Here is a 110552-nt window from a genome sequence, read left to right as displayed (position 1 = left end):
CACGACCGGAGCCGAGATCGCGCTTTTCCAGATCATGATCGAGCGCGTGAGCCTGCTCGACTACCGACGCGGCTTTGGCCATCTCGCCTATGGCCGCGCTTCGTCACGTCAGGACGGAAGATTGACCTGGGACGACGCGGCCGGGTCCGCCTAGCGGGCCATATCCGCCTTCCTGTGGGCGTTGAGGCCGTTCCACGCCAATGCGAAGAGAGCGCCCGCGACAAATCCAAGCAGCGCCGTCACGCCGATCAGGGCGCCGGCGGTGGTCCAGTCAAAGGGCGCGACCCGGAGCGGCAGATCGATGAAGTGCAGTTTCAAGATGTAGCCTAGAAACCCCTGGCCCATGCCGAGCATGACCAGAGCCGCCCAGAGGGCGTGCCAGCCCCCGACCGCGGCGCCCACCGCCAAACCGGTCTTCGTGACGCTGAGAAACGGCATGATGAGGCTCCTTTAAGTCATCTTCGTCATGGCGCGACCCGAGCAGCCTTGATCGCGATCAACCCGAGCTCCTCTGCATCAGATCAAGATCAAGCGCAGGATCGATCCGCGCCAACCCTCTACCTCCAGGGCGTGGCGCAGGCCTTCAGGACGCGACGGGTTCCAAGCGCCAGTCCTCGATCACTCGCATCAATCGTCGCGCACCTGGCGGCGTCGTGTAGTCGATCAGGGAGATGATCTCCGGCCTGGCTTCCATGATCGCGACGAGCGGCGAGCTTGGATGGGGCGCAAAGGCCGCGGCCTTGGACCGCGCCTGCATGGCGCGGTTCAGTTGCTTGATCCGCTCGCCGTCGCGCACTTCCATCGCATGCGCCGCAATCGAAAGACCGCGCGGGCTTTCATTTCCGCCGAGGGCGATGGAGACACGGGGGTCGCGGTCGATATTCGCGAACTTCTGACTGTCGCGTGAGATCACGAAATATATCGCGTGCTCGAGGCGCAGATAGTTGACCTGCGTCACGTGCGGCCAGCCGTCGCTGCGGATCGTGCCGATCGACATGACGCGGTTCTCGTCGAGAATCTCAAGGCACAAGGCTCGAGGGTCGAGGCCGCCAGCTGCTTCGGGTGCAACGGATGTGGGTCTTGAAGGCGCCATCCCAGGTCTCTCTACGGAGGATTCATCAGGAACGTCGGTTCAACCGCCAACGAGGCGAATTGGTTCTTGCGCCGCGCTTCGTTGGCGGTCGGCGCTCAGCTCGCGGAGGACCGGTGCGGGCGCAGCGCCGCTTCCGCCGATTCCAGCGCTTTCTTGGCCTCGGCGGCTGCCTGCTTGGCCTGAACCCGAGCCGCCTCCAACGCCGCCTTCGCGGCTGTCTTATCGTTGGCGATCACGGTGTTGAGGGCGTCGGACGCCTGCTTGGCCGTGGCCTTCGCCGATTGCGACGATCGCTCAAAGGCCTGGCGGTTCTCGGACGAGGCCTCCTTGAAAGCCGCACGGCCGTCATTGGCCGCCGTTTCCGCAGCGGCAGCGGCCTTCTGCGCAGCGTCGCGCGAAGCCGTCGCCGTTTCCTTGCTCATCTGCTGGGCGGCCTTTTCCGCCTTGTCGACCGCCGCGTTCGCCGCGTTCAACGACGCCTGCGCGCTATCGCGGGCCTTCTTTAGAGCGGCCTGCGCCTTCGCATCCAAGGTGTAGATCTCGGCCCCTGCGCCTGCGGCGGGCTTTGGAACTTCGGCCGCGGCGTAGCCGGCGAAGCAGAACGGCAGCGTTGCTGCGACCAGAGTCAAGCGAAGTGACATGATCATCTCCTCAAGGTGTTGAGCCCGCGGAGGATGGCTGACAGCGCCAGGCTTGCTTTGCGCGCGATCAATTGCTGACGCCCGCGACTTTTGAAGTCATCGGCCGCCGAGCTCGCGGTTGACCTGCGTCAAATCCGGGCCTCGGCGGCGCGCTAGGCTGCCCTCAATGGAGGCGCATATGGATTACCGCGATATCCTCATCCTGATGGATTCCACTCCGGCGGGGCGCCACCGCGCCAAGTTCGGGGCCGATCTTGCCCAACGCTGGAAGGCCCATCTGACGGGGGTCTTTCTCACCTGCGAGTTCATACTGCAGTTCGGCGCCGGCGAATCCCTCTTCGGTCTTCCCGCCAGCGACATCGACTGGATCTTGAAGGATCACGCGAAAGGCGTCGAGGAGGCCAGCCAGATCGCCAGGCAGATGTTGGAGGATGCGGCGTCTGCGGCGGGGATCGAAAGCGACTTCATGACGGTCAGCGGAGACTATCCCGATGCCTTGATCGGATGCGCCCGTAGGGCCGACCTGGTGATCATGCCGAGCATCATGCCGGTTCACATGGGGCAGAAGCACATGGCGGCCGCGCACCTTGCGATGGCGAGCGGCGGACCGGTGCTGGTGACGCCCGCTGACGACTACGCGCCGCCTGCGGGAAAGCGCGTGCTGGTCGCTTGGAACGGTTCGCGCGAGGCCGCGAGGGCGCTTCGTGACGGCTGGCCGTTCATCCGGGCGGCCGAAGAAGTTCACGTTCTGGTGGTCTCTCCGTCCGGAGAGGGCGGGCCGGACGGCATGCTGCAACGCTTGTTGGAGCGGCACGGAGTGGCGCCGAACCTCATCATCGACAGCAGCAAGGACGAAGATGCGGCGGATGTCATTGAACGCCAGATGGCAGAGCTCGACATCGACCTCCTGATCGCCGGCCTGTACGGCCATCCAAGGCTTCAAGAGATGGTGCTGGGAGGCGTCAGCCGCCAGCTTCTCCATGACGTGCCTGCGCCGCTGCTCCTGTCCCATTAGGGGGGCGAGGAAACGTGTTGATATCCGCCGCCCGATTTTGCCGCGCTGCAGTCCCTCGTCTACGGCTGCATCCAGAGCCGCGCCAAGACCTGACGGCTTCCAAGCCTGGGGCGGCGCAGGAGTTTGCGAGCCCCGCCGCTCGTTAGCAGAGCGACATCTGCGAGTGCGACCAGAGGATTTACGTCCGGGTCAGTAGCTAGAAAGATGTCTCGCCATGCGGGCCTGAACTTCTCCTTGTATTCGCGTAGACCCTGGAATCCATAAAGGCTGTCCGCGGCGCGGTAGAGCCAGGCTTCCAGGCGGGTCGAGGCGGGGGCCACGGCGTTCAAGGACAGGCCCGATAGCGGCGCCATTCCCAGTTCGAACTCGCGCAGTTTCTGTGTCTTGCCCCAGAGCATCAGATGCCCAAGCAGCGCGTCGGTCACGCCGTGCGGCGCGTCGGCGGCGGCGCGCATGAGGTCAGGGCCGAAGCGCGCACGGTCCGGGGTCAACAGGATGTTTGCAAAGGCGACGACGCGCTGTTCGTTCCGAAGGATGGCGATTGGGAATTGTCTGAGATAGTCGACGTCGAAGGCACCGAGGCTGAAGGTTTTCTCCGCGCCGGCGTGTAGATCGAGCCAACTGTCGGATACGCGTCGCAGCTCGTTCCAAGGCGTTGCAGGCGCGTCAGGAGCCAACACCTCAAACTGCAGATGTGAGCGGGATGCGTTGTTGAGCGCATGACGCAGATCCTCGCGCTCCTTGCCCTTCATGTCGAAGCTGGAAAGGTCGACAGACCCGCTCTCGCCGATCTTCTGGGCAGAAAGTCCGGCGACCAGAAGGGCCGGCAGGCTGGGGGCTTCAACCGCATAGAACACGGGCTTGGCCTCCGCGGCGTCCGCCGCCGCAATAAAGGCTTCAATGGCCGCCGATCGGTCGCAGAGCGGTCCCACGGGGTCGCCCATGGCGATCCAGCGGCGATGAAGCGCGCGGAACATCACAAAACTCATCCCAGAGGGGGAAAACACGAGAGACTTGTCGCCCATACGATAGAGCAGGGCGTCGCAGGATATGGCGCGCGTGCCGTCGACAATCCGCCCGGCCCGCGCCATTTCGTCCTCGGATGGCGGCCGCGGTGGGGCGGACCTTGGACGCGCGAGCCACCAAATTGCGATCAGCAGTCCCAGCACCGCGAGACCGGCTGACACCGCTGCGGCGCTGAAGTCCCCGCTTGGCCGAAGGCCACGCCACCAGGGATGAGCCGCCAGGATCTGCACGTCACGAGGCGCCAGCGCCAGGACGAGGCTCGTGACGCCAGCCAAGCTCGCTGCTGCAAGCCATGCAGGCGAGACAATATCGTGGGGGCTTGCGGACTTGGGGTTGAAAGCGTGTCGGCTGAGGCCGAGCGCGAGGGCAAGGGCGACGAGCAGGGCGGCGGTGACTACGCCGAAGCCATGCCAAAGTTCGGTCGCCGCGCCGAGCGCAAGTAGGGCGAGGCTTGCGTAGAAGCCCGCCTTCAGGCGTCGCCAGAGCGCCATCGCGACAATGACCAGCAGGGCTCCCAGCAAGCTGGTCGAGAGCGGGTTGCGCGGCAGCTCAGCCATCCAGGGCCGAGGGGGCGGGAGGGCGACGGGCAGATTGGCGGCCGCCATAAGCAGGGCTACGCCCATATAGAAAACCAGCGCCGCGAAAATCGCCGGAGCGATGGCTTCGGCCACGCGTAGGCTGGTTTTCGTGGCGGCGCGGCCGAGCCGTTGGAGCTGGTAGGCCGCCAGCCCCAACGCCGTCAGCACCAGGGGGCCGATCGCGTAGACCAGACGGTAGAGGACAAGCGCGGCGACAGTCTCGTGGACCGCCCCGAACCGCTGACTTAGGCTCAATAGGATGGCGTCGAAGACGCCGATGCCGCCCGGAAGACCTGTCGCAGCGCTGACCAGCGAGCCCAGGACGAACACTATCAGGAAGGGGGAAAGGCCGGCGAGTGTCGGCTCGGGCAGCAGGACATAGAGCGCCAAGCCTGAGAACACCCAATCTGCGATCCCAGCCGCAAGCGCGCCGACGCGAAGCGCCGGGGCGGGTCTCGTAAACTCGATGCCTGGGAGCAAGGCTATGCGCCGAGGGAGACGCACCAGCCAAAAGGCCGCCGGCGTCAGAGCAAGCGCGCCGAGCCAGGCGACGATCGGCGCGGCGCCCGGGATCATGAGCATCGCCATGCCGGCGCAGACAATCCCGCTCAGGGTAACGGCCGCGCCAGCCAGAAGCGTGACGACGGCGACATCGGCAAGCCCAAGGCCCCAGGCGCGGTATAGACGGAGGCGCGCAGCTCCCCCGGTCGCCGCACTGAACCCCAGCCCATTCGACAGCGCATAGGAAACGAAGGTCACGAGCGCGACCTGCCGTGTCGACGCTGGTCGCCCGATCGAGGCGAGGGCCCAGCGTTCGGAGACCGCGAGGCAGGCATAGCTAGCCAAGGTCGCACCCACCGCAACGAGAAGCGCGGCCGGCGACACCGTGTTCATGGCGTGGGCGATCCTCGCCAGGCTCTGGCCGTGAAGCTGGCGCTGAAGAACCCAGAGTGCAGCGGCGAAAACGAAGACTGCAAAGCTGATGCGGAAGCCGTCGGAATCGACAATCTGGCGGAGCCACAAGAACTTGCGGAGCCATTGGCCTGCGCGATCGATTGGCGGATCTGGCGTGGATTTGAACGTGGTCATGGCCGCCTCACAGCGTCCAGACACTGAGCCTTGAGATCCTGACCGCCCTTGACTTGGCGCAATGCGGGTGACGGACCTATTGGCGAACCCGAGGCCTCAAAAGCGACCGTGATATGCGCGCCATGCGACTTCGGCAGGTCGGCCAGCCTCTAGTGGCCGAGACGTGCGCCGATCCGACGCCAGGCATGGGGGAGGTCCGGCTGCGCGTCCGATCGTGCGGCGTTTGTCGCACTGATCTCCATCTGGTCGAGGGAGACCTCTCGCCCATCAAAAGCCCAGTCACGCCTGGTCATGAGATCGTCGGGATCGTCGACGCGATCGGACCGGGCGTAGGGGAGGTCGGCATTGGGGATCGGCTAGGGGTCTGTTGGTTGGCGGGAACATGTGGCCTTTGCCGGTTTTGCCGCGAGGGGCAGGAAAACCTCTGTGATGCGGCCGAGTTCACCGGCTGGAGCCGGGACGGGGGCTATGCTGACTGCGTGATCGCCCGGGCGGACTATTGCTGCACGATCCCAGCGGAGTTCTCCGACGCCGACGCCGCGCCGCTGCTTTGCGCCGGACTAATTGGCTTCAGGGCCTGGAAGGCTACCAGCGCGGCGGGATCGGTTCGTCATCTCGGCCTCTATGGGTTCGGCGCCGCCGCCCACCTGCTCGCCCAGCTCGCTGTGTTCGAAGGGCAAGTGGTCTACGCCTTCACTCAAGAACACGACGCCCCCGCTCAGAAGCTGGCCTTGGACCTGGGATGCGCTTGGGCAGGAGGTTCGAATGCGCGGCCGCCCGTCGCCCTGGACGCCGCAATCATCTTCGCGCCCGTCGGTGAACTCGTGCCTGTCGCCCTGGCCGCAGTGCGCAAGGGCGGAGCCGTCGTTTGCGGGGGCATCCACATGAGCGACATCCCGAGCTTCCCATATGCCTTGATCTGGGGCCAACGGCGCATCGTTTCAGTGGCGAATCTCACGCGGCACGACGCGGACGAGTACCTCCCGCGCGCCGCTGTTGCAGGGGTTCGGCCGCATACGACTGTCTACCCGCTAGCCGAAGCGAACCGAGCGCTGGATGATCTTCGATCGGGCGCCTTCAGCGGTGCTGCGGTCCTCAGGCCCGAGCCGGATCAGTTGCGGTAGGCTTCCCTCAGGTGCAGCGACCGGCGAGCCTTCAGCGACGTCCGGATATTGCCTGAGTTCAAAGCGGCTCCCTTTAATCTACCGTGACGGAGGTTGGAGGCGCTCATGCATATTGCGGTCACCAGGCAGGCTCCCGGAGCCGAATTGGAGCGTGTCGACATCTCCTGCAACGGGGACGCGGAGGCGCTGACCGAAGTCTGGCGTCTCCTCCTTCACTCGAGCGACTTGGTCGAGCTTGAATGGCGCCGTTCTGACGGCTCCGAGTTCGATCTTCGCTATCTCCAAGCATGGGCGTCGGAGCGTTAGCCTCCACGGCCCTGGTGGATCACTCGCCGATCGTCTGTCCCTCCTGATCGCGATCGAGTCGCGAACCGCTTCAAGAGTTCAGCGCTGGCCAGATATACGCAAACTACGGCGCAAAGGCCGAGGATCGCCTCCAGGGGCGGCGGCTGAAAGCCAAACCAGCCGCTGATGGGGGTGAATGGCGCGGCCATCGCCACCGCGAGGGCGCCGAGCGTTGAAACCGTCAGCAATGGTCGCGGAGCATCGCGCCAGGGACGAGCGCTCGTGCGGATGATGAAGATCACAAGAATCTGAGTGGCCATGGACTCCAGGAACCAAGCCGTCTGGAACTGCGGAACTGAAACCTGGAAGACGACCAGCAGCAGGCCGAACGTCAGCAGGTCGAACGCCGAGGAAAGCGGCCCCATCACCGCCGCGAAGCGGATCAGGGCGCGCATGTCCCAGACTTGCGGCCGAGCCACCGCCTCGGGCCGCACCGTGTCGAACGGAATGCCGATCTCCGAAACGTCGTAGAGCAGGTTGTTCAGGAGGATCTGCGTCGGCAACATCGGCAGGAACGGCAGAAAGAGCGACGCAGCCGCCATGGACAGCATGTTGCCGAAGTTCGAACTTGCCCCCATGCGCACGTACTTGAGGATGTTCGCGAAAGTTCGACGGCCTTCCTCGACACCGTCGGCGACCACCTCCAGATGCGACTCCAGCAGGATCATGTCGGCTGCGGCCTGCGCGACGCCGCTGGCGCCTGCGACGGACAGTCCGATGTGCGCGGCCTTCAGGGCCGGGGCGTCGTTTATCCCGTCGCCGAGATATCCCACGACCTCGCCGCTCGCCTGAAGGGCCTTGATCAATCTCGACTTTTGGTCTGGCGTCAGCCGACCATAGGCGTCGACCTGACGGACCTGCACCGCGAGGGCCTCATCCCCGAGCGTGGCGAGATCGGCGCCGGAGAGCACGGCGTCGGATCGCAGGCCCACCAGTCCCGCCAGGCGGCGCACCACAACGGGATCATCGCCGGACAGAATTTTCAGCTTCACCCCAAATGCGCTCAGACGGGCGATCGCGGCGGCGGCGCTTTCCTTTGGGGGGTCGGCGAAGGCGCAAAGCCCCTCAAAAACGAGGTCGACCTCGTCGGAGGCCGCGACCTTGTCCCGCACCTCCATCAGCGGTTTGCTGGCGATAGCGATGGAACGCAGGCCCTGCGCGGCGAGGCTCCGCACCTGCTCGACAATTATGGCCTGTTGCTTCGCCTCGAAGGGTTTCGCCTCGCCGCTAGCATATGCAGCCTTGCAGAGCGGCAGCACCGCCTCCGGCGCGCCCTTGACGATCAGCAGCGGGCCGTCCGGGCCTGAGACGAGGATTGAACCTAGGCGGCGGGTAAAGTCGAAGGAGCACCGGGCGGTCGAGGTCCATTCCGATACGTCAGGATGGTAGGCGGCCAGCGCCGAATCCAGCGCGCCCCGGTCGCCTCCCAGGATCGCCGCGACCGCGCCCAGCTTCGCCGGGCGTGGGTCCTCTTCACCGCATGGCGCGAAGCTATGGGCGAGAGTGATCTCGGCTGAGGTGAGGGTGCCGGTCTTGTCCGTGCAAAGCACTGTCATGGCGCCCAGGTCGTGGATGGAGGCCAGGCGCTTGACGATCACCTTTCGCGCCGCCATCCGAACGGCGCCGCGCGACAAGGTCACGGTCGTGATCATGGGCAGAAGTTCAGGCGTGAGGCCGACCGCCAGGGCGACCGCGAACAGCAGAGACTGAAGCACCGGCCGGCCGAAGAGCACGTGCGTCGCCAAGACGACCAGGACAAGCGCGATGGTCAATCGCGCGGTCAGCAAGCCGAAGGCCCGCAGGTCCCGTTCGAAGGGGGAGACCTCGGTCGGCTGATTGAGAGCTGACGCTGCTGCGCCAAACAGGGTCATGCGACCGGTGCCGGCCACGACGGCCGTAGCCTCGCCGGTTTGGGCGACAGCGCCCCGAAACAGAGCGTTCGAGGCCTCGCCGGCTGTGAGGCTCGTGCTCCTCTCCGGACACTTTTCAACGGGGAAAGGCTCACCGGTCAGCGCCGCTTCGTTGGCGGTGAAGGCGGTGCTCTCCAACACCAAGGCGTCTGCCGGCACGATATCGCCGGCACGCACGCGGATGACGTCCCCTGGAACAACCTCCTCCACCGGCACGCGCACGAATGCCCCGTCACGCCGGACCTCGGCCTGTAACGCCACCGATGAACGTAGCGCCTCGGCCGCTTGGCTCGCTCGACCTTCCTGGAAAGTGTCGAGACCTATGGAGAGGCAAAGGATCGCAACAATGATGGCGCCCCCGGTCGCATCGCCGGTAGCGGCCGATACCGTGCCGGCGACAAGCAGGATCAGCGACAGGGGTTCAAGCAACCTGCGGATCATGGCCCGGACCAAGCCAGGCCCGTGCGCGGCGGTGTCGGCGTTGGGGCCATAAGTCGCCAGGCGGCTGGTGGCCTCGGCCTTGGTCAGGCCGCCTTCGGTGCATCCGAGCTGCGAGCGCAGTTCGTCTGCGGTCAGGGTCCAGAAGGGCGGGTGCGATCCGTTGCCCGAACCGGCCGCGCGGTGCGGCGAGCGCTGCGATGGCTTACGTGCTCCTGGAGACGAGAACGCCATATGTGCTCCGTTCCGCCAGGATTTCGCTGGCTGCCGGATCAGTCGGTCTGAACTGCGAAATGCTGAGCGGCGGCGGACCGGACTTTGGCGAACACGTCCGCCGCGGACTCCTCGGTGATATCTGAGACCATGCCGCCAAAGTGGAGATGGTCGACGACGGCCAGGCCGCAGGTTCCGGATAGGTGATTGTCGAAGAGTTGGGTCAGGGCCATCGCGCCAGTGTCGCGAACCCAACGGTCTGGAGCGCCTGACGTTGTGAAGCTAATCAGCTTGCGTCCCGTGAGGGCGGGGTTGTTGCCGCCGAGCCCGGGCTCAAAGCCGAATCCCATGCCGAATATTCGGTCGACGTAGCCTTTCAGGATCGCGGGCGGTGCGTTGAACCAGAACGGATACACGAAGGCGAACACGTCGACGTCCGCCAGGCGCGCACGCTCGCGAACGACATCGGCCCGGAACACAGGCGCCTTCGGGCCCGGAATTTCGGCGGCTTTGAGACACGGGTCGAAGCGCATGGCGTAGAGATCCCGGACCTCGACCAAATGGCCTAGGTCTTGGGCGGCGGCGCGATAGGCTTGGGCGATCGCCGCATTAAGGCTCTTGTGCGCGGGATGGGCGAGGATGACGGCGTGTTTCACGGCGATTTCCGTAGTCTGCGATCAGACTGGGAAGGCGCGCGCCGGAACCGGCTCTGCAGTCGCCAAGCTGTCCATGGGACCAGGGCCATCGCCAGAAGTCCGATCGGCATTAGGCCGCCTTGGGCCAAATCGTAGTCGGCCGACATTCGGCTCCAGCTCAGACCCATGATCGCTCCGAGCCCGAATTCGAAGGCGAGGGTGAGCCCCGCCCATAGGACGCCGGTGGCGAGCGCCTGACGCGATGTGCGGATCCGCAGCCATGGCAGGAGCATCCAGGTGATTGCAAAGATGACGAGAACGCCGACAACAACCGAGAGCTGGCGAAGCGCCTGCTCTACGGCCGGGGAAAGCAGCAGACGGCGTGCGGCGCCCTGAACGGTCTCGGCGGCCATGAGCAGAAGCCAGGCCAGCACCGCGCGGGAAAGAGCGTTGAGGATCGCAGCCATGGGGCCCTCACCGCGCCGTGTAGCCGCCGTCGATCACCAGCTCGGCGCCGGTGACGAACTTGGCTTCGTCTGACGCGAGGTAGACGCAGCCCCAGGCGATGTCGTCTGGCTCGCCGATGTGGCCGAGCGGATGCAGCGCGTCGACGGCGACACGGCCCTCCGTAACATCGCCCTGAGCCTTCAGGTAACCCTCCACCATCGGCGTCCAGATGAAGCCGGGATGGACCGAGTTCACCCGGATCTTCTCTGGCGCGTAGAGGAGGGCGTCGGTTTTGGTCATCAGGCGAACCGCGCCCTTGGAGGCGTGATACGGGGGTACGTCGGGCGCACTGACCAGACCGTAGATCGAGCTGAGGTTGATGATGCTGCCGGCCCCGGCGCGACGCAGGTGCGGGATGACGTGTTTGACGCCGAAGAACACGCCCTTGACGTTCACCGCCTGGACCGCGTCCCACTCCGCTTCGGTCAACTGATCGGTGGGCTTATCGGCTCCCGCGACGCCGGCGTTATTCACGAGGATGTCGATCTGGCCGAACCGTTCGGCGACCTCGCCCAACACCCTCTCGAATTCGGCCTCGCGTGAAACATCCAGTCGCCACGCCGAGGCCTGCAGGCCGCGGACGATGAGCTCGTCGACAAACACGTTGGCCTCGTCGAGTCGTAGATCGCAAACTGCGACCGCCGCGCCTTCCTCGGCCATCCGCAACGCCGTGGCGCGCCCCAGGCCCAGGGCTGCTCCGGTAATCACGGCGACCTTTCCGCTCAGCCTGTCCATCGCGACCTCCTAAGTCGTCGTCTGAACCCTAGGGGCCTCGACGACGTCGGCCTTGCGCCGGATCAATCCTTCCGCCCCAAGGCGGTCAGTAGGCTTCAACGTCACGACGGACGGCCTCGATCACCTCGGAGAGCTGACAATCGCCATCTACAATGAGCCATGTCCCCAGGATGGCGGCTCGACCTGCTTCAATGCGACGTCGACTGTCGCGTCTGAGGCGTCGCCTGAACGTTGGGCGACGCGGGATGCCCTGACCTCGGCGCCCACGCGCAACCATATGCCGCGGAAGTCGAAGCTATTGCCCGCGCTCGGCGACCACCGAGACGCCGGCCTTGAGCGCCGCGCGCGTTAGATCGCCAAGCGCCTTGTAGGCATGGCCGCGTGCGTCAGCGGTAGGTCGCCCAGGCGAGCGTGCAGGGCCGAGCCGGCAAGGTGCTTTCTGATGACATCGGTGCGCAAGATGCGCGCGCCGCAGGCTCCGGGAAGCTCGTGAGCGACGGCGCGGGCGACGGCGGACTTGCCGCTTCCGGACAGGCCCCCATGGCCAGTAGCCGTGGCGACGACGGCTGCAGCAGCGCCGTGCCCAGCGCGACGCTGCGCTTGAGCTTGTAGACCCGCTCCGGACCTAAGAAGACATGCGACATGTGAGTGTCGATCCGCCGAAGCCGGCGGCCATCGCCCGCCGCGCCGCTTTCAATCGCCGCCACGACTGCGCGTTGGCCGTCGACCTTTTCAGCTTCAGCCATTCGCGCCTCCACGCTAGAGCCGTGCGAGCCGGCCTCCAGGCGGCCACCAAAAGAACCGCATTCTGGCCTCCCCGGCGGCGGCTCGGTTGACCTGGCTCAAGGCGATGGCCGGCGCCTAGCCGGCGAAGGCCTTCTCGTAGACATAGGCCCCGGGCTCGGCGATCGAGCCCTCGGCGAAGCCGCGCGCGTCGAGCAGGGCGCGCAGGTCGGCCAGCATCGGCGGTCCGCCGCAGACCATGATCCGGTCGTTCGAGGGATCCAGCGGCGGCAGGTCGAGATCGGCGCCCAGCTGACCGGACTTGATCAGCTGCGTGATCCGCCCCTGGGTCTTGAACGCGCCGCGGGTGATGGTCGGGTAGTAGCTCAGCCGGTCGCCGACGAACTCGCCGAGCTCGGGATGCGCGTGCAGGGTCTCCAGCATCTCGCGGTATCCGAGGTCGGCCTCGGCGCGGCAGGTGTGGGTCACCACCACCCGCTCGAAGCGGTCGTAGACCTCCGGATCGCGCGTCAGGCTGAGGAACGGCGCCAGGCCGGTGCCGGTCGACAGCAGATAGAGCGTGCGGCCGGGCAGTAGGGCGTCCAGCACCAGGGTCCCGGTCGGCTTGCGGCCGACCAGCACCTCGTCGCCGACCTGGATGTTCTGCAGCCGCGAGGTCAGCGGGCCGTCGGCGACCTTGATCGAGTAGAACTCCAGCTCCTCGGCGTAGTGCGGGCTGGCGATGGAGTAGGCGCGCACCAGCGGCTTGCCCTCGACCTGCAGCCCGATCATCACGAACTGGCCGCTCTGGAAGCGCAGGGCGGGCGAGCGGGTGGTGCGGAAGGTGAACAGCTGGTCGGTCCAGTGATGGACGTGGGTGACGCGCTCGACGTTGAAGGCGGCGTTGGCCTTGGGCGCGGCGGTGGCGGCGGTCATGGCGGGTACTCCTACTTGATCGACAGCAACAGGGCGCTGGCCGCCAGCATCGCGCCGACGAAGGCCGCTCCGGCGCCAGCCTGGGCGGCCTGCCGGGGGCGATAGGGCGCGACCAGGGTCAGGGTGAGCGCGGCCAGCGAGATCGCCCCGACCCACTCGACCGAGCCGAACTTCCAGCCGTCGGCCCAGACCGCGCAGGCATAGGCGGCGGCGAGGCCTGCGGCCCCGCCCCAGCGCACTTGGCGCTGGCGCAGCGGCTCGAGCTTGGCGCCCAGCAGTTCGGGCTGGTGCTTGGCCATCGAGGCGCAGACGCCGACGAAGCCGGCATAGGCGAACAGCAGCATGGCGAGATGGGTCATGCGGCCTCCGTGGCGACAGCGGCGGCGGCGGGCGCCTTGCGCTTGGGCTTGGCCGCCGGCTTGTAGCGGGCCGCCTTCCAGCCGCAGAAGGCCAGCAGGGCGCCGAGCGCCACCAGGGTCAGGTCGAAGGCGACCATCGCCCAGTCGCCGCGCATGGCGTTGGCGACGATGTTGCGATGGGGCGTGGTGACGGCGCTGACGATCGGCAGGGCCGCGACCATGATGGCGGCCAGGCCCAGGGTCTCCATCCAGGCCTTCTTGTTCGGCCGCAGGCAGGCGTAGAGGATCATCCCGCCCCACAGAACGAACATGCTGTGCACCTCCCAGGGGGAGCGGCTGGCCATCTCGACCGGCAGCAGGCGGTTGGCCCACAGCATGGCGGCCATGCCGGCTGGCACCCCGGCGATGGTGCCGATGTTCAGGTTCTCGACCAGGCGGAAGCCGAAGTGCGGGCGCTCGGGATCGGGCAGCTTCTGGCGGCGGGCGACCGACCACAGCACCAGGCCCGTGGCGACCATGGCGCAGCCGGCCAGGCTGCACAGGAAATAGACCCAGCGCAGCACCGGCTCGGCGAAGCGGCCCATGTGCAGGCCGTACATCGCCCCGCCCGTGACGTTGGCCGGGCCGGCTTCGGGCGAGCGCGACAGGAGATTGCCGGCCCCGTCGAAGGTCAGCGAACCGCCGCGGTACGACAGCTTGTCGCCCGAGTGGCGGGTGACCTCGATGCGGGCCGAGGTGTCGCCGGGGTTGCTGACGTTGATGATCCACGGGCGGCCGCCGCCCCAGGCCTTCGACGCCTCGTCGAGCACCTTGGGCAGGGGCGCGAGCGGGGCGGCGACGCCGCTGCGCTCGACCTCCTCGACGCGCGGGAACACGGCTTTGAAGTAGGCGTCGTCGGAGGTGTAGTTGGCGAGCACGCCCCACGGCATGTAGAGCGTCATCAGCGTGACCAGGCCGGTGTAGGTGATCATCGCGTGGAACGGCAGCGCCAGGACCGCGGTCATGTTGTGCGCGTCCAGCCACGAGCGCTGGGCGGCCTTGGTCGGCCGGAACGTGAAGAAGTCCTTGAAGATGCGCTTGTGGGTGATCACCCCGGAGACGATCGCCACCAGCATGAACATCGCGCAGAGGCCGGCGAACCAGCGGCCCCAGATGACCGGGATGTAGTGCATCTGGAAGTGGAAGCGATAGAAGAACTCGCCGCCGCGGGTCTCGCGCGGCTTGACCACGTCGCCGGTGGCCGCGTCCAGGGTCGCCTGGGTGTCGCGGTTGCGGCCGCGGCGGCGCGGACGCTCTTCCTCGCCGGGCTTGGGCTGCGGCTGCCAGAACACGCTGGCCGTCGCCTGGCGCTCGTTGGGCAAGGTGATCGACCAGCTCTTGGCGTCCGGGGCGACCTTGGACAGGTACGCCGCCGCGCCGGCCGCAGCGATGTGATAGTCCGCCGGCATGCCGGTTTCCGGCTCCATCCAGCGGGTGATCTCGGGGCGGAAGTAGGTGGCGGTTCCGGTCAGGAACATCGCCAGCAGCACCCAGCCGACCAGCAGGCCGCTCCAGGTGTGCAGCCAGGCCATCGATTGGCGGAAGGACCCGTTCATATCCGCGGCTCCACGATCAGCGAAATCCACAGGATGGCGGCCAGGCCCGCGCAGCCGGCGGCCAGGCCCAGCCACACGCGCCAGGTCTTCGGGTCGGCGAACGCCCAGACCACGACGGCGGTGTAGACGGCGAAGGACAGCAGGGTGGCCGCGATGGTCGCTTCCTCCGGCCCGCCCGGCAGCAGCCGGGCGAGCACGGCGGTCGAGAGCGCCGCGAAGACGTAGCCGACGACGATGGCCGCCACGGCTCTGGCGGCCACGTCCAGCCGCTGGCGCAGGGTGGGGCCTTTCGGCCCCTTGCGCTTGGCCGCCGGCGGCGGCGCGGTCTGCGCGAAGCTCATGGTCAGAACGCCGCCCGCAGGGTCAGCGTCACCTTGCGCGGTTCGCCGTAGTAGCCGCCGTTGTAGAAGCCGACGCGGCGATAGTAGGTCTCGTCGAACAGGTTATCGACGTTGAGCGAGGCGCTGAGCTTCTCGTTGAAGCGGTAGCGGGCCATCAGGCTGGCCAGCACGTACGAGCCCTGCGAGACGTTGACCCGCAGCAGCGGCGGATTGGTCCCCGGCGCGCTGGTGTTGCCCGGAACCGGGATGCTGGCGAGGGTGTAGATCTCGCTCTGCCAGTTCAGCCCGCCGCCGATGGTCAGCCCTTCGAGCCGGCCCGTCAGATCGTAGCTCGTGTAGATGCGGGCGATGTTGCGCGGGTTCAGGGTGTTGATCCGAACCTTCGCTGCGTTCTCGGTGTAGGCGTAGGTGTAGCCGCCGGCCACGCGCCAGCGCGGGGTCAGCTGGCCGGTGATCTCGGCCTCGAAACCGCGGGTCTCGGCCCCGGTCACCGCGCGATAGGCGGTGCTGCCGTCCGGCAACAGCCAGCCGTCCGGCACGGTCGGGTCGACTTCGGCCAGGTTGTCCTGCTGGACATAGAAGCCGGTGACGGCGGCGTAGAGCTGGCCGTCGAAGAACTCGGCCTTCAGGCCGCCTTCGTAGTTGGCGCCGATGACCGGATCGAGCTGCTCGTTGTTCTTGTCCTTGTTGCTCTGCGGCTTGAACAGGTCCGAGTAGCTGACATAGGCCGAGATCTGCGAGGTGATGTCGAAGATCGCCCCGAAGTACGGGGTGACCTTGTCTTCGGAATAGGCGTTGGCGGTTCGCAGGTAACCGCCGGCGAGATTGTAGCGGTCGCTCTGGGTTTCGTACTGGCTGCTGCGGGCGCCGACGATGATCTTCAGGCGGTCGGTCGGGTTGAGGCGCACGGCGCCGTAGACGCCGGTCTCCTTGATGCGGTTGATCTGGGCGGGCGTGCCGTAGCGCAGCAGTACCGGCTCGGGAATGCGGCCGTCCCAGGTGAAGATGTTCGGGATGGTCATCGCATAGGGGCGCTTCGAGGCGTCGATGGTGTCGTTCATCGTCGTCTCGTCGCGGTCGTAGCCGTTGGCGCCGATGACCAGTTCGTGCTTGCGGCCGAACAGCTGGAACGGGCCGCTGGCGTAGACGTCGAACGCGGTCTCTTCCTGCTCGTAGACGTTGAAGTAGTCGGCGACGGTCAGGCCGCTGCCGTTGTTCGGGTCCGGATAGCCGCCGAAGCCGTAGTAGAGCTTGGCCGTCGATTCACTGTCGCGCTTGTTGTAGGCGGCGCGGAACTTCCAGTCGCCCGGCAGGTCCTGTTCCAGCACCGCGAAGTAGTTGGTGCTGTTGCGGTCCCAGGTACTCCAGCGCGCGGCGGCGTTGTAGGAGCGATCGAAGCTGGTCGGCGAGCCGTCGCGGTAATAGAGCGGCGAGGTGCCCCAGGTCGTGCCCTTCGGCGTGACCTCGGTGTAGTCGACGCCGACCCGCACCAGGGTGCTGTCGGTGACATCGGCCTCGACGACCGCCATCCCGATCAGCTTCTTCTCCTCGTAGAAGTCGATGTACGACTCCTTGTCCTCGAAGGCGCCGGCGACCCGGGCGCGGACGCGGCCGTCGGCGAAGATCGGGCCCGAGACGTCAGCCTCGATGCGGCCGCGGTTCCAGCTGCCGACCATGGCGGCGACCGAGGCGGCGAACTCGCGGGTCGGCGCCTTGCGCAGCAGGTTGACGGTGGCCGACGGATCGCCCGAACCGGTGACCAGGCCGGTCGCGCCGCGCACGACCTCGACGCGGTCATAGAGCACCGTGTCGCCCATGACGCTGCTGCCTGAAGAATAGGCCGTCGGCACGCCGTCGAGCTGGAAGTTCTGAATCGAGAAGCCGCGCGAGGTGAAGTTCACGCGGTTGGAGTCGTTTTCCTGCACGGTGATGCCGGTGGTCTGCTCCAGCACGTTGGCCACGGTGACCAGGCCGAAGTCGTCCATGCGTTCGCGCGTGATCACCGTCACCGACTGCGGCGTCTCGCGCAGCGACAGCGGCAGCTTGGCGGCCGACTCGGTGGTCTTGGCGGCGTAGCCTTCCTTGACCCCGGTGACGGTCACGCCCTCGACGGCGCCGTCGGCGGTCGCCTCGTCGGCGAAGGCCGGCGAGGTCAGGGCGGTGCCCGACAACAGGACCATGGCCAAGGCGGCCGGGCGGAACTTGGAACGCGTACTGGACAACGACTACCCCCGTTACAGGCCGCCCGCGGCGGCGGTTGTTTTCGGGGGGCGGGGTAAGCGCCTAAGTGTCTAGTTGCAAGCGATTCTTAGTTTCATTCGCATTACGGCCCGGCGATCTAGCCGGCGCGGGTCGCCGACAGGCCGTACATCAGCGGAATGCGCGGCACGTTTTCGGGCGGGGCCAGCCGTCCGCCGCCGAGGTCGCGCATATCTGCGAACCCGGCCCAGCCGTTGGCGTAGGGATATTCCTCCAGTCGCTCGATGGTCAGCCCGGCCTGGGTGAGGGCGCTGACCACCTGGCCGACGCCCCAGGAGAATTCGAAGGCTGGGTTCGGATTGCGGAAATCCTCGATCCCGCGGTGATAGGCGTCGAGCGTCAGGGTCTCCCCGGAATCGGCTACGTAGTCGCCGACCCCCTCGGGCTCTGCGAGCGGGCCCTCGGCGAAGTAGTCGTGGCGCGGCGCCCACTGCGGGTCGAACACCATGGCGAACGGGTGGAACTCGACCATCGCAAACCGTCCGCCGGGCGCCAGCACGCTGGCGACGCCGCGAGCCCAGGCGCCGATGTCCGACAGCCAACAGATCGCGCCATAGGAGGTGAACACCCGCTCGAAGCGGCGGCCGTCGGCATGCGCGGCCGCGAACCAGTCGAACAGGTCCGAGCGCTCGAAGCGCGCCGGCACGCCGCTCTGCGCCGACAGCTGCGCGGCGAAGGCGATCGCTTCGTCGGAGATGTCGACGCCGGTGACCTCGGCGCCCAGCTGCGCCAGGCTCAGGCTGTCCTGGCCTGAATTGCACTGCAGGTGCACCAGGCTGCGGCCAGCGACGTCGCCCAGCATCTCCAGCTCTTCGGGATAGAGCGTCGAACCGCCGGCGCGGAAGAACGCCGCCTGGTCGCCCTTGTGGCTGTTGTGGGCGCGGGTCGCCTCGTTCCAGGAGAGGCGGTTGGCTTCGTGCAGATCGTTTCGCATGGTCGGCATTCCTTCCTCCTGTCGGTGCAGGAACGGTGGAGGCCGCGCTCAGGCTCTCCTGATCGACAGATAAGCCGCATAGCCGAGCGCCTGGTAGAGCCGGGTCGGCGCCACTCCGATCTTGGCGCCGTAGGCCTGCGCCTCAGGCCCCGTGAACATGCGCTCTTCGGGTCTTGGGTTTCGGATCGGACGGCAGCGCGCCTTGCGTCAGATCGGCCAGGATCGGGCAGTCGGGCCGGTCGTCGCCGGCGCAGCAGTGCGACAGGTGGCGCAGGGTGTCGGCCATGGCCTGCATCTCGGCGATGCGGGCGTCGAGGTCGGCCAGGTGCCGGTCCGCGATCGCCTTGACCTCGCGGCTGGGCCGCCCGCGGTCGCGCCACAGCGACAGCAGCTGGGTGATCTCCGGCATCGAGAATCCGAGCGAGCGGGCGCGGCGGATGAAGCGCAGCTCGTTGATCTCGCGCTCGTCGTACTCGCGGTAGTTGGCGTCGGTCCGCGCCGAGGGCCGCACCAGCCCGATCTCGTCGTAGTAGCGGATCATCTTGGTGGTGACGCCGGACGCCTTGGAGGCCTGGCCGATGTTCATGCGCGTTCTCCTTGGAAGGGCGGCCGGAAGGCCTTCAGCCGCAGGGCGTTGGTCAGGACGCTGACGCTGGACAGCGCCATGGCGCCGGCCGCCACCATCGGCGACAGCAGCAGGCCGAAGGTCGGGAACAGGACCCCCGCCGCGACCGGGATCAGGATGACGTTGTATCCGAACGCCCAGACCAGGTTCTGGCCGATGTTGTTCATCACCGCGCGGCTGAGGGCTGCGGCGGTCGCGACGGCCCGCAGGTCGCTGCGCATCAGCACCACGTCGGCGCTTTCGATGGCGACGTCCGTGCCCGCGCCCATGGCGATCCCGACGTCGGCGGCGGCCAGGGCCGGGGCGTCGTTGACCCCGTCGCCGACGAAGGCGATGGCGCCGAAGCGGGCGCGCAGGGCCTGCACCGCGGCCACCTTGCCGTCCGGCAGCACCTCGGCCTCGATCTCGTCCAGGCCCAGCTTGGCGGCGACGGCTCTCGCGGTGTGGGCGTTGTCGCCGGTGATCATCGCCACTTTCAGCCCCATGGCGTGCAGGGCGGCCAGCGCCTGCGCTGTCGTCGGCTTGATCGGATCGGCCACCGCCAGCACGGCGGCGAGTTTGCCGTCGATCGCGACATAGAGCGGGCTCTTGGCCTCGGCCCCCAGCCGCGCGGCGGTTTCGGCGAACACGCTGACGTCGAGGCCTAGCTTGGCCATGAAGCGATCGGCGCCGACCTGCACCAGCCGCTCGTCGACCTTGGCCTGGGCGCCGTAGCCGGTGACGGCCTCGAAGTCCTGGGGCGCGGCGACGGCCAGGCTCTTGGCCTTGGCCGCCTCCACGATGGCTTCGGCGATCGGATGCTCCGAGCGGCTCTCGACTGCGGCGGTCAGGGCCAGGACCTGATCCTCGCCGAAGCCGTTCGCCGTCTGCAGATCGGTCAGGGCGGGGCGTCCCTCGGTCAGGGTGCCGGTCTTGTCGAAGGCCACGACCTTGACGTCGCGCAGCGCCTGCAGGGCCTCGCCGCGCCGGAACAGTACGCCCAGCTCGGCCGCCTTGCCTGTCCCGACCATGATCGAGGTGGGGGTCGCCAGTCCCATGGCGCACGGGCAGGCGATGATCAGCACCGCCACGGCGTTGACCAGGGCGAAGGCCAGCGCGGGGCTCGGCCCGAACGCCATCCAGGCGGCGAAGGTCAGCAGCGCCGCGGCGATCACCGCCGGCACGAACCAGGCGGTCACTTTGTCCACCGTGGCCTGGATCGGCAGCTTCGAGCCCTGGGCGGCTTCGACCATCCGCACGATCTGCGCCAACATGGTCTGGGCCCCGACCTTGGTGGCGCGGAACTGGAAGGCGCCGGTCTTGTTGACGGTGCCGCCGACGACGGTGTCGCCGGGCTTCTTCTCGACCGGGATCGGCTCGCCGGTGATCATCGACTCATCGACGAACGAGCCGCCCTCGACCACCTCTCCGTCGACCGCGATGCGTTCGCCCGGGCGGACCACGACCACGTCGCCGGCCACGACCTCGGCGATCGGGACCTCGACCGCCTCGCCGCCGCGCAGCACGCGGGCGGTCTTGGCCTGCAGGGTCATCAGCCGCTTGATCGCTTCGCTGGTGCGGCCCTTGGCCTGGGCCTCGAACAGCCGACCGAGCAGGATCAGCGTCACGATGACCGCGGCGGCCTCGTAATAGACATGGTCGGCGCCGGCCGGCAGCAGAAACGGGGCGAAGGTCGCTGTCGCCGAGTAGACGAAGGCCGCGCTGGTCCCCAGCACCACCAGAGAGTTCATGTCCGGCGTGCGGCGGATCAGGTTCGGCACGCCCTTGCGGAAGAAGCGCAGGCCCGGCCCGAACAGCACGATCGCCGCCAGCACGAAGCTGACGAGCCGCCAGGGCTGCTCGCCGATGTTCGCGGCCAGCCAGTGGTGGACGCCGGGGATGAAGTGGCGGCCCATCTCGATCACGAACAGCGGCAGGGTGCCGGCCGCGGCGACCGCGACGGCGCGCTTCAGGCCGGTGATCTCGGCCTCTCGGGCCTGGCGCTCTCGGTCGGCCAGGTCGGGGGCGGCGGCGGGATCGATCTCCTGCGCGCCATAGCCGATGGCCTCGACGGCGGCGATCATCTGGGCGGTTTCGGCGCCGCCGGCCAGGGCGCGGACCTGCGCCCGCTCCGTCGCCAGGTTCACCTGCGCGTCCAGCACGCCGGGCACGGCCTTGAGCGCCTTCTCGACCTTGGCCACGCACGACGCACAGGTCATACCTTCGATCTTGAGGTCGACCGTGCGGTCCAGCGGCTCGTAGCCGGCCTTGCGGATCGCCTCGACCACGGCGGCGGTGTCGCCCTCCGGTGTCAGCTCCACATGCGCCCGCTCGGCGGCCAGATTGACGCTGGCGGCGGCGACGCCGGGGACGGCGGCGATGGCCTTCTCGACGCGCCCGACGCACGACGCGCAGGTCATCCCCAGTACGGGGATCTCCAGCGGCTTCAGGGTGATCTGCGACATGACGGGCTCCTCGAACTTTCGATGCCCGGCATGTTTCAACTCTCCCATCATGGGAGGGTCAAGCGACGATTTTCGCGTTGACCTTCCCGTCGTGGGAAGGTGCAGAACCGCTCCGACAGAGTTCCGAGGAGCAGATCCGATGATGACTTTTCAGGTTGAAGGCATGTCCTGCGGCCACTGCGTGCAGTCGGTGACCAAGGCCGTGCAGGCGGTCGAACCCAAGGCCGAGGTCGCCATCGACCTCGCGAGCGGCCGCGTCACCGTCGAAGGCGGCGAGCGCCGCGAGGCCGTGGCTCAGGCGATCAAGGACGCCGGCTACAGCGTCGCGGCGGCTTAAGCGTCAGTTGCGACGGCTGCCGTCTTCCCAATAGTACCGGCGCGCGCCGGGGTCATAGTAATAGTACCGCCCCGCGCGCTCGTCATAATACTGGCGGCGGTTGATGTTGTCGTTGTGCTTGGGCGTCGTCGCCGCGCCCAGCGCCGCGCCCGCCGCGCCGCCGACGAGGGCGCCTGTCCAGGAGCTGTCGACAGCGGCGCCGAGCGCCGCCCCGGCCAGGCCGCCGGTCGCCGCGCGTTCGGTGGTGGTGGTGCCGCAGGCGGCCAGGAGCAGGACCGAGCCGACCGCGGCGGTCTTCAGACTGAGTGTCATAGCGAACCTCTCTAGGTTACGCCCGTCCCGCTGGATCGAACGGGCGCGCACCTAGGGTGGTTCCCTAGTCCGGCCGGGCCCAGGCCTTGCCCGTGGTCGCGTTGTCCTCGCCCAGCTTGAACAACTTGCGCATGTTCTCGGGTTGGAAGTTCAGGCTGCCGCTTTCGGCGTCGCGCGGCACTTCTGCGATCTCGAACTCCATGTGGTTGCGCTCGGCGAAGGCCCGGTTGGCGGCGATGTGGGCGCGCAGGTTGGTCTTCATCATGGTGTCGAAGGCGCGGCCCAGGATCGTCGGGGCGCGGCCGCGCACGACCGCGAAACTGGGGTCCAGCTTGCCGTTGACCAGCACGAAGATGCGGCCCGGCGTCGTCGCCTGGCCCTCCGGCGCTTCCCAGAAATAGAGACCCTCCGGGATCGAGACGAACGGGGCCGTCACCCCGCCGTCGACGTGCATCTCGTCGATCGTCCGCCCGTCCGCGTCGCCGATCGGGATGATCACCGGCGGGAACACTCCGGGGATGGCGGCCGAGGCGACCAGCACCTCGCGGAACAGCTTCAGCGCGTCGGGGCCGCCGCGCGAAGCGATCGCCCCCATGTCCCAGACCACGGTCTGCTGGCTGTCGAGGTTGGTGGTCGCGATCAGCAGCCGCCGGCCCTTGGCGTGCTCCTGGGCGACTTCGTGCAGCATCACCGGCGTGACGTAGGTCTCGACCAGGGCGCGCAGGTACTCGGGGCTGTAGAGGCTGGACGAGAACAGCACCCCCAGGCCCTGGCCCTTCAGCACCTGGCTGGCCCGGCCCCCAGCATAGGCCTCGCGCAGCGTCTTGTCCCAGTGCGGGCCCAGGAACGCGAACGGCGCGATCAGCGCCCCAGTGCTGACTCCGGTGACCACCTCGAAGCTCGGCCGCGTACCGGCCTGCGTCCAGCCGACCATCACCCCGGCTCCATAGGCGCCGTCGGCCCCGCCGCCGGAGATCGCCAGCACGTCGACGCGCCGGTCGCCGGCCGCGGCCAACTGGCGCTGGGTGCGGTTGGTGAAGGCCAGGGCCGAAGCCTGGTCCGAGGCGTCGAAGCGGATGTCGGCGGCGGTCGGCGGCAGGGCGCGGTGCGCCTCGTCGGCGGTGAAGTCCTCGCGCGAGAACGAGGCGCAGCCGGCCAGCGGCGCGGCGAGCAGCGCCAGGGCGAACGCAACCAGTACTGGACGACGCGACATCGCCGCTCTTGCCGCACGCCCAGCGTGCGGCGTCAAGCGGCGTTCGGCTTAGGGCAGCAGGATCGCCTGGGCGATCATCCCGAGGCCGACGATGCTGACCAGCCAGACCAGCGAGCGGAGCTGGCGCACGCCCCAGGCGTAGAGCGGCACATAGGCGACGCGGGCCCAGAAGTAGATCTGCGCGCCGAGCGCGGTGATCTCGCTTTCCTTGTTCGCGACGTGGGCGATCAGCACCGCGCCGAGGAACAGCGGCAGGGTCTCGAACAGGTTGTCCTGGGCGCGCTTGAGCCGCTGGGCCTTGTCGCTCAGCGGCGGCATCTCGCCGTCACGCGGGCCGGTGTTCCACTTCAGGCCGTACTGGGCGGTCCTGGCGATGTCGAACAGCAGGATCTGCGCGAAGGCCAGAACCAGCGTCCACGCCGCCATCATCAAACCGATGGTCATGCCGAATCTCCCCGAGTTTCACCCCCACTGTGGGGCCAGAGGCCCGTGGCGGCGAGTCGCAAGCGCCAGTCTGGCGGCGGGCGCCTATGGCGCTGGGCGGACAGGGCCTCTATGCACGGCGCTTCCAAGGAGAGACCAGTGCCCGCCGACCCGCCGTCCCACGCCGTCACGCAGAGCAACGGCGCGGGGATCGCCCTGCGCGTGGCGGCAATGGCCTGCATGGCGGTGCTCGCCGCGCTCGTGAAGGCCTGCGCCGAGCGCGGCGCGCCGGTGCTGGAGATCGTCTTCTTCCGCAACGCCTTCGCCTTCGTCCCGGTGCTGCTCTACGTCTCGCGCACGACCGGGTTCTCGGTGCTGAAGACCAACCGCCTCGGCGGCCACGCCACCCGCGCGGCGGTGGGGCTGGTGGGCATGGTCTGCGGCTTCACCGCCGTCTCGATGCTGCCGCTGACCGAGTCGACGGCGCTGTCCTTCGCCTCGCCGCTGTTCATGACCGCGCTGTCGGCGCTGATCCTCAAGGAAGTGGTCGGCGTCCATCGCTGGGCGGCGGTCGCCATCGGCTTCGTCGGCGTGATGATCATGGTGCGGCCCGATCCCGGCCACATGGCCAATCTCGGCACCGCCTTCGCGCTGTTGGGCGCGCTGGGCGCGGCCGGGGCGATGATCGCCATCCGCGAGATCGGGCGCACCGAGCCGGGGCCCACCATCGTCTTCTACTTCACCCTGGCCGGCATGCTGCTGGGCCTGTCGAGCCTGCCGTTCGGCGGCTGGACGATCCCCGACGTGACCACCCTGGTCATGCTGGTCAGCGCCGGCCTGATCGGCGGCACGGGCCAGCTGCTGCTGACCGAGGCGCTGCGCCGCGCGCCCGTCGCGGTGGTCGCGCCGTTCGACTACAGCCAGCTGATCTGGGCCGGGATCATCGGCTATCTGGTGTGGGACGAGATCCCACGCGCGGCCACCATCGCCGGCGCGCTCGTCGTCGCCGGCAGCGGCGTCTACATCCTGTTCCGCGAGACCCGCCGCCTGCGTCGCAGCGCCTGAGCCGCCCCAAGGCTTCACATTGACAGACCATCGTTCCGGGAGGACGCTGCCGACGTCCCGGGCCAACGCGTCGGGCCCCGCCTGACCCGCCCCGCCCGAGGACGCCGGGAGGCCGAACATGTTCAAAGGGGTCATGCTTGCAGTGATCGCGTTGGCGATCCTGGCTGTCGCCACCACCGCCGAAGGCGCCGTCACCGTGCTCGGCGGCGGGCTCGCCCAGGAGTGCGCCGACGCCGCCATCCGCGGCGAAGACGATCCGCAGTACCAGGACAGCTGCACCCTGGCGCTCGAGACCGAGTTGATGGATCCGCGCGATCGCGCCGGCACCTTCGTCAACCGCGGCGTGCTCAAGCTGCGCCGCGCGGCCTATGCCGACGCCGCCCGCGATTTCGACAGCGCCGTGCGCCTGCAGCCGGAAATGGGCGAGGCCTATGTCAACCGCGGCGCGGCCTGGATCGGCCGCAAGCGCTACGCCGAGGGCCTCAGCGACCTCAACCGCAGCCTCGAACTGGGGGTCAGCGAGCCGGAGAAGGCCTACTACAACCGCGCCCTGGCCCATGAAGGCCTGGACGACCCGAAGGCGGCCTATTTCGACTATCAGAAGGCGCTGGAACTGGCCCCGGAATGGGCCGCCCCGCGCGAGCAGCTGACCCGCTTCACCGTTTCGCGCCGCTGACGCGGAGCCTTGCGGCCGGTTGGCGCGTTTCATGGTCATGCGACCGATGCTTCTTGCCCTGGCTATCTTCGCCGCGTCGGCTTCGCCGGCGCCGGCCCAGGCGCCGCGCGACCCGGTCGCCCGCGACCTGACCATCCGCAACCAGGAGCTCCAGGCCCAGCAGATGATCGACCGGCAGCGGGCGGTGTCGCTGGAGAACGATCTCAACAGCCTGGATGCGCGGGTGCAGAGCCAGGAGCGGATGCAGGGCCTGCAGGCGCAGCGCGCGCCAACGCTGGCGCCGCTCGATCCGGACGTGAAGCCGCCGGCCCTCAACATGGGCAGCTACGCCTCGATCCCCGACGCCGTCCTGGCCGCGTCCAACGCCCGCGTGCGCGAGGCCTCGCAAAACAAGCGCTGACAGCCGCGCCGATAGATCGCATCCTCCGGCCGGGCTGGGGCGTTGAGGCGTCACTGGAAGGATCAGGACATGCGTTGGCAGGGCGGCCGTAGGGGCGGCAACATTGAGGATCGCCGCGGGATGGGCGCGGCCGGAGTCGGGGGCATCGGGCTGGGCGGTCTGGCCCTGGCCCTGATCGGCTACTTCGTGTTCGGCATCGATCCCTCGACCACCATGTCGGTGGTGCAGGGCGGCGGCCAGGCCGAGCAGCAGGAGGGCGTGCGCGGCACGACCCAGGATGCGGGCGGCCAGTTCGTCGACGTCATCGAACAGTCGACCACCGACGTGTGGAGCCAGATCTTCGCGGCCGAGGGCCAGCGCTACCGCCGCCCGGCCGCGGTGGTGATCTATGACCAGGCGACCGGCACCGGATGCGGTATGGGCCAGTCGGCGATGGGGCCGTTCTACTGCCCGGCCGACCAGAAGGTTTATCTCGACCTGGCGTTCTGGAACGAGCTGGAAAGCCGCTTCGGGGCCAAGGGCGAGGCGGCCCGCGCCTATGTCATCGCCCATGAGGTCGGCCACCACGTCCAGAATCTGACCGGCGCGACCAACAACGTCGAACGCGGCTCGCGCGGCGCGGACTCCACGGCCGTGCGGCTGGAGCTGCAAGCCGACTGCTACGCCGGCGTCTGGGTCGCCCACGCGCCGGCCGCGTCCGGCGGCCAGGTGGCGCTCGATCCGGCTGACATCGAGGACGGCATCCGCGCCGCCGCGGCGGTCGGCGACGACGCCATCCAGAAGCAGTCCCAGGGCCGCGTCATGCCCGACGCCTTCACCCACGGCTCCAGCGAGCAGCGCATGCGCTGGTTCCGCATCGGGGTGGAGAAGGGCGATCCGGCCGCTTGCGACACCTTCAAGGCCGGGCGGCTCTGATCGCCTGGTCCGGCGCCTTCAGAAACTCGACATAGAACCGGACCGGGCCGTTCAGCGCGACGTGGTGCTTGATCTCAGGCTCCACGACGCCGGGCGGTCCGTCAGGAGTCAGCAGGCGCTCGGCCGGCTCGCGGCGCGGGTCGGTGACCCGATAGAGCAGGGCGCCTTCGAGGACCTGGATCCGTCCCCAGACCCCGGCCTTGGTGTTGTGCTCGCTGAGCAGGCCGGCGGGCGTCGTCGCCTCGTCGAACTCCGGGGTGCGGCGATAGGCGGCCACGTCGTCGGGAAAGCTGTCGGCCGGCCTGATCATGCTTGATCCCTCTGGTTGGTCTGCCGAGAGTGGCATGATCGCCGTCGGGGCGCAGTGATCGTCGTCAAGGGCGCGGCGGCCAAGGGGTGAGCCATGAGCTTCTCGCGTCTACGCCCATTTGGGGCCGAGATCTGGCTGGCCGACGGCGGCCAGGCGCAGGTCGCCGGGTTTCGCTATCCGACGCGGATGGCGGCGATCCGCCTGACCGGCGGCGGGCTGCTGGTCTGGTCGCCGGTGGCGCTGGACGAGGACCTGGCCGCGGAGCTCGCCGCCCTGGGCGAGGTCCGTTGCATCGTGGCGCCGAACTCGCTGCATGACCTGCACCTGGCGCAATGGCGCTCGGCCTATCCGACCGCCCGGCTGTATGCGGCGCCGGGCTTGGCCGCCAAGCGGCCGGACCTGCGCATCGACGTCGAGCTGGGCGATGCGCCGCCGGGCGACTGGCCGGCCGACCTCGACTACGTGCTGATGGCCGGCAACGCGATCACGACCGAGGCGGTGTTCTTCCACCGCCCCAGCCGCACGGTGCTGTTCACCGACCTGCTGCAGCAGTTTCCGCGCGGCTGGTTCACCGGCTGGCGGGCGCTGGTCGCGCGGCTGGACCTGATGACGCAGCCCCAGCCCACCGTGCCCCGCAAGTTCCGCGTCGCCTTCACGGACCGCGGCGCGGGCAGGGCGGCTCTGTCGCGCATTCTCGACTGGCCGAGCGAGAAGGTGGTCATGGCCCACGGCACGCCGGTCGAGCAGGACGGCCGCGCCTTCATCGCCCGCGCGTTCGGTTGGCTCGGACGCTAGGCCTTAGGCCCGCTGAGCAAACAACCCGTCCAGCATGACGTCCAGCAGCTGCGGTCCCGGCGACCAGCGATGTTCGCTGACGGTGATCAGGTTGTGGGCCACGCCGATCATCAGGCAGAGCAACGCCTCGCCCTTGGCGGTCTTGTCGCCCGGCGCGATCTCGCCGGCGGCCTGGCAGTCGGCGATGGCCTCGGAGAACACGGCGTGGCGGCGCGCCGTGTCGGGCTGGTGGGCGTAGAACACCTCGCCGTCCTCCACGCGGTCGTCGTTCAGATAGACCAGCCGGTACTGGTCGGGATGCTCGAGCCAATAGGCGAGATAGGCCTGGCACATGGACCTCAGGCGCTGCTGCGGGCTCGTCGCCTTGGCGGCCGCCTCGTCGACCGAGGCGAACAGCGGGTCGAAGAACTGCTCCCAGATGTGGCGCAGCAGCTCGTTCTTGTTGCGGAAGTAGCCATAGAGCGCCATCGGCGAGCAGCCGGCCTCGGCCGCGACCTTGCGCATCGAGACGCTCTGGAAGCCCTCGGTCGCGAACAGGCTGCGCGCGGTGGCGATGATGCGCTCGCGCATGGCGTCCACCTGCTCCGGCGAACGCCGGGGCCGTCCCCTCCGAGCCTGCGTCATCCATCCTCCGCGATCGAAAGAACCCTATTGCACGATCGCCGTTCCGCCATTTAATTATACGCGTATAATTAAATAATCGGAGGCGAGGATGCAGAACCAACCTGACCGGCGCGCGGTGCTCACGGCGTCGATGGCCGGAGCTTCGATGGTCGGAGCGATGGCGGTCGGCGGATCGGCAGGGGCGTCGACGCCGGCGACGCAGACCGCCGACGTGATCGTGGTCGGCGGCGGCTTCTCGGGCCTGGCGGCGGCCCGTGCGCTGAAGGCGGCCGGCCGCCGGGTCATCGTGCTCGAGGCGCGCGACCGTGTCGGCGGGCGGGTGAAGCCCGGGCGGATCGCCGGGGTGACCATCGATCTCGGCGGCATGTGGCTCGGTCCGACCCAGACGCGGCTGGCCGAACTCGCCAAGGGCTATGGCGTGGGCACATACCCGACCTTCCTGGAGGGCAAGAACCTCTTCGAGGTGAACGGCGTGCGCGGGACCGGGCGCGGGGAGGACTCGTTCTCGGCGCTGCCGCCGGACGCCTTGGCCGACTTCGCCGCCATGGTCGGCGAACTGGAGCAACTGGCCGGCAAGCTGCCGCTCGATGCGCCCTGGACGGCCCCTGACGCCGCGAAACTGGACGCGATGACCTTCGCGACCTGGCTCGACGCTCACGCCAAGACCAAGGGCGCGCGCGGGGTGTTCGAGATGCTGATCCCGGCGCTGTTCTGCGCGCAGCCGCACGACATCTCGCTGCTGTTCATGCTCTTCTACCTGAAGTCGGCCGGCGATCTTTCGACCCTGATCTCCTCGGGGCCGGGCGGGGCGCAGAACTTCCTGTTCGTCGGCGGGCTGCATCAGGTGGCCGCCAAGATGGCCGCCGACCTCGGTCCGGCGGTGAGGTTGAACACGGCCGTCCGCACGATCCGGCAGGACGCTTCGGGCGTGGAGGTGATCTGCGACGACGGTCGCTACACCGCTCCGCGCGTGATCGTCGCCCTGCCGCCGCCGCTCGCCGGCCGCATCGAGTACGAGCCGCTGATGCCGCATGCTCGCGACGCCCTGACCCAGCGGATGCCGATGGGCTCCTGCATCAAGATCTGGGTCGCCTACGAGACCCCGTTCTGGCGCAAGGACGGCCTGAACGGCTCGCTGTTCAGCGACCGCTTTGCGTTCGGCCCGGCCTTCGACGTCAGTCCGCCCGGCCAGCCGCACGGCCTGATCGCCGGCTTCTTCGACGGCGCGCACGCCCGCGAGTGGAGCCCGCGCACGGCGGCCGAACGGCGCGCCGAGGTGCTGCGGCTGCTGGTCGAGGGGCTGGGCCCCCAGGCGGCGACGCCGCTCGACTATGTGGAGCAGGACTGGTCGACCGAGCGCTGGTCGCGCGGCTGCTATGGGGCGTTCGCCCCGCCGGGCGTGCTGTCGGCGCATGGCGCCTCGCTGCGCGCGCCGGTCGGCAGGGTGCACTGGGCGGGCACCGAGACGTCGGAGACCTGGACCGGCTATGTCGAAGGCGCGATCCGGGCCGGCGAACGCGCGGCCGCCGAAGCGACCGCAGGCTAGAGCGCGGGGACCGGTTCGAGGCCCAGGCACACCGCGACGCAGCGGCGGGCCAGGGCCTCGCCGGCGTCGATGAACGGCAGGCGGATGTCGTCGGCCCCCAGCACCAGCGGAACCTCGGTGCAGCCGGCGATGATCGCCTCGGCCCCGCCGGCGGCGAGGTCGGCGGCCAGGGCCGCCATGCGCTCGCGCGCCTCCGGCCCGCGTTCGCCGCGCTTGATCTCGTAGAGCAGCGTCATGAAGGCCTCCTGGCCCTCCGGCTCCAGGGTGACCATGCCCATGCCCTGGGCGGCCAGGTACTCGCGATAGAGCTTCAACGCGTCGCGGGTGCCCAGCACCCCGGCCCGCCGCGCGCCGCTGTCGCGGGCCGCGGCTGAGGCGGTGCCGATCATGTCGATCAGCGGCAGGCCGCTCGAGCGGGTGATCACGTCGGCATAGGCGTGGGCGGTGTTGCAGGCGATCGCCAGCACGTCGGCCCCGGCCCCGTGCAGGGCGCCGGCCATCTCGGCCAGCACCGGGCCCGGCCGGTTCAGCGGGTCGTTTCGGTCGGGCACCTGCGGGTTGATGTCGACCAGGGTGCGGATGTGGTCCTGGTCGCGCTCGGCCGGGGTCAGCGCCTGCAGCTTGGCGAGGAAGTCCAGCGTCGCCGCCGGACCCATCCCGCCCAGCACGCCCAGGACCAGACTCACGCCAGCGATCCTTCGAGCTCGGTGTGATAGCCGAACAGGCCCTGCGCGCCGCCGGTGTGCAGGAAGACCACCGTCTCGTCCTTGAAGGTCCCCTTGCGGGCCAGGTCGATCAGGCCCTTCACGGCCTTGCCCGTGTACACCGGATCGAACAGCAGGCCTTCGGTGCGGGCGGCCAGCTTCAGGGCGTCGATGACGCCATCGTCGATCAGGCCGTAGCCGGCGCCGACATAGTCGCAATTGGCGACCGTCATCTCGCGGGTGACGCGCTCGCCGTGGCCGAGCAGGGTCGCGGTCTCGACCGCCAGTTTGTGAACGTTGGCTTCCTGGACATCTTTCGGCGCGCGCACGCCGATGCCCAGCACGGGCACGTCGGCCCCAAGCAGCGCAAGGCCCGCGACCAGTCCGGCGTGCGTACCGGCGCTGCCGGTCGCCGTGACGATACGGTCGATGGTCAGGTTTTCGGCGTCGGCCTGGCGCACGAGCTCCAGCGCGCAATCGACATAGCCGAGCGCGCCGATCGTGTTCGAACCCCCGCCTGGAATAACGTACGGCTTGCCGCCGCGCTCGCGCACGGCCTGCGCGCTCTTCTCGAGTTCGGCGTTCATGTCGGTCCCGCCCGGCACGATCCTGATGGACGCGCCTAACAACCTGTCGAGAAGCACGTTGCCGGAACCGTTGTAGTCGACCGCGTTCGACCCGGTCCGCTCCTCCAGGATGATCTCGCAGGCCAGGCCGAACCTGGCCGCGGCGGCGGCCGTCTGGCGCACGTGGTTGGACTGAACGGCGCCTTGGGTGACCAGCGTATCGGCGCCTTTCGCCAGGGCGTCCCCGACGAGGAATTCCAGCTTGCGGGTCTTGTTGCCGCCGCCGGCCAGGCCCGTGCAGTCGTCGCGCTTCACGTAGAGCGACTTGATCCCCAGTTCGGCCGCGAGCCGCGGCGCGGGCTCCAGCGGGGTGGGAAGGTGCGCGAACCGCGCGCGCGGGAACTTGGCAAGCTGCATGGGGTACTCCTAAGCCGCCTGCCTAGCATGCGGCCAAGGTCGCTCGCGAGCGCCGATTTGGCCGATCGGCTAAGGCTTCACCTTCGGCGGCAGCGCCGCGACCTGGTCGGGCGTCAGCTTGGTTATGTCCTTGATGATGCAGGGCGAAAGCATGCCCGGGCTGGTGTGGACCTTGAGGTCGAGGTCCAGCGGTCGGCAGATCAGGTCGACCCCGGCGGTCGGCGCCATGACAAGGGCGTCGTTGGAGCTGGCGCCGGCCAGGCAGTTGCCGGCCATGCCCAGGCGATAGACGTCTCGATGGCGCACCGACAGGTAGACGGTCTGGTCGTCGCCCTTGGTGTGATTGTCGATCTGGCTCATCCGGAAGCACTGGTTGGACGAGGCGGCGGGCTTGGCCGGCTCCTGCGCGAAGGCCGGCGCGGCGAGGGCGGCGGTCAGGGCGGCGGCGAGGACAAGGCGTTGCATGGCGATCCTCCTGAGACGGCCAGTCTAGGCGCCAGATTGCGGCTGGACGGCGGCGCTTTCAATCGGGGGCGTTCGCGCCTATGACTGTCGCTTGTCCTCGGGGGGCCGCGCTTAGGCGGCTGAGAGGCGGGCGAGCCCGCGACCCGTAGAACCTGATCCGGGTCATGCCGGCGAAGGGAAGGCGTTCCGAGCATGCGCATGCCCGGATTCCCGGTCGCCGGCAGGCCTTCTGGCCGCATAGGAGCTTGCCGGTGAACATCCAGACGCCCGTCAAAGACGCCATTCCCACCGGCGAGCGCCCCGGCTCGCGCAAGGTCTACCAGCCCGGCGTGCTGTGGCCGGACATCCGCGTGCCGTTCCGCGAGGTGGCGGTGCATCCCTCGGCCAACGAGCCGCCGGTGACCATCTACGATCCCTCCGGCCCCTATACCGACCCGCAGGCGAAGATCGACATCGACCAGGGCCTGGCGCGCGTGCGCGAGCCCTGGGTCGTTTCCCGCGGCGACATCGAAGTGGTTGAAAGCCCTCGCGAAGTGAAGCCCGAGGACAACGGCTTCGCCAAGGGCGAACACCTGGCCCCGCAGTTCACCGCGCCGCGCCGCGTCTACCGCGCCAAGGGCGGGGCGGCCGTGACCCAGCTGGAGTACGCCCGCCGCGGGATCATCACTCCGGAGATGGAATACGTCGCCATCCGCGAGAACCTGCGCCGCCAGGAGAACGACGGCGCGATCCGCGACGGCGAGGACTTCGGCGCCTCGATCCCCGACTTCGTCACGCCTGAGTTCGTGCGCGACGAGATCGCCCGCGGCCGCGCGATCATCCCGGCCAACATCAACCACACCGAACTCGAACCGATGGCCATCGGCCGGAACTTCCTGGTCAAGATCAACGCCAACATCGGCAACTCGGCCGTACTGTCGACCGTCGCCGACGAGGTCGACAAGATGGTCTGGGCGATCCGCTGGGGCGCCGACACGGTCATGGACCTGTCTACCGGCAGGAATATCCACAACATCCGCGACTGGATCATCCGCAACAGCCCGGTCCCGATCGGCACGGTTCCGATCTACCAGGCGCTGGAAAAGGTGAACGGCGTCGCCGAGGACCTGAACTGGGAGGTCTTCCGCGACACCCTGATCGAGCAGGCCGAGCAGGGCGTCGACTACTTTACGATCCACGCAGGGGTCCGCCTGCCGTTCATTCCGCTGACCGCCAAGCGCGTCACCGGCATCGTCTCGCGCGGCGGCTCGATCATGGCCAAGTGGTGCCTGGCGCACCACAAGGAGAACTTCCTCTACGAGCACTTCGAAGAGATCTGCGAGATCATGCGGGCCTACGACGTCTCGTTCTCGCTGGGCGACGGCCTGCGTCCCGGCTCGATCGCCGACGCCAACGACGCCGCGCAGTTCGCCGAACTGGAGACGCTGGGAGAGCTGACGCCGATCGCCTGGAAGCATGGCGTGCAGGTGATGATCGAAGGGCCGGGCCACGTGGCCATGCACAAGATCAAGGCCAACATGGACAAGCAGCTCAAGGCCTGCGGCGAGGCGCCGTTCTACACGCTCGGCCCGCTAACCACCGACATCGCGCCCGGCTACGACCACATCACCAGCGCCATCGGCGCGGCGATGATCGGCTGGTTCGGCACCGCCATGCTTTGCTACGTCACGCCCAAGGAGCACCTGGGCCTGCCGGACCGCGAGGACGTCAAGGAAGGCGTGATCACCTACAAGATCGCCGCCCACGCCGCCGACCTCGCCAAGGGCCATCCGTCGGCGCGGATGTGGGACGACGCGCTCAGCCGCGCGCGCTTCGAGTTCCGCTGGGAGGACCAGTTCAATCTCGGCCTCGATCCGGAAACCGCCCGCCAGTACCACGACGAAACCCTGCCCAAGGAGGCGATGAAGACCGCGCACTTCTGTTCGATGTGCGGTCCGAAGTTCTGCTCGATGAAGATCAGCCAGGACATCCGCGAGGCCGCCGCCAAGCAGAACGACGTCGCCGCCGGCATGGAGCAGATGAGCGAGAAGTTCCGGGCCGAGGGCGGCGAGATCTATGTGAAGGCCGGCGCGGCCGAATAGGCGGTCGATCTACGACCGTTTGCGACGTGGACCCGGGCTACTGCGTCCGGGTCCCCGATCGGCGGGACGAGCCGAGGAGGGCGCAATGGCGATCGAGTTGAAGGTGGGATGTCGGTTGGTCGATCAAGACCTCTCCGACCTGGACTTCACCGACCGCGATCTCACCGATGCGGTGTTCGAGCGCTGCGTGCTGCGCGACGTCCTGATTTCGGGCGCTGGGCTGCAGGGCGCGCGGTTCGCCGAGTGCCGGCTGATCCGCAGCCGCTTCACGCACGCCGACCTGCGCGAGGCGGTGTTCGAGGGCTGCAGCCTGGCCGATGACGAGGGCCATGTTGGCGCTGTCTTCGCCTTCTGCCGGCTGGAAGAGGCGCGGCTGCGCAAGTGCGACCTGTCGTTCGCCCGTTTCGAGCGGTCGAGCCTATGGGGCGTCGAGATGGAAGCCTGCAACCTGCGGGGCTCGGCGTTTCCGCGGGCGGACTTCAGCCGCTCGTTCGGACGCAATGTCGTGCAGTGGGCCGGCGCGCTGAAGGGCTGCAATCTGGAACTTGCGGACTTAACTCAGCTGCGGCTGCCCAAGGGCGACCTCAACCGTTCGAACCTGCGCGAGGCGGTGCTGGTCGACGCCGACCTGGAGGGGGCGGACCTGCGTGAGTGCGACCTCTTCCAGGCCCTGACCGTCGGCGCAAAGTTGGCCGGCGCCGATCTGCGCGGCGCGGAGGTGAGCGGCCTGAACCTGACGGAACTAGCCACCCTGCAAGGGATGAAGATCACTCTGGATCAGCAGTATCGGCTGCTGAACGCGATGGGCGTGGACGTCCACGCCGAGTGATCAGTCGCGGTCGGCGCGGACCTTCACCGGTTCGGCCTTCCAGACACGGACGGCGACGGCGGCGGTGATCGAGGCCAGGACGGCGGTGATCGCGCCGCACCACTGCAGGGTGTTCATGCCCTCGGCGGCGAAACGGCCGACGGCGGCGCTGACGAAGAACACCAGGGCCGCGGTGCCCCACTCGGCGCCCCAGCTCGAAAACAACAGCTTCAGCATCAACAAGACCTCAGGATCGCGACTGCGGCCGGCAATAGCCACAGCGAACGACGTTCGGGAATGTGGCAAGGGGTCGCTTGGCCGTTAGGCGGCGACAGCCACCGCCTGATGATCGGCCACGGCCTGCAGCACGCCGAACAGCTTGGCCGCCTCGATCGGCTTGGCCATGTGGAGGTCCGCGCCGGCGGCCAGGCTCGCGGCCTGGTGCGCGGGCAGGGCGTTGGCGGTCAGCATCACGATCGGGGTGTGGGACATGCCGCGCAGGCGTTCGCGTTCACGGATGGCGCGCACGGCGGTCAAGCCGTCCATCACCGGCATCTGCATGTCCATCAGCACCAGGTCGAAGCGCTGGAAGGCGAAGGCTTCGCAGGCCTGTTCGCCGTTCTCGACGCAGACCAGGTCGACCGGCAGGTCGGCGAACAGCACCTGCACGACGCGGCGGTTGGTCGGATGGTCGTCGGCCAGCAGCACGCGCAGCGGCCGGTCCGGTGCGGCGGCGGCTTCGATCTCGGGTTCGGCGTGGGCGGGGGCGGCGACCGGCGTCATCGGCAGCCGGACGGTGAAGGTCGCGCCTTCGCCCAGAGCGCCAGTGGCGTCGATTTCGCCGTCCATCAGGCCGACCAGATGCTTGGCGATGGTCAGGCCAAGGCCCGCGCCGCCATAGCGGCGGGTCTGCGATCGGTCGCCTTGCTCGAAGCGGCCGAACAGGCGGTCCTTGTCGGCCGGATCGAAGCCAATGCCGGTGTCCTGCACGTCGATCCGCCAGCGCCCGGCGCCTTCGGCGCGGACCGCGATGGCGACATAGCCCTCGCGCGTGAACTTCACGGCGTTGGAGACGAGGTTGATCAGCACCTGCTTCACGCGCACGGCGTCGCCGACCACGACGGCTTCGACGGCGGGATCGAGGTCCAGGATGACGTCGATCGCCTTCTCCTGTGCGCGCAGGCTGGCCATGGCGGCGACGGCCCGGATCGCCTCGCCGAGGTGGAACGGCCGGTTCACGACCTCGACGCCGCCGGTCTCCATCTGCGAAAGGTCGAGCACGTCGGACAGCAGCCGTTCCAGCGACTCGCCCGAGCCCTGGATGATCCCGACCATCTCGGCCTGGGCTGCATTCAGCGGCGTCTTGCCCAGCGCAGCGGCTATCGCATTGACGCCGTTCAGCGGGGTGCGGATCTCGTGGCTCATATTGGCGAGGAATTCGCTCTGCGAGCGATGGCTGGCCAGGAATTCGATCGCCGCCTTGCGGATCCGCCCGATCATCACCGCGCCGACCAGGCTGAAGGCCAGCAGCACCAGGGCGACCGGCAGGGCGGCGGCCCGGGCCAGGGCGGCGCCGGGCTTCTGCGGCGTCCAGCTCAGATAGAGCGGGGTCTCGCCCTGGCTGGTCGGCAGCATCAACTCGGCGTCGCCGCGCCCGGCCAGCGACGCGCCGACGCCCGATCGCAGGTTCTGCAGTTGCAGCCGCTCCTGCAGCTTGCCGAGCGACGCCGGGTCGATCTTCAGGACCATGACGACGATCGGTGCATAGGCGCGGCGCGGCACAGCGGTGGCGAAGTCCGGCTGCACGAGGGTGGCCGAGACCAGATAGACGGCGCCGCCATGGGCGATGAAGTCGCTGGCCTGAATGGCGCGCGAGACCAGTTGGCGCGGCGCGTCCGCGCTGCGCCGGGCGATCGGTCCGCGCGCGGCCTCGGCCTCACGGACGCGGGCGATCAGCGGCTCGGCCCCGTGGAACTTGCGATAGCTGGCCGGATCGACGGTCTGGCGGTGAAGGCGCGCATAGAGCGGGCGGTTGTCGCCGTCGAGAACGAACAGGTGCTCGAAATCGATGTTCTGGGCGAAGTAGTCGTTGAGATTGGCGTCAGCCCAGGCGGCGCTGAAGCGGTTGTCGATATTGATCACCGCCTCGTCCCAGTTGGTCTCGGGCAGGATAGACCGTTCGATCTCGGTGATGTTGGCCCGTACGCCGCGCTCGACCAGCGCGATCTCGCGGGCGCGGACGTCGGCGTCCACCTGCTTGGCCCAGATCAACAGGCTGGCCGCGAACACGGCCATTGCGCCCAGGGCCAGCGCGACGAGCGGCGCCAGCAACCTAAACTCGGACTCCCGGCGCATCTCTCCCCGGCCCCTGACTCGGCACTCTGGATGGGGAGATTGAAGCCAAGGTAGTTAAGGGAGGGTGTGGCCGCGCTTGTTGCACGAAAAAGGCGACTCCCGTGCGGGAGTCGCCTTCCTCCGTCGCGCTCGACGTCCGTTAGGGCATCGGCTCCCCAGGGCTCTCCGGAGCCGCCGCCGGGGTCGAGGACGCGGCCGGATCAGGTGTCGCCGGGACGGTCGGCGTTTCCGCCGCCGGCGCCGTGGTCAGCGCCGGCGGGGCGACCGCAGGCGCTGAGGCGGGGGTCTGGGCGATCGCCGAATAGGGGATCGGCGCCTCAGGCAGGGTCGCGCTGGCGTCGGTGGCCCAGGCCTCCGGGCTGTCGGCGACGGGCGCCGGCGCCGGGCGGGCGCGAGCCGTGCGGACCGGTGCGGCCGCGACGGGCGCAGCCTCACGCGCCACCGGCGCCCGAGCGGGCGGCGGGGTCAACGCCGCGACGCTGGTGGTCGGCGGCGCGACCTCCGGCATCGTTGCGATCTCGGTCACCGGGGCGGCGGCGGCCGGGGCGGTCGCGTCCTGCTCGGCCAGCAGGCCGTCGCGCGGCTGCATCATCAGGAACGCGGCAGCGGCCAGCACGCCGGCCGTCACCACGCCGCCGACGATCATCGGCACGGGCGGGCCCTGACGCTTCTTGGCGCGACGGGCGTAGATCGGGGTGTAGGCCTCGGTTTCGACCTCGGCGCGTTCCACGGTTTCACGCGAGCGCGCGGCTTCGAAGTTCTGTCGGGCGATCGGATCGTAGGTCGTCGTCATTTCTGCTCTCCCAGTCAGGGTTCGAAAGAGCAACGACCGATCTGTCCGTGGTGTTCCGAGGTTTAGGTTTCGAAGTGGTTCCGAATACCTGTCTGATTTATGAAATACCCTGAAAATATAAGGGAATTAAATCGGCCGTCGGAGGTCGAAATTGCTCGATCCCTTGGATTGCGTGGGTGACGAATTACTGACCCACATCGGCCTATTCGGTCCGAATGTCGCCAGGATCTTGCCTCAATTCCGGATGTGGGGGTTGAGTTCGGCGATCGACCGGACGATCCGATCTGGCTGGATCGGACTGCCCGGCGGCAAGCCCTCGCCCAGGTGATCGTGCCATATGGCGTAGATGCCCAGGCGCTGGGGCGCGGCGACCTCCCATTCCAGATTGTCGCCGACCATCCAGGTCTCGTGCGGCTTGACGCCCAGAACCTGCATGGCGTGCAGGTAGGCCTGTTCCTCCGGTTTGCCGAAGCCGGCCTCGCCCTCGATCTGCACGTGGTCGAACATCGGCGCCAGGTTGAAGCGCTCGACCTTGGCCCGCTGCGGCTCGGCCGCGCCGTTGGTGACCAGGGCCAGTTTCACGCCGAGATCGCGGAACGCCTGGATGGTCTCCAGCGCCCCCGGAAAGAACTTGGCCTGCTGTTCGCGGTAGACGTGGAACCGCTCGCCGAAGGTGCGGGCGAACTCGGCGGTCAGGCCGGACGCCTGCGGCCGCAGCTCCGCGAAGCCTTCCTCGACCGCCAGGATGCGGCCGGCGCCGAGATTCTGGCGCCAGATCGCCGCCCGGGCCTCGTCCGACCAGAAGCGGCGGAACCCGGCCTCCATGACGACGCCGGCGTCCTCGGCCGCCACCGGCGCGAAGCGGTCGGCGAATTCCTCGATCACCGCCTGCAGCATCAGGCGCCGTGAGCCGAAGGAGATGATGGTCTCGTCCAGGTCGAACAGAATCGCTTTGGGCAGGGTGCTCATGGCCTGCTGGGATGCCAGCGAAAGGTCAGCGATTCCAGCCCTCGGGCGCGCTGGGTGAGTCCTTTCCGCCACGCTGGGTCTCGCCTGACGCGTGTGTGACCGGATGTGGCCATGGCCCAGCTTGACCCCCCTGACCGGGCGCCTCCAAGGTGGCGTTCAGTCGGAGGGAATGAATGCGACTCAAGGCGCGTCTGGAACGTGATTGGCGGTTCTTTCGCAGTCTGAGACGCACCCTCAAGCGGGTGAAGTCGATTGCGCCGACCTCGGACAACCTGATCTGCGACGACATCCAGGCGGCGGTCGATCAGTGGCGCGAGCGCCCCGCCCTGACCTTCGAGCACAAGACCATCACCTACGGCGAGATGGACGCCATCGCCAACCGCTTCGCCCACTGGGCCAAGGGGATCGGCGTGCGGCGCGGCCAGACCGTGGCGCTCTTCCTGCCCAATCGGATCGAGTACTTTCCGATCTGGTACGGTCTGACCAAGATCGGCGCGGTCGCCGCCCTGATCAACAACCAGCTGGCCGGCGGGCCGTTGGCGCACTGCCTGAACATCTCGGGCGCGGCGCACGTCATCGTCGACGGTGAGACCTCGCCAAGCTTCGAACAGGCGCGAGGCCTGCTGGAGCGGCCGATGCAGCAATGGGTGCTGGGCGGCCAGGCGCATGGCGACCAGCGCGACCTGACCCAGGCGCTGAAGAGCTGCAGCCAGCTGCCGCCGGACCGGTCGGTGCGCGAGGGCATGACCGCCAAGGACACGGCGCTCTACATCTACACCAGCGGCACGACCGGCCTGCCGAAGGCCGCGCGCATCACCCACGTCCGCGCGCAGCTCTATATGCGCGGCTTCGCCGGCTCGACCGGGGCGAACGAGAAGGACCGGGTCTACGTGACCCTGCCGCTCTATCACGCCACCGGCGGGCTCTGCGCGCTGGGCGCGGCGTTGCTGAACGGCGGCTCGGTGGTGCTGAAAAGAAAGTTCTCGGCCAGCCACTTCTGGGACGACGTGGTCGAGGAAGGCTGCACGATGTTCGTCTACATCGGCGAGCTGTGCCGTTATCTCGTGAACCACGATGAGGTCGAGGCCGAGCGCGCGCACAAGATCCGCCTGGCCTTCGGCAACGGCCTGCGGGCCGACGTCTGGGCGCAGATGAAGAGTCGCTTCCGCATTCCGGAGATCCTCGAGTTCTACGGCGCGACCGAAGGCAACGTCTCGATGTTCAACTTCGACGGCAAGGTCGGAGCGATCGGACGGGTGCCGAAGTGGCTGAAGGATCGCTTCAACTTCCGGCTCGTGCAGTTCGACGTCGAGAAGGAAGAAGAGGTCCGCAGCGTCAACGGCCTGTGCATCGAGGCCGGCCCTGGCCAGATCGGCGAGTGCATCGGCAAGATCGGGCACGACGCGCGCAGCGAGTTCACCGGCTATGTCGACAAGGCCGCCTCGGACAAGAAGATCCTGCGCGACGTGTTCGCCAAGGGCGACGCCTGGTTCCGTACCGGCGACCTGATGAAGACTGACGTCGACGGCTATTTCTACTTCGTGGACCGGATCGGCGACACCTTCCGCTGGAAGGGCGAGAACGTCTCCACCGGCGAGGTGGCGGGCCACCTGCAGGCGATCCCGGGCGTGGCCGAGGCGAACGTCTATGGCGTGAGCGTCGAGGGAGCGGACGGCCGCGCCGGCATGGCCGGACTGGTGGTCGAGCCGGAATTCGACATCAAGGTCTTCGAGGAGGTCGTGAACCGCGAACTGCCCTCGTACGCCCAGCCGGTGTTCGTGCGGATCCTGCCGGCGATCGAGACCACTGGGACCTTCAAATACCGCAAGATCGATCTGGTGGACGAAGGCTTCGACCCGGCGAGGTTCAAGGGGGCCGTCTATTACAAGGACCCGACCAAGGGCTATGTGAAGATGACCAAGCCCGGCTACGCCAAGATACTGGCGGGCGGGGTGAAGCTCTAGCGCCGCACGCCCTGCGCTGGCCCGCGGACTCGCCTATATTGCCGCCATGCCGACCGACACGACCGCTGAAGCGCCTCTGCAAGGCGCAGCCCTGATCAAGGACGAGGTGCGCCGCCTGCCGGACGCGCCGGGCGTCTATCGCATGATGGGCGAGGGCGGCGAGGTGCTCTATGTCGGCAAGGCGCGCTCGCTGAAGAAGCGGGTCCTGCAGTACGCCCAGGGACGCTTCCACACTCAGCGCATCGCCCTGATGGTCGAACTGACCCGGTCGATGGAGTTCGTCACGGTCCGCACCGAGACCGACGCGCTGCTGCTGGAAATCAACCTCATCAAGCAACTGAAGCCGCGCTTCAACGTGCTGCTGCGCGACGACAAGAGCTTCCCCGAGATCGTCATCCGCCGGGACCACGAGGCGGCCCAACTGCGCAAGCACCGCGGCGCGCACACGATCAAGGGCGACTACTTCGGGCCCTTCGCCTCCGCCCATTCGGTGACCAAGACGCTGAACACCCTGCAGAAGGCGTTCCTGCTGCGCTCGTGCTCGGACAGCGTCTACGAGAGCCGGACGCGGCCCTGCATGCTGCACCAGATCAAGCGCTGCGCCGCGCCCTGCACCGGGCTCGTCAGCCTCGAGGACTATGCGGGGCTCGTTGAGCAGGCCGAGGACTTCCTGCGCGGCAAGAGCCGGGCCGTGGTCGGCAAGCTGTCGGCCGAGATGCAGGCCGCCTCCGACGAGATGGAGTTCGAGCGCGCCGCCCGGATCCGTGACCGCATCCGCGCCCTGGCCTCGGTGGCGCAGGAGCAGCAGATCAATCCGGAGACCCTGGAAGAGGCCGACGTCTTCGCCCTGCACGCCGAGGGCGGCCAGGCGTGCGTGCAGGTGTTCTTCTTCCGGGCCGGTCAGAACTGGGGCAACCGCGCTTACTTCCCGCGGATCGACAAGACCGACGAGGACGCCGACGTCATGGGCGCCTTCCTCGGCCAGTTCTACGACGACAAGCCGATCCCGAAGCTGGTGCTGGCGAACATCGAACCGGCCGAGTGCGAACTGCTGTCCGAGGCGCTGGCCATCAAGGCCGGGCGCAAGGTCGAGATCAACCGCCCCAAGCGCGGCGAGAAGGCCCAACTGGTCGAGCACGCGCTGACCAACGCCCGCGAGGCCCTGGGCCGCAAGATGGCCGAGAGCTCGGCCCAATCGAAGCTGCTGGCCGGGGTCTGCGAGGCGTTCGGCCTGGAGGCCAGCCCCGAGCGGATCGAGGTCTACGACAACGCCCACATCATGGGGACCAACGCGGTCGGCGGGATGATCGTCGCTGGCCCCGACGGCTTCCAGAAGGGCCAGTACCGCAAGTTCAACATCAAGGGGACCGACCTCACCCCCGGCGACGACTATGGCATGATGAAGGAGGTGATGCGTCGCCGCTTCTCGCGCCTGGTCAAGGAGGAGGAGGCCGGCGAGAACCCGGTGCGCCCGGACCTGGTGCTGGTCGACGGCGGCGCGGGGCAGCTGGCGGCTGTGCTCGAAGTGATGGCCGACATCGGCGTGGACGACATCAATGTCGTCGGCGTCGCCAAGGGGCCGGACCGCGATGCTGGGCTGGAGCGGTTCTTCATCGAGGGCAAGACGCCCTTTATGCTCGAGCCGAAGTCGCCCGTGCTCTACTACCTGCAGCGCCTGCGCGACGAGGCCCACCGCTTCGCCAACGGCAGCCACCAGACGCGCCGCGCGATGGACATCAAGAAGAACCCGCTCGACGAGATCGACGGGGTCGGTCCGGGGCGCAAGCGGGCGCTGCTGCACGCCTTCGGCTCGGCCCGCGGCGTCAGCCGCGCGTCGGTCGACGACCTGGCCAAGGTCGACGGGGTCAGCGAGGCCCTGGCCCAGCGCATCTTCGACTTCTTCCGCAAGGGCTGAGCCTGCGGTTAGTCTGACGTCCTGAGAAGGAGAGGCCTCATGTTCCGCATCGCCGCCGTCGCCGTGTTCGCCGCGCTGGTCCCCGCCGCCAGCGAGGCGAGCTCGCCCGACGCCTGGGAGGAGTTCCGCGCCGACGTCGCCGCCAAGTGCCTGGCCGCGGCCAAGGGCGCCGGGATGAAGACGCCCGAAGTGCTGGTTCACCCGCTCGGTACGGAGACCTACGGGCTTGCCGTGCTACGGGAAGGCGCGGACAAGCGAATCTGCGTCTATGTCAAGCAAACCCAGAAGGTCGAGCTGACGCCGGCCACCTAAAGGACCGCACTGCGTTAAAGCCGCCATGAAAGCTCTGCCGAACATCCTGACCTCGCTGCGGCTGGTCCTGACCCTCTTCGTATTCCTGGCGCTGGCGACGGCGGCGGGCGCGATGCCCTACCTCAGCGAGCGGCTGACGCCGGAAACGCAGTTCGCGCTGCAGCGCTGGGCGTTCTGGTCGTTCGTGATCGCCGCGGTCACCGACTTCTTCGACGGCTGGCTGGCGCGCAAGCTGGACGCGGTCACCGTCTGGGGCGCGATCCTCGATCCGATCGGCGACAAGGTGCTGGTCTGCGGCGCGATCCTTGGCCTGCTGGCCCTGGGCGGCCAGCCGGCGGTGGTGCTGCCGGCCGGGCTGATGCTGTTCCGCGAGTTCACGGTCAGCGCCTTGCGCGAGGTCGGCGCCGGCAAGGGGATCAAGCTGCCGGTCACCCTGCTCGCCAAGTGGAAGACGACGCTGCAGCTCACCGCCCTGGCGGCGGAACTGCTGGTGGCGTCGTGGGGCGCGTTCGGCCTGCCGGCCGATCCGGCCATCGAGCGGCCGGTCACCCTGTTCGCTCACGGCCTGATGTGGCTAGCGACGATCGTCACCCTGATCACCGGCGCTCAGTACTGGGAACAGACCCGCAAGGCGCTGGTCGGAAAGTAGGGCCCGCCTGGCGGCGAGCCCTCCGCAGGCGTCAGGCCGGGGCCTTCTCGGCGGCGCGGGCCTTCACGCGCTCGACCCAGGCGACGATGTTCTTGTTGTCCGGGTTGATCGGCTGGCCGACCGACGCGCCGAACTGCAGGAAGCAGAACAGCAGGATGTCGGCCAGGGTGAAGCGGTCGCCCGCCACCCAGGTCTTGCCGGTCATCAGGCCGTCCAACCAGGTGATCTTTTCCTGGGCCAGTTCCTTCAGGTCGCCGGCCGCGTGCGGGATCGTGCGCAGGCGGGTCTGGAATAGCGGCAGGCCCTCGGCGAACCGGAAACCGTTGGCCATCGGCTCGCAGATGTTCAGGTCGATGCGGCGCACCCACATCCGGGTGGCGGCGCGTTCTTCCGGCGTCGAGCCAATCAGCGTGTTCTGCGGGAACTTCTCGTCCAGGTATTCGCAGATGGCGATGATCTCAGCCAGGTGCGAGCCGTTGTCGAGTTCCAGGCACGGCAGCTGGCCGGCCGGGTTCTTGGCGACATAGGGCGGCTGGCGGTTCTCGCCGCCCATCAGGTCGACCTTCTCGGTGGGGATCTCAACGCCCTTCTCGGCCAGGAACATGGCCACGACGGCCGGATTCGGCCCCATCGACGTATAGAGTTTCATGCCGTCCTCCCTGGACTTTTGTGCGGGCGGCATTTGGCGCGCTTTACGTTGGGGCTATCAAGCCCCAACCACCCTCAGGACATGGGATTGGCGGCCGGTGGCGGCTCGGGCAGGGGGATGAACTCCTGGTCGTCGGCGTCGGGCAGTTTCATGCGCCCGGCGCGCCAGTCGGCCTTGGCCTGCTCCAGCCGGTCCTTGGACGAGGAGACGAAGTTCCACTCGATCAGCCGCGGGCCGATCGGCTCGCCGCCGAGCAGCATGACGATGGCGTCGGTCACCGCCTTGAAGCGGATGGTCTGGCCCGGTTCGAAGACCATCATCTGGCCCTCGTGGAACTGGCGGCCATCCACCTCGACCAGCCCTTGCGCGACATAGGCGGCGCGCTCGGGATACTCGGCCGGCAGGTCGGCCTCCGCGCCGGGCTTCAGCTGCCAGTGGACGTAGAACATCGGCGAGTGCGTGCGCACCGGCGAGCTCGCACCGTAGGCCTGGCCGGCGATCAGCCGCGCCCACATGCCGTTGTTCTCATAGGTCGGCAGGGTGTCGGCGCCGTAGTGGTCGAAGGCCGGCTTGGTCTCCTCGTCCTCGACCGGCAGTGCGATCCAGGCCTGGATGCCGTTCATGCGCCCGCCGTGCTCGCGCAGGGTCTCGAAGCGTTCGGAGTGGGTGATGCCGCTGCCGGCGGTCATCCAGTTGACCTCGCCCGGGCGGATCGGCTGCACGGCGCCGACCGAGTCCCGGTGGGTCATCTCGCCCTCGAACAGATAGGACAAGGTCGACAGGCCGATGTGCGGGTGCGGGCGGACGTCGACCTCGCGGCCGAAGCCGGGTTCGAAGGCGGCCGGGCCCATGTGATCGAAGAAGATGAAGGGACCGATCATCCGACGCTTGGCGAAGGGCAGGACGCGGCCGACCTCGAAACCTCCGAGGTCCTTCCGTCGTTGGTCGATGACGAGTTCGATCATGGTCCGGCTCCCTGCGCAGGTTCCTGCGAGGGAGCGCAGGAACGGAGGCTAGCCTTGCGCGCTCACATAAGGACTGACAAGGCCGAGGGGCGCGGCGGTGGTGTTCTTCACCGAGCGGATCACGATGCGGCTTTCGATGTTCGACACCAGGCCCAGCGACAGGATCTTTTCGCGCAGGAAATCGTCGAACGCATGCATGTCGCGGGTCACCACGCGCAGCTCGTAGTCGGCCGAGCCGGTGACCGTGGCGCATTGCACCACTTCCGGCAGCTTGGTGATCGCGGTCTCGAAGGCGTCGAGGTTGTCCTTGGTCGGCAGGCTGAGCTTGACGGTGCAATAGACCTCGAAGCCCAGGCCCAGCAGGTCGCGGTCCAGGATGGTCACGCGGCGCTGGATGACGCCCGTATCCTCCAGTCGCTTGATCCGCCGCCAGCAGGGGCTGGAGGACAATCCGACCCGTTCAGCGATCTCAGCGACCGACAAACCGGCGTCGTGCTGGATGAGATCCAGAATCTTGGCATCGACCGCGTCGAGGGCCTCGGACAATTTTTCCTCCATCAAATCGCATAAACTGGCGTCAATCTTGCCCCAAACCGACCTTGCGGGGGCACGCCTTTGGCAAGCAATTCCATCGAACTTATATGATCTTCTATTGGCATTAGGGAGCCGAAAAGGAAAGATATTGCTATGCGGCACGCTGACGTGACGCTCGACGACAAATTCCTGCTCACGGAAGGTCGAGTTTTCATCACCGGCGTCCAGGCGCTGCTCCGGGTGATGATGGATCAGCACCGTCTGGACCAGGCTGCCGGGCTCAACACCGCCGGATTCGTCTCCGGCTATCGCGGCTCGCCGCTCGGCGGGCTGGACCAGCAGGCGCACCGCGCCGGCAAGTTCCTCAAGCAAGCCGAGGTCGTCTTCAAGGAGGGCCTGAACGAGGACCTCGCCGCGACCGCCGTCTGGGGCAGTCAGCAGGCCAACCTGTTCCCCGGCGCCAAGTTCGATGGCGTGACCGGCATGTGGTACGGCAAGGCCCCGGGCGTCGACCGCACCGGTGACGCCTTCAAGCACGCCAACTTCGCCGGCACCTGGGCCAAGGGCGGCGTCCTGGCGGTGGCCGGCGACGACCACAACTGCAAATCCTCCACGCTCCCCTCTCAGTCCGAATACGCGTTCCAGGACTTCGAGATGCCGGTGCTGTCGCCGGCCGACGTGCAGGAGGTGCTCGACTTCGGCCTGATGGGCATCGCCATGTCGCGGTTCTCGGGCCTCTGGGTCGGGCTGATCGCGCTGGCCGACACCATGGACTCCGGCGTCACCATCGACGTTTCGGTCAATCGCCACCAGATCACCACGCCGACGAACTTCACGATGCCGGCCGGCGGGCTCGGCATCCGGCTGAAGGACCAGCCGCTGGAGAAGGAGCGCCGGCTCCGCAACTTCAAGATCCCGGCCGCGCTGGCCTTCGCCCGCGCCAACCGCCTGGACCGGGTGATGCTAGGCTCCTCGCGCCCGCGGCTCGGCATCGTCTGCCAGGGCCAGGCCTACAAGGACGTCATCGAGGCGCTGGCGGCGATGGGCATCTCGGCCAAGCAGGCCTCTGATCTCGGCGTCGCCATCTACAAGGTCGGCATGCCCTGGCCGCTGGAGCCGACCGGCCTGCGCGCCTTCGCCGCCGGTCTCGAGACCCTGATGGTCGTCGAGCATAAGCGCCCGCTGATCGAGACCCAGGCCCGCGCCGCGCTCTACGACCTGCCGGCCCACGCCCGCCCGAAGATCGTCGGCAAGGTCGACGAGCAGGGCCACCCGCTGCTGTCGGAGCTCGGCTCGCTCTCGGTCGCCGAAGTCGCCCTGGCCATCGCCGACCGACTTCCGCCCGGCCCACACATGGAGCGGGTCCACGACTACCTCTCGCGCGTGTCGGCCGCTTCGGTCGCCGCCGTGACCCTGGCCGCCGAGCAGCAGCGCAAGCCGTTCTTCTGCTCGGGCTGCCCGCACAACACCTCGACCCGGCTGCCCGAAGGGACCCGCGCCCTGGCCGGGATCGGCTGCCACTACATGGCCAGCTTCTCCGACCCGCAGACCGACCTGAACAGCCACATGGGCGGCGAGGGGCTGACCTGGGTCGGCTCGGCCCCGTTCACGACCGAACCGCATGTGTTCGTGAACCTGGGCGACGGCACCTACAATCACTCCGGCTCGCTGGCGATCCGCGCCTCGGTGGCCGCCAACTCGCACGTCACCTACAAGCTGCTGTTCAACGACGCGGTGGCCATGACCGGCGGCCAGGCGGCCGAAAGCGGCTTCACGCCGGCCCAGATCACCCGTCAGCTGGCCTCGGAGGGCGTGACCAAGACCGTCATCGTCGCCGACGATCCCAGCCGCTACGAGGGCGTCACCGACCTGGCGCCCGGTGTCGAGGTCAAGCCGCGCGCCGAGCTGATGGACGTGCAGAGGATGCTGCGCGAGACGCCCGGCACGACCGTCCTGCTCTACGATCAGGTCTGCGCCACCGAAAAGCGCCGCCGCCGCAAGCGCGGTTCGATGGAGGTCGCCACCAAGCGCGTCTTCATCAATCCGTTGGTCTGCGAGGGCTGCGGCGACTGCTCCAAGAAGTCGAACTGCGTCTCGGTCGAGCCGCTCAACACCGAGTTCGGCCGCAAGCGGAAGATCAACCAGTCGAGCTGCAACACCGACTATTCCTGCCTGCAGGGCTTCTGCCCGTCGTTCATCACCATCGAGGGCGGCGAGAACGCCCAGGCCAAGACCTTGCCGGCGCTCACCGCCGACTCCACCCCGCTGCCGACGTTCGAGCCGCTGGAAGGCGTGCGCAACATCGTCTTCACCGGCATCGGCGGCACTGGCGTGACCACTGTCGCCTCGATCCTGGCGATGGCCGCCCACGTCGACGGCCGCGCCTCGTCGGTGGTGGACATGACCGGCCTGGCCCAGAAGGGCGGGGCGGTGTTCTCTCACGTCCGGATCGGCGAGACCGAGGAGACCATCGTCGGCGGCCGCGTGCCGGCCGCCTCGGCCCACGTGCTGATCGCCTGCGACATTCTCTCGGCGGCCGGCGCCGACGCCCTGGCGCTCTACGCCAAGGACCGCACCGCCGCCGTGGCCAACGAGGACTTCGCGCCGACCGCCGACTTCGTCACCGACCGCGACGTCCGTTTCGATAGCGGCTCGATGTCCCGGCGGATCAAGGCCGCGGCCAAGACCTTCGCCGAGTGCCCGGCCCACCACCTGGCCGAGACCAACTTCGGCGACGCCATCTACGCCAACATGATCATGGTCGGCTTCGCCTGGCAGAAGGGTCTGATCCCGCTCTCCAGCCGCGCCGTCTACCGCGCCATCCGCCTCAACGGCGTGCAGGCCGACGCCAACCTCCAAGCCTTCGAGCTGGGCCGCCGCGTTGCCCACGACCCGAGCCTGGGCGCGGCGGCCGAGGACCATACACCGACGCCCGAGACCATGCCGCTGGACGACCTGATCGCCCACCGCACCCGCGAACTGACTGCCTACCAGAACGCCGCCTACGCCAAGCGCTACGCCGACCAGGTCGCCAAGGTCGCCGCGGCCGAAGCGCCGCTCGGCGGCGAGGCGCTGACCCGCGCCGTGGCCGTGAACCTCTACAAGCTGATGGCCTACAAGGACGAGTACGAGGTCGCGCGGCTCTATACCGACGGCCGGTTCGCGCAGGAGCGTGCGGAGACCTTCAAGGGCGGCAAGACCAAGATCCTGCTGTCGCCGCCGCTGATCGCGCCCAAGGGACCGGACGGCAAGCCGAAGAAGATCGAGTTCGGCGGCTGGATGCTCGAGACCGCGTTCCCGATCATGGCGAAGATGAAGGGCCTGCGCGGCGGCCCGTTCGACATCTTCGGGCGCACCGAGGAGCGGCGGATGGAGCGCGGCCTGATCGCCGACTACGAGGCGGGGCTCGCCAAGCTGCTGGCCGGTCTCGACGCCGAGCGCGTGCCGCTGGCCGCCAAGATCGCGGCGGTTCCGCAGGCCATCCGCGGCTTTGGCCACATCAAGGAGGCCTCGGTGAAGGTCGCCAAGGCCGACGAGGCCAAGCTCTGGGCGAAGTGGGACGCGAAGGCCGCGGCGTGAGCTGCGGCCTTCGGGGCGGCGCCTAGCGCGCCGCCGTCCGCACGGCCTGGGCGAAGGCCATCTGCGCCTGCCAGAGCTCGTCCTTCGACGCCGCCGGCCAGGCCGAGTTGATCGCGATCACCAGCTTCTCGGCCGGATAGACGAAGATCTGCTGGCCGAAAATGCCCTCGGCCGCGTAGCCGTCCGGGATGATCCACCAGAAATAGCCGTAGCCGGTCTCGACGCCGCCGGGCGGGAAGCTCTGGTGCGCCTTGGTGGCGTCGGCCACCCAGCCGGCCGGCAGAATATCCTGGCCGTTCACCTTGCCGCCTTCGAGCATGAACTGGCCGAGTCGCGCATAGTCGCGGGCGGTCATCGACATGCAGCAGCCGCCGCGCTCGTGCCCGGCGGCGTCGTTCACCCAGATGGCGTCCTGCTCCATGCCGTAGGGCGCCCAGATCTTCTCCGAGAGATAGGTCGACAGCGGCTTGCCGACGGCGTTGGAAACGAGGATGCCGGCCAGGTCGGTCTCACCGGTCTTGTAGACGAACTTGGCGCCGGGTTCGGCCTCGCGCGGCAGCTTGCGCATGTAGCTGACGATCGGGTTCATGCCCGGCTCGCCCGGCGTCACGCCGGCCTTGGCGACGTCGGAATTAAGGTCGGTATAGTCCTCGTTCCACTTCACGCCCGAGGTCATGGTCAGCAGCTGGCGGACCGTCACGCCCTCATAGGCGCCGCCCTTCAGCTCGGGGATGTAGTTGGTGACGACGTCGTCCAGGCTCTTGATCTTGCCGTCCTTGATCGCCGCACCGACCAGGGTGGCGGTGACCGACTTGGCGACCGAGAACGAGGTCCAGCGCTCGTCCGGCTTGCGGTCCAGCCCATAGCGCTCGAGCACGATCTGGCCGTCCTTCAGCACCACGACGCCGGAGGTGTTCATCGCCGTCATATAGCTGTCGACCGTCTGGGCCTGGCCGTTCCACGTCCACTTCGGATCGATCTGGCCGGCGGCGAGCGGCAGCTCCTTCACATGCGCGCCCCGCGGCACGACATGCACTGGGGTGACCTTCTCCATGTTGCGGTAGCCGTAGCGCTGCTGCTCGGGCGTCCAGGCCAGGATCGAGCCGCCGGCGGGCGGCGGCGGCGGGTCGGCCGCCAGCGCAGCGCCGTGCAGGCCGAAGGCGGCCGCCAAGGCCATCAGTGTGAGTCTGCTCGCGTGCATGGGGCGCCCTCCCGCTCTATTTGTGATTGACGGCCAAGCTAGAGAGGCCTGGGCGGTTTGCATACCGCCGTGCTTCGGCTAGGCCTGGGGCATGGCGGATTTCGATTTCGACGCGGTGGTGGTCGGGGCAGGGGCCGTGGGCCTGGCCTGCGGTTATGCGCTCAGCAAGCGTGGTCTGGTGGTCGCGGTGCTGGAGGCGGGACCGATCATCGGCGAGGGCGTTTCCGCCCGCAATTCCGAGGTCATCCACGGCGGGCTCTACTATCCGACCGGCTCGCTGAAGGCGCGGCTCTGCGTCCAGGGACGGCGCGCGCTCTACGGCTTCCTCGACGCGCACAAGGTCGCCTACGACCGCTGCGGCAAACTGGTGGTGGCGACCAACGCCGAGGAGGTCGCGCGGCTCGACGGCATCCTGGAGCAGGCGCAGACCAACGACGTCGAGGGCATGGCGCGGCTGACCAAGGCCCAGGCCTTGGCGCTCGAACCGCAGCTCAACTGCGAGGCGGCGCTGATCTCGCCGGAAAGCGGCGTGTTCGACAGCCACGGCTACATGCTGGCCCTGCAGGGCGAGATCGAGGCGGCCGGCGGGGCGGTGGTCACCTCCACGCCGTTCGAAGGCGCGACGCCGCTGGACGGCGGCGGCTACAGTATCCGCGCCGGCGGCGCCGAGCCGACCACCCTGACCGCGCGCCTGCTGGTCACCGCGCCAGGGCTGTCGGCCCAGGCGGTCGCTGGCGAGATCGAGGGCTTCCCGGAAGATACGATCCCGCCGCTGCACTACGGCAAGGGCGTCTACTTCCGGCTCAGCGGCAAGGCGCCCTTCGCGCGGCTCATCTATCCGCCGCCGATCCCCGGCGCGCTCGGCACCCACTACCGCCGCGACCTCGGCGGCCAGGCGGTGTTCGGCCCGGACCTGCATTATGTCGACGAGCTGGACTACAGCGTCGATCCGGCGCTGGGCGACGAGTTCTACGCCTACATCCGCAAGTTCTGGCCGGCCCTGCCGGACGGCGCCCTGGCCCCCGACTACGCCGGTATCCGGCCCAAGCTGCACGGACCCGGCGAGCCGCAGCCCGACTTCCGCATCGACGGGCCGGAAAAGCACGGCCTGGCCGGGCTGGTGACGCTGTTCGGCATCGAGAGCCCGGGCCTGACCTCCTCGCTGGCGATCGGCGAAGAGGTGGCCGGGCGGCTGGGGCTCTAGCCCTTCGGCGTGACCTTCAAGACCCGGCCGTTCTTGCTGTCGGTCGCCAGGTAGAGCGCGCCGTCCGGGCCGACGATGACGTCTCGGATGCGTTCGTTGAGGTCGGTCAGCAGCCGTTCTTCACCGACCACCTTGCCGTCCTGCATGACCAGGCGGACCACGGCCTTGCTGGCCAGCCCGCCGATCAGGATGTTTCCCTTCCAGGCCGGGAACAGATCGGCCTCGTAGAAGGCCATGCCGGCGGGCGCGATCACGGGGTCCCAGTAGTAGACGGGCTGCTCCATGCCGTCCTTGGCGGTGAGGCCGGCGCCGATCGGCTTGCCCGAGTACTCAAGGCCGTAGGTGATGGTCGGCCAGCCGTAGTCCTTGCCGGCCTGCGGCTGGTTCAGCTCGTCGCCGCCGCGCGCGCCGTGTTCGACTTCCCACAGCTTGCCGGTCTTGGGATCGATGGCGGCCGACAGGATGTTGCGGTGGCCGTAGGACCAGATTTCCGGCTTCACGCCGGCCTTGCCGACGAACGGGTTGTCCTTGGGGATCGAGCCGTCGGCATTGATCCGCACCACTTTGCCCAAGGTGCCGTCCAGGCGCTGGGCCTGGGCGCGTCCTTCCAGGATCGAGCGCTCGCCGGTGGTGATGAACAGCGTGCCGTCCGGCGCGAACACCAGGCGGCCGCCATAGTGCTTGGTCGAGTTCAGCGACGGCGTCTGGCGGAAGATGACCTGCACGTTCTCGATGCGATCGCCGGTCAGCTTGCCGCGCGCCACGGCGGTGTTGTTGGTCCCGTTGTCGGCCGGCTCGGCGTAAGCCCAGTAGATCAGGCCGTTCTCGGCGAACTTCGGATCCACCGCCAGGCCCAGCAGGCCGCCCTGGTCCGCGCCGACCACGGCGGGCAGGCCGAGGACGGGTCCCGACAGCTTGCCGTCGGTCCCCAGGATCCGCAGCTGGCCGAGATGCTTCTCGCTGATCAGCAGCCGGCCGTCGGGCAGGAAGGCCAGCCCCCAGGGCATGTCCAGGCCTTCGGCGACCGTCGTCACTTGCAGGGCGACGTTGGACTTCACCTCCGGGGCGCGGGTCTGGCCGGCGAAGGCCGGCTTCTGGTCGGGCGCGTTCGCAGGCTTGGAATCGACCGGTGCGCCGGTCTTTGCCGACTGGGCCTGTCCGTCCGATCCGCCGCAGGCGGCGACCAGGGCGGCGAGGGCGGTGGTGATCAGCAGGCGGCGCATGAAGGGACTCCCGTTGGGTTCAGCGGCGGCCGACGACCGCGGCCAGGGCCTCGGTCGGAGCGGCGCCTTCAAGGTGGATCAGCGACCAGACTGCAAAGAACAACAGCGGCCAGCGTCCGGTTGCCTGGGCCGTGAAGGCGGCGCCGGCGTCAGGACCAAGAACGCGTCGAACGGCCTCGACCTCGCCGATCCGCGCGGCGATCTCGCCGGCCCGCGGGGCGATCCAGGCGTCGACCGGCACGGTGAAACCCTTCTTGCGGCCCCAGGGATCGGCGGCCGGGCAGGTGCGCTCGAGCCACTTGCGCAGCAGCCACTTCCCGTAGCGGCCCTGGACCTTCATGCGGTCAGGCAGCGGAAAGGCGAACTCGGCCACCTGCGGGTCGAGGAACGGCGTGCGCCCCTCCAGGCCATGCGCCATCAGGCAGCGGTCCAGTTTCAGCAGCAGGTCGTTGGGCAGCCAGGTGGCGATGTCGGCCCACTGGGCCCGCTGCAGGCCCGACAGCCCCTTGGGCGCCTGCGCGGCCGCGCGCCAGCGCTCGACCACAGCCTTGTCGGCGTGGCGCGGCTCGGCGGGACGTCCGCCCAGCCAGGCCGGCCGCAGGGCGCGGCGATAGCGGCCGTAGCCGCCGAACAGCTCGTCACCGCCTTCGCCGGTCAGCACCACGGTCAGCGTGCCCTTGGCGGCCTCGGCCAGCTTGTACGTCGGCAGGGCGGCGTAGTCGGCGGTCGGATCGTCCATCGCCCAGGCGACCTGCGGCAGGATCCGCCAGAAGTCCTCTTCGCCGAAGCTGGTCTCGCGCCAGTCGAGGTTCAGCGCCGCAGCCACCCGCTCGGCCTGGCCCCGCTCGTCTCGGGCGCCGGGCGCCTCGAACCCGCAGGTGAAGGCGGTCACCGGTCGCGCGTTCAGCCGCGCCATCAGGGTGGCGATGGTCGCCGAGTCGACGCCGCCCGACAGGAACAGGCCATAGGGCACGTCTGAGCGCTGGTGCACCCGCACGCTGTCTTCGAGCACAGCATCCAGGCGCTGGATCAATTGGGTTTCGTCGCCGCCCCGCGAAGGCGGTTTCGTGACGATGGCCGAGCGAACCTCGCGCGGGATGATCTTGCCGTCGACGACCTCGACGATCTCGCCCGGGGCCAGCCGGCGCAGGCCCTGGAAGATCGCTTCGTCGGTCAGGGTGTAGTTGAAGGCCAGCAGTTCGCGCGCGCGGTCTTCCGACAGCTCCGCGCCGATCAGCCCGGCCGCCAGGAACGCTCGCGGCTCCGAGGCGAAGGCCACCGAGCCCTGGTGCTCGAGCAGGTAGAGCGGCTTGATGCCGAACGGGTCGCGCACCAGCCAGGTGCGGCCGTCCGCCCCGACGAGGCAGAAGGCGTACATGCCGCGCAGGCGATGGAACGCCGCCGGCCCCTCCTGGGCGTAGATGTGCAGCAGCGGCTCGAAGTCTGAGCCTGTGCCCATCTGGCCCTCGAGTCCGAATTCCTGGGCCAACTCGACGTAGTTGTAGATCTCGCCGTTGCCGATGACGGTCGACCCGGCGCCGTGCAGCGGCTGCCAGCCGCCCTCCAGGTCGATGATCGACAGCCGGGCGTGGGCCAGCGAACGCCCGTCCGCCTCCTCGACGAACACGCCGTCCGGGCCGCGGTGGGTCAGGGCTTCGATCATCGGGCGGGCCGAGCCGCCCGCGCCGAGGATCCCGGCGATGCCGCACATCAGCCGGCTCCGTAGTCGGCGAACAGCCGCCGCCACTGGGCGACCACCGCGGCGGGCGAGAACTCCGCCTCCACGCGCTCGGACCCGTTCTGCACCATGCGGATGCACAGCATCGGATCGGCGATCATCCGGTTGACCGCCTCGGCCAGCGCGCCGGCGTCGTCGATCGGCACCAGCAGGCCGTCTTCTTCGTTGCGGATCAGCGCTGAGGGCCCCTGGCTGGCGGCGGCGACCACTGGCAGGCCGTGCGCCCAGGACTGGATGACCACGTTGCCGAGCGGCTCGTAGCGTGACGGGAAGACGCAGATGTCGGCCGCCCGGTAGAGCGCCGAGGGATCGTTGCGCCAGCCCAGGAACCGCACGCGGCGCGCGACGCCGAGCGCCTCGGCCATCGCCTTCAGCTTGGTCTCCAGCGCCCCGGCCCCCGCGATCCAGAGGTAGGCGTCGGGGACCTTGACCAGGGCCTCCAGCGCCACGTCGTGGGCCTTGGCTTCATGCAGCCGGCCCATGGCCAGCAGCAGCGGGACATCCTCGGGGGTGTTCAATGCGGCCCGGTCGGCCGGCGCGGTGTCTGGGGGCGCAAGCGCGAAGTTGGGGATGTAGCGGACCTTGCCCGCCGGCCAGCCCTGGCCCACCACCCAGTCGGCGATGTCCTCGGTGTTGGCGACCAGTTCTTCGAAGCCCTTGTAGTACTTCAGGCTGTAGTAGCCGCCGAGCCGGCCGATCCGCGCCCAGGGGCCGGTCGGCGTATGCCGCGCCGCCCGGTTCATCCAAGCCAGGGCCAGCTTCACGTCGTTGCGTCCGGCGAACGCCTTGATCTTCGGTTTGGTCAGCAGGTCGATGGGGCCGCCGAATCGGAAGACGCCCGTCGGCACGTCCAGCCGCTGCAGGGCCGATTCGCGGTTCGGATTGGCGCGGATAGCGGCGGCCTGCTTGACCCCGTCGTCGGCCAGGGCCGCGATCAGATCGAGGAAATAGGTCTCCGCGCCGCCTTCGCCGGCCGTTCCCAAAAGATGCAGGACGCTCATGCCGGGGCGACCCTAGTGTGGGCCGCGGCAAAACGGAATCCGCTTTTGGGCGACAGGTCGCATCCTACCCGCTTGAAGATGCGAAAAACCCAATCTATAACCCGCGCCTCGCCGAAAGGCCCGGCGGCTGGGTAGCTCAGATGGTTAGAGCGGTGGATTCATAACCCACAGGTCGGCGGTTCGATCCCGCCCCCCGCCACCACTTCAAAACGCTTCGGCCAGACGGCCGAAGAGCTTCAAGACATTGGTGTTTGACGACGGCCTCAGCTCGCCGCTGCAGCTGTCTCCGCGGCGATCGTGCGAATGGCGCGCTCGAATGCGTCCGCCGGTTGCCCGCCGGAGATGAGATAGCGGTCGTTGACGATCACCGCCGGCACCGAACTGATCCCCGCCTGATACCAGTGGCGCTCGGCGGCGCGGACCTCTTCGGCGTAGCGCCCGCTGTCCAGCACCTCGCGGGCGGCGGCGGCGTCCAGTCCGGCGGCCTGCGCGGCGGCGACCAGCACCTCGTGATCGGCCGGGCTCTGGTTCTGGGTGAAGTACGCATCGAACAGCGCCCGCTTGAGCGCGTGCTGACCACCGACGATCCCGGCCCAATGCAGCAGCCGGTGGGCGTCGAAGGTGTTGTAGATTCGGCTCTGCTCGTTGGTCTTCATCGCAAACCCGACCTCGGCCGCGCGGGCGTGGATCGCGGCGCGGTTGGCGGCCGACTGCTCGGGCGTCGCACCGTACTTCTGCCCGACGTGCTCGACGATGTTCTGGCCTTCCGGCGGCATGTCCGGATTGAGCTCGAAGGGGTGGAAGGTGATCTGCGCCTGCACCAGGTCGCCGACATTGCGCAGCGCTTCTTCCAGGCCGCCCAGGCCGACGATACACCAGGGGCAGGAGACGTCTGAGACGAAGTCGATCTTCATGGGTTGGGTCATGGTGTTTCCCTGGACCTGAACGAACAACGCCCGCGCCGGGGGGAGGGGCGCGGGCGTTTCTCTGTGGACGCGAGACCCGGCGGGGGAACCGGGGAGGGGTGCCTCGCTGTCGAATTGAAGATTGGGATTGGAGCGGGGCTTTTCAATGGCCGCTACTGCGTCAATTCCGCGACCCAGCGGCTCAGCGCCGCCATTTCCTCGCGCGAGCGCGCGATGTCCTGGCGGATCACCACGCAGGTCGCGGGCTCGAAGGCGCCTTTCTCCATATGGATTTCGAGGGCGGCGATCAGGGCCTCCTGCGCGGCTTCAGCGCGCGAGACCGGATAGGTGTTGGACAAGCTACTACTCCCGATTGCAACAACCTTGGCCTTAGGCGAGGAGCTGCGTCAATTGGGGAAGGGCTGATCCGCTATGAACGCGCACATTGCCCGTAGGGCGCCAGTGAGCGATGATCGCCGGCATGAGACGTGGGGCGGATGTGTTGAAGTCGTGGACCTTGCTGGCCGTGGTCGCAGCGACGATGGCGGGATGCTCGCCGCGCGAGTTCAAGGACCGCGCCGGCGAAATTCAGCTGTGGGCCCAGCGGGGCTTCGCCGAATCCCAGGCCGACTATGGCGACAGCTTTGCGACTAGCGGCGGCGGCGGGGGCGGGGTCTATCCGCGGCCGCAGACCGACCCCGCGGCCGAGAAGGCGGCGGCCGAAAAGGCCGCGGCGGACGCCGCGCCGCCACCGCCCGCGCCTCAGCAGCGGTACGTGGTCATTATTCCCTGATCAGCCGGGACGCTGGTCTTCCAGTTCGCGCAGGCGCGTGAGCCCCCGCGCGTCGGTGGCGTGCCAGAACGCAGGCAGGAAGCGGCGCAGTCCGGTGCGCCAGCGCTTGCGATAGCGCCAACCCTCGCCGTCGGGGGCGATGTCGAGTTCGTAGGCCGGAGGCGCCTTGTCCATCTTTGATCCTCACCGCGGTCCGTTGGGACCCGGCGAGCAGGAACGGCGCCAGCCGGCCCTTTTGGATCAGCGGTGATCGTCGCGCAGATAGACGACGTTGGCGCGGCTGGCGCTGATCAGATGGCCGATCAGGAACCCGGCGAGGGCGACGGCCGCGAGCGCCATGTAAGGCTTTTCGTGCACGAACACGTCGGCCTCTTCGGCCCGCTGCTTGGCCTGAACCTTCAGCTTGCCGTACTGTACTTCGGCCTCGCGGCGCGCCTTGCCGACCTTGTCTTCCATGACGTTGCGAGCGTCACGCGCGAAGGTCGTGGCCGCCTCGGCCAGGGCGCCGGACGCGGCCACGGCGCTCTTCTGGGCGCGCTTGGCGGCCCGCTTGGTTTCGGATTGCACGTCGCTGGCCGCGTCCTTGAAGGTGTCGGCGGCCTCGCGGACGGCGTCGCGGGCCTCGTCGCTGGTTCCGTAGGCGTTGGTCATGGATGCTCTCCGCTCGGTGGACGCGCCGCGCCCGGGTCTCCTGGGTGAGCCCTTGAAACGAGAGCGGAAAGCGAGGGTTCCGGTCAGCTCGGCGAAAAGGCGCCGCGGCGGCGCAGGCGCCACGCGCCGCAAAAATCCTGGGCGCCTACATCAATCTGACATTGCGCTGCAGCAGAATGAGGTTACCTCGACTTTTGCAAGTGCACAGTTGCGTAGGCCCCCTGCGGGTCAAATTGAGGCAATTCCGATGATCATGACGTCCCTTCGCGTTTTCCCCAGCCTGTTCATCGGCCGGCGTGAAGTCCTCCAGGCGGTCGAAAGCCCGGTGGTTTCCGAGACCGAGACGGGGTCGGCGTTCCTCTGCGGCGCCTGCGAAGAAGTCGTGATGACCGGCCGCGACAGCGCGCAGATGCGCGACGTGGTCGTGAAGTGCCGCTGCGGCGAGTACAACCAGCTCTAGATCGAGACGATCCAGCTGCCGGTCAGGCTGGCCGCCGCCACCCCGACCAGGACCATCTGAGCGCCGCCGCTCAGCGAAATGACGACATCCGCACCGACCTGGGCCACGGTCCAGGTCGCGCCTTCGCTGACCAGCACGCGGTCGCCCTCGGCGCGGTTGAAGTCCATCACGCGGTCCACGCCCGCGTCGCCCCAGGTGTGGAAGCTGTCGGCGCCGGCGCCGCCCCACATCGTGTCGTCGCCGCGGTCGCCGGACATCCAGTCGTCCCCGGCCTCGCCGTACATGATGTCGTTGTGCTGGCCGCCGCGCATGATGTCGGCCCCGACGCCGCCGTACAGCGTGTCGTCGCCCATGTTGCCATAGACCAGATCGGCGCCGTTCTCGCCGAATAGCAGGTCGTTGTGCTGGCCGCCGACCACCCAGTCGTCGCCGTCGCCGCCATAGGCGGTGTCCTGGCCCTGATTGCCGTGGATGTCGTCGAAGCCCGCGCCGCCGACGATGTAGTCGTCGCCTGTTTCACCGCGCAGGAAGTCCTGGCCGTCGCCGCCGCTCAGGCTGTCGTTGCCGACCCCGCCATAGAGCACGTCGTCGCCGGCCCCGCCGGTCAGCGCATTGGCCGCGGCGTTGCCGTTGATCGTGTCGGCGCCACTGCCGCCGATGGCGTTCTCGATCGTCACGCCGACGGCGACGGCGACATTGCCGACCAGGCCGCCGACGTTGGAGAACGCGCCTTCGCGCAGGTCGATCAGCTGGCGGACCACGAAGCCGGAGAAGTCGAACGTATCGACGCCGCCGGCGTCCCAGACCGCGAAGATCAGCTTCTGGCCGGAGGCGACCGCATCGAACCATGGCCGGTCAGCGGTGGCGTTGAAGCCGTAGACCGTGTCGCCGGTCCGGGTCGACATGTTCGCCCCGTACTCGAGCTGTGCGGCGGCGATGTCGTCGAGCAGCGGCGCAGCCGAATAGCGGCCCCCGAAGTTGGCGCCGGTGTTCTGTTCGCTGAAGTAGCTCATCACCGTGAACTGGCGAGAGTCTTCATAATAGAGCGCGTCGGCGCTGTAGGTGGGCGAACCGTCGGCATCGTAGTCGGCCGGGTGGCCCAGGCCGATCGCGTGGCCGATCTCGTGCACCAGCACCATGGCGCCATAGTTGCCGACGGCCGGATTGGCGTTGGTGCCCTTGGTCACGTTCACCCACACGTCGCCCGCCCGGGCGGAGGAGGCGGTCGAACCGGGATAGTAGGCGAAGGCGGTGGCGTCCTCGGCCCCGCTCGAATAGTTGCCGAACAGGATGGTGGCGGAATCCGAGTACGCCGCCTCGCTGCTGCTGCCGATCCCGACGCGCATGAAGCGGATGTTGGCGACGTCGCTCCAGCCATGCAGGGCCAGCTCGGTCTGCTCGATCTGGGCCGCGTTAAATCGCGAGAAGCCAGCCGTGTCGTCCGGCATGCTGGTCGGGCCGGTGGCGCGGAACGCATAGGTGATCGTGGCCGGCATCCCCAGCACGCCCGACCAACCCGGTTCGCCGCGGATGATCTGGTCGGCCGCCTGCGCCACGGTGTAGCTCTGCTTGCCGTCGATCAGGCCGCCGCGGGCGTCGGCGTTCACGAAATACTGCGGGGCGGTTTCAAGCGACATGGGTAAGCTCCGTGCGCCTCTGGCGGGCGCGTGCGGCGGGTCTGGCTGCAAGGGCGCCAGGGCGCTGATCCACTCCTAGCGCCCGGGACTTGCGAAACACTTTACGCTGGCGCGGCGGCCCCCCACTCGTTCCATCCGGCGATGCGGGGTGTCCCAGGCAGATACATCGTCTCCGATCGTTCGATACGAAAACCGGCGGCGGCGATGGCGCTCGTCACCGGGCGGGTCAGGTGGCAGCCGCCGGCCAGGCGTTTCCACAGCGGCTCGACCCGCCGCTGCCACTTGGCGACGTCGGGATCGGGAGCCAGGCCATGCTCGCAATAGAGCAGCCGCCCGTCAGGCCTCAGGACGCGGCGGGCTTGGGCCAGGGCGGCGGCCGGAGTGTGCACCGAGCAAAGCGTGAACGTGCAGACGACGGTGTCGAACGCGCCGTCCTCGAAGGGCAGGTCCTCGGCGGTCCCATCGGCGATCGTGACGTTGAGTCTGGGGTCGCGCGGCGCGGCCATCGCCTGGGCGCGCAACTCGGCTGCGGGATCGACGCCGGCCACGCTGGCCACCTTGGCCGCATCGTAGAGCGCGAGGTTCAGACCCATGCCGACGCCAAGTTCGAGCACCCTGCCTTGCGCCAACGGCACGACCTTGGCGCGCTGCTTCATCATTGGCGGCGAGGCGCACGCGCAGGTCAGCAGCTTGGGCAGGATCCGGCGTTCGTAGAAGGTGGCCATGGGCCGACGATGGCCCCAGATGGCGGGCGCGGCTAGCCCCTACGCAGCGGCAGCGTCGTCGCTCGAGCCGCCAAGGTTTTCCTGCAGGGTGCGCAGCAGGTGTTCCGGCTTCATCGGCTTCTCGACCACGCCGTTCATGCCGGCCTTCAGATAGCCGGCGGCGTCTTCGGGATCGGCGTTGGCGGTCAGGGCGATGATCGGCACGCGGCCGGGCGCGCCGGGCAGGGCGCGGATCTCGCGCGTGGCGGTGACGCCGTCCATGCGCGGCATCTTGATGTCCATCAGGATCAGGTCGAAGCGGCCGGTGCGGGCGGCCTCGACCGCCTCGACGCCGTCGGTCGCCGATTCCGAGGTGCAGTCGAACATCTCGCAGAGGGTCTCGGCGACCATGCGGTTGGTGGCGTTGTCGTCGACGACCAGGATGTGGGCCGCGCGCTCGGTCTGGCCCAGGGTTTCCTCGGCCGGGATTTCCTCGTGGGCGGTCGGAACGTCGACTTCGAAGACCAGGGTCTCGCCGGTGCCGACATTGGCCTCGGCTCGAACCTGACCGTCCATCGCATCGACGATCTTGCGGCTGAGCGCGACGCCGAGCGCGGTTTCCAGCCCGAACAGCGCTTCGATCTCGCGCAGGTCCAGGGCGCGGTCGCCCATGACCCGGTCGGCCGCGCCGCGGATGCGGCCTTCCAGCCGCGTGGAGTCGCCGTCGGCCACGGCCTTCAGCGTCGCTTCCACCGCGCCGCGGCGGACGCCGGCCAGCGCCTGGGCGATGAAGGCGTCGAAGATCTGGTTGATGCGCCCACTGTCGACCATGACCAGGGCGTCGGGATCGCCGTCGTAGGAGACCAGCAGGGTGACGCCGCCGTCGGTGGCGCGTTCTTCCCAGCGGGCCTGGACGTCGTCGGCGAGTTCGGCGGCGCGTCGCGGCTGCAGGTCGAAAGACAGGCCATCGGAAGCGGCCGCTTTCAAGTCGGAGGACGACACCAGGATCTGCCGGACCGCCCGGGCGGCCTCGGTGACGCCGGCGACGCACGCCTGCGCATCCGCGCCCATCGGTTGACGGGCAAGGCGTTCGGCAAGCGCTAGAACGCCTTCCATCTGCTGATGGATTTCGCTCGTGACGCGCTCGTAAAAGAACTCGGGCAGAGACATGAACGCCAGGGTCCAAAGGGAACTTATGCTCAGCATGGGCCTAAGCGCTTGCGGAGACGTTAAATTCCACCCAGGGTTAGCGTAAATTGACGCTATGTCGAAAAGACGGGTCGGGTTCCCGACAACAGAAAGGGCGGCGGGATTTCTCCCGCCGCCCTTCGCCGTTTCAGCCAGGGACCTGGCTTAGAAGCGGTACTGCAGCTCCACGCCGTAGGTGCGCGGCTGGATCAGGCCGCGGGTGATCGCGGTGCTGGTCTGGCGCAGATAGTTGGATCCGCCGACCGACAGGCCCGGGTTCGGGTTGGCGAACACCGCCGTCGGGTTGGTCGACGAGGTCGAGGTGAAGCCCTCTTCGTCGGTCAGGTTCTTCACGTAGCCGATGAGCGAGTAGCGGTCCTGGGCGTCCTTCCACAGCACCCGCAGGTCGGCGGTGCCGTAGGCCGGCACGGCGAAGTCGGGGTTGTCGAAGGGCTGGTAGGTGGTTTCGTCGGTCCAGGTGTAGCTGCCCGAGAGGATCAGCGAGCCCGGCTCGAAGTCGAAGGTGTAGTTGGCGTTCAGCGCGAACTTGTTCTCCGGCGACTGGTAGATCCTCGATCCGGCCAGGTCCTGGAACACCAGCAGCACGCCGTTGGTCGTCGCCGTGCCGCCCGACGGACGGGCGGTCGACTTCAGGGCGCTCGGGTCCGCCGGGTCGTAGAAGCAGCAGCCCTTGGTGATCTCGGTGTGCAGGTAGCCGTACGAGGCCGAGATCTGCAGCGGCTGGATCGGTTGCCACATGGCTTCCAGTTCCAGGCCGTAGGCTTCGGCGTCGACGTTGACGAAGTTGTTCGAGGCCGAGGTGCCGGCCGCGTTCAGCTGCGACAGGTTCAGCTGCAGGCCTTGGAAGTCGTTGTAGAAGGCCGAGGCGTTGAGGATCAGGCGCCCGCCGATGGTCTGCTTCAGGCCGATTTCGTAGGCGTTGACCGTCTCTTCGTCGGCGGTCGGCTTCGGCGCCAGGGTGCCGAGCAGGAAGCCGCCCGACTTATAGCCGCGGCTGTACTTGGCGTAGACCAGGGTGTCGTCGTTCGGCGTCCAGTCGAGGTTCAGGGTGCCGGTGACGGCGGACCAGGAGTCCGACAGGTTGCGGAAGTTCTGCACGCCAGGGCGGGTCGGGTCCATGTCGCTGGACACGTCCACGGCCGCGCCGCCGAAGGCGCTGGTCGGGTTGAACAGCACGAGGCGCTGGGACTCGTAGCCGTCCTTTTCATCCTTGGTGTAGCGCAGGCCGCCGGTCAGCGCCCATTGGTCGTTGAACTTGTAGGTCGCTTGGCCGAACGCCGCCCACGCCTTGGATTCCAGTTGCGCCTGGTTGTCGGCGAAGTTGCGCGTCGGGTTGGTCGACGGCAGGCCGGCGGCCGCCAGCGACGAGACGGCGGCGGCCGCGCCGTTGATCGAGCCGTAGTAGAAGGACGGGGTCGCCAGTTGCGTCTGCAGCGGGCTGCCGAGCTGGATGCGCTGCTTGTACTCTTCCTTGTACTGGTAGAGGCCGAGGATCCAGTTCAGCGGGCCGTCGCTGTTCGACGACAGGTTGATTTCGTTAGAGAAGTACCGCTTGTGCTCGTCGAAGTCGGTGGTCAGGTCGCTGAAGACCGGCACGCCGTTCATCAGATACGACGTCGTGCGGTTGGTGCCGTCGTAGTCGCCGCCGGTCTGATAGTTGTACTGCTGCAGACCGCCGATGTACTTCAGGCTCGCCCAGCCCAGATCATAGGTGATGGAGGTCGTGAACAGGTGGTTGCCGCGCAGCTGGCCATAGCCGTCGCGGTTGGTCGATTGCTTGTAGGGATCGGCGACGCCCGGATTGGCGGTGGTCATCCCATACTGACCGTTCGGCACCAGGCCGCCGATCGGCTGGAAGAAGCGGGTGGTGTCGTAGGGGGTGATCTGGTTGGCGAGGCGGTCGCCGACGCCGGTCGAGTCATCCCAGTTCGAACGCGAGTAGCGGGCCCAGACGTCCAGGTTGTCGCCCAGCTCGGCCTCGGCCTGGATTTCGAAGTAGGTGCGCTTGATGGTGGCGCCGTCGTTGGCCCCGCCGACGTTCTCGATGAAGCCGTCGCGCTGCCAGTCCTGGCTGCCGCCGATCTTGAAGCGCAGGTTGTCGGCCACCGGGATCGAGACGACGCCTTCGATCTTGGTGCGGTCGAAGTTGCCGTAGCCGGCGCGGATCTCGCCGCCGAACTCGTGCGACGGGCGCTTGGAGATGGTGTTCAGCGCGCCGCCCATGGCGTTACGGCCGTACAGCGTGCCCTGCGGGCCGCGCAGGATTTCGGTGCGCTCGACGAACATCGAGCTCTTGAACAGTTCCGACGACGAGGCCGAGTAGAAGCCGTCGGTGTAGGCGGCCACGCCCGGGTCGTTGCCGATGTAGAAGGTGTTGCGGCCGGCGCCGCGCAGCGACACGCGGTCGGTGCCCGAGTAGTTCATGCCCGGCGTGAAGTTCACGAAGTCCTGGATGCCGGTCATGCCGCGCACGTCGCGCTGCTCGGAGGTGTAGGCCGAGACCGCGACCGGCACGTCCTGCAGCGCCTGCTCGCGCTTCTCGGCCGTGACGACCAGTTCCTCGATCTGGAAGGGTTCCTGGGCGAAGGCCGGCGCGGAAATCGCCGAGAGCGTCAGAACCGAAGCGCTCAGGGCCAGCATGGTCCGCAGACGCGGGGCGTTGGTAGCCATCAGTATCCTCCCAGGGCGGAGGGGCGTGGGGCGCCCTCTTCGTGTCCGCCCGCATGATGTGCGGTGATCCGGCGCGGGGAGGCGCCGAGGCGAGGAACCTCGGCCGGGTTGGCGCGGCCGTCAATGTGACCCGCGATAACTGAACGCAATTCAGTTGTGCTTTTGAAAGCCTGTGGCCGAAATACCGCGCTTTCAAATCGTGAGTACAAAAATGACCGTCGGTTTTTGACGGATTATGAATCAAAGAAAAACAAAGGCCTTGGGGGGTGCGGCTCTGTGACGCGCCGTACCTGAATCGCAAAATGGCGTTCGGATTCTGCGGTGACGCCAAAGAAAAAGGCCGCCGTCCCGAGGGACGGCGGCCAAGGCCTTGCGGCTGGGTAAATCAGGTCGTCAGAAGCGCTTCTGCAGCGAGACGCCGTAGGTGCGCGGCTCGGTATAGAAGGCGTTGCGGAACAGGCCCGAGGAGTCGTCGGTCAGGTAGAAGTCGGTGATCGCCTCCTCGTCGGTGGCGTTCTTGACGTAGGCGCCGATCTCCCAGCCGTTGGCCGGGTTGCTCAGGGTCAGGGTCAGGTTGACGTTCTGCCAGTCGTCGATCCGGTCCGGCTCGGTGTTGTAGATCCGGGCGAAGGTCTCGGTCTGCTTGTAGTAGTCGCCGCGCGCGGTCAGCGACCAGTCGTTGCCGAAGTCCCAGGTGTATTGGGCGCCCAGCGAGACGGTCCAGTGCGGCGCGTTCGGCAGTTCCCGACCTTCGAGCGAGAGCGGGACGCCGTCGCTGACCAGGCCGCCGAAGGCGTTGGTGCCCACCGCCAGCGCGCCGCTGCCGATGTTGGTGCCCGCGCCGGCGGTCGAGACCGGGGTGCAGACGCCCAGCAGGGCGAACGGGTTGTTGGTGGCGTTGGAGACCGCCAGCGCCGTCTGGGCCGCAGCCATGTTGACCACGCAGTTCGACGCCGCGCTCGACTTCACCAGAACCAGGTTCGGGTTGCTGCCGGTGCGGTTGAACGTGTCGATCGAGGTGCCGGAGCTGATCTCGGTGTCCAGCCAGCCGATCTGCGCGTTGAGGCGCAGGCCTTCCAGCGGTTGCCAGACGCTCTCCAGCTCGACGCCCTTGATCTTGGCGTCGATGTTCTCGTTGGTCGAGGCGCGGTTGACGATCTTGGAGACCTGATAGCCCTGGTAGTCGTAATAGAAGCCAGTCAGGTTCAGGGTCATCGTGCCGTTCAGCACCGTGTTCTTGGTGCCGATTTCGTAGGCGTTGATGAATTCCGGATCGAAGGTCGGCGGACCGCAGATCACGCCGGCGCCGCCGCTGCAGGGGGAGTTCAGGCCCCCGGCCTTATAGCCGCGCGAGAAGAAGGCGTAGATCAGGGTGTCGTCGGTGAAGTCGAGGTCCGGCTTCCAGTCGAAGCCGATCCGGCCAGTGGTCTCCTTGAACTCGACATGCAGGATGTCCGGAGTGCCCGGCAGCGGTCCGGCGATGCCGACGCCCGGGATGCCCAGGTTGACCTGGTGGTTCTCGACCTCCTTGTCGTCGACCGTGTAGCGCAGGCCGCCGGTGAACTTCAGGGTGTCGGTCGCCTGCCAGTAGAGCTCGCCGAAGAAGGCGTGCGAACGCAGGTCGTAGGGGCCGTAGGCGTCGTAGTAGTTGCGGCCCACGCGGGTCGGCTCGTAGTTCGGATCGACCGAGACGCAGGGCGCGGCGCCGACGCAGTTCGGGTTGCCTGTGCTGAACAGGTTGTTGATCTGGTAGTAGCCGGTCCCGGTGTTGAACATCACGTAGTAGTCGCCGGTCGCCTGGTAGCGAACCATGATCCCGCCGACGTTGAAGTTGAACGGGCCGTCATAGGCCGACTGCAGTCGCAGCTCCTGGCTCCAGCCCTTGGTGTAGGCCGACGAGATGTCGCTGGTCGTGAACCGGTTGAACGGCTTGTTCTGGGCGTCGTTGATCACGCCGCCGGGGAACAGCGCCGCATAGATGGCGGCGTATCCCGGCACCGCGCCGGCGAAGGCGTTCACCGGGTTCGGCGTGGTGTTGAAGCTCGTGCTCGGGACGTAGCGGTTGTAGTCCTGGCGCGTATAGAGGTCGAAGTCCGTGTACGACGTCAGCCAGGTCAGCCGCAGTTCGTCGGTCAGGTCCCAGTCGACGTTGAACTGATAGATGTCGGTCGTCGATTGGTAGATCGGGTCGAAGGTCGACTCGATGTCGCGGACGTTGGTCGTCTGCATCTTGCCGGCATAGGCGTCGCCGGTCTGGAAGCCGCCGAGCGCGCCGAACAGGCCGCCCAGGGTCGCCTGCGAGTTCACCGTCCCCAGCGCCCCGGCCGAGTAGAGCGAGGTCGCCGAGCAGCCCTGGCTGAACAGTCCGCGCTGAATCTGGCCGATCAGCCCGCCGGCCGCGGCCGAGTAGCCGAGGCCGCCGACGTTCGCCGGGCCCACGTCCTTGGTGCAGAACTGCTTGCCGATCCGCGAGCGGTTGTCGTCCTCGTCGAAGTGATCCCACAGGAAGTAGGCGTGGAAGGTGTCGGTCGGGTTGAACGCCAGGGTGACGCGGGTGCCGAACAGGTCGCGGTCGTCGGCGTCGTTGCCGGTCACTAGGTTGTCGCCGAACCCGTCGCGCTTCAGCCACGAACCGGCGACCCGCAGGGCGAACTGGTCGCCCAGCGGCACGTTGATCATGCCGCGCAGCTTCATGGTGTTGTAGTTGCCGACCTCGCCGCGGATCATCGCCTCGAACTCGTCGATCGGCTTGGCGGTGATCATGTTGACCACGCCGCCGGTGGCGTTGCGTCCGTAGAGCGTGCCTTGCGGCCCGCGCAGCACTTCGACCCGCTCGACGTCGTAGAACTCGGTCTCGAACAGGTTGTTGGAGAGCAGCGGGGCGTTGTTCAGGTGGATGCCGGTGCCGGCGTCGCCGGAGCCGGCGACCAGCTTGGAGCCGATGCCGCGGATCTGGAAGTTGTAGCCGGTGAAGTTCCCCTTGGAGAAGTTCACGTTCGGAACGGCGATGACCAGGTTCGGGCCGCCGTCGATCTTGGCCTTCTCGAGTGCGTCCTGATTGAACGCCGACACCGCGATCGGGACGTCCTGTAGGGCCTCTTCGCGTTTCTGGGCGGTGACCACCAGTTCCTGAATGACGTTCTGGGACCAAGCCGGGGACGCAACTGAACTCAACGCTACAGCGGACGCGCCAACAATCAGCGCGCTCCGCAAATGCAGAGCATTCAACATTCCAGGTTCCTCCCAAGACGCCCACGGCTCTCTACAAACCGGCCTGGTGCGTCACCTTTCGCCGCACGGAGAATTCGTCCTGGGTTGGCGGCCACACCCGCGACAAGGCAAAGGCTCGCGCTCAGTTGTGGAGTCTGTCAACGTGACGTCGTTAAGTTATCGACGATCAGGTCGAAACTAACCAAGCGCTGTTGCTGAAATGCACAAGGTTCGATTGCTTTCAATTGTAAGTGGTCGTGGCGACCTATTTTAGGGTGAAGCTTGCGCGGGCGCGGTATTCGTCGTGCTGCACGTGCGAAATCGTTGTTTCTGCGAACGTTTTAGATTCGGCGGTATGCTGGCAGTCGTGCCGCGGCGACGCGCCGGGCTTCCGATTTGCGCCGCGCGCGCGCATATGGGGCCGATGAGCCAAGCTTCTCCGCAGTCCCGCGCCCTGGTCCTGTTCTCCGGCGGCCAGGATTCCAGCGTCTGCCTCGCCTGGGCGCTGGCCCGGCACGACCATGTCGAGACCGTCGGCTTCGACTACGGCCAGCGGCACGCGGTCGAAATGGAACAGCGTTCTGTGGTTCGCGAGGCGGTCCGCGCGCGGTTCCCGCAATGGGCCGGAAAGCTGGGCGAGGATCATGTCCTCGACCTGACCGGCTTCGGCGCGGTCGGCGACACCGCCATGACCCAGGAGCGGGCCTTCGAGATCACCGAGAAGGGGCTGCCGAACACCTACGTGCCTGGCCGCAACCTCGTCTTCCTGACCTACGCGGCCGCGCTGGCCGATCGCCGCAAACTGAAATTTCTAGTGGGCGGCATGTGTGAGACGGACTTCTCCGGCTATCCAGACTGCCGCCGCGAGACGCTCGACGCGCTGGAGCGCGCGCTCAACCTCGGCATGGCCCAGGACTTCGTCGTCGAGACGCCGCTGATGTGGCTGACCAAGGCGCAGACCTGGGCGCTGGCCCAGGGCCTGGGCGGCGAGGACCTGGTCGACGTCATCGTCCGCGACAGCCACACCTGTTACCGGGGAACCCGTGGCGCGCTGCACGATTGGGGACATGGCTGCGGCGACTGCCCGGCCTGCGACCTGCGCGCCCGGGGCTGGACCGAGTGGGTCGAGGCCGGCCGCCCGGAACTGACGTCATGAGCTACGCCGTCAAAGAGATCTTCCTGACCCTCCAGGGCGAGGGCGGCCAGGCTGGCCAGCCGGCGGTGTTTTGCCGCTTTGCGGGATGCAACCTGTGGTCGGGCCGAGAGGAGGATCGCGCCAAGGCCGTCTGCACCTTCTGCGACACCGACTTCGTCGGCATGGACGGCGAGGGCGGCGGCCGCTTCGCCAGCGCCGACGATCTGGCCGCGGCGGTCGAGGCGGCCTGGACCGGCGGTCCCGAGCACCGGCTGGTGGTCTGCACCGGCGGCGAGCCGCTGCTTCAGGTCGATGCGCCGTTGATCGCGGCCCTGCACGCCCGTGGCTTCCGCATCGCGCTTGAGACCAACGGCACCTTGCCGGTTCCCGACGGGATCGACTGGATCTGCGTCAGCCCCAAAGCCGACGCCGAGGTCGTGCAGACCCACGGCCAGGAACTGAAGCTGGTCTTCCCCCAGGCGCTGGCCCATCCGTCGCGCTTCGAGCACATGGATTTCGAGCGTTTCCTGCTGCAGCCGATGGACGGTCCGGCGCGCGTCGAAAACACCCAGGCGGCGATCGCCTATTGCCTTGCGCACCCCCGGTGGCGTTTAAGCGTCCAGACTCACAAGTACCTCGGCATTCCGTGACACGCGCGCCAAGCGCGGCCGGACGGCCCAAGACCCCTCCCAGATGACCCAGCCGATTTTCGAGATCACCAAGGCCGCGACCTTCGACGCGGCGCACTACTTCCCGGAAGGGCCCGAGCATCGGCCCTACAACAACCTGCATGGCCACTCGTTCAAGGTCGAGGCGACCGTGCGCGGCGCGCCGCAGGAGCCGGTGGGCTGGGTGGTCGACCTCGCCGACCTCGACGCCGAGTTGAAGGCCGTCGCGGCCGAACTCGACCACGGCCTGCTCAACGAAAAGCCGGGCCTCGAGCGTCCGACCCTCGAACACATCTGCCTCTATTTCGCCGAGCGCCTGCAGCCGAAGTTCCCGGGCCTCTCGCGCATCGTCGTCTCGCGCCCGACCATCGGCGAGAGCTGCGCGATGGCGGTGCCCGGCGCCTGACGCGCCTCAGAGGTCGGCGACTTCGAGCACCGTCTTGCCGACCCCCTGGCCGGTCAGCGCGAACTCCAGCGCCTGCGCGAACGCGTCGAGCGCAAAGGCCTGGCCGCGCGGCGGCGCTAGCCGCCCGTCGGCGGCCCAGTCCAGCAGGCGGTCGAGGTGGGCGCGGGCCAGTTCGGGCTCCAGCAGCATGAACTGACGCACGTCGACGCCGACCAGGGCCGCGCCCTTCATCAGCGGCAGGTTGGCGGGCAGGGCGGGGATCGGTCCCCCGACGAACCCCAGCACCAGGTGGCGTCCGCGCCAGCTCAGCGAGCGGAACGCCGGTTCGAACAGCGGGCCGCAGACGGGATCGAACACGACATCCGGGCCGCGTCCGCCGCCGGCCGCCTTCAGTCGCTCGCGCCAGCCGTCGGGGGCCGTGTCCAGCACCTCGTCGGCTCCCAGATCGCGGCAGAAGTCGCGCTTGGCCTCGGTGGAGGCCGCCGCGATCACCCGCGCGCCCAGCAGCTTGGCGACCTGCAGTCCGGCCGCGCCGAGCCCGCCGGCCGCGCCCAGCACCACCACGGTCTCGCCAGCCTGCAGGTTCGCCCGGTCGGCCAGGGCGTGCAGGGCGGTGACGTAGTTGATGTGGAAGCCGGCGGCCTGGGCGAACGCCAGGCGCTCGGGGATCGCGCGGACGGCGGCGGCGGGCGCCAGGGCCTGCTGCGCGAACCCGCCGCGCACGTTGGCCATCACCCGCTCGCCGGGCGCCAGGCCGACAACGCCGGGGCCGACCTTGGCCACGCGGCCCGCCGCTTCCTGGCCCGGTGTGTGCGGCAGCGGCGGTTTGACCTGGTAGCGGCCGAGCGCCACCAGCGCATCGACATAGCCGACGCCGCAGGCGGCGACGTCGATCAGCACCTCGCCCGGGCCCGGCTCGAGCGGATCGGCGTCGATGATCCGATAGTCGTCGATCGACGACAGACTGGTCGCCTGAACCCTGCGCATGGACGTCTCCCTCGAGCGGCGATCCTGGGATCGCTGACGCCGGGGCAGTCCAGGGCGCTACTTGCGCTTGTCGTCCTTGTCGTCGCCGTCGGGGATGATCGCGCCGACCGCCATGCCGGCGCCCTTGGCGGTGACGCCGACGGCCGCGCCGGTGACGCCGACCGCGGTGCCGACCACCGCCCCGGTGGCGGCGACCGCCAGGCAGCCCGACAGCGTCAGGGCCGCGCCCGCCAGCAGCGACAGCTGGGCGAGAAGGCGAAGGGCGGGCATGCAAGGGTTCTCCGACAGGGACGCTGCCTGCCTAGCGGGCGAAGATCACCAAATGGTGGCGACCGCTAGAGCTCGAGGGCGCGGACGTTGCGGTGGTCGCCCGCCCGCCGCCAGGGGCCCTCGAAGCTGGGATCGCTGCGCCGGCGCCGGTCGGGACCGAAGTAGTCGTCGGTGCGGATGAACGGGCGGGCGTGGTCGACCACCTGGGCCAGCCGCTCGATCACGCCGCGGGCGGTGATCGGCTTGCCCATGAACTCGTTGACCCCGGCGTCGCGCGCCTCTTGCAGCCGCTTCATCGTCGCGTGTCCGGTGATCATGATCACCGGGAGCATCGGGCCGGGGCTGTCGGGGTGGGTCCGCAGCGAGCGCACGAACTCGATGCCGTTCATCGGCTCCATGGCCAGGTCGGTCAGCACGATGTCGACGGCGTGGTTGCGCAGCGCGGCCAGGCCCTCGACCCCGTCGCTGGCCTCGACGGTTTGGGTGATGCCGAGCGCCCGCAGGATCTGCGCCAGCAGCAGGCGCGTGTGCTTGTTGTCGTCGACGATCAGGACCTTGAGGCGATCGAGGCGCACGTTCACCGCGCTGACTAGGGGGCCGAATCGCGACGATGCATTCCGCGACAACAGCTGATTAGCTGCGCGAAAGTTGCACGGTCAATGCCATAAAACGGCGATTTGCGAGTGTCGAAATTCCGACGCTCGTCCAAACGTCAACGGCGCTCGGAACCGCCCGGAACATAGGCGCCGCCGCCGGTCTGAGCTCGATGGCGGAGGAAGGCGTCGGCCAGCACGCAGGCGGTCATCGCCTCGACGACCGGCACGGCGCGGATGCCGACGCACGGGTCGTGCCGGCCCTTGGTGCGCAGTTCCACTTCCTCGCCGGCCTCGTTGAGGCTGCGGCGCGGGGTGAGGATCGAGGAGGTCGGCTTGAACGCCACGCGGGCGACGACCGGCGCGCCGGACGAGATGCCGCCCAGGATGCCGCCGGCGCTGTTGGACAGGAACAGCGGCTCGCCGTCATTGCCCATCCGCATCTCGTCGGCGTTCTCCTCGCCGGAGAACGCGGCCGAAGCGAAGCCGGCGCCGATCTCCACGCCCTTCGAGGCGTTGATCGACATCAGCGCCGCGGCCAGTTCGGCGTCGAGCTTGCCATAGACCGGCGCGCCCCAGCCGGCGGGGACGCCGAGCGCCTCTACCTCGACGATCGCGCCGGTCGAGGAGCCGGCCTTGCGGACCTTTTCCAGGTGCTCTTCCCAGACCGGCACGGTCGACGCGTCCGGGCACCAGAAGCCGTTCTCGTGGCGCTGATCCCAGTCGAAGCGGCTGTGGTCGATGGCGTGCGGGCCGATCTGCACCACGGCGGCGCGGATGGTGACGCCCTCGATGATCTTGCGCGCAACGGCGCCGGCCGCCACGCGCGCGGCAGTCTCGCGCGCTGAGGCCCTGCCGCCGCCGCGATAGTCGCGCACGCCGTACTTGGCGAAATATGTGTAGTCGGCATGGCCCGGCCGGAACTGGGTGGCGATCTCGCCATAGTCGCGCGAGCGTTGGTCGACATTCTCGATCAGCATCGAGATCGGCGTGCCGGTGGTCACCTGGCCGTCGGTGCGCTCGTCCTGGAACACGCCCGACAGGATCTTCACCGCGTCCGGCTCCTGGCGCTGGGTGACGAACTTGCCCTGGCCGGGACGGCGCTGGTCCAGCCACACCTGCACCTCTTCGGCGGTCAGGCCGATGCCCGGAGGGCACCCGTCCACGACGCAGCCCAGCGCCGGTCCATGGCTCTCGCCCCAGGTGGTCACGCGAAACAGATGGCCGAAGGTGTTGTGCGACATGGCGGCGTTCTTAAAGCCGGCTTGGGCTCAAGGCTAGGCCGCCCAGGCGGCGGCGAACCGGCGGCGCAGGGTGCGCGTGGCGGTGTCGGTGGTGCGGGTCTGCTCGGTCAGGCGCAGGAAGAGATGGCCCTGGGGGTGATCTCCCCGCGCCGGCAGTCCCTGGCCGGCCAGCCGCACCAGTCCGCGTTCGCCGACCTTCTTGGTGATCCAGACGACCCGACGGCCTAGCGGGGTGTCCACCGCCACCCGGCCGCCCTGGGCCAGGACGTGCGGGTGCAGCGGCGTGGTGACCCACAGGTCGTGGCCGCGGACCATGATCTGCGCATCGCCGCGCACGGCGATCTCGAACATGTCGGCGCCGGCCCGCAGCACGTCGCCCGAGCGCAGGCCGGCGGGCAGGGTGATCTTCAGGCTGCGCTGGTCGGCGGTTTCCTTCAGCACGACGCCGCCGTTCAGCGACAGCAGCGGCGTGATCGGCAGGATCCTGTCGTCCTGGGCGGTTTTCCTGACGGTGGCGGGCGGCTGGATGACGCCGCTGGTCGGGATCGGTTCGCTGAGCAGGCGGTAGGCCTCGACCACCTCGCGGAACCGCTCGGCGTCGCCGCCGGGCCGGTCGGGGTGGGCGCTCTTGGCCGCTTCACGGAACGCGCGACGCAGTTCGGCGGCCGTGGCCCCTGACGCGACGCCCAGCACGGCGCGCGCCCGCTTCCTGTCCAGCATGGGTGACTTGGGCGCGGCCATCCGGCGACTGTGGACGGCCCATGGTCAACGGCGCGTTAAGCATGGCAAGCGCGCGCCAAGGCGCTATATCGGCGATATGAGCGACAAGGCCGCAATTCCCCCCTCGCCCAGCGAGGACGACTACGTCCGCCAGGTGACCGCGGCCGAGCCGCCGCCGCTGCTGTCGGCGCAGGACCCGTTCGAGCTGTTCGCCGAATGGATGAAGGAGGCGACCGCCAAAGAGCCGAACGATCCCAACGGCATGGCCCTGGCCACTGTCGACGAGACCGGCATGCCCGACGTGCGCATGGTGCTGCTCAAGGACGCCGGCCCGGACGGCTTCGTGTTCTACACCAATCTCGGCAGCGCCAAGGGCCGCCAGCTGGCCGCCAGTCCGAAGGCCGCGCTGCTGTTTCACTGGAAGTCGCTGCGCCGCCAGGTGCGGGTCCGCGGCGTGGTCGAACCGGTGACGCCGGAGGAGGCCGACGCCTACTTCGCCACCCGCGCCCGTCCGGCCCAGATCGGCGCCTGGGCCTCGGAGCAGTCGCAGCAGCTGCCCGACCGCCTGGCCCTGGAAAAGCGCATCGCCGAGATCGGCCTGAAGTTCGGCCTCGGCAAGGTGCCGCGGCCGCCGCACTGGTCCGGTTTCCGCGTGAAGCCCGAGGCCATCGAGTTCTGGCGCGACCGGCCGTTCCGCCTGCACGAGCGCCTCGTCTTCGACCGCGTGGGGGAGGGCTGGACCACCCAGCGCCTCTATCCTTGACCGACGCCGAAGAGGCCGAAGTCGTCGCCTGGCTGGAAGGCGAGGCGCAGACCAAGATCGAGACCGGCTGCGCCTGGGTGTTCCTGGCCGGCGACACCGCCTTCAAGGTCAAGAAGCGGGTCGATCTGGGCTTCCTCGACTACTCGACCTTGGACCTGCGGCACTGGGCGCTGGAGCGTGAGCTGCGCTTCAACCGCGCCGCCACCTCGGACATCTACCGCGCCGTGCGGACCATCACCCGCAAGAGCGGCGGCGGCCTGGAGCTCGACGGCCCCGGCGCGGTGGTCGAGTACGCCCTGGAGATGCGCCGCTTCGACGAGAGCTTCGTGCTCGCCGCCCGGCCCTGGGCGGTCGACGGCCCGCTGGCCGAGGCCATGGGCCGCGAGGTCGCCTCCGTCCACGCCAAGGCCGAGCTGCGCCCGCAGGGCGGCGGCGGCAAGGCGCTGAAGTACACGATCGACTCCAACGCCAAGCTGCTGCGCGAACTGGCGCCCAAGCTCGGCGAGACCCGCGTCGAGGCGCTGATCGCCGCCACCGACGCTGAGTTCTTCCGCCGCGAGGGCCTGCTGAACGCGCGCCGCGACGCCGGCTTCGCGCGCCTGTGCCACGCCGACCTGCATCTCGGGAACATCCTGCTGGAGGACGGCCGGCCGGTGCTGTTCGACTGCATCGAATTCAACGACATCCTCTCGGACATCGATGTCCAGTACGACCTGGCCTTCCTGCTGATGGACCTCGACTTCCGCCGTCGCCGCGACGCCGCCGTGCGGGTGCTGTCGGCCTATATCGACGAGGGCCGTCGCCACTTCGGCCCCGACCTGCTCGACGGCCTCGCCGCCCTGCCGCTGATGATGTCGGTCCGCGCCGGGGTGCGCGCCCACGTCCAGGCCCACAGCGCGGACCTGGAAGGCGCCAGCGCCTATCTCGACGCCGGCTTGGCGCACCTGTCGCCGCCGCCGCCGAAGCTGACCGCGGTCGGCGGGCTGTCCGGTTCGGGCAAGTCGACCTTCGCGCGGCTGATCGCGCCGGGCCTGGGCGCTTCGCCGGGCGCCGTGGTCCTTCGCACCGACGAGATCCGCAAGCGCCTGCTGGGCGTTGCGCCCGATGCTTCGCTGCCGGCCAGTGTCTATTCCCCCGCCTTCTACCAGGAGGTCTACGACACCCTGTTGGCCGAGGCCCGCGCCCTGCTGGACGCCGGCCGCGCCGTGGTGGTCGATGCGACCTTCATCCAGCCCGAACTGCGCGGACGGGCGCAGGAGCTAGCCCGCCAGGCCGGCGTGCCGTTCCACGGCGTCTGGCTGGAGGCCGCCCCCGAAGTCCTGGCCCAGCGCATCGAGGGGCGGGAAGGGGACGCCTCCGACGCCACCGTCGCGACCCTGCGCATGCAGCTGGACCGCGACGTCGGCCCGATCGACTGGATCCGCGTCGACGCGTCGGGACCGGCCCAGGACGCGGCCGAAGCCTGGTCGATCCAGCACGGCGGTTCGCCGCTGCCTTAGGCGTTCTCAATTGCTCGCGCCGATCCACCTCCCCCGGAAGGGGAGGAACTGAATCCGTCGTCAGACCGCCTGCCCGGCCACCCAGCCCGACGACCAGGCCCACTGGAAATTGTAGCCGCCCAGCCAGCCGGTCACGTCGACCACCTCGCCGATGAAGTAGAGCCCGGGCACGGACTTGGCCTGCATGGTCTTGGACTCCAGGCCGTTGGTGTCCACCCCGCCCAGCGTGACTTCGGCCGTCCGGTAGCCCTCCGAGCCGACCGGCTTGACGCTCCAGGCGTTCACCGCCGTGGCGATGCGGCCGATGGCCTTGTCCGACAGGTCGCCGGCGTTGGCCGGGGCGGCGGCCTCGTCCAGGATCATCTGCGCCAGCCGGCGCGGCAGGTGCTCGGACAGCACCGTGATCGCCGCCTGCTTGCCGCGGGTCTGGCGGGCGGTCTTCAAGGTCGCGGCGATGTCGACGCCCGGGGCCATGTCGAGCGTGATCGCCTGGCCCTCGCGCCAATAGGACGAGATCTGCAGGATCGACGGGCCCGACAGCCCGCGGTGGGTGAACAGCATCGCCTCGGCGAACCTGGTCTTGCCGCAGGAGACCACGGCGTCGACCGCCACCCCGGCGAGCGGCTTCAGCCGCTCCAGCATCCCGACCTCGAAGGTCAGCGGCACCAGGGCCGGGCGGGTCTCGACGATGTTCAGCCCGAACTGCCGGGCGATGTCGTAGCCGAAGCCGGTGGCGCCCATCTTCGGGATCGACTTGCCGCCGCTGGCGATCACCAGCGCCTCGCAGGCGACCGGCCCGCCGCTGGTCTCCAGCGAGAACCCGGCGTCCTCCTGCTCGACCCGCTCGACGGTGGTCTTCAGCCGCAAGGTCACGCCGGCCTGGCGCATCGCGCCGGTCAGCATGGCGATGATCTCCTTGGCCGAGTTGTCGCAGAACAGCTGGCCGAGGGTCTTCTCGTGATAGGCGATCCCCTCACGCTCGATCCAGGCGATGAAGTCCTTGGCGGTGTAGCGGCGCAGCGCCGAGATCGCGAAGTGCGGGTTGGCCGAGATGAAGTTGGCCGGGCCTGCGTTGATGTTGGTGAAGTTGCAGCGGCCGCCGCCGGAGATGCGGATCTTCTCGCCGGGCGCGTCGGCATGGTCGATCACCAGCACCTTGCGCCCGCGCTTGCCGGCCTCGATGGCGCACATCATGCCCGCCGCCCCGGCGCCGATCACCACGACGTCGAACTGATCCACCTGGGTCCTCGCAACTTGCGTGAAGGAAAGTCGGCCCTTCGATAGGACCGGCCCCCGGAAGTCAACCGGCGGTTCGCCGCGCTTCCTCTTCGAGCAGGCGCCACGTCGCGGCCCCTATTCTTGCGCAAAACACCATGCCGCAGCGTGGTTTGGCCACAAGCCCCTGTTCACCGAGCCGCGTTGCGTTAAGGACTTGGTGAATCTAGCTTGCGCCAGCCCCAGAGAGGGCGGCGTCGTCGGGAGGAAGTAAGAGTATGCAAGGTTTGATGCAGGACTGGCCGCTGACGGTCGACAAGATCCTCGACCACGCCAAGGCCTGGCACGGCGGCCGCGAGGTCGTCAGCCGTTCGGTCGAGGGGCCGATCGTCCGCACCACCTACGCTGCGATCCACGAGCGCGCCAAGCGCGTGTCGAATGCGCTCAAGGCGCTGGGCGTGGCGCCCGGCGACCGCGTCGCCACCCTGGCCTGGAACACCGGCCGCCACATCGAGGCCTGGTACGGCATCATGGGCATCGGCGCGGTGTGCCACACCCTGAACCCGCGCCTGTTCGCCGAGCAGCTCGTCTACATCATCAACCACGCCGACGATAAGGTCATCTTCACCGACCTGACCTTCCTGCCGATCCTGGCCTCGATCCGCGACCAGATCCCCGGCGTGAAGCACTTCGTGGTCTTCTCCGACGAGGCTCACCTCGGCGACCAGCTGCCCGGCGCCCTGGCTTATGAGAGCCTGGTCGAACAGGCCTCGGCCGACGTGACCTGGGGCGGCTTCGACGAGAACACCGCCGCGGGCCTCTGCTACACCTCGGGCACGACCGGCAATCCGAAGGGCGTGCTCTACTCGCACCGCTCGAACTTCCTGCACACCCTGGTGACCATGGGCGGCGACGTGCTCGGCATCCGCGCCACCGACACCGTGCTGCCGGTGGTGCCGATGTTCCACGCCAACGCCTGGGGCCTGGCCTTCTCAGCCCCGGCGGTCGGCGCCAAGCTGGTCATGCCGGGCCAGAAGCTGGACGGCGCTTCGGTGCACGAGCTGCTGGAGACCGAGGGCGTCACCTTCTCGGCCGCCGTGCCGACCGTCTGGCAGATGCTGCTGCAGCACCTGCGCGCCACCAAGAGCCAGCTGACCACCCTCAAGCGCGTCGTCATCGGCGGCTCGGCGGTGCCCGAGAGCATCGTGCGCGGCTTCCGCGACGAGTTCGGCGTCGACGTCACCCACGCCTGGGGCATGACCGAGACCTCGCCGCTCGGCACCCAGGCCACGCCGAACGCCGCCATCGCCGCCATGGACGCCGAGGCCCAGCTGCAGTTCAAGCTGAAGCAGGGTCGCGCCCCGCTCGGCATCGAGCTCAAGCTGGTCGACGACGAGGAGAAGGACCTGCCGCACGACGGCGCCACCTTCGGCCGCCTCAAGGTCGCCGGCCCGTTCGTGGTCGGCCAGTACTTCAAGTCCGAGGGTGGAAACATCCTCGACGAGGCCGGCTTCTTCGACACCGGCGACGTCGCCACCCTCGACGAGCATGGCTTCATGCAGATCACCGACCGCGCCAAGGACGTGATCAAGTCGGGCGGCGAGTGGATCTCCTCGATCGAGATCGAGAACATCGCCGCCGGCCACCCGAAGGCCGAAATCGCCGCTGTCATCGGCGTCGCCCACCCCAAGTGGGACGAGCGCCCGCTGTTGCTGGTCAAGCTGAAGGCCGGCGAGGAGGCCACCAAGGAAGAGTTCCTGCAGTTCCTCGAGGGCAAGATCGCCAAGTGGTGGACGCCCGACGACGTGGCCTTCGTCGACGAGATCCCGCTCGGCGCCACCGGCAAGATCGACAAGAAGCTGATCCGCGACCGGATGAAGGACTATGTCCTGCCGACCGCGGCCACCGGCGGCGCCGCGGCCCTGGCCGTCTCGCCGGAGCCGAAGATCTACGCGCCCGAGCCCGCGGCCCAGGCGCCGGACGACGGATCCTGGCTGCAGTGGACGCCGGGCCCCGATCAGGCGGTCGATCGCGCCGCGTCGCCCCCGCGTACGGTTCCGACGGCCAAACCGCAGCCGCCGGAGGCCCCGGCGGACGCCGTGCGCCCTTTTCGGCGGAGCTGACTGCGTCTGAGCCGGCTATCGCGCCGGCTCAGGGGCGGCCGGCTGCGTCCGTTCTGGTGCGTCAGCCGGCCGTCTCGCACGGCTTCGCCGATCTTTATCTGAATGGCGCGACCCTGATCGCCCTGGCGCCGGCCTGTCTGGTCGCCGTCGGGGTGATCGCGCCCAAGCTCGGCCTGATGAGCGAGGGCGTCGGGGTCGGGCTCGTGGCCATGGAGTGGGCGCCGCACGTCGCCCTGGCCAGCGTCGCCGGCGGCTTCTTCGCCGCGCTGGTCGCCATGCTGGCCGGCTTCTCGCGGTTCTGGCTGCGCGCGCTGCTGGTGCTGGCGATCACCACTGCGACCCTGTTCGCCTATGTCTGGGACCGCGAAGTGCGTCAGCCCGCCGCCGAGGCGCAGGTCACGCTCCGCTGAGGCGGAGCTGGCGCCCCCAGGCGACCCGACCTTCCGGGCGCGGTCCAGCGCTTCCGTAATTGCGTCTGGCGTGAAGTCCCTAATTTCGCTACAAGCCGCAATCGAAGATCGCTTTTGGTTCGGTTGTTCTCATCGCTTTTTCTTGAAGAAGCGACCCGGGCCGACCTCAACCTTCTCCGAAAATTTGGTCAGGTGTCCCGTGCGGGGCGCGCGAAAACTTGCGCCTGAAAGACGATGGTTCAGGCCCGCAAGTAATCACTACAGGAGCATCGATGGCGAGGAAGCCGAATTACCAGTTCGAGCGCATGGAGCGCGAACGCCAGAAGGCCAACAAGGTCGCCGCCAAGGCGGCTGAAAAGCGCGAAGAGCGCGAACGCGCGCGGGCGGCGTCGTCGCCGCAGCCCCCGGAAGAGGACGAGTAGCCCATGTCGACCAGCGTCGTTTACAGCCACGAGACGGTCAGCCTCGACGGGCAGGTCTTCTCCGGCTGCGAGTTCCTCAAGTCCCGACTGATCTACGCCGGCGGCGAGCCGCCGATCTTCGACAACTGCCGTTTCCAGGACTGCGAGTGGCGGTTCGACGGCCCGGCCGGCAACACGCTCGCCTACCTCAAGAACCTGTGGGGCGCGGGCGAGAAGGCCTCGGTCCAGGCCGCCATCAAGGAAATCACCGGCGTCGCGCGCTGACGCTCACCCCGCCAGCCGGTAGTCGCTGTCCAAGCCCGGGTCGCGGTCGTCGGAGACGACGACGCCGCGACGGGTGAGGTCGATCATGTGGCCCAGCACCGAGCGCGCCGCCGCCGGCCACAGCCGCTTGTCGACCTCGGCGTAGAGCACCGGCACCATGTCCTTGATCCGGCCATGGCCTTCGCCGACAGCCTTCAGCACCTGCGCTTCGCGGGCGCGGCGGTGGGCGATGTAGGCCTCGATGAACGGGCCGACCTCCAGCACCGGCGGACCGTGGGTCGGCCACAGGATGTCGAAGTTCCGGTCCTTCACCAGGTCCAGGCTTTCCATGTAGGCGGTCATGTCGCCGTCCGGCGGCGAGACCACCGTCGTCGACCAGCCCATGATGTGGTCGCCGGAGAACAACGCGTTCTCCTCCTTCAGGGCGAAGCAGATGTGGTTGGAGGTGTGCCCCGGGGTGGCGATCGCCTCCAGCGTCCAGCCCGGCCCTTCGAAGATCGCCCCGCCGCCGCAGATGTCGATGTCCGGGGTGAACGAAAGGTCGTGCCCGGCCTCGGTGATCACCGTCGAGTCCCCGGCCTTCGCGCCCACCGCGCAGCCGTAGATCTTCGCGCCGGTCTTCTCCTGCAGCGGGCCGGCGAGCGGCGAGTGGTCGGAATGGTGGTGCGTCACCAGGATGTGGGTGACCGTCTCGCCCTCCAGCGCCGCCATCAGCGCGTCGAGGTGCTCGGGCATGTCGGGACCGGGGTCGATGACCGCCACCTGGCCCTTGCCGATGATGTAGGTGCCGGTGCCCAGATAAGTGAACGGACCGGGGTTGTTGGCCACCACCCGGCGGATCAGCGGCGAGACCTGGTCGCAGGCGCCGTACTCGAACTGAATCTCACGAACATAAGGGATCATCGAAAAGTCCTTCGGCGGCGCCCGTCTTGCTGTCTTGCCCTCGAACTTGGGGTGCGAGGTCGGTCATGGCGACGGACACGGCGATTTATGTATCAAAACGGCTTCAGAGGGTGGCCTTCGCGCTGCTCTGTCTCGTCGCGGCCCAGCTGGTGCTGGCCGTCGCGAGTTGCGAACCCGAGCAGGTAGCCATGGGCGCCGCCCGGGTGCAACTCGATCAGACGCCATAGGCCAAGCTAGCGGTGGAAACTCGGCCCCCTAGCCTCGGCGCATGATCCGCTCGCCGAGGCCGGGAGCGACGCGCATCAGGATCGGCAGCAGCTTGGCGCGGTCGACATAGACCTCGCGTCGGCCGGCCAGGATCGCGTCCACCACCTCGTCGGCCGCTTCGGTCGGGGTGATCTTTCCCTGGCCGCGGCCGGCGGTCATGTCGGTGTCGACCAGGGCCATCACCGCTTCGATCACCTGCACGTTCGGCGCGCCATCCTCGCATTGATAGCGCAGCGCCTTGGTGAAGCTGCGCACCGCCGCCTTGGTCGCGCAATAGACCGGCGAGGAGGTCTTGGGCGCGAGGGCCAGGCCGCTGGTCACATTGACGATGGCCGCCGAGGGCTGGCGGCGCAGATGCTCCAGTAGGCCGGTCGAGATCGCCACCACCGCGTCCAGGTTCAGGCTGATCTCGCGGCGCAGGGCCGGGCGCAGCGTCTCGACGTCGTCGGCCAGGAAGTCGGTCAGCGTCTGGGCGCCGGCGTTGTTGACCACCACCGACAGCTCCGGATGTCGGCGGGGCAAGTCGCGGACGAAGGCGTCGGTCTGCTGCGGATCGGAAAGATCGACGGGCCAGGCCGTGACCCGGCGCGGATGCTGCGCGTGCAGCCGGGCCAGCCGCTCGCCGTCGCGGCCGGCGGCGATCACCACCGCCCCCTCGGCCAGGAAGCGGCGGGTCAGCGCCAAGCCGATGCCGCGCGCCCCGCCGGTGACCAGGATCGTCCTATCTCGCAGCTGCATGGCGGGCGTCCTTGTCGGCAGGCCCGAATACCTGGCGGACCAGGGCGCGGGCGGTGGAGGGATCGGGCGGGACCTGCAGCACCAGCAGCTGGAAGAACGGCGCCCCCAGCAGCAGGTCGAGCAGCAGGCCGGTGTCGGCGTCGGCCGGCGCCAGGCCCTGGCGCTTGGCCTCTTCGACGAGGCCGCGCAGGGGGCCGTGCTCGCGGGCGCCCTGGGTGACCTCCGTCATGGCCCGCGCGAGTTCCGGTTCGTGGGCCGCATGGGAGATCACTGCGCGGATCGCGCCGCCGAGCGGGCCCTCGGCGAACGCGGCCATCTTGGCGGCCAGCACGCCGGCGATGTCCTCACGAACATCGCCGGTCCGGGCCGGGGCGGCGTGGGCCTGGCGCAGGCCGTGCTGGATGGCCTGCGCGAACAGCGCCGGCTTGCTCGGCCAGCGGCGATAGACGGTCGCCTTGCTGGCGCGGGCGGCCGCGGCGATGTCGGCCGTGCTGGTTCCGGCATAGCCGCGCTCGGCCAGCAGCCGCAGCGTCGCGGCGAGGATTGCGGCGGTGGCCTCCTCGTCGCGCGGACGTCCGGGGCCGGTGGGCAGGGTATCGGTACTCATGGGTACCAGATTGTCGGCGCAATTAAGTACCGTCAAGTACCCATTTGCGTCCCGCAACGGGCGTCCTGGCTGGCACGGCTCCTGCTTGCACCCGTCCGACGCGAGTAGGTTTCGCCCCAGACGGGTCGAAACGGGACGGGCGAAATCAGCGGCCGCAGCGGCCGCACAGTTGGGGCTTGAGACTATGAAGAAGCTGATTGCGGGCGCGATCGCCGCCGGAACCCTGATGTTCGGCCTGCCGGCCGCGGCCGCCGTGACGGTGGCCGACTTCCGTTCGGAGTCCCACCTGCCGGACTACAGCTCCAGCGGCGGCAAGCTCTACCAGAACACCGGGGCGGTGCTCGGCGCCGGCGACGAGCTGGACGGCGGCGACTTCGTCTCCAATCCGTCGGGTTGGGGCGGCGGCGTTGTGTTCGTCGACTGGGACGCGGTGACCAACATCCTCACCCTGCGCTCGCAGGACACCTGGGACTTCCAGACCTACAGCCTGGCGATCAGCAACGTCCTGTTCAGTAGCGCCCAGACGATCACCGGCATTTCCCTGCTGAGCAACAATCTCACCGACTCCGGCGTCACGCCGACGCTCGGCTTCACGGGCAACTCGATCAACATCGGCTACGCTCGGCCTGAGCTGTTCAACTTCACCGGCGGCACGGCCACCTTCCAGGTCACCCTCGGCGACGTCGGCAGCGCCGTGCCCGAGCCGGCCACCTGGGCGATGATGATCATCGGCTTCGGCGCGGTCGGCAGCGCGGTCCGTTCGTCGCGTCGCCGCAGCGCCTTCATGGCGGCCTAAGGGCTCGCCATCTCGCGAACCACAAGGGCCCGCTCCCGTCGCCGGGGGCGGGCCTCTTCGTGTCCGGGTCTAGCGCGGGAAAGCGCCCGACAGGTCATAGCCGGCCTGGGCGCCCAGCTCGACGAGCTCGTCGGCCGAACGTTCGTCGGCCTGGAACTGGCCCAGCGACCAGGTGACGATCGAGCGCGTGCCCGAGCGGCAGAAGGCCAGCACTGGCCCGCCGGCGGCCTCGACGGCGCGATAGTTGGCCTCGACCTGGTCGGGGGTGGGGCCGCCGCGCACCGGGATGTGCACGTATTCGAGGCCCGCGGCCTTGGCCGCCGCCTCGATCTCGGCGCTGGTCGGCTGGGTGGGGTCCTCGCCGTCCGGTCGGTTGTTGATCACCAGCTTGAAGCCCTGGGCCGCCGCGCTCGCCAGGTCGGCGGTCGAGATCTGGGGGGCGACCGAAAGCTGGTCGGTGACGCGTCGAAAGTCAGTCATCTGCAATACCGCTAGGAGGGGAGGGGGCGATCGTTTGACATCATCGGGGGCCGGTGAAAGTTTCGCAACGCCCGGCCGACAATCGGCCGTCACCTTGAGCCCCTGATGTTTCGCTTCATCGGCCGCCGACTGCTGGTGGCCATCCCGACCCTGTTCCTGGTGGTGACCGTCGCATTCTTCATGATGCGCGCCGCCCCCGGCAGCCCGTTCGACATGGACCGCAAGCTCTCGCCCGAGATCGAGCGGAACGTCATGGCCAAGTACGGCATGGATAAGCCGCTGCACGAGCAGTACTTCAACTATCTCCGCGACGTGACTCGCGGCGATTTCGGCCCGTCGCTGAAGTACAAGGACAAGTCCGTCCTGCAGATCCTGCAGGAGAACTACAAGGTCAGCCTGATCCTCGGCTTGTCGGCGATTCTCCTGGCCAGCGTGGTCGGGGTGACCCTGGGGGTGCTGGCCGCCCTGCGGCAGAACAAGCTCGTCGACTACGGGGTGATGGCGGTGGCCATCATCGGGGTCTGCATCCCGACTTTCGTCACGGCGCCGCTGCTCGTGCTGATATTCGGATCGAAATTGCAGCTTCTGCCTTCTGGCGGTTGGAACGGCGGGGCGCTCGCAAACCTGATATTGCCGGTAGCGGTGCTGGCCCTGCCGCAGATCGCGATCATCTCGCGCCTGACGCGGGCCGGCATGATCGAGGTGCTGCGCTCGAACTACATCCGCACCGCCCGCGCTAAGGGGTTGCCGGAACACAGGATTGTCGGAAAACACGCCCTGCGCGCGGCGATCCTGCCGCTGGTCAGCTATCTCGGCCCGGCCTGCGCGGGCCTGCTTACCGGCAGCTTGGTGGTGGAAAAGATCTTTAACCTGCCGGGACTGGGCAAGTTTTTCGTCATTTCGGCGCTCCAGCGCGACTACACCGTGGTCATGGGCATGGTGATTTTCTACGCCGCCCTGATCCTCGTCCTGAACCTGATCGCCGACCTGCTCTATGCGGCGCTTGATCCCCGCGTGAGGCTGTCGTGATCCTGGCTCCCGGTTCGCGCGCCGGCGCGCAAGTCATGGAAAAGGCTGTCAAAGGCCGCAGCCTGTGGGACGACGCGCTGCGCCGCCTGTTCCGCAACTGGGCGGCGGTCAGCGGCATGTCGGTGCTGGCGGTGCTGGTGCTGGTCGCCATCGTCGGCCCGCACCTGGTCCCGTTCAGCTACGACCAGATCAACAAGGACGACGTCTGGGCCCCGCCGCTGACCGCCGGCCACCTGCTGGGCGCCGACTCCCTGGGCCGCGACCTGCTGGCCAGACTCCTTATGGGGCTTAGGGTTTCGCTGGCCATCGGGCTGGTGGCGACGCTGGTGTCGCTGGTCATCGGCATCACCTGGGGCGCGGTCGCCGGCTATGTCGGCGGGGCGCTGGACGAGATCATGATGCGCGTCGTCGACGTGCTCTACTCGCTGCCCTTCATCTTCTTCGTAATCCTGCTGATGGTGACCTTCGGCTCGAACATCATCCTGATCTTCATCGCCATCGGCGCGGTCGAGTGGCTGACCATGAGCCGCATCGTCCGCGGCCAGACGCTCGGCTTGAAGCACAAGGAGTTCGTGGAGGCCGCGCGGGCCGCGGGCCTCAGCCAAGGCGGCATCATCTCGCGCCACATCATCCCCAACCTGCTGGGGCCGGTCGTGGTCTATGTGACCCTGACGATACCTGCCGTTATCCTGGCCGAGAGCTTCCTGAGCTTCCTGGGCCTTGGCGTTCAGCCGCCCATGGCCTCGCTCGGCACGCTGATCGCGGGCGGGGCGCAGGACATGGAACTGGCTCCCTGGCTGCTGATCTTCCCCGCCCTGACCATGGTCGTGACGCTGATGAGCTTCAACTTCATCGGCGACGGCCTTCGGGACGCGATCGACCCGAAGGACCGCTGAGCCTTCTAGCGCAGGCGCTTGGCGCGGGCGCCCGATTGGCCGTCGACGCTGAGGAAGTAGCCGCCGACGCCGCCTTTGCGGACTTCGACCTTGCTGCCCTTCTTCGGCGTCCGGCCGAGATCGGCGGCGTCGTAGTACTGCCAGATCGCGCCGCCGGTCAGCTCGAAGACCCACTTGCCGTCGCCGCCGCGATAGGCGCGCTCGACGGTGTCTTCGATGCGGTTGGCTTCCTCGGGCGTCGCCTCGGCCTTGTTGAACATGTCCAGGGTCGGCAGGCTGAGGCCGAAAGCCTGCTTGCGAGCGGCCTTGGCCTGCTCACGATCGACGACGACGATGTCGCCCTTCTTTTCGGCGGTGTCGATCGCGCCGGCGGCGGCGTCGTAGCAGGCCAGGCGCTCGGTCGGGTCGCTCTTGGTCTTGCAGTCGAGCAGAGATTGCAGCACCGCGGCGCGACCTTCGGGCTTGGCCTGGGCGGCGGCCTGACCCGAGGCGGCGAGGGCGGCCAGCAGCGCGATGGCGGTCAGCTTTGAGCGCGTAGGAAAGTGTGTCATCCGTGACCCATGGTTTCGACGTCCCGCATTGATAGGGCGCTCCGGGCGCTCGGCAATACGCTGATCCTGGCGACTGCAGCCTTTTCCATCGCCGCCTGCGCGCCCAAGGGGCCTTCGCGGCCGCCGTGCCCGGAGGGGCAGGTCTGCATCCAGGCGGGCAACGTCTCCGAGCCGGTGACCCTCGACCCGCACAAGTCCACCGGCACCTGGGAAGACCGCATCATCTCCAACCTGCTGATCGGGCTCACAGACTCCGACGAAAAGGGCGAAGCGGTTCCCGGCATGGCCGAGCGCTGGGAGACCAGCCCCGACGGCCTGGTGTGGACCTTCTATCTGCGCGACGCGAACTGGTCGGACGGCGTGCCGGTGACGGCGGACGATTTCGTCTATTCGCTGCGGCGCATCCTGCTGCCCGAGACGGCGTCGGAGTACGCCTCGGTCCTCTACCTCATCAAGAACGCCCAGGCGGTGAACGAGGGGAAGGCGCCCAAGGAGGCGCTCGGGGTGCGGGCGATATCGCCGAAGGTGCTCGAGATCACCCTGAACCATCCGGCTCCGTACCTGCCGGAACTCGCCAAGCACCACACCATGTCGCCGCTGCCCAAGCACCTGCTCGACAAGGTCGGCGAGAAGTGGGTGCAGCCCGGCACCTATCTGTCGAACGGCCCCTACATCGTCACCGACTGGAAGCTCGGCGACTATGTGCGGCTGGTGAAGAACCCGCGCTTCTACGAGGCCGACAAGGTCTGCGTCGATCAGATCTACCTCTATCCGACCCCGGACGCGGCCATGGCCGAGCGCCGGGTGGCGCGCGGCGAACTGGATATGAACGCCGACATCCAGTCGAACCGCATCGCCTTCCTGCGCGAGACCATGCCGGGCTACGTGCGCACCCACACCTTCCTGGGCGTGACCTACCTGGCGTTCAACTCGAACGTCCCGGCCTTCAAGGACAAGCGCGTGCGGCAGGCGCTGAACATGTCGATCGACCGCGACTTCATCACCCAGAAGCTGCTGCGTGGCGGGCAGACGGCGGCCTATACCTTCGTGCCGCCGGGCGTCGCCAACTACAAGCCCGCGCAGCCGCCGGCCTGGGCAGCCTGGCCGCTCGAGAAGCGCCAGGCTGAGGCACGCCGTCTGTTGGCCGAGGCCGGCTACGGCCCCAACAACCCGCTGCGCTTCGAGATCAAGCACCGCAACACGCCTGATCCGATGCTGTTCATGCCTGCCATCCAGGCGGACTGGAAGGAGATCGGGGTCGATGCGCGCCTGGTGCAGAACGAAGCCCAGATCGCCTATGCGGCCTTCCGTTCGCGCGATTTCGACGTCGCCGACGCCGCCTGGATCGCCGACTACAACGACGCCATGAGCTTCCTCTACCTGCAGCAGTCGGCGACCGGCCCGCAAAATTATGGCGACTATCGCAATCCGGCCTACGACGCCCTGCTCGCCAAGGCCGACGCCGAAGTCGACGCTCAGGTCCGCGCCGGCTACCTCGCCCAGGCCGAGGCGTTGATGCTCGATGATGCGCCGGTTGCGCCTATCTACTTCTACGTGAACAAGAATCTCGTCTCGCCGAAGGTCACCGGTTTCGTCGACAACCTCGTCGACCAGCATCGCGCGCGTTACTGGTGTGTCGCTAAAGGCACGCCGGCGCCGGCGAATTCCGTTACGCCGAAAGGGTAAAATCGTGCGCGACAGCGCCGCTCGGGCACAATCTGTGACCAGAATGCGACAGGTTGGCGTCCACAACATTGCGGGCGGCTAAACTGCGTTGACCCTCTAGCTGTAAGCCCCGTAACTCCAAGGTAACCGGGTTCGAATTCGAATCCGGGACCGAACCTTTTGTGGGGAGCGGGATCGCCACCGTCTGGGTGGGCGGGCCGCTGGAGGATCTAGACCTTGAAAATGACTACGCAACGTGGACGCCTGCTGGCGTCGTCGATGATTTGCGGAATCGTCGCTCTCGGCGCCGGCCAAGCGGTCGCCCAAGAGTCGGAAGTTTCCGAAATCGTCGTCACCGGCTCGCGCATTCCGCAGCCGAACCTGACCAGCGTCAGCCCGGTCCAAGTCGTCGGTTCGCAAGAAGTCACCCTGGGCGGCCGTCCGGTCACCGCCGACTTCCTGAACCAATTGCCGCAAATCTCGCAGAACGCTGCGACTGGCCTGTCGTCGACCTCGAACCCGCTGTCGGGTCCGGGCGGCGTCGCCACTATCGACCTGCGCGGTCTGGGCCAAACCCGCACCCTGGTGCTGGTCGACGGCCGTCGCCTGGGCATCGGCGACCCGAACACCGGCAACCCGAACCCTTCGCCCGACATCAACCAGATCCCGAGCCAGCTGATCGAGCGCGTTGACGTTCTGACCGGCGGCGCTTCGGCGACCTACGGTTCGGACGCCATCGCCGGCGTCGTGAACTTCGTTATGAAGCGCGACTTCGAAGGTCTGCAGATCGATGGCAACTGGGGCATCTATCAGCACAACCAGCACAACGAATTCGTCCAGAGCCTGCTCGGCCCGCGCCAAGTCGCCAAGCCGAAGGAAAACACCTGGGACGGCGCGTCGCGTGACCTGAGCATCGTCTACGGCGCGAACACCGAAGACGGCCGCGGCAACGTCACCGCCTTCTTCACCTACCACGACCAAGAGCCGGTCACCCAAGGCAAGCGCGACTGGTCGGCCTGTCAGGTCGTCGCCTCGGCCGCTGGCGTCGCCAGCTGCGCCGGTTCGCCGAACTCGAACCAGTGGTTCCGCGCTGACGGCCAAGGCGGCCAACTCGCCGTTGTCGGCAACCAATTCGTTCCGTGGAGCGACAGCGCGCGTACGACGCCGCCGCCGTTCTTCAACTCGAACGAGTACTCGTACCTGATGCAGCAGAGCACGCGTTACACCGCGGGCTTCTTCGCCAAGTACGACGTGAACGATAACTTCAAGCTGTACTCCGACTTCTCGTTCATGAACGACCGCACGAACGTGCAGATCGCGCCGACCGGCCTGTTCCAAGGCAGCGGCCCGTCTGCGACGAGCGGCTTCCTGATCAACTGTAACAACCCGTTCATGAGCGCCCAGCAACAGGGCGCCATCGGCTGTACGCCGGCCGACGTCGCTGCTGGCAACGACGTCGACATGTACATCGGTCGCCGGAACATCGAAGGCGGCGGTCGTAACGGCTTCTACGAGCACCAGAACTACCGCGTCGTCCTGGGTTCGCGCGGCGAGATCGCCGGTCCGTGGACCTACGACCTGTACGGTTCGTACTACTACACCAGCCTGTACCAAGCCTCGCAGAACTACCTCTCGATCTCCAAGATCCAGAAGGCCCTGCAAGTCGTTCAGACGCCGAACGGCCCGGCTTGTATCGACCAGTCGGACGGCTGCGTGCCGTTCAACATCTTCCAAGACGGCGGCGTGACCTCGGAAGCCCTGGCTTACCTGGACATCCAGGGCACCTCGCGCGGCGCGGTCAGCCAGCGGATCGTCGAAGGCACCATCACCGGCGACCTGGGCGAATACGGCGTGAAGTCTCCGTGGGCCAACGACAGCGTGGCGGTCAACTTCGGCTTCCAGACCCGTCGTGAGCACCTGGAATACGCCCCTGACGTCGCTCAGCTAGACGGCGATCTGTCGGGCGCCGGCGGCGCTTCGGTGAAAATCGACGAGAGCATCGCGGTGACCGAAGGGTTCGGCGAAGCCCGGATCCCGCTGATTCAGGACATGGCCTGGGCCAAGGATGTCGTCCTCGACCTCGGCTACCGCTACTCGGACTACTCGACCGGCATCACCGCGGACACCTACAAGGTGGCTCTGCAGTGGGCGCCGACCGACGACATCCGTTTCCGCGCGTCGTACAACCAAGCCATTCGTGCGCCGAACCTGCTCGAGCTCTACACCCCGCAGTCGGTGACCAACACCAGCCAGGTGTCGGTCGACCCCTGCGCCCAGGGCGCTCCGACCCCGGCCAGCCTCGCGGCCTGCCTGAACACCGGCATCACCGCGGCCCAGTACCTGAACATTCCGCAGTGCCCCTCGGGTCAGTGCTCGGTCCTGCAAGGCGGTAACCCGGAACTGAAGTCGGAAGAAGCCAAGACCTTCTCGGTCGGCTTCACCCTGACCCCGACCTTCCTTTCGGGCCTGACCGCCAGCCTGGACTACTTCACGATCGACCTCGAAGGCACGATCGGGAACATCCCGCTGGGCGTGATCATGCAACGCTGCCTGCAGACCGGCGACGAAGCGTTCTGCTCGCAGATCGTTCGTAACCCGATCAACGGCGCTCTGTTCGGCGACGACGTCGCCGCCGGCGGCTACATTAACGGCGCCAACGTCAACGTCGGTGCTGGCACCACGTCGGGCGTCGACGTCCAGGTCAACTACAACCTGCCGATCGAAATGATCGGTCTGGAAGACTACGGCCGCGTCTCGGTCGCCCTGAACGGCGCCTACCTGATCGAGAGCACCACCATCCCGCTGCCGGGCGATCCGGAATACGACTGTGCCGGCCTCTTCGGCCCGCAGTGCCAGACCGTGAACCCGAAGTGGCGTCACCAGCTGCGCGTCAACTGGACCACTCCGTGGGACATGACGTTCTCGGCCGCCTGGCGCTACATCGGCGAAGTGAAGCTGGAAACCGACACTCAGGAGCCGACTATCGGCACCGGTTCGCAGAACGCGTTCAACCACACCCTGCCGGCTCGCAGCTACCTCGACCTGTCGGGCGTGTGGAACATCAACGACACCTTCACGGTGCGCGCTGGTATCAACAACATTCTCGACCAAGACCCGCCGCTGGTGAACTCGCGTATCGCCGGCACCGGTCTGCCGAACACCTACCCGACCTACGATCTGCTGGGTCGCAAGATGTTCATCGGCTTCACGGCCAACTTCTAAGACGCATTCCCGTAAGGGGAGGCGAAGGGCGGCGGAGCAATCCGCCGCCCTTTTTCTTTGTGCGGATGTCGGTCGCTTGTGCGGCGGAATTGGACGCGGCCGCCCTGGACAGGCCCTCGGCCCACCCACAATTCCTATACAGTGTTGGATGTCCGGCCACGGACGCGCGGGAGGATCGGGTGCAGTCTTTTGACAGGCGGACGGTCGGGCTGAGCCTGTTGGCGCTGTCGGGGTGCGCCGCTCGGCCGCCGGTGATGATCAACATGTCTGGCGTGGGGCCGCCGCCGCCAGCGCCTGGAGACGACGACGGCGCAAACCTCACGACTGACGCCGACATGTCTGGGCGGGTGACCGCACCCGTGCGGATCAACGGGCAGGGGCCGTTCGATTTCGTCGTCGATACCGGCGCCAACCGCACCGTCATCACGCGAGAGCTCGCGGCCAAGCTCGGGTTGCCTGACGCGGGCCCGGCCGACGTCCACGGCGTCGCCGGGGTCGAGCCAGCAAACACGGTCACCATCGATCTGCTGGAGGTCGACGCCGTCGCCACCCGCGCCATCCGGGCGCCGACGCTCGGGCGCGAGCGCCTCGGCGCGGACGGCCTGCTGGGCGTCGACGTGCTGCGCGGCCGCCGCGTGACCGTCGACTTCCTGCACAACGAGTTTCGGATCACGCCGTCCCGCGGGCCCGGCGCGCCGGTGTCCCGTCTGGGGATGAGCGCCTCGGCCGCCAGTCGCTTGCCCAATAGCGACGAGGTTTCGTCACGGCAGGTTGTGGTGCCGGCCCGTTATCGGTTCGGACAGTTGATCATCGTCGGCGCCGACGTTGCCGGGCGACCGGTGACGGCGTTTCTGGACTCAGGTTCGCAAAGCACGGTGGGCAATGAGGCGCTGCGCAAGCTTGTCATCGGGACGCAGGAGCTGGGGGCGCCCCGCTATCTCGTGCCGGTGCTGAGCGCCACCGGCCAGACCGCCCAGGGCGAGCTGGCGGTGCTGCCGCTGCTGCGGATCGGCGGGCTGGACGTCATGCGGCTGACCACCGTGTTCGCCGACCTGCACGTCTTCGACATCTGGGACCTGAAGGCCAAGCCCAGTCTGCTGATCGGCGCCGACGCGATGCGCCAGTTCGACGCGATCACCCTCGACTATGGGCGCCGGCAGGTGATCTTCACCCTACCGGCCGGCAACTCGCGGCGGCGACGGCCCTTAACCTGAGCCTTCACTTCACCGGCGTCGGCGACAGGACCATGGCGCCCTGGCTGCGCATCCGCTCCTGGGCCATGTTGTCCAACAGACCCTTGGCGCGCGGGTCACCGAAGATCCAGGCCGCGGCCGCCAGTGTCCGGGCCGAGTTCGCCGATACGCCGAGCGCGCCTTCGAGGGCCTGGAACGGCGAAACCTGGGTGGTCATCCGCTTCAGGCGCACGTCGCCCTGCAGCCCGGCCAGGGCCTTGGCCTTGTCGACCGCCTGGTAGAAGCCGCCGACCTCGTCGACGAGGCCGATCTCACGGGCCTGGGCGCCCGTCCAGACGCGGCCTTTGGCGATCTCGCGGACACGTTCGGGCGGCAGCTTGCGGCCCTCGGCGACACGATCGACGAAGTTCCCGTAGATGCGGTCCATCCAACCGGAGAAGGCGGCGCGCTGGGCCTGGTTCATCTCGCCGCCCGTGCCGAAGGCCCCGGCGTATTCGCCGCCCACCCCGACCTGGCGGATGTCGATACCAAAGCGTTCGAGGGCGGGACCGAGGGCGAACTTGCCGCCGAACACCCCGATCGATCCGGTCAGGGTGGTCGGGTGCGCGACGATCGCCGAGGCCTCGCTGGACACCCAGTACCCGCCCGACGCGGCATAGGTGCCCATTGAGACGACGACCGGCTTCTTGGCGGCCTTGGCGGCGCGCACAGCGGCGAGGATCTGCTCGGACGCGGTGTCCGACCCGCCGGGGGAGGAGACGCGGAAGACGATGGCCTTCACGTCCTTGTCCTCGATGGCGTCGTAGAGCGCTTCGGCGATGTCGTCGGAGTACATGGCCGAGGACGAGGAGAACGGATTGGCCGTGCCGTCGTGGCCGGTGACGATGGCGCCTTCGCCCTCGACGACTGCGATCGCCGGGCCCGGCCGCGGCACGCGCTCGCGGCTGGAGCGCATGTACTTCTCGAACTCGACCAGTTCGGCGCCCTTGCCGGCCTTGGCGAGCACGGCGGTCTCGGCGTCCTTCACCTGGCCGACCTTGTCGATCAGCTTCAGCTTGAGGGCGTCCTCGGCGATGTAGGGGCCCGCCTCGAGGTTCGTGCGCAGGACCTGCGGCGTCTGCTTGCGGTCCGTGGCGGCGTTCACCAGCGTCGAGCCGTAGACCGAGCCCATCCAGGAGAGCTGGGCCTCACGGTGCGGCGCGGTGTAATCGCTGTAGAGGTACGGGTTGACCGCGTTCTTGAACTCGTAGCGTTGCTCGTAGTCGGCCTTGACGCCGTACTTGTCGAAGAAGCGCTTGAAGAACACGTCCTCGGAGGCCAGTCCGGTGGCCTGCAGCGAGGCGCCGGGCTGCATCCAGAACTCGTCGGCCGCCGCCCCCAGCATGTAGGTCGAGGTGATCACGCCCGAGGGGTAGAGCCCCTGGCTGTGGGCGATGACGGGCTTGCCCGAGGCGCGGAACTTCTTGAGCGCCAGGCGGATCTCGTCGGCCGCCGCCGGCGGCATCCCGCCCTCCGGCAGGCGCACCAGCACGGCCTTGACCTTGCCGTCTTTGCCGGCCCGGTCGAGCGTCTCGATCACCGACATGACCGACATCGAACGGCGGCCGATCGACGCGAACGGATTGACCGGGTCCTGGTCGGTCAGCGGGTCGCGCAGGTCGAGCGCCAGCACGGTCTGAGCCGGCGTCGGCGCCGGCTTGGCGGCCCCGGCGGCCATCACGATCAGCAGGAACGGAACGCCGATCAGAAACAGCACCAGGCCCGCGAAGACGCCGGCCATGGTGAGGAGGAATTGCTTCATTGGGAGGTCGCCAGGGAGGGAGTGTTCGACGCACAGGCTACATGCGCACGCGTTGCGTTCAAATGAAGACCTTGTCAGGACTTGGCGGACGCGCGCTGCCGCCAGGTAACGGGCAAATTCATCCCTGGGAACGGCGATATGAATCGCTTTCTTGCCGGGCCGAGCCTAACTGGACGCATTCGGGGAACGGGCAAGGCTCGTCCCGTCAGTCCAGTGACGAGTATCGGGGGTGCAGGTGAGCGTAGTTCGAAACGGGTGGCGTGCCGCCGGCTTGGTTGCGGTGGGCGGAATGCTGGCGTTCGCCGGCGCTGCGCAGGCCCAGGGACGCCCCGTGGCGATCATCGGCGCGACCGTGTTCGACGCCACCGGCGCAGCGCCGCAGGTGGCCAACGTCATCATCCAGGACGGCCGCATCGCCGACGTCGGCCCGGGCGTGAAAGCGCCCCGCGGGGCTGTGGTGATCGACGCCAAGGGCAAGGCGCTGCTGCCGGGCTTCTTCGACGTTCACACCCACTGGACCCCGGCCGGCGACCCGCGGATTTCGCCGCAGATCGCCAACGCCTATATCGCCGCCGGCGTAACCACTGTGAACGACTTCCACCAGCAGCCGGAATCGTTCGAACCGCGTCGCCGGTGGATCGCCTCGATGGCCTCGCCGCATGTGAACTTCGTCGCGCGCATGAGCACGCCGGGCGGCCACGGCGCCGACTGGGCCGACCGCGCGACGACCAAGTGGGTGAACTCGCCCCAGGGCGCGCGGATGGAAGTGAAGGCGCTGGTTCCCTACAAGCCCGACTTCATCAAGGCCTTCGCCGACGGCTGGCGCTATGGCGCGTCGGCTGACAACACCAGCATGGACGAGGGCACGCTCAGCGCGCTCGTCGACGAGGCGCACCGCAACAACCTGAAGGTCCTGACCCACACGGTCACCGTCGACCGCGGGGCGATCGCGGGCCGCGCCAAGGTCGACGTCATCGCCCACAGCCTGCAGGACCGCGAGGTCGATCAGGCGACCATCGACGCGATCAAGGCCGGCGGCACCGCGTACGCGCCGACCCTGGCGGTCTACGATCCGGGCAAGGCCGGCCCGGCCCAGAGCGAGGAGGCCCGCCGTCGCAGCGAGCAGAAGTTCGGCTACGCGCTGCACAACGTAAAGGCGTTGCACGACGCCGGCGTGACCATCGCGCTGGGCACCGACGCGGGCATGACCGGCACGCCGCATGGGACCTCGACGCTGAAGGAGCTGGAACTGCTCGTCCGCGCAGGACTGACGCCGTCTCAGGCGCTGATCGCCGGCACCGCCAACAGCGCCAAGGTGCTGGGCGAACTGGACGACCGCGGCACCATCGAAAAGGGCAAGCGCGCCGACATCGTGCTGATCTCCGGCCAGCCCTGGAGCAACATCGCCGACGTCTACAAGACCGACCGCGTGTTCGTGGACGGCGTCCAGGTGCACGGTCCGGGAACCAAGCTGCCGGCCGCCAACAGCCAGAAGTCGATGCCGCTGATCAAGGCCAAGGGCCCGCTGATCGACGACTTCGAGAGCGCCCGCTCGAACTACGACACCCTGCGCATGGACGACATGGACGGCGGCATCGACCGGACCGTCCAGGTGGCGCAGGTCATCAACCGCACCGACGCCGACCACGCGCTGAGCATCGCGGCGCGGATGTCGGCCAAGGACGACGCCAACGCCGGCGTGATCATTCCGCTCAGCCGCGGTTCGGTCGAGCCTGTCGACGTGCGTGGCTACAAGGGCGTGCGCTTCGAACTGCGCGGCGACGGCAAGGCCTACGACCTTGGCGTCAACACGCAGAACGGTCGCTGGATTGCTGAAGTCGCCTCGGGCTCGGAGTGGGCGACGGTCGAAGTGCCGTTCAGCGCCCTCAAGCGCACCAGCGGTCGGGGCGCCGGGACCGGACCCTGGACCGGCGACGACGTCCTGGAGATCACCGTCGATGGCGGCCGCCCCGCCGGCGAGAAGATGTGGCTCGAGATCGATAACGTCAGTTTCTACTGAGGATCTGAGTCTTCCCTGCGTCTGGTTACTGAGCGCACGCGTCGGCCCCGCCGCCGCGTGCGTTCTGCTGCGCGTCAGCGGGCTGTCGGCTTAAGTTTCCGTTCAGTTGTCGCCAATACTGGCGGCTTCGCGCGTCCGATCGGTGGCGGCAATGCCACAGACGCCGTTATTTCTCGCCCGGTCAAAGCGAGAAGGGTGACGTGGCGGCAATGATCAGGTGTTTGTCACACCAATGTCGATCTTTGCTGTTCCGGCTGCAAATTGACACAGTACACTTATGGGTTGAGGGGATAATCTCAATGAATTCTCGTATGTCTTGGCGAAACGCCATGCTTGCGACCTCGGCGCTCTGCGCCCTCTCTATCGCTGGCGCGGCCAACGCTCAGACGGATGGCGACCTGGTCGAAGAAATCGTCGTCGTCGGTTCGCAAATCGAAGGCGCGAAGGTCACGGCGGCTCTCCCCGTCACCGTGGTCGATCAGGCGCAGCTCGCGAACGTGGCCGCCACTTCGGGCGACGACCTGTTCCGCTCCATCCCGCAGATGGGCGACGTCAGCTTCAACTCGAGCTACCTGCCGAACTCCAGCAACAGCGCCCGTGGCGACGTCGGTTCGGTGAACCTGCGCAACCTCGGCGTCGGCAACACCCTGGTCCTGCTGAACGGCCGCCGCGTGGTGGCCCACCCGACCAGCCGGGCGGACGAGAACCTGGTGCCGGTGCTGACCTACAACACCAACGCCATTCCGGTGAACGGCCTGAAGCGCCTGGAAGTCCTGCGTGACGGCGCCGCGGCGCTGTACGGCTCGGACGCCGTGGCCGGCGTGGTCAACACCGTGCTGCAGGACGACTTCGACGGCCTGACCGTCGATGCGCAATACGGCGCCGCCGAAGGCACCAACATGCGCGAGTACGAGTTCAACGTGCAGGCGGGCCGCAACTTCCACGAAGGCCGCGGCAACATCAGCCTGTTCGCCAACTACACGAACCGCACGTCGCTGAACGCCTGGGACCAGGACTTCACCTCGTCGTCGGACAAGACCCCGCTGTTCGCGGGCACGTCGTATGCCGGCAACGTCACGCTCGACGACCGCCTGACTGCGACGCCGTGGTCGAGCCTGACCGCCGCCGGCGGCATCGTCCGCCAGAACGGCGTGGCCCTGACCAGCACCACCGGCGCCTATCACATCCAGCCGTCGACGAACTCGGCCTGCGCCGCCCAGCTGGGCGGCGGCATCTGCCTCGCCTCGGGCGCGGCGGCCACCTCGGCGACCGGCGCCGACCGCAACCTGCGTTTCGACACGGGCAGCTTCAACACCTCGGTCATGCCCGAGCTGGAGCGGGTCAATCTGTTCCTGACCGGCAAGTACGACATCACTGACGACGTGCGTGCGTTCGGCGAAGTCGGCTTCTACACCGCCACCACCCATGCGGTGCAGACCTCGACCACCAATCTCAGCACCCTGCCGATCGCGATCGCGGCCACGAACTACTACAATCCGTTCGGCGCCACGACGATCAACGGCCAAGCGAACCCCAACCGCTTGGCGGGCCTCAGCGTCGGCGCCGCCGGCGTCGGTTCGACGATGAACGCCTACAACTTCGTCGACGTCGGCCCGAACCGCGTCGATGTCGAGAACGAGCAGTGGCGCTTCCTCGGCGGCCTGAAGGGCCAGAAGTTCGGCTTCAACTGGGAAGGCGCGCTGCTCTATTCGAAGGCGCAGGTCGAAGACACCTCGGACGGCATCAGCGCCACGGCTCTGCAGCGCCAGATGGCCCTGGCGACGCCGGACGCCTACAACCCGTTCAACGGCGGCAGCCTGGACAACCCGAGCATCGGCGACAACCGCCCGAGCTCGCAGGCGGCGATCGACGCGATCCGCGTGAAGACCGTCCGGAAGAATACCAGCAGCTTGGCCATGGCCGACTTCAAGGTCTCGAAGGTCGACCTGTTCCAGCTGCCGGGCGGCGACCTCGGCTTCGCGGCCGGCGTCGAGTACCGTCGTGAAACCCAGAAGGACGACCGTGACGCCCGCCTGGACGGCACGATCAACTTCACCAACTCGGCGACGGGCGTGACCTACGCCAACGACCTGGTCGGTTCGAGCCCGTCGCCTGACACCAAGGGCTCGCGGAACGTCACCTCGGCCTATCTCGAGTTCGCGATCCCGCTGGTCTCGCCGGACATGGAGATCCCGTTCGTCCACAACCTGGAAGCCCAGGTCGCCGGCCGCTACGAGAGCTTCAGCGACGCTGGAGACGTGGCCAAGCCGAAGGTCGCCATGGCCTGGGACGTCATCGACGGCCTGCGCTTCCGCGGTTCGTGGGCTCAGGGCTTCAAGGCCCCGAACCTCGAGCAGGTCAACGCCACCCTGGTGACCCGTTCGAACAACCGCCGCGACTGGTACCGCTGCGACGCCGACGTCCGCGCCGGCCGTCTCGCCAGCCTGCAGGCCTGCGCCGCCCCGGCCACGGCCGAACGCCGCTCGGGCAACCCTGAGCTGAAGCCGGAAGAGTCGGAGACCTGGGGCGTGGGCGTGGTCTATGAGCCGCGCTTCATCCCGGACGACTTCGGCCGCTTCACCTTCACCGTCGACTACTGGCGCGTGAAGCAGGACGGCATCGTCGGCCTGTTCGGCGGCGGCAACGCCATCACCGCCGACTACCTGGCGCGCCTGAACGGCTCGTCGTACGCCAGCGTGGTTCGCGCCGCGCCGACCGCCGACGACATCGCCGCCTACGCCGGCACCGGGCTCGCCCCGGTCGGTCAGATCCTCTACATCACCGACCAGTACCAGAACCTGCTGCCGCAAGAGGCTCGCGGCCTGGACATCGGCGTGATGTGGAGCCTGCGCGGCACCCAGTACGGCGACTTCAGCGTCAACTTCAACGCCGCCCACCTGATCAAGTTCTACCGCTCGCCCTCGCCGGGCGTGGCCGAACTGATGGCTGCGCAAGCGGCCGGCGAGATCGACCCGACGATCTTCATCGGCGGCGGCGGCGATCTGGTTCGCCAGGACGGCCGTCCGGAGTGGAAGTGGTCGGCCTCGGCGACCTGGAGCTACGACCAGTGGACCGTCGGCGCGTTCACCCAGTACGTCGGCGACGTCGAGGACACCGCCCTGGTGGACTCGGCCGGCACCCCCTGGGTGGTCGACTCGCAGCTGACCGCCAACCTCTACGGTCAGTATGAGTTCACCGAAGGCCTGGCGGCCAACACCCGCCTGCGTCTGGGCGTGCGCAACCTGACCGACGAGAAGCCGCCGCTGGCGTCGGACGGCTATCTGGGCGCGCTCTACCAGCCCTACAGCCGCTACTGGTACGTGAGCGTCCGTAAGTCCTTCTAAGGACCGACGGAAACTTCAAAGACAAAGCGCCGGCCGGTTCCGAGAGGAACCGGCCGGTTTGCTTTTGGGGCCCGCGCAGCGCGGCGGCGCCGACCGCCGATCATCGCCGCGCCGCCGCGTTCAAGGCCGGCACAACGCGCCGAAACCGCGCAGTCGGAAGGCTAGGGATAACAACGACGAGACAATTGGTTTTGGAGGCGGACAATGAAGCTGTGGGGTCAGATTTCGATCGAGCTGAATGTCGGCGACTATGTCGAAGCGGCCGAACACCAGCGCCGCCTGGAGGCGTTGCTGGTGCAGGTGAGGGCGGCCTATCCGGAGGCGACGCTGCTCATGCGCGAGCGACGTGAGCGTCGGCCGACGCCGTCGGTGCGACCGCTGCCGGCCGAACTCGCGGCGGTCGCCGCGGATGGATGAGCCGATGCGGTCACGGCAAGCGCTCATTGAGGCCCTGGCGCTGTTCCGTAACCTCAACCCGACCATCACCGTCAACGAGATCGCGGCCTTCCTGCATGTTTGCGACGAGGAGGGGCTGACGATTCAGCAGCTGGCCTCGGTGGCTCAGATGACCGAACCGACGACCTCGCGCAGCATTCGTTCGTTCGGGCCTCCTCAGTCGGAGTGGGCAAGGGCGCCGGCCTGCGGGCTGGTCGAAGCGTTCCTCAATCCGAACGATGGCCGCAGCCGCGTGCTGCATCTTACTGCCGCCGGGCGCGAGGTCCGCGATCGGCTCGACGCGATCGTCGGGGAGGCGCCCTGACCGGCGCGACTGCTTTCGTCGGTGAAATCAGCCGATCTACAGCAGACGCGGCGCCTTTGACGCGCGGGCGTCGCCGTTAGTCGCGAACGCCATGGACCTGGTCATGGCCCCACGCCATTCGATCGTTGCGAACGGCTGGAGGAGCGCGCGATGGAGATGCAGCTCGATCGATTGGACCTGCGGATCTTGTCGGCGTTGCAGGTGTCCAACCAGACCAGCGCCCATGAGCTGGCCTGCCACGTGCCGCTTTCGCCCTCGGCGATCCAGCGGCGGATCCGGAGCTACCGCAGCAACGGCGTCATCGCCGCGGACGTCTCGGTGCTCGATCCGCGGCTGGCGGGCGACCACATCTCGGTGATGGTGATGATCCAGTTGGCCCAGCAAGGGCCGGCGCGGGTCGCGGACGTGCGTGCCCGGCTCTGCCGCTCACCCTACGTGCAGGTGGTGATGGAGCTGTCGGGCGCCTACGACCTGATGTGCATCACGGTGTTCGAGACGATGGGCGCGTTCAACGCCTTCATGGACGCGGAGATCGCCGACCACCCGTCAGTCGGGCGCTTCGAAGCGGTGTTCGTACGGCGGCGCGTGAAGTTCGGCGCCACGATCCCGCTGACCTAGGGATCGATCGCCGCCTGGATGACCCTCGCCAGTCGGCGGCGCAGCGCGGCCTGTCCCTCGACGTCGAGATCGTGGTCGTCGGTGATGGCGCGGGAGATCGCCACGCCCATGATCAGGTCGCCGGCCAGGCGGGCGCGGACGTCGGCCTCCGGGCCGCCCAGATAGGCCGCGAACGGATCGTGGAACCAGGTCCGCATGGAGCGGCGGAGCGGCTCGGCGGCGGCCGGCGACGAGGCCGAGCGCAGCATGATCAGCAGGTGGTCCAGGCCGTCCTGGCGGTCCGGATCGTCGAGGAGCTTGTCCGCGACGCGTTCGCCGAATTGGCTGAGTTCGCCCTGGAAGAGTTCCGTAGCGTCAGGTCCGCAGTTCAGAACCTCGACGAAGAGCTCCTCCTTGGAGCCGAAATAGCGAGAAACCAGCGCGGCGTCGACGCGGGCGTCGGCGGCGATCTCGCGGAGACTCGCGCCGTCATAACCCTCTTTGGCGAAACGACTTTTCGCCGCATCGAGGATTGCTTGTCTCGTCGCCGCCGCGTTGCGCGCGCGCACCGGCGCCACATTTTCGGCCATTTTCGCCGTTCGCTCCCTTGTTGTCATCGGCTGTTGACATATGTAGGCCCTGTCGATGTAAAAGTCATCAACCGTTGACTTGGGCGCTCCCCCGCCCGTGGGATAAATCATGCGTAAGTTTCTCGCGCCGTTCGTCGCAACGGCCGCCGCTGCATTGGTTCTGGCCGGATGCGGCAAGCCGGAAGGCCCCCCGCAGATGCCTCCGCCGGAAGTGTCGGTGGCCACCCCTCTGCGGCAATCGGTCGTCGATTGGGATGACTTCACCGGCCGCTTCGAGGCACCCGAGCGCGTCGATGTGCGCGCTCGCACCAGCGGCTACCTACAGGCCGCCCATTTCCGCGAAGGCCAGTTCGTCAAGAAGGGCCAGCTGCTCTTCACGCTCGACCCGCGTCCGGCCGAGGCGCAACTCGCCGCGGCCCGCGCGCAGGCCAAGTTGGCTGCGGCCGACCTTGCACGCGCGGAGACCTTGCTGAAGGTCCAGGCCATCAGCCGCGAAGAGTACGACAACAAGCGCGCCGCTAGCGAAGTCGCTCAGGCGACCGTCCAGGCCCGCGCGCTGGACCTGGAATTCACCCGCGTCACCGCGCCGACGTCGGGCATCGTGTCTGACCGTCGCGTCGATCCGGGCAACGTGATCTCCGGCGGCGGAGCCGGCGCCGACGTGCTGACCACGATCGTCTCCACGACGCCGATCCACTTCCTGTTCGACGCCTCCGAAGCCCAGCTGCTCAAGGACCAGCGCGCGACGGGCAAGGGCGGCAAGGTGCAGATCCGCCTGCAGGACGAGGCCGACTACCGCTGGACCGGCCAGGTCGACTTCACCGACAACAGCATCGACGGCACGTCCGGCGCCATCCGCATGCGCGCCGTGGTCCCGAACCCGAACGGCTTCCTGAAGCCGGGCATGTTCGCCAAGGCCAAGGTCGAAGGCGGGCAGGCCTATGATGCGCTGCTGGTGCCGGAAGCCGCCATCGTCGCCGACGGCGCCCGCAAGGCGGTCAATGTCGTGGCGGCCGACGGCTCGGTGACCCTGAAGCCGGTCGAGCTTGGCCCGACCACGCAGGGCCTGCGGGTCATCCGCAGCGGCATCAAGCCCGACGACAAGGTCATCGTGAACGGCGGCGTGCGCCTGATGGGTCCGAACATGAAGGTCAAGGCGAAGGCCGTGACCATCGAGCCCAAGACGGCCGCAGCGCAAGCTACGTCCACTGTCACCATTCCCGTGGCCTCGAGCGCCACGCCGGTCGGCGCCCGCTAAGGGCCCGATCCAGGAACGGAATCCATGCGTTTCTCGCACTTCTTCATCGACCGCCCGATCTTCGCGGGTGTGCTGTCGGTGTTCATCGCCCTGATCGGGGCCTTCGCGTTGCCGTTGCTGCCGCTGTCGCAGTATCCGGACATCGCGCCCCCGACCATCGCGGTCACCGCCGTCTATCCAGGCGCCTCGGCCGAAACTCTGGCCGAGACCGTCGCCGCGCCCATCGAGCAGGAAATCAACGGCGTCGAGGGCATGCTCTACATGACCTCGTCGTCGACGGCCGACGGCATGGCGACGATCTCGGTGACCTTCGAGCCGGGCACCGACCTCGACGCCGCCCAGGTGCTTGTGCAGAACCGGGTGGCGCTCGCCACGCCGCGGCTGCCCGAGCAGGTGCGCCAGGTCGGCGTCACCGTGAACAAGCAGCTTTCTGGCTTCCTGCTGCTGGTCGCCCTGACGTCGGAAGATCCGAACGCCGACCTCGACCACATCGGCAACTTCGCGAACTCGACGGTTCGTGATCGCATGCTGCGCATCAAGGGCGTCGGCGGCGTGCAGGTGTTCGGCGGCGGCTTCTATTCGATGCGGGTCTGGATCGACCCGGGCAAGGCCTCGGCGCGCAACCTGACCTCAGACGAGATCGTGGCGGCGCTTCGGGCCCAGAACGTCCAGGCCGCGGGCGGCGCCCTCGGCCAGGCTCCGAACGACACCGGCGCGGCCTTCCAGCTGCCGGTGCAGGTCCAGGGCCGTCTGGCCGACCCGGAAGAGTTCGCCAACATCGTCATCCGCACCGACGCCGACGGACGCGTGACCCGCGTGCGCGACATCGGCCGCGTCGAGCTGGGCGCCCAGGACTACGGGATGCGCGGCTACTTCGACGGCAACCGCGGCATCGGCCTGGCGATCATCCAGCAGCCCGGCGCCAACGCCCTGTCGACCGCCGCCGAAGTCATGAAGGCGGTCGAGGAACTCAAACCGTCCATGCCGCAAGGCGTGAGCTACTCCATCCCCTACAACCCGACCGAGTTCGTCGAAGCGTCCGTCTCGTCGGTGCAGAGCACCCTGTTCGAAGCGGTGATCCTCGTGGTCATCGTGATCATGGTGTTCCTGCAGACCTGGCGCGCGGCGATCATCCCGATCCTCGCCATTCCGGTCGCGCTGGTCGGCACCTTCGCGGTGCAGCTGGCGCTCGGCTACTCGCTCAACTCGCTGTCGATGTTCGCCCTCGTTCTGGCGGTCGGCATCGTGGTCGACGACGCCATCGTCGTCGTCGAGGCGGTCGAACGGAACATACGCCGAGGCATGACGCCCAGGGAGGCGGCCTTCAGGACCATGGACGAAGTGTCCGGCGCCCTGATCGCCATCGGCCTGGTGCTGCTGGCCGTGTTCGTGCCGACCGCGTTCATGCCCGGCATCCCCGGCATGTTCTTCCGACAGTTCGCCGTGACCATCGCGGCGGCCTCGGTGATCTCGCTGCTCACATCGCTGACCCTGTCGCCGGCCCTGGCCGCGCTGCTGCTGAAGCCGCACGTCGAGCACTCGCTCGACACCGGCCCGCGCTGGATGCGGCCGATCAAGATGGCCGGTCAGAAGTTCAACAGCGGCTTCGACTGGCTGAGCGACAAGTACGGCGCGCTGACGGCCCGCCTGGTCCGCGCCAGCATGATCGTGCTGGTGATCTATGCGGGCCTGATCTTGCTGACCGGCTGGCGCCTGACCGCCACCCCGACCGGCTTCATCCCGCAGCAGGACCAGGGCTTCCTGATCGGCGTCGTCCAGCTTCCGCCGGGCGCCTCGCTCGAGCGCACCGACGCGGTCGTCCGCCAAGCCGCGGCGATCGTGCAGGACACTCCTGGCGTCCAGGGCGTCTCGGCCTTCGCCGGTCTCGACGGGGCCAGCTTCTCGGCCATGTCCAACGGCGGCGTGTTCTTCGTGAAGCTCGACGACTGGTCCAAGCGCGGCAAGGAACTGAGCGCCGACAACATGGCCGGCATGGTCATGGGGCGTCTGTCGGGCATCCAGGAAGCGAACATCTTCTTCCTGGCGCCCCCGCCCGTCGAGGGCATGGGCAACGCCGGCGGCTTCAAGATGATGGTCCAGGACCGCTCGGGCGCCGGCTACGCCGCGCTGGAGCAGGCCGCCAATGGCCTCGTCGGCGCCGCTTCGCAGACCCCGGAAAGCACGGTCGGCGTCTTCTCGCAGTTCAACACGGGCTCGCCCCGGGTGACCGCCGAGATCGACCGCGACAAGGCCCTGCTGATGGGGGTTCAGCCCGGCGCGATCTATGACGCCATGAGCACCTATCTCGGCTCGACCTACGTCAACGACTTCAACCTGCTCGGCCGCACCTTCCGGGTGACCGCACAGGCGGAGTCCGACGCGCGGGACGATCCCTCCGACATCGCCGGCATCAAGGTCCGTTCCGCTTCCGGCGGCATGGTTCCCCTGGGCTCGCTGGCCACTGTGAAGGACGAGACCGGTCCGGTCCGCGTGGTGCGCTACAACCTGTTCCCGGCCGCAGAAGTGCAGGGCGGGGCGCCTCCGGGCGTCGCCTCGGGTGATGCGCTCACGGCGATGGAGCAGCATGCGGCCAAGGTGCTGCCGGCCGGCTTCAGCTACGAGTGGACCGAACTGGCCTACCAGGAGAAGGCGGCCGGCAACTCCGGCGCCCTGATCTTCGTCCTGGCGGTGGTGTTCGTGTTCCTGGTGCTGGCCGCCCAGTACGAGGCCTTCACACTGCCGCTGGCGGTCATCCTGATCGTGCCGATGTGTATCCTCGCCGCGATCCTCGGGGTGAACCTGCGGGGCCAGGACAACAACATCCTGACCCAGATCGGCCTGATCGTGCTCGTCGCGCTCGCCGCCAAGAACGCGATCCTGATCGTCGAATTCGCCAAGCAGGCGGAAGAGGACGAAGGGGCCAACCGGTTCGACGCGGCCATCCAGGCGGCCCGGACGCGTCTGCGGCCGATCCTGATGACCTCGTTCGCCTTCATCCTGGGCGTGCTGCCGCTGGCGATCGCCACGGGGCCGGGGGCGGAGATGCGTCAGGCGCTGGGTACGGCGGTGTTCTTCGGGATGCTGGGCGTGACCGTCTTCGGCCTGATCTTCACGCCGGTCTTCTATGTGCTCTGCCGCTGGCTGGCCGCGCGCCTGCCGAAGGCCAAGGGCAAGGAAGAGAAGACCTATCCGACCACCGGGGGCGGCACGCCGCACCACCCGCTCGAGTATGAAGGAGGCGCGAAGTGATCCGCCTTAAGCTGATCTCTGCGCTGCTGGGCGCCACGGCGCTGACCGCCTGCGCCGCCGGACCGAACTACAAGGTCCCGGCGCCGGCGGCCTCGGGGCAGGGGACGTTCATCTCGGCCGAACCGGCGATCGCCGCGGCCGAGGCTCCTCCCGGCGACTGGTGGCGGCTATTCCAGGACCCGACCCTCGATGGTCTGGTCCAGGAGGCGCTGGTCGCCAACAAGGACGTCGCCGTCGCCGCCGCAAACCTCTCGCGGGTGCGGGCCGTGCTGAGCGAAACCCGCTCGGGGCTGCTGCCGTCGACCACCATCTCGGCGTCGGGCCAGCGGGTCCGCGGCCAGGACGTGGTGACGGGTCAGTTCGCCGAGGGCGACCAGTATCGGGCCGGCTTCGACATGTCCTACGAGGTCGACCTGTTCGGCCGCGTGCGACGCAGCCTGGAGGCCAACCGCGCCGATGTGGCGTCCGCGCAGGCTGCGCTCGACGTGGTGCGGGTCTCGGTCGCCGCCGAGACCGCTCGCGCCTATGCCGATATCTGCGCGGCCAACGCCCAGATCGCGGTGACCCGGCGCACCATCGAGCTGCAGCAGAACACCTACGACCTGACCGCACGTCAGCTCGAGGCCGGCCGCGGCACCGCGGCCGACACCTCGGCGGCGGCGACGCAGCTGGAGACCTCGAAGGCGGTGCTGCCGTCTCTCGACGCCCAGCGGTCGGCGGCGCTGTTCCGACTGGCCCTGCTGACCGGCAAGACGCCGGCCGAGGCGCCCCAGGCGGTGCTGAGCTGCCAGACCACCCCGCAGGTGGCCCAGGCGATCCCGGTCGGCGACGGGGCGGGCATGCTCGCCCGGCGTCCGGACGTGCGTCAGGCGGAGCGCGAGCTCGCCGCGGCCACCGCCCGGATCGGCGTGGCGACCGCCTCGCTCTATCCGTCGGTGACCATTGGCGGCGGCATCGCCACCACGGGTGCGCGGACCGGGGATCTAGGCGACGACTACACCTTCAATGTCGGGCCGCTGATCAACTGGAGCTTCCCCAACATCCTGGCCGCCCGCGCCCGCGTGAAGCAGGCGGGCGCCGGGGCCGAGGCGGCGCTGGCCAACTTCGAGAAGGCCAACCTGACCGCGCTGCAGGAGACCGAGACGGCGTTGACCCAGTACGCCCGAGAACTCGATCGCCGCGCCGCGCTCAAGCGCGCCCGCGATGAAGGCGCGACGGCGGCGCGCCTCGCCCGCCTGCGCAACGAGGCTGGCGTCGACAGCCTGCTGAACGTGCTGGTGGCCGAGCGTCAGCTGGCCTCTCTGGAGGCCCAGCTCGCCCAGTCCGACGCCCAGGTGACGACCAACCAGATCGCCCTCTTCAAGGCGCTGGGCGGCGGCTGGGAAACGGCCGGCGAGTGACGCTGCGCAGGGCGAGGGAGCCTCCCTCGCCCTGTCGCCCGCCGCGGCTCCTAGCTGCGGTAGAAAATCTCCATTGAGACGATAATTCCTATCATAACTGTAGGAATGTAGCGGCGGTCGCGCTGGGGCGGCGCCGGTTTCATTGGAGACAACCATGATCTCGAGCGTGCGCCTGGCGCGTCGCGCCCTGCTTGCCGCGGGGACGATGCTGGCCTTGATGCCGGTTCCGGCCGCCGCCGCGGACGTAGCGGCCGTCCACGGGCGGGCCCTGGTCCTCGACGGTCACGTCGACGTGCTGCTGCCAGGGAGCAACGCGCGCTACTACGCGCCCGACGGCAAGTCCTATTCGGAGCTCGACAAGCTCAAGGCCGGCGGCGTCGACGCCCTGGTCTATGCGGTCGCCGTCTCCACCGGGCCGGGCACGCCCGAGGGACATGCCGCCGCCCGCGCGGAAGCCGACGCCAAGCTGGCGGCGATCCGCAAGCTCGCGGCGGACCATCCTGACGACATCGCCATCGCCCTCTCAGCCGACGACGTGCGCAGGATCGTCGCGCAGGGAAAGATCGCGGTGCTGATCGGATTTCAGAACGCCTATTCGCTGCAGCCCGACGTCGCTGAGTTCGACCGCCTGAAAGCCGACGGCGTGAGGGTCGCGGCGCTGAACCACGCCGGTAACAACGCCTTCGCGGATTCTTCGCGGCCCCAACAGGGGAGGGGCGAGCAGCACGGCGGATTGTCGCCGTTGGGCAAGGCGGCGGTCGGGCGGCTGAACGACCTGGGAGTGCTGATCGACGTCTCGCAGCTGACGCCGAAGGGAGTGTTCCAGACGCTGGAGCTGACCCGTACGCCGGTCGTGGCGACCCACTCGGCGGCGCGCGGTCTGGTCGACAACACGCGTAACCTCTCGGACGCTGAGTTCGACGCGATCAAGTCCAACGGCGGGGTGGTGCAGGTCGTGCCCTTCAACGCCTATCTGCTGCCCGCGCCTGCGGACTATGCGCAGCGGTTGAAGGCGTTGCGGGCCCAGTACGGGCTGGCCGCCGACAAGCCTGGCTACCAGGGGGCGGACGACCTGCCGGCCGATCGGCGCGACGCCTTCTTCGCCGCCTACCGGGCCCTGTCGCCCCAGGCCACGCTGAAAGATTACGTCGATCACATCGACTACATCGCCAAGCGCATCGGGGCCGACCACGTCGGCGTTGGAACCGACTTCAACCATGGCTCGGGCATCCCAGGCTTTCGGGACGAGGCCGACGCCGCCAATGTGACCGGCGAGCTGCTAGCGCGCGGCTATAGCGAAGCGCAGGTCGACGCGATCTGGGGCGGCAACTTCCTGCGCGTGCTGGCTGCAGCCGAAGCGGGCGCGAACGGGCGGTCCAAGGCCGACTAGGCAGGGGGCGCAGCCGCGGGCGGCATCAGCAGACAAGCGGACGCGAACTAAGGGATTCGCCGGGTATGGGCGCTCAGCAGATTGGGCGACCATTCGTCCTCAACCATAGAGGACGTGCGAAATGGTCCGACTGAAGAATCCCTGGGCGAGCGTACGCTTCGTCTCGCTCCTGGCGGTAGGCGGGTTGGCTTTGAGCGGCTGCGCCACAACTGACTATGTCGATCAGCAGATCGCCACGGTGAACGGGCGCATTGACGCTGTCGACGCCAAGGCGACGGACGCGATTCAGCGCGCCGACGCCGCCAACAGCGCGGCCCAGGCCGCGGCCGGCGACGCCCGCAACGCGAATCAGCGTCTCGACCAACTGACCGCTCGGGTGGACCGGGTCGAGCAGGCGGCCGCGGCGCGTCCCACGAAGATGCCGAGAAACTGATCGTCCCAATTTCGACGATCTGGGCCGTCATACGTTCGTTCTTTGCGCCGCCTGTTGCGGCGTTGGGTTGGTGGGACGAATTTCATGCGCGATCATTTGAAAGCGGTGTTGGCGGCTTGGGCGCTTGGCGTG

105 protein-coding genes, 1 tRNA gene and 1 riboswitch (2 of these 107 running past the window's edge) are annotated in these 110552 nt (G+C 68.2%); of the genes, 48 read left to right on the top strand and 58 right to left on the bottom strand.

What is annotated here, in order from left to right; translation table 11 throughout:
* Positions 1-154, top strand: the end of a protein-coding gene (locus tag ACSQ2H_RS17165; RefSeq protein ID WP_436062598.1) for a pyridoxamine 5'-phosphate oxidase family protein. 338 nt of this gene lie to the left of the window's left edge; only the last 154 of its 492 coding nucleotides appear in the window; its start codon lies beyond the left edge, outside the window; it ends in the stop codon at positions 152-154.
* On the opposite strand, the gene ACSQ2H_RS17160 is transcribed toward ACSQ2H_RS17165, so the two are convergent.
* The 3 genes from ACSQ2H_RS17160 to ACSQ2H_RS17150 all read right to left on the bottom strand — a co-directional run bounded on the left by ACSQ2H_RS17160 (position 151) and on the right by ACSQ2H_RS17150 (position 1734).
* Positions 151-438, bottom strand: a complete 288-nt coding sequence (locus ACSQ2H_RS17160; protein WP_436062597.1) for a hypothetical protein — start codon at positions 436-438, stop codon at positions 151-153. The genes ACSQ2H_RS17165 and ACSQ2H_RS17160 overlap by 4 nt on opposite strands.
* Positions 439-583: 145 nt before the next feature.
* Positions 584-1093, bottom strand: a complete 510-nt coding sequence (locus ACSQ2H_RS17155; RefSeq protein ID WP_436062596.1) for a pyridoxamine 5'-phosphate oxidase family protein — start codon at positions 1091-1093, stop codon at positions 584-586.
* A 95-nt stretch (positions 1094-1188) separates the two neighbouring features.
* Entirely contained in the window at positions 1189-1734 is a 546-nt protein-coding gene (locus ACSQ2H_RS17150; protein WP_436062595.1) for a hypothetical protein, read from the bottom strand.
* Between the two features lie 178 nt (positions 1735-1912).
* Between ACSQ2H_RS17150 and ACSQ2H_RS17145 the strand changes: the two genes are divergently transcribed.
* Positions 1913-2749: a universal stress protein gene (locus tag ACSQ2H_RS17145; protein WP_436062594.1), complete on the top strand. Its 837-nt coding sequence runs from the start codon at positions 1913-1915 to the stop codon at positions 2747-2749.
* Positions 2750-2808: 59 nt separating this feature from the next.
* On the opposite strand, the gene mprF is transcribed toward ACSQ2H_RS17145, so the two are convergent.
* The gene (gene mprF / locus ACSQ2H_RS17140; protein WP_436062593.1) at positions 2809-5442 is read right to left on the bottom strand and encodes a bifunctional lysylphosphatidylglycerol flippase/synthetase MprF; all 2634 of its coding nucleotides are present in this window, start codon (positions 5440-5442) and stop codon (positions 2809-2811) included.
* Between the two features lie 113 nt (positions 5443-5555).
* Between mprF and ACSQ2H_RS17135 the strand changes: the two genes are divergently transcribed.
* Entirely contained in the window at positions 5556-6566 is a 1011-nt protein-coding gene (locus tag ACSQ2H_RS17135) for a zinc-dependent alcohol dehydrogenase family protein (protein ID WP_436062592.1), read from the top strand.
* 302 nt (positions 6567-6868) lie between these two features.
* Here the strand turns inward: ACSQ2H_RS17135 and mgtA are convergent, their stop codons facing one another.
* From mgtA to ACSQ2H_RS17070, 13 genes are all read right to left on the bottom strand, one after another.
* Positions 6869-9493: a magnesium-translocating P-type ATPase gene (mgtA, locus tag ACSQ2H_RS17130; RefSeq protein WP_436062591.1), complete on the bottom strand. Its 2625-nt coding sequence runs from the start codon at positions 9491-9493 to the stop codon at positions 6869-6871.
* A gap of 38 nt (positions 9494-9531) precedes the next feature.
* Positions 9532-10128, bottom strand: coding sequence for an NAD(P)H-dependent oxidoreductase (locus ACSQ2H_RS17125; protein ID WP_436062590.1), 597 nt, complete (start codon positions 10126-10128; stop codon positions 9532-9534).
* On the bottom strand, positions 10125-10574 hold the full coding sequence (locus ACSQ2H_RS17120) for a hypothetical protein (RefSeq protein ID WP_436062589.1): 450 nt from the start codon (positions 10572-10574) through the stop codon (positions 10125-10127). Before ACSQ2H_RS17120 ends, ACSQ2H_RS17125 begins: the two co-directional genes overlap by 4 nt.
* Positions 10575-10581: 7 nt before the next feature.
* On the bottom strand, positions 10582-11349 hold the full coding sequence (locus ACSQ2H_RS17115) for an SDR family NAD(P)-dependent oxidoreductase (protein ID WP_436062588.1): 768 nt from the start codon (positions 11347-11349) through the stop codon (positions 10582-10584).
* A 386-nt stretch (positions 11350-11735) separates the two neighbouring features.
* Positions 11736-12095 (bottom strand): hypothetical protein, encoded by a 360-nt coding sequence (locus ACSQ2H_RS17110; RefSeq protein ID WP_436062587.1) that lies wholly within the window; start codon positions 12093-12095, stop codon positions 11736-11738.
* 115 nt (positions 12096-12210) lie between these two features.
* A complete protein-coding gene (locus ACSQ2H_RS17105; RefSeq protein WP_436062586.1) occupies positions 12211-13008 on the bottom strand; it encodes a ferredoxin--NADP reductase in 798 nt (265 codons plus the stop codon).
* An 11-nt stretch (positions 13009-13019) separates the two neighbouring features.
* Positions 13020-13367, bottom strand: coding sequence for a DUF3325 domain-containing protein (locus ACSQ2H_RS17100; RefSeq protein WP_436062585.1), 348 nt, complete (start codon positions 13365-13367; stop codon positions 13020-13022).
* The gene (locus ACSQ2H_RS17095; RefSeq protein ID WP_436062584.1) at positions 13364-14962 is read right to left on the bottom strand and encodes a PepSY-associated TM helix domain-containing protein; all 1599 of its coding nucleotides are present in this window, start codon (positions 14960-14962) and stop codon (positions 13364-13366) included. The genes ACSQ2H_RS17100 and ACSQ2H_RS17095 overlap by 4 nt, the downstream gene beginning before the upstream one ends.
* The gene (locus ACSQ2H_RS17090) at positions 14959-15303 is read right to left on the bottom strand and encodes a hypothetical protein (RefSeq protein WP_436062583.1); all 345 of its coding nucleotides are present in this window, start codon (positions 15301-15303) and stop codon (positions 14959-14961) included. Before ACSQ2H_RS17090 ends, ACSQ2H_RS17095 begins: the two co-directional genes overlap by 4 nt.
* Positions 15304-15305: 2 nt before the next feature.
* Positions 15306-17525: a TonB-dependent siderophore receptor gene (locus ACSQ2H_RS17085; protein WP_436062582.1), complete on the bottom strand. Its 2220-nt coding sequence runs from the start codon at positions 17523-17525 to the stop codon at positions 15306-15308.
* A 116-nt stretch (positions 17526-17641) separates the two neighbouring features.
* The gene (locus ACSQ2H_RS17080) at positions 17642-18505 is read right to left on the bottom strand and encodes a class I SAM-dependent methyltransferase (RefSeq protein ID WP_436062581.1); all 864 of its coding nucleotides are present in this window, start codon (positions 18503-18505) and stop codon (positions 17642-17644) included.
* Positions 18506-18638: 133 nt separating this feature from the next.
* Entirely contained in the window at positions 18639-19082 is a 444-nt protein-coding gene (cueR, locus tag ACSQ2H_RS17075) for a Cu(I)-responsive transcriptional regulator (protein WP_436062580.1), read from the bottom strand.
* Positions 19079-21565, bottom strand: a complete 2487-nt coding sequence (locus ACSQ2H_RS17070; protein WP_436062579.1) for a heavy metal translocating P-type ATPase — start codon at positions 21563-21565, stop codon at positions 19079-19081. Before ACSQ2H_RS17070 ends, cueR begins: the two co-directional genes overlap by 4 nt.
* A gap of 139 nt (positions 21566-21704) precedes the next feature.
* Here ACSQ2H_RS17070 and ACSQ2H_RS17065 point away from each other — a divergent pair, with 139 nt between their 5' ends.
* Positions 21705-21902 carry a heavy-metal-associated domain-containing protein gene (locus ACSQ2H_RS17065; RefSeq protein WP_436062578.1) on the top strand — a complete coding sequence of 66 codons (198 nt, stop codon included), beginning with the start codon at positions 21705-21707 and terminating at the stop codon, positions 21900-21902.
* Between the two features lie 3 nt (positions 21903-21905).
* Here the strand turns inward: ACSQ2H_RS17065 and ACSQ2H_RS17060 are convergent, their stop codons facing one another.
* The 3 genes from ACSQ2H_RS17060 to ACSQ2H_RS17050 form a co-directional block, all read right to left on the bottom strand.
* The gene (locus ACSQ2H_RS17060) at positions 21906-22214 is read right to left on the bottom strand and encodes a YMGG-like glycine zipper-containing protein (RefSeq protein ID WP_436062577.1); all 309 of its coding nucleotides are present in this window, start codon (positions 22212-22214) and stop codon (positions 21906-21908) included.
* Positions 22215-22278: 64 nt separating this feature from the next.
* Entirely contained in the window at positions 22279-23427 is a 1149-nt protein-coding gene (locus ACSQ2H_RS17055; protein WP_436062576.1) for a patatin-like phospholipase family protein, read from the bottom strand.
* A 48-nt stretch (positions 23428-23475) separates the two neighbouring features.
* Positions 23476-23871: an MAPEG family protein gene (locus tag ACSQ2H_RS17050; RefSeq protein ID WP_436062575.1), complete on the bottom strand. Its 396-nt coding sequence runs from the start codon at positions 23869-23871 to the stop codon at positions 23476-23478.
* 138 nt (positions 23872-24009) lie between these two features.
* Here ACSQ2H_RS17050 and ACSQ2H_RS17045 point away from each other — a divergent pair, with 138 nt between their 5' ends.
* The 4 genes from ACSQ2H_RS17045 (at position 24010) to ypfJ (ending at position 26906) form a co-directional block, all read left to right on the top strand.
* On the top strand, positions 24010-24915 hold the full coding sequence (locus ACSQ2H_RS17045) for a DMT family transporter (RefSeq protein WP_436062574.1): 906 nt from the start codon (positions 24010-24012) through the stop codon (positions 24913-24915).
* Between the two features lie 118 nt (positions 24916-25033).
* On the top strand, positions 25034-25591 hold the full coding sequence (locus ACSQ2H_RS17040) for a tetratricopeptide repeat protein (RefSeq protein ID WP_436062573.1): 558 nt from the start codon (positions 25034-25036) through the stop codon (positions 25589-25591).
* Between the two features lie 31 nt (positions 25592-25622).
* Entirely contained in the window at positions 25623-25991 is a 369-nt protein-coding gene (locus ACSQ2H_RS17035; RefSeq protein WP_436062572.1) for a hypothetical protein, read from the top strand.
* A gap of 69 nt (positions 25992-26060) precedes the next feature.
* Positions 26061-26906 carry a KPN_02809 family neutral zinc metallopeptidase gene (ypfJ, locus tag ACSQ2H_RS17030; RefSeq protein WP_436062571.1) on the top strand — a complete coding sequence of 282 codons (846 nt, stop codon included), beginning with the start codon at positions 26061-26063 and terminating at the stop codon, positions 26904-26906.
* On the opposite strand, the gene ACSQ2H_RS17025 is transcribed toward ypfJ, so the two are convergent.
* Positions 26887-27216: a DUF1971 domain-containing protein gene (locus tag ACSQ2H_RS17025; RefSeq protein ID WP_436062570.1), complete on the bottom strand. Its 330-nt coding sequence runs from the start codon at positions 27214-27216 to the stop codon at positions 26887-26889. The genes ypfJ and ACSQ2H_RS17025 overlap by 20 nt on opposite strands.
* A 93-nt stretch (positions 27217-27309) precedes the next feature.
* Here ACSQ2H_RS17025 and ACSQ2H_RS17020 point away from each other — a divergent pair, with 93 nt between their 5' ends.
* Positions 27310-28011, top strand: a complete 702-nt coding sequence (locus tag ACSQ2H_RS17020; protein ID WP_436062569.1) for a DUF4336 domain-containing protein — start codon at positions 27310-27312, stop codon at positions 28009-28011.
* Positions 28012-28014: 3 nt separating this feature from the next.
* Here ACSQ2H_RS17020 and ACSQ2H_RS17015 read toward each other — a convergent pair whose 3' ends face one another.
* A complete protein-coding gene (locus ACSQ2H_RS17015; RefSeq protein ID WP_436062568.1) occupies positions 28015-28581 on the bottom strand; it encodes a TetR/AcrR family transcriptional regulator in 567 nt (188 codons plus the stop codon).
* Between the two features lie 142 nt (positions 28582-28723).
* Here ACSQ2H_RS17015 and ACSQ2H_RS17010 point away from each other — a divergent pair, with 142 nt between their 5' ends.
* The gene (locus ACSQ2H_RS17010; protein ID WP_436062567.1) at positions 28724-30181 is read left to right on the top strand and encodes a flavin monoamine oxidase family protein; all 1458 of its coding nucleotides are present in this window, start codon (positions 28724-28726) and stop codon (positions 30179-30181) included.
* On the opposite strand, the gene ACSQ2H_RS17005 is transcribed toward ACSQ2H_RS17010, so the two are convergent.
* The 3 genes from ACSQ2H_RS17005 to ACSQ2H_RS16995 all read right to left on the bottom strand — a co-directional run bounded on the left by ACSQ2H_RS17005 (position 30178) and on the right by ACSQ2H_RS16995 (position 32333).
* Positions 30178-30867 carry an aspartate/glutamate racemase family protein gene (locus tag ACSQ2H_RS17005; protein ID WP_436062566.1) on the bottom strand — a complete coding sequence of 230 codons (690 nt, stop codon included), beginning with the start codon at positions 30865-30867 and terminating at the stop codon, positions 30178-30180. The genes ACSQ2H_RS17010 and ACSQ2H_RS17005 overlap by 4 nt on opposite strands.
* The gene (locus ACSQ2H_RS17000) at positions 30864-31868 is read right to left on the bottom strand and encodes a D-cysteine desulfhydrase (protein ID WP_436062565.1); all 1005 of its coding nucleotides are present in this window, start codon (positions 31866-31868) and stop codon (positions 30864-30866) included. The genes ACSQ2H_RS17005 and ACSQ2H_RS17000 overlap by 4 nt, the downstream gene beginning before the upstream one ends.
* Before the next feature lie 69 nt (positions 31869-31937).
* Positions 31938-32333, bottom strand: coding sequence for a DUF6491 family protein (locus ACSQ2H_RS16995; protein ID WP_436062564.1), 396 nt, complete (start codon positions 32331-32333; stop codon positions 31938-31940).
* 88 nt (positions 32334-32421) lie between these two features.
* A riboswitch (TPP riboswitch) is annotated at positions 32422-32529 on the top strand.
* A gap of 55 nt (positions 32530-32584) precedes the next feature.
* Here ACSQ2H_RS16995 and thiC point away from each other — a divergent pair.
* Both thiC and ACSQ2H_RS16985 read left to right on the top strand, forming a co-directional pair.
* On the top strand, positions 32585-34414 hold the full coding sequence (gene thiC / locus ACSQ2H_RS16990) for a phosphomethylpyrimidine synthase ThiC (protein WP_436062563.1): 1830 nt from the start codon (positions 32585-32587) through the stop codon (positions 34412-34414).
* Between the two features lie 85 nt (positions 34415-34499).
* On the top strand, positions 34500-35243 hold the full coding sequence (locus ACSQ2H_RS16985) for a pentapeptide repeat-containing protein (protein WP_436062562.1): 744 nt from the start codon (positions 34500-34502) through the stop codon (positions 35241-35243).
* On the opposite strand, the gene ACSQ2H_RS16980 is transcribed toward ACSQ2H_RS16985, so the two are convergent.
* From ACSQ2H_RS16980 to ACSQ2H_RS16965, 4 genes are all read right to left on the bottom strand, one after another.
* Positions 35244-35459 (bottom strand): hypothetical protein, encoded by a 216-nt coding sequence (locus ACSQ2H_RS16980; RefSeq protein WP_267230776.1) that lies wholly within the window; start codon positions 35457-35459, stop codon positions 35244-35246.
* Between the two features lie 84 nt (positions 35460-35543).
* Positions 35544-37577 (bottom strand): ATP-binding protein, encoded by a 2034-nt coding sequence (locus tag ACSQ2H_RS16975; RefSeq protein WP_436062561.1) that lies wholly within the window; start codon positions 37575-37577, stop codon positions 35544-35546.
* Positions 37578-37716: 139 nt separating this feature from the next.
* Positions 37717-38370 carry a hypothetical protein gene (locus tag ACSQ2H_RS16970; protein WP_436062560.1) on the bottom strand — a complete coding sequence of 218 codons (654 nt, stop codon included), beginning with the start codon at positions 38368-38370 and terminating at the stop codon, positions 37717-37719.
* 234 nt (positions 38371-38604) lie between these two features.
* Complete coding sequence (locus ACSQ2H_RS16965; RefSeq protein ID WP_436062559.1) at positions 38605-39339, bottom strand: HAD family hydrolase; 735 nt, start codon at positions 39337-39339, stop codon at positions 38605-38607.
* 173 nt (positions 39340-39512) lie between these two features.
* Between ACSQ2H_RS16965 and ACSQ2H_RS16960 the strand changes: the two genes are divergently transcribed.
* Genes ACSQ2H_RS16960 through pgsA form a run of 4 tightly spaced genes read left to right on the top strand, consistent with a single transcriptional unit; the run spans position 39513 to position 44179 of the window.
* Positions 39513-41303: a long-chain-acyl-CoA synthetase gene (locus tag ACSQ2H_RS16960; protein ID WP_436062558.1), complete on the top strand. Its 1791-nt coding sequence runs from the start codon at positions 39513-39515 to the stop codon at positions 41301-41303.
* Between the two features lie 46 nt (positions 41304-41349).
* Positions 41350-43218 (top strand): excinuclease ABC subunit UvrC, encoded by a 1869-nt coding sequence (gene uvrC, locus ACSQ2H_RS16955; protein WP_436062557.1) that lies wholly within the window; start codon positions 41350-41352, stop codon positions 43216-43218.
* A gap of 39 nt (positions 43219-43257) precedes the next feature.
* Positions 43258-43530, top strand: a complete 273-nt coding sequence (locus tag ACSQ2H_RS16950) for a hypothetical protein (RefSeq protein WP_436062556.1) — start codon at positions 43258-43260, stop codon at positions 43528-43530.
* Positions 43531-43555: 25 nt separating this feature from the next.
* Entirely contained in the window at positions 43556-44179 is a 624-nt protein-coding gene (gene pgsA, locus ACSQ2H_RS16945; protein ID WP_436062555.1) for a CDP-diacylglycerol--glycerol-3-phosphate 3-phosphatidyltransferase, read from the top strand.
* A 31-nt stretch (positions 44180-44210) separates the two neighbouring features.
* Here pgsA and ACSQ2H_RS16940 read toward each other — a convergent pair whose 3' ends face one another.
* The 3 genes from ACSQ2H_RS16940 to ACSQ2H_RS16930 form a co-directional block, all read right to left on the bottom strand.
* The gene (locus ACSQ2H_RS16940) at positions 44211-44828 is read right to left on the bottom strand and encodes a glutathione S-transferase family protein (protein WP_436062554.1); all 618 of its coding nucleotides are present in this window, start codon (positions 44826-44828) and stop codon (positions 44211-44213) included.
* Positions 44829-44902: 74 nt separating this feature from the next.
* Positions 44903-45793: a pirin family protein gene (locus ACSQ2H_RS16935; RefSeq protein WP_436062553.1), complete on the bottom strand. Its 891-nt coding sequence runs from the start codon at positions 45791-45793 to the stop codon at positions 44903-44905.
* A 48-nt stretch (positions 45794-45841) separates the two neighbouring features.
* A complete protein-coding gene (locus ACSQ2H_RS16930; protein ID WP_293405526.1) occupies positions 45842-46339 on the bottom strand; it encodes an Lrp/AsnC family transcriptional regulator in 498 nt (165 codons plus the stop codon).
* A 141-nt stretch (positions 46340-46480) separates the two neighbouring features.
* Here ACSQ2H_RS16930 and ACSQ2H_RS16925 point away from each other — a divergent pair, with 141 nt between their 5' ends.
* Positions 46481-49906 (top strand): indolepyruvate ferredoxin oxidoreductase family protein, encoded by a 3426-nt coding sequence (locus ACSQ2H_RS16925; protein WP_436062552.1) that lies wholly within the window; start codon positions 46481-46483, stop codon positions 49904-49906.
* 22 nt (positions 49907-49928) lie between these two features.
* On the opposite strand, the gene ACSQ2H_RS16920 is transcribed toward ACSQ2H_RS16925, so the two are convergent.
* Positions 49929-51107: a serine hydrolase domain-containing protein gene (locus tag ACSQ2H_RS16920; RefSeq protein ID WP_436062551.1), complete on the bottom strand. Its 1179-nt coding sequence runs from the start codon at positions 51105-51107 to the stop codon at positions 49929-49931.
* 91 nt (positions 51108-51198) lie between these two features.
* Here ACSQ2H_RS16920 and ACSQ2H_RS16915 point away from each other — a divergent pair, with 91 nt between their 5' ends.
* Positions 51199-52311: an NAD(P)/FAD-dependent oxidoreductase gene (locus ACSQ2H_RS16915; protein WP_436062550.1), complete on the top strand. Its 1113-nt coding sequence runs from the start codon at positions 51199-51201 to the stop codon at positions 52309-52311.
* Here the strand turns inward: ACSQ2H_RS16915 and ACSQ2H_RS16910 are convergent.
* From ACSQ2H_RS16910 to ACSQ2H_RS16900, 3 genes are read right to left on the bottom strand one after another with little or no spacing between them, the layout of a single operon-like run.
* Positions 52308-53534 carry a PQQ-dependent sugar dehydrogenase gene (locus ACSQ2H_RS16910; RefSeq protein ID WP_436062549.1) on the bottom strand — a complete coding sequence of 409 codons (1227 nt, stop codon included), beginning with the start codon at positions 53532-53534 and terminating at the stop codon, positions 52308-52310. The two genes, ACSQ2H_RS16915 and ACSQ2H_RS16910, sit on opposite strands and share 4 nt — an antisense overlap.
* 19 nt (positions 53535-53553) lie before the next feature.
* On the bottom strand, positions 53554-55245 hold the full coding sequence (asnB, locus tag ACSQ2H_RS16905; RefSeq protein WP_436062548.1) for an asparagine synthase (glutamine-hydrolyzing): 1692 nt from the start codon (positions 55243-55245) through the stop codon (positions 53554-53556).
* Complete coding sequence (locus ACSQ2H_RS16900) at positions 55245-56273, bottom strand: glycosyltransferase (protein ID WP_436062547.1); 1029 nt, start codon at positions 56271-56273, stop codon at positions 55245-55247. The genes asnB and ACSQ2H_RS16900 overlap by 1 nt, the downstream gene beginning before the upstream one ends.
* Before the next feature lie 125 nt (positions 56274-56398).
* Here ACSQ2H_RS16900 and ACSQ2H_RS16895 point away from each other — a divergent pair.
* A tRNA-Met gene (locus ACSQ2H_RS16895) sits at positions 56399-56475 on the top strand.
* A 61-nt stretch (positions 56476-56536) separates the two neighbouring features.
* Here the strand turns inward: ACSQ2H_RS16895 and ACSQ2H_RS16890 are convergent.
* Together ACSQ2H_RS16890 and ACSQ2H_RS16885 are read right to left on the bottom strand one after the other, a co-directional pair.
* A complete protein-coding gene (locus ACSQ2H_RS16890) occupies positions 56537-57199 on the bottom strand; it encodes a DsbA family oxidoreductase (RefSeq protein WP_436062546.1) in 663 nt (220 codons plus the stop codon).
* A 152-nt stretch (positions 57200-57351) separates the two neighbouring features.
* Positions 57352-57537 carry a hypothetical protein gene (locus tag ACSQ2H_RS16885; protein ID WP_436062545.1) on the bottom strand — a complete coding sequence of 62 codons (186 nt, stop codon included), beginning with the start codon at positions 57535-57537 and terminating at the stop codon, positions 57352-57354.
* Positions 57538-57659: 122 nt separating this feature from the next.
* Here ACSQ2H_RS16885 and ACSQ2H_RS16880 point away from each other — a divergent pair, with 122 nt between their 5' ends.
* Positions 57660-57971: a hypothetical protein gene (locus tag ACSQ2H_RS16880; protein ID WP_436062544.1), complete on the top strand. Its 312-nt coding sequence runs from the start codon at positions 57660-57662 to the stop codon at positions 57969-57971.
* Here ACSQ2H_RS16880 and ACSQ2H_RS16875 read toward each other — a convergent pair whose 3' ends face one another.
* Both ACSQ2H_RS16875 and ACSQ2H_RS16870 read right to left on the bottom strand, forming a co-directional pair.
* Positions 57972-58145: a hypothetical protein gene (locus ACSQ2H_RS16875; protein ID WP_436062543.1), complete on the bottom strand. Its 174-nt coding sequence runs from the start codon at positions 58143-58145 to the stop codon at positions 57972-57974.
* A 66-nt stretch (positions 58146-58211) separates the two neighbouring features.
* The gene (locus ACSQ2H_RS16870; RefSeq protein ID WP_436062542.1) at positions 58212-58622 is read right to left on the bottom strand and encodes a hypothetical protein; all 411 of its coding nucleotides are present in this window, start codon (positions 58620-58622) and stop codon (positions 58212-58214) included.
* 253 nt (positions 58623-58875) lie between these two features.
* Between ACSQ2H_RS16870 and ACSQ2H_RS16865 the strand changes: the two genes are divergently transcribed.
* On the top strand, positions 58876-59082 hold the full coding sequence (locus ACSQ2H_RS16865; protein ID WP_436062541.1) for a hypothetical protein: 207 nt from the start codon (positions 58876-58878) through the stop codon (positions 59080-59082).
* Here the strand turns inward: ACSQ2H_RS16865 and ACSQ2H_RS16860 are convergent.
* From ACSQ2H_RS16860 to ACSQ2H_RS16840, 5 genes are all read right to left on the bottom strand, one after another.
* Positions 59079-60719, bottom strand: a complete 1641-nt coding sequence (locus ACSQ2H_RS16860) for a M10 family metallopeptidase C-terminal domain-containing protein (protein WP_436062540.1) — start codon at positions 60717-60719, stop codon at positions 59079-59081. The genes ACSQ2H_RS16865 and ACSQ2H_RS16860 overlap by 4 nt on opposite strands.
* A gap of 101 nt (positions 60720-60820) precedes the next feature.
* Positions 60821-61444: a class I SAM-dependent methyltransferase gene (locus ACSQ2H_RS16855; protein ID WP_436062539.1), complete on the bottom strand. Its 624-nt coding sequence runs from the start codon at positions 61442-61444 to the stop codon at positions 60821-60823.
* Between the two features lie 39 nt (positions 61445-61483).
* Positions 61484-62593: a response regulator gene (locus tag ACSQ2H_RS16850; RefSeq protein WP_436062538.1), complete on the bottom strand. Its 1110-nt coding sequence runs from the start codon at positions 62591-62593 to the stop codon at positions 61484-61486.
* 183 nt (positions 62594-62776) lie between these two features.
* Positions 62777-65302: a TonB-dependent receptor gene (locus ACSQ2H_RS16845; protein ID WP_436062537.1), complete on the bottom strand. Its 2526-nt coding sequence runs from the start codon at positions 65300-65302 to the stop codon at positions 62777-62779.
* A gap of 393 nt (positions 65303-65695) precedes the next feature.
* Positions 65696-68425 (bottom strand): TonB-dependent receptor, encoded by a 2730-nt coding sequence (locus tag ACSQ2H_RS16840; protein WP_436062536.1) that lies wholly within the window; start codon positions 68423-68425, stop codon positions 65696-65698.
* A gap of 511 nt (positions 68426-68936) precedes the next feature.
* Here ACSQ2H_RS16840 and queC point away from each other — a divergent pair.
* From queC to ACSQ2H_RS16825, 3 genes are read left to right on the top strand one after another with little or no spacing between them, the layout of a single operon-like run.
* Positions 68937-69668: a 7-cyano-7-deazaguanine synthase QueC gene (queC, locus tag ACSQ2H_RS16835; protein WP_436062535.1), complete on the top strand. Its 732-nt coding sequence runs from the start codon at positions 68937-68939 to the stop codon at positions 69666-69668.
* On the top strand, positions 69665-70297 hold the full coding sequence (gene queE / locus ACSQ2H_RS16830; protein WP_436062534.1) for a 7-carboxy-7-deazaguanine synthase: 633 nt from the start codon (positions 69665-69667) through the stop codon (positions 70295-70297). The genes queC and queE overlap by 4 nt, the downstream gene beginning before the upstream one ends.
* Positions 70298-70340: 43 nt before the next feature.
* Positions 70341-70721 carry a 6-pyruvoyl trahydropterin synthase family protein gene (locus tag ACSQ2H_RS16825; RefSeq protein ID WP_436062533.1) on the top strand — a complete coding sequence of 127 codons (381 nt, stop codon included), beginning with the start codon at positions 70341-70343 and terminating at the stop codon, positions 70719-70721.
* Between the two features lie 6 nt (positions 70722-70727).
* Here ACSQ2H_RS16825 and ACSQ2H_RS16820 read toward each other — a convergent pair whose 3' ends face one another.
* From ACSQ2H_RS16820 to ACSQ2H_RS16800, 5 genes are all read right to left on the bottom strand, one after another.
* Entirely contained in the window at positions 70728-71708 is a 981-nt protein-coding gene (locus tag ACSQ2H_RS16820; RefSeq protein ID WP_436062532.1) for an NADPH:quinone oxidoreductase family protein, read from the bottom strand.
* 57 nt (positions 71709-71765) lie between these two features.
* Entirely contained in the window at positions 71766-71978 is a 213-nt protein-coding gene (locus ACSQ2H_RS16815; RefSeq protein ID WP_436062531.1) for a hypothetical protein, read from the bottom strand.
* 65 nt (positions 71979-72043) lie between these two features.
* A complete protein-coding gene (locus ACSQ2H_RS16810; protein ID WP_436062530.1) occupies positions 72044-72553 on the bottom strand; it encodes a response regulator in 510 nt (169 codons plus the stop codon).
* A gap of 137 nt (positions 72554-72690) precedes the next feature.
* The gene (gene aroC, locus ACSQ2H_RS16805; protein ID WP_436062529.1) at positions 72691-73815 is read right to left on the bottom strand and encodes a chorismate synthase; all 1125 of its coding nucleotides are present in this window, start codon (positions 73813-73815) and stop codon (positions 72691-72693) included.
* Positions 73816-73848: 33 nt separating this feature from the next.
* Positions 73849-74535 carry a DnaJ domain-containing protein gene (locus tag ACSQ2H_RS16800; protein WP_436062528.1) on the bottom strand — a complete coding sequence of 229 codons (687 nt, stop codon included), beginning with the start codon at positions 74533-74535 and terminating at the stop codon, positions 73849-73851.
* Positions 74536-74632: 97 nt separating this feature from the next.
* On the opposite strand from ACSQ2H_RS16800, the gene pdxH reads away from it, so the two are divergent.
* Both pdxH and ACSQ2H_RS16790 read left to right on the top strand, forming a co-directional pair.
* Positions 74633-75298: a pyridoxamine 5'-phosphate oxidase gene (pdxH, locus tag ACSQ2H_RS16795; RefSeq protein ID WP_436062527.1), complete on the top strand. Its 666-nt coding sequence runs from the start codon at positions 74633-74635 to the stop codon at positions 75296-75298.
* A complete protein-coding gene (locus tag ACSQ2H_RS16790; protein WP_436062526.1) occupies positions 75295-76797 on the top strand; it encodes an AAA family ATPase in 1503 nt (500 codons plus the stop codon). The genes pdxH and ACSQ2H_RS16790 overlap by 4 nt, the downstream gene beginning before the upstream one ends.
* 60 nt (positions 76798-76857) lie before the next feature.
* On the opposite strand, the gene ACSQ2H_RS16785 is transcribed toward ACSQ2H_RS16790, so the two are convergent.
* The gene (locus ACSQ2H_RS16785; protein ID WP_436062525.1) at positions 76858-78036 is read right to left on the bottom strand and encodes an NAD(P)/FAD-dependent oxidoreductase; all 1179 of its coding nucleotides are present in this window, start codon (positions 78034-78036) and stop codon (positions 76858-76860) included.
* A gap of 254 nt (positions 78037-78290) precedes the next feature.
* Here ACSQ2H_RS16785 and ACSQ2H_RS16780 point away from each other — a divergent pair, with 254 nt between their 5' ends.
* From ACSQ2H_RS16780 to ACSQ2H_RS16765, 4 genes are all read left to right on the top strand, one after another.
* The gene (locus ACSQ2H_RS16780) at positions 78291-80135 is read left to right on the top strand and encodes a long-chain-fatty-acid--CoA ligase (protein ID WP_436062524.1); all 1845 of its coding nucleotides are present in this window, start codon (positions 78291-78293) and stop codon (positions 80133-80135) included.
* 56 nt (positions 80136-80191) lie between these two features.
* Positions 80192-80545: a hypothetical protein gene (locus ACSQ2H_RS16775; RefSeq protein ID WP_436062523.1), complete on the top strand. Its 354-nt coding sequence runs from the start codon at positions 80192-80194 to the stop codon at positions 80543-80545.
* A gap of 272 nt (positions 80546-80817) precedes the next feature.
* Positions 80818-80967 carry a hypothetical protein gene (locus ACSQ2H_RS16770; protein ID WP_436062522.1) on the top strand — a complete coding sequence of 50 codons (150 nt, stop codon included), beginning with the start codon at positions 80818-80820 and terminating at the stop codon, positions 80965-80967.
* A gap of 3 nt (positions 80968-80970) precedes the next feature.
* Positions 80971-81231, top strand: a complete 261-nt coding sequence (locus ACSQ2H_RS16765) for a hypothetical protein (RefSeq protein WP_436062521.1) — start codon at positions 80971-80973, stop codon at positions 81229-81231.
* Between the two features lie 3 nt (positions 81232-81234).
* Here the strand turns inward: ACSQ2H_RS16765 and ACSQ2H_RS16760 are convergent, their stop codons facing one another.
* Positions 81235-82134 carry an MBL fold metallo-hydrolase gene (locus tag ACSQ2H_RS16760; protein ID WP_436062520.1) on the bottom strand — a complete coding sequence of 300 codons (900 nt, stop codon included), beginning with the start codon at positions 82132-82134 and terminating at the stop codon, positions 81235-81237.
* A gap of 65 nt (positions 82135-82199) precedes the next feature.
* On the opposite strand from ACSQ2H_RS16760, the gene ACSQ2H_RS16755 reads away from it, so the two are divergent.
* Positions 82200-82361, top strand: a complete 162-nt coding sequence (locus ACSQ2H_RS16755) for a hypothetical protein (RefSeq protein ID WP_436062519.1) — start codon at positions 82200-82202, stop codon at positions 82359-82361.
* Positions 82362-82389: 28 nt separating this feature from the next.
* Here ACSQ2H_RS16755 and ACSQ2H_RS16750 read toward each other — a convergent pair whose 3' ends face one another.
* Together ACSQ2H_RS16750 and ACSQ2H_RS16745 are read right to left on the bottom strand one after the other, a co-directional pair.
* Positions 82390-83139 carry an SDR family oxidoreductase gene (locus tag ACSQ2H_RS16750; RefSeq protein ID WP_436062518.1) on the bottom strand — a complete coding sequence of 250 codons (750 nt, stop codon included), beginning with the start codon at positions 83137-83139 and terminating at the stop codon, positions 82390-82392.
* On the bottom strand, positions 83123-83746 hold the full coding sequence (locus ACSQ2H_RS16745; RefSeq protein ID WP_436062517.1) for a TetR-like C-terminal domain-containing protein: 624 nt from the start codon (positions 83744-83746) through the stop codon (positions 83123-83125). Before ACSQ2H_RS16745 ends, ACSQ2H_RS16750 begins: the two co-directional genes overlap by 17 nt.
* Positions 83747-83930: 184 nt before the next feature.
* Here ACSQ2H_RS16745 and ACSQ2H_RS16740 point away from each other — a divergent pair, with 184 nt between their 5' ends.
* On the top strand, positions 83931-84542 hold the full coding sequence (locus ACSQ2H_RS16740; RefSeq protein ID WP_436062516.1) for a PEPxxWA-CTERM sorting domain-containing protein: 612 nt from the start codon (positions 83931-83933) through the stop codon (positions 84540-84542).
* A gap of 69 nt (positions 84543-84611) precedes the next feature.
* Here ACSQ2H_RS16740 and ACSQ2H_RS16735 read toward each other — a convergent pair whose 3' ends face one another.
* Positions 84612-85022 carry a TIGR01244 family sulfur transferase gene (locus ACSQ2H_RS16735; RefSeq protein ID WP_436062515.1) on the bottom strand — a complete coding sequence of 137 codons (411 nt, stop codon included), beginning with the start codon at positions 85020-85022 and terminating at the stop codon, positions 84612-84614.
* 105 nt (positions 85023-85127) lie between these two features.
* On the opposite strand from ACSQ2H_RS16735, the gene oppB reads away from it, so the two are divergent.
* Together oppB and ACSQ2H_RS16725 are read left to right on the top strand one after the other, a co-directional pair.
* Positions 85128-86051 (top strand): oligopeptide ABC transporter permease OppB, encoded by a 924-nt coding sequence (gene oppB, locus ACSQ2H_RS16730; RefSeq protein ID WP_436062514.1) that lies wholly within the window; start codon positions 85128-85130, stop codon positions 86049-86051.
* Positions 86048-86947 carry an ABC transporter permease gene (locus ACSQ2H_RS16725; RefSeq protein WP_436062513.1) on the top strand — a complete coding sequence of 300 codons (900 nt, stop codon included), beginning with the start codon at positions 86048-86050 and terminating at the stop codon, positions 86945-86947. The genes oppB and ACSQ2H_RS16725 overlap by 4 nt, the downstream gene beginning before the upstream one ends.
* 5 nt (positions 86948-86952) lie before the next feature.
* Here the strand turns inward: ACSQ2H_RS16725 and ACSQ2H_RS16720 are convergent, their stop codons facing one another.
* On the bottom strand, positions 86953-87498 hold the full coding sequence (locus ACSQ2H_RS16720) for a hypothetical protein (RefSeq protein ID WP_436062512.1): 546 nt from the start codon (positions 87496-87498) through the stop codon (positions 86953-86955).
* Between the two features lie 9 nt (positions 87499-87507).
* Between ACSQ2H_RS16720 and ACSQ2H_RS16715 the strand changes: the two genes are divergently transcribed.
* The 3 genes from ACSQ2H_RS16715 (at position 87508) to ACSQ2H_RS16705 (ending at position 93599) form a co-directional block, all read left to right on the top strand.
* Positions 87508-89184: a peptide ABC transporter substrate-binding protein gene (locus ACSQ2H_RS16715; protein WP_436062511.1), complete on the top strand. Its 1677-nt coding sequence runs from the start codon at positions 87508-87510 to the stop codon at positions 89182-89184.
* A 222-nt stretch (positions 89185-89406) separates the two neighbouring features.
* Complete coding sequence (locus ACSQ2H_RS16710; RefSeq protein ID WP_436062510.1) at positions 89407-92385, top strand: TonB-dependent receptor domain-containing protein; 2979 nt, start codon at positions 89407-89409, stop codon at positions 92383-92385.
* A 179-nt stretch (positions 92386-92564) separates the two neighbouring features.
* Entirely contained in the window at positions 92565-93599 is a 1035-nt protein-coding gene (locus ACSQ2H_RS16705; RefSeq protein WP_436062509.1) for an aspartyl protease family protein, read from the top strand.
* A 4-nt stretch (positions 93600-93603) separates the two neighbouring features.
* Here the strand turns inward: ACSQ2H_RS16705 and sppA are convergent, their stop codons facing one another.
* Positions 93604-95379, bottom strand: a complete 1776-nt coding sequence (gene sppA, locus ACSQ2H_RS16700) for a signal peptide peptidase SppA (RefSeq protein WP_436062508.1) — start codon at positions 95377-95379, stop codon at positions 93604-93606.
* A 289-nt stretch (positions 95380-95668) separates the two neighbouring features.
* On the opposite strand from sppA, the gene ACSQ2H_RS16695 reads away from it, so the two are divergent.
* The 5 genes from ACSQ2H_RS16695 (at position 95669) to ACSQ2H_RS16675 (ending at position 102121) form a co-directional block, all read left to right on the top strand.
* Entirely contained in the window at positions 95669-97399 is a 1731-nt protein-coding gene (locus ACSQ2H_RS16695) for a CIA30 family protein (protein WP_436062507.1), read from the top strand.
* Between the two features lie 329 nt (positions 97400-97728).
* Positions 97729-100743 carry a TonB-dependent receptor plug domain-containing protein gene (locus ACSQ2H_RS16690; protein WP_436062506.1) on the top strand — a complete coding sequence of 1005 codons (3015 nt, stop codon included), beginning with the start codon at positions 97729-97731 and terminating at the stop codon, positions 100741-100743.
* Positions 100744-100947: 204 nt separating this feature from the next.
* Positions 100948-101160: a hypothetical protein gene (locus ACSQ2H_RS16685; RefSeq protein ID WP_436062505.1), complete on the top strand. Its 213-nt coding sequence runs from the start codon at positions 100948-100950 to the stop codon at positions 101158-101160.
* Between the two features lie 4 nt (positions 101161-101164).
* The gene (locus tag ACSQ2H_RS16680) at positions 101165-101503 is read left to right on the top strand and encodes a MarR family winged helix-turn-helix transcriptional regulator (protein ID WP_436062504.1); all 339 of its coding nucleotides are present in this window, start codon (positions 101165-101167) and stop codon (positions 101501-101503) included.
* Between the two features lie 150 nt (positions 101504-101653).
* Positions 101654-102121 carry an Lrp/AsnC family transcriptional regulator gene (locus ACSQ2H_RS16675; protein ID WP_436062503.1) on the top strand — a complete coding sequence of 156 codons (468 nt, stop codon included), beginning with the start codon at positions 101654-101656 and terminating at the stop codon, positions 102119-102121.
* Here ACSQ2H_RS16675 and ACSQ2H_RS16670 read toward each other — a convergent pair.
* Entirely contained in the window at positions 102118-102801 is a 684-nt protein-coding gene (locus ACSQ2H_RS16670; RefSeq protein ID WP_436062502.1) for a TetR/AcrR family transcriptional regulator, read from the bottom strand. The genes ACSQ2H_RS16675 and ACSQ2H_RS16670 overlap by 4 nt on opposite strands.
* Here ACSQ2H_RS16670 and ACSQ2H_RS16665 point away from each other — a divergent pair.
* The 6 genes from ACSQ2H_RS16665 to ACSQ2H_RS16640 all read left to right on the top strand — a co-directional run.
* A complete protein-coding gene (locus ACSQ2H_RS16665) occupies positions 102800-103948 on the top strand; it encodes an efflux RND transporter periplasmic adaptor subunit (protein WP_436062501.1) in 1149 nt (382 codons plus the stop codon). The two genes, ACSQ2H_RS16670 and ACSQ2H_RS16665, sit on opposite strands and share 2 nt — an antisense overlap.
* A gap of 24 nt (positions 103949-103972) precedes the next feature.
* The gene (locus ACSQ2H_RS16660) at positions 103973-107197 is read left to right on the top strand and encodes an efflux RND transporter permease subunit (RefSeq protein WP_436062500.1); all 3225 of its coding nucleotides are present in this window, start codon (positions 103973-103975) and stop codon (positions 107195-107197) included.
* Positions 107194-108597: an efflux transporter outer membrane subunit gene (locus ACSQ2H_RS16655; protein WP_436062499.1), complete on the top strand. Its 1404-nt coding sequence runs from the start codon at positions 107194-107196 to the stop codon at positions 108595-108597. Before ACSQ2H_RS16660 ends, ACSQ2H_RS16655 begins: the two co-directional genes overlap by 4 nt.
* A 154-nt stretch (positions 108598-108751) precedes the next feature.
* Complete coding sequence (locus ACSQ2H_RS16650; RefSeq protein ID WP_436062498.1) at positions 108752-109987, top strand: dipeptidase; 1236 nt, start codon at positions 108752-108754, stop codon at positions 109985-109987.
* 121 nt (positions 109988-110108) lie between these two features.
* A complete protein-coding gene (locus tag ACSQ2H_RS16645; protein WP_183774685.1) occupies positions 110109-110420 on the top strand; it encodes a hypothetical protein in 312 nt (103 codons plus the stop codon).
* Positions 110421-110504: 84 nt separating this feature from the next.
* A protein-coding gene (locus tag ACSQ2H_RS16640; RefSeq protein ID WP_436062497.1) for a L,D-transpeptidase crosses the window boundary here: on the top strand, positions 110505-110552 show its beginning. 723 nt of this gene lie beyond the right edge of the window; only the first 48 of its 771 coding nucleotides appear in the window; its start codon is at positions 110505-110507; the stop codon falls past the right edge of the window.

Source organism: Phenylobacterium sp. LjRoot97, assembly GCF_964254345.1.
Taxonomy (GTDB): domain Bacteria; phylum Pseudomonadota; class Alphaproteobacteria; order Caulobacterales; family Caulobacteraceae; genus Phenylobacterium.
Note: the sequence above shows the minus strand (reverse complement) of the source record. Positions and strands in the feature narration are given on the sequence as shown.

Bases quoted from the DNA above. Each gene is read 5' to 3' on its own strand.
- ACSQ2H_RS17160 (WP_436062597.1), bottom strand. From the start codon at position 438: ATGCCGTTTCTCAGCGTCACGAAGACCGGTTTGGCGGTGGGCGCCGCG.
- ACSQ2H_RS17155 (WP_436062596.1), bottom strand. From the start codon at position 1,093: ATGGCGCCTTCAAGACCCACATCCGTTGCACCCGAAGCAGCTGGCGGC.
- ACSQ2H_RS17150 (WP_436062595.1), bottom strand. From the start codon at position 1,734: ATGTCACTTCGCTTGACTCTGGTCGCAGCAACGCTGCCGTTCTGCTTC.
- ACSQ2H_RS17145 (WP_436062594.1), top strand. From the start codon at position 1,913: ATGGATTACCGCGATATCCTCATCCTGATGGATTCCACTCCGGCGGGG.
- mprF (WP_436062593.1), bottom strand. From the start codon at position 5,442: ATGACCACGTTCAAATCCACGCCAGATCCGCCAATCGATCGCGCAGGC.
- ACSQ2H_RS17135 (WP_436062592.1), top strand. From the start codon at position 5,556: ATGCGCGCCATGCGACTTCGGCAGGTCGGCCAGCCTCTAGTGGCCGAG.
- mgtA (WP_436062591.1), bottom strand. From the start codon at position 9,493: ATGGCGTTCTCGTCTCCAGGAGCACGTAAGCCATCGCAGCGCTCGCCG.
- ACSQ2H_RS17120 (WP_436062589.1), bottom strand. From the start codon at position 10,574: ATGGCTGCGATCCTCAACGCTCTTTCCCGCGCGGTGCTGGCCTGGCTT.
- ACSQ2H_RS17115 (WP_436062588.1), bottom strand. From the start codon at position 11,349: ATGGACAGGCTGAGCGGAAAGGTCGCCGTGATTACCGGAGCAGCCCTG.
- ACSQ2H_RS17110 (WP_436062587.1), bottom strand. From the start codon at position 12,095: ATGGCTGAAGCTGAAAAGGTCGACGGCCAACGCGCAGTCGTGGCGGCG.
- ACSQ2H_RS17105 (WP_436062586.1), bottom strand. From the start codon at position 13,008: ATGACCGCCGCCACCGCCGCGCCCAAGGCCAACGCCGCCTTCAACGTC.
- ACSQ2H_RS17100 (WP_436062585.1), bottom strand. From the start codon at position 13,367: ATGACCCATCTCGCCATGCTGCTGTTCGCCTATGCCGGCTTCGTCGGC.
- ACSQ2H_RS17095 (WP_436062584.1), bottom strand. From the start codon at position 14,962: ATGAACGGGTCCTTCCGCCAATCGATGGCCTGGCTGCACACCTGGAGC.
- ACSQ2H_RS17090 (WP_436062583.1), bottom strand. From the start codon at position 15,303: ATGAGCTTCGCGCAGACCGCGCCGCCGCCGGCGGCCAAGCGCAAGGGG.
- ACSQ2H_RS17080 (WP_436062581.1), bottom strand. From the start codon at position 18,505: ATGCCGACCATGCGAAACGATCTGCACGAAGCCAACCGCCTCTCCTGG.
- cueR (WP_436062580.1), bottom strand. From the start codon at position 19,082: ATGAACATCGGCCAGGCCTCCAAGGCGTCCGGCGTCACCACCAAGATG.
- ACSQ2H_RS17070 (WP_436062579.1), bottom strand. From the start codon at position 21,565: ATGTCGCAGATCACCCTGAAGCCGCTGGAGATCCCCGTACTGGGGATG.
- ACSQ2H_RS17065 (WP_436062578.1), top strand. From the start codon at position 21,705: ATGATGACTTTTCAGGTTGAAGGCATGTCCTGCGGCCACTGCGTGCAG.
- ACSQ2H_RS17060 (WP_436062577.1), bottom strand. From the start codon at position 22,214: ATGACACTCAGTCTGAAGACCGCCGCGGTCGGCTCGGTCCTGCTCCTG.
- ACSQ2H_RS17055 (WP_436062576.1), bottom strand. From the start codon at position 23,427: ATGTCGCGTCGTCCAGTACTGGTTGCGTTCGCCCTGGCGCTGCTCGCC.
- ACSQ2H_RS17050 (WP_436062575.1), bottom strand. From the start codon at position 23,871: ATGACCATCGGTTTGATGATGGCGGCGTGGACGCTGGTTCTGGCCTTC.
- ACSQ2H_RS17040 (WP_436062573.1), top strand. From the start codon at position 25,034: ATGTTCAAAGGGGTCATGCTTGCAGTGATCGCGTTGGCGATCCTGGCT.
- ACSQ2H_RS17035 (WP_436062572.1), top strand. From the start codon at position 25,623: ATGGTCATGCGACCGATGCTTCTTGCCCTGGCTATCTTCGCCGCGTCG.
- ypfJ (WP_436062571.1), top strand. From the start codon at position 26,061: ATGCGTTGGCAGGGCGGCCGTAGGGGCGGCAACATTGAGGATCGCCGC.
- ACSQ2H_RS17025 (WP_436062570.1), bottom strand. From the start codon at position 27,216: ATGATCAGGCCGGCCGACAGCTTTCCCGACGACGTGGCCGCCTATCGC.
- ACSQ2H_RS17020 (WP_436062569.1), top strand. From the start codon at position 27,310: ATGAGCTTCTCGCGTCTACGCCCATTTGGGGCCGAGATCTGGCTGGCC.
- ACSQ2H_RS17015 (WP_436062568.1), bottom strand. From the start codon at position 28,581: ATGCGCGAGCGCATCATCGCCACCGCGCGCAGCCTGTTCGCGACCGAG.
- ACSQ2H_RS17010 (WP_436062567.1), top strand. From the start codon at position 28,724: ATGCAGAACCAACCTGACCGGCGCGCGGTGCTCACGGCGTCGATGGCC.
- ACSQ2H_RS17000 (WP_436062565.1), bottom strand. From the start codon at position 31,868: ATGCAGCTTGCCAAGTTCCCGCGCGCGCGGTTCGCGCACCTTCCCACC.
- ACSQ2H_RS16995 (WP_436062564.1), bottom strand. From the start codon at position 32,333: ATGCAACGCCTTGTCCTCGCCGCCGCCCTGACCGCCGCCCTCGCCGCG.
- ACSQ2H_RS16985 (WP_436062562.1), top strand. From the start codon at position 34,500: ATGGCGATCGAGTTGAAGGTGGGATGTCGGTTGGTCGATCAAGACCTC.
- ACSQ2H_RS16980 (WP_267230776.1), bottom strand. From the start codon at position 35,459: ATGCTGAAGCTGTTGTTTTCGAGCTGGGGCGCCGAGTGGGGCACCGCG.
- ACSQ2H_RS16975 (WP_436062561.1), bottom strand. From the start codon at position 37,577: ATGCGCCGGGAGTCCGAGTTTAGGTTGCTGGCGCCGCTCGTCGCGCTG.
- ACSQ2H_RS16970 (WP_436062560.1), bottom strand. From the start codon at position 38,370: ATGACGACGACCTACGATCCGATCGCCCGACAGAACTTCGAAGCCGCG.
- ACSQ2H_RS16965 (WP_436062559.1), bottom strand. From the start codon at position 39,339: ATGAGCACCCTGCCCAAAGCGATTCTGTTCGACCTGGACGAGACCATC.
- ACSQ2H_RS16960 (WP_436062558.1), top strand. From the start codon at position 39,513: ATGCGACTCAAGGCGCGTCTGGAACGTGATTGGCGGTTCTTTCGCAGT.
- uvrC (WP_436062557.1), top strand. From the start codon at position 41,350: ATGCCGACCGACACGACCGCTGAAGCGCCTCTGCAAGGCGCAGCCCTG.
- ACSQ2H_RS16950 (WP_436062556.1), top strand. From the start codon at position 43,258: ATGTTCCGCATCGCCGCCGTCGCCGTGTTCGCCGCGCTGGTCCCCGCC.
- pgsA (WP_436062555.1), top strand. From the start codon at position 43,556: ATGAAAGCTCTGCCGAACATCCTGACCTCGCTGCGGCTGGTCCTGACC.
- ACSQ2H_RS16940 (WP_436062554.1), bottom strand. From the start codon at position 44,828: ATGAAACTCTATACGTCGATGGGGCCGAATCCGGCCGTCGTGGCCATG.
- ACSQ2H_RS16935 (WP_436062553.1), bottom strand. From the start codon at position 45,793: ATGATCGAACTCGTCATCGACCAACGACGGAAGGACCTCGGAGGTTTC.
- ACSQ2H_RS16925 (WP_436062552.1), top strand. From the start codon at position 46,481: ATGCGGCACGCTGACGTGACGCTCGACGACAAATTCCTGCTCACGGAA.
- ACSQ2H_RS16920 (WP_436062551.1), bottom strand. From the start codon at position 51,107: ATGCACGCGAGCAGACTCACACTGATGGCCTTGGCGGCCGCCTTCGGC.
- ACSQ2H_RS16915 (WP_436062550.1), top strand. From the start codon at position 51,199: ATGGCGGATTTCGATTTCGACGCGGTGGTGGTCGGGGCAGGGGCCGTG.
- ACSQ2H_RS16910 (WP_436062549.1), bottom strand. From the start codon at position 53,534: ATGCGCCGCCTGCTGATCACCACCGCCCTCGCCGCCCTGGTCGCCGCC.
- asnB (WP_436062548.1), bottom strand. From the start codon at position 55,245: ATGTGCGGCATCGCCGGGATCCTCGGCGCGGGCGGCTCGGCCCGCCCG.
- ACSQ2H_RS16900 (WP_436062547.1), bottom strand. From the start codon at position 56,273: ATGAGCGTCCTGCATCTTTTGGGAACGGCCGGCGAAGGCGGCGCGGAG.
- ACSQ2H_RS16890 (WP_436062546.1), bottom strand. From the start codon at position 57,199: ATGACCCAACCCATGAAGATCGACTTCGTCTCAGACGTCTCCTGCCCC.
- ACSQ2H_RS16880 (WP_436062544.1), top strand. From the start codon at position 57,660: ATGAGACGTGGGGCGGATGTGTTGAAGTCGTGGACCTTGCTGGCCGTG.
- ACSQ2H_RS16875 (WP_436062543.1), bottom strand. From the start codon at position 58,145: ATGGACAAGGCGCCTCCGGCCTACGAACTCGACATCGCCCCCGACGGC.
- ACSQ2H_RS16870 (WP_436062542.1), bottom strand. From the start codon at position 58,622: ATGACCAACGCCTACGGAACCAGCGACGAGGCCCGCGACGCCGTCCGC.
- ACSQ2H_RS16865 (WP_436062541.1), top strand. From the start codon at position 58,876: ATGACGTCCCTTCGCGTTTTCCCCAGCCTGTTCATCGGCCGGCGTGAA.
- ACSQ2H_RS16860 (WP_436062540.1), bottom strand. From the start codon at position 60,719: ATGTCGCTTGAAACCGCCCCGCAGTATTTCGTGAACGCCGACGCCCGC.
- ACSQ2H_RS16855 (WP_436062539.1), bottom strand. From the start codon at position 61,444: ATGGCCACCTTCTACGAACGCCGGATCCTGCCCAAGCTGCTGACCTGC.
- ACSQ2H_RS16850 (WP_436062538.1), bottom strand. From the start codon at position 62,593: ATGTCTCTGCCCGAGTTCTTTTACGAGCGCGTCACGAGCGAAATCCAT.
- ACSQ2H_RS16845 (WP_436062537.1), bottom strand. From the start codon at position 65,302: ATGGCTACCAACGCCCCGCGTCTGCGGACCATGCTGGCCCTGAGCGCT.
- queC (WP_436062535.1), top strand. From the start codon at position 68,937: ATGAGCCAAGCTTCTCCGCAGTCCCGCGCCCTGGTCCTGTTCTCCGGC.
- queE (WP_436062534.1), top strand. From the start codon at position 69,665: ATGAGCTACGCCGTCAAAGAGATCTTCCTGACCCTCCAGGGCGAGGGC.
- ACSQ2H_RS16825 (WP_436062533.1), top strand. From the start codon at position 70,341: ATGACCCAGCCGATTTTCGAGATCACCAAGGCCGCGACCTTCGACGCG.
- ACSQ2H_RS16820 (WP_436062532.1), bottom strand. From the start codon at position 71,708: ATGCGCAGGGTTCAGGCGACCAGTCTGTCGTCGATCGACGACTATCGG.
- ACSQ2H_RS16815 (WP_436062531.1), bottom strand. From the start codon at position 71,978: ATGCCCGCCCTTCGCCTTCTCGCCCAGCTGTCGCTGCTGGCGGGCGCG.
- aroC (WP_436062529.1), bottom strand. From the start codon at position 73,815: ATGTCGCACAACACCTTCGGCCATCTGTTTCGCGTGACCACCTGGGGC.
- ACSQ2H_RS16800 (WP_436062528.1), bottom strand. From the start codon at position 74,535: ATGCTGGACAGGAAGCGGGCGCGCGCCGTGCTGGGCGTCGCGTCAGGG.
- pdxH (WP_436062527.1), top strand. From the start codon at position 74,633: ATGAGCGACAAGGCCGCAATTCCCCCCTCGCCCAGCGAGGACGACTAC.
- ACSQ2H_RS16780 (WP_436062524.1), top strand. From the start codon at position 78,291: ATGCAAGGTTTGATGCAGGACTGGCCGCTGACGGTCGACAAGATCCTC.
- ACSQ2H_RS16770 (WP_436062522.1), top strand. From the start codon at position 80,818: ATGGCGAGGAAGCCGAATTACCAGTTCGAGCGCATGGAGCGCGAACGC.
- ACSQ2H_RS16765 (WP_436062521.1), top strand. From the start codon at position 80,971: ATGTCGACCAGCGTCGTTTACAGCCACGAGACGGTCAGCCTCGACGGG.
- ACSQ2H_RS16760 (WP_436062520.1), bottom strand. From the start codon at position 82,134: ATGATCCCTTATGTTCGTGAGATTCAGTTCGAGTACGGCGCCTGCGAC.
- ACSQ2H_RS16755 (WP_436062519.1), top strand. From the start codon at position 82,200: ATGGCGACGGACACGGCGATTTATGTATCAAAACGGCTTCAGAGGGTG.
- ACSQ2H_RS16750 (WP_436062518.1), bottom strand. From the start codon at position 83,139: ATGCAGCTGCGAGATAGGACGATCCTGGTCACCGGCGGGGCGCGCGGC.
- ACSQ2H_RS16745 (WP_436062517.1), bottom strand. From the start codon at position 83,746: ATGAGTACCGATACCCTGCCCACCGGCCCCGGACGTCCGCGCGACGAG.
- ACSQ2H_RS16740 (WP_436062516.1), top strand. From the start codon at position 83,931: ATGAAGAAGCTGATTGCGGGCGCGATCGCCGCCGGAACCCTGATGTTC.
- ACSQ2H_RS16735 (WP_436062515.1), bottom strand. From the start codon at position 85,022: ATGACTGACTTTCGACGCGTCACCGACCAGCTTTCGGTCGCCCCCCAG.
- oppB (WP_436062514.1), top strand. From the start codon at position 85,128: ATGTTTCGCTTCATCGGCCGCCGACTGCTGGTGGCCATCCCGACCCTG.
- ACSQ2H_RS16720 (WP_436062512.1), bottom strand. From the start codon at position 87,498: ATGACACACTTTCCTACGCGCTCAAAGCTGACCGCCATCGCGCTGCTG.
- ACSQ2H_RS16715 (WP_436062511.1), top strand. From the start codon at position 87,508: ATGGTTTCGACGTCCCGCATTGATAGGGCGCTCCGGGCGCTCGGCAAT.
- ACSQ2H_RS16710 (WP_436062510.1), top strand. From the start codon at position 89,407: ATGACTACGCAACGTGGACGCCTGCTGGCGTCGTCGATGATTTGCGGA.
- sppA (WP_436062508.1), bottom strand. From the start codon at position 95,379: ATGAAGCAATTCCTCCTCACCATGGCCGGCGTCTTCGCGGGCCTGGTG.
- ACSQ2H_RS16695 (WP_436062507.1), top strand. From the start codon at position 95,669: ATGCTGGCGTTCGCCGGCGCTGCGCAGGCCCAGGGACGCCCCGTGGCG.
- ACSQ2H_RS16690 (WP_436062506.1), top strand. From the start codon at position 97,729: ATGCTTGCGACCTCGGCGCTCTGCGCCCTCTCTATCGCTGGCGCGGCC.
- ACSQ2H_RS16685 (WP_436062505.1), top strand. From the start codon at position 100,948: ATGAAGCTGTGGGGTCAGATTTCGATCGAGCTGAATGTCGGCGACTAT.
- ACSQ2H_RS16680 (WP_436062504.1), top strand. From the start codon at position 101,165: ATGCGGTCACGGCAAGCGCTCATTGAGGCCCTGGCGCTGTTCCGTAAC.
- ACSQ2H_RS16675 (WP_436062503.1), top strand. From the start codon at position 101,654: ATGGAGATGCAGCTCGATCGATTGGACCTGCGGATCTTGTCGGCGTTG.
- ACSQ2H_RS16665 (WP_436062501.1), top strand. From the start codon at position 102,800: ATGCGTAAGTTTCTCGCGCCGTTCGTCGCAACGGCCGCCGCTGCATTG.
- ACSQ2H_RS16670 (WP_436062502.1), bottom strand. From the start codon at position 102,801: ATGATTTATCCCACGGGCGGGGGAGCGCCCAAGTCAACGGTTGATGAC.
- ACSQ2H_RS16660 (WP_436062500.1), top strand. From the start codon at position 103,973: ATGCGTTTCTCGCACTTCTTCATCGACCGCCCGATCTTCGCGGGTGTG.
- ACSQ2H_RS16650 (WP_436062498.1), top strand. From the start codon at position 108,752: ATGATCTCGAGCGTGCGCCTGGCGCGTCGCGCCCTGCTTGCCGCGGGG.
- ACSQ2H_RS16645 (WP_183774685.1), top strand. From the start codon at position 110,109: ATGGTCCGACTGAAGAATCCCTGGGCGAGCGTACGCTTCGTCTCGCTC.